At 32.5% G+C, this 115343-nt stretch carries 105 protein-coding genes, 1 tRNA gene, 1 other RNA gene, 2 pseudogenes, 3 riboswitches and 2 other annotated features; of the genes and pseudogenes, 53 read left to right on the top strand and 56 right to left on the bottom strand.

What is annotated here, in order from left to right; all coding sequences use genetic code 11:
* Positions 1 to 253: 253 nt before the first annotated feature.
* From dnaB to LQ682_RS08485, 16 genes and pseudogenes are all read right to left on the bottom strand, one after another.
* Entirely contained in the window at positions 254 to 1654 is a 1401-nt protein-coding gene (gene dnaB / locus LQ682_RS08560) for a replicative DNA helicase (protein ID WP_026023617.1), read from the bottom strand.
* 100 nt (positions 1655 to 1754) lie between these two features.
* Positions 1755 to 2201 (bottom strand): 50S ribosomal protein L9, encoded by a 447-nt coding sequence (gene rplI, locus LQ682_RS08555; RefSeq protein ID WP_064204310.1) that lies wholly within the window; start codon positions 2199 to 2201, stop codon positions 1755 to 1757.
* Positions 2201 to 4165, bottom strand: coding sequence for a DHH family phosphoesterase (locus tag LQ682_RS08550; RefSeq protein ID WP_064204309.1), 1965 nt, complete (start codon positions 4163 to 4165; stop codon positions 2201 to 2203). The genes rplI and LQ682_RS08550 overlap by 1 nt, the downstream gene beginning before the upstream one ends.
* 14 nt (positions 4166 to 4179) lie before the next feature.
* Positions 4180 to 5097 (bottom strand): DUF2232 domain-containing protein, encoded by a 918-nt coding sequence (locus LQ682_RS08545; protein ID WP_231051118.1) that lies wholly within the window; start codon positions 5095 to 5097, stop codon positions 4180 to 4182.
* Positions 5098 to 5177: 80 nt separating this feature from the next.
* Positions 5178 to 6146: a homoserine O-acetyltransferase MetX gene (gene metX / locus LQ682_RS08540; protein WP_016999164.1), complete on the bottom strand. Its 969-nt coding sequence runs from the start codon at positions 6144 to 6146 to the stop codon at positions 5178 to 5180.
* Positions 6147 to 6214: 68 nt separating this feature from the next.
* Positions 6215 to 6316: riboswitch (SAM riboswitch) on the bottom strand.
* 66 nt (positions 6317 to 6382) lie between these two features.
* Positions 6383 to 6709 (bottom strand): AzlD domain-containing protein, encoded by a 327-nt coding sequence (locus LQ682_RS08535; protein WP_016999165.1) that lies wholly within the window; start codon positions 6707 to 6709, stop codon positions 6383 to 6385.
* Positions 6706 to 7416: an AzlC family ABC transporter permease gene (locus LQ682_RS08530; RefSeq protein ID WP_082894572.1), complete on the bottom strand. Its 711-nt coding sequence runs from the start codon at positions 7414 to 7416 to the stop codon at positions 6706 to 6708. The genes LQ682_RS08535 and LQ682_RS08530 overlap by 4 nt, the downstream gene beginning before the upstream one ends.
* 217 nt (positions 7417 to 7633) lie before the next feature.
* Complete coding sequence (locus tag LQ682_RS08525) at positions 7634 to 8149, bottom strand: YceI family protein (protein WP_016999167.1); 516 nt, start codon at positions 8147 to 8149, stop codon at positions 7634 to 7636.
* A gap of 124 nt (positions 8150 to 8273) precedes the next feature.
* The gene (gene serS, locus LQ682_RS08520; protein WP_218688123.1) at positions 8274 to 9551 is read right to left on the bottom strand and encodes a serine--tRNA ligase; all 1278 of its coding nucleotides are present in this window, start codon (positions 9549 to 9551) and stop codon (positions 8274 to 8276) included.
* Positions 9552 to 9613: 62 nt separating this feature from the next.
* Positions 9614 to 9811, bottom strand: a binding site (T-box leader).
* 48 nt (positions 9812 to 9859) lie between these two features.
* Entirely contained in the window at positions 9860 to 11101 is a 1242-nt protein-coding gene (gene hutI / locus LQ682_RS08515) for an imidazolonepropionase (RefSeq protein ID WP_064204306.1), read from the bottom strand.
* A complete protein-coding gene (hutU, locus tag LQ682_RS08510; RefSeq protein WP_064204305.1) occupies positions 11094 to 12761 on the bottom strand; it encodes a urocanate hydratase in 1668 nt (555 codons plus the stop codon). Before hutU ends, hutI begins: the two co-directional genes overlap by 8 nt.
* A gap of 17 nt (positions 12762 to 12778) precedes the next feature.
* Positions 12779 to 14089: a YjiH family protein gene (locus tag LQ682_RS08505; protein ID WP_016999171.1), complete on the bottom strand. Its 1311-nt coding sequence runs from the start codon at positions 14087 to 14089 to the stop codon at positions 12779 to 12781.
* 27 nt (positions 14090 to 14116) lie between these two features.
* Positions 14117 to 15601, bottom strand: coding sequence for a histidine ammonia-lyase (gene hutH / locus LQ682_RS08500; protein WP_064204304.1), 1485 nt, complete (start codon positions 15599 to 15601; stop codon positions 14117 to 14119).
* A 90-nt stretch (positions 15602 to 15691) separates the two neighbouring features.
* Complete coding sequence (gene hutP, locus LQ682_RS08495; protein WP_016999173.1) at positions 15692 to 16129, bottom strand: hut operon transcriptional regulator HutP; 438 nt, start codon at positions 16127 to 16129, stop codon at positions 15692 to 15694.
* A gap of 938 nt (positions 16130 to 17067) precedes the next feature.
* Positions 17068 to 17479 (bottom strand): annotated as a pseudogene (locus LQ682_RS08490) (carboxymuconolactone decarboxylase family protein).
* Positions 17480 to 17683: 204 nt separating this feature from the next.
* Positions 17684 to 17851: a LysR family transcriptional regulator gene (locus LQ682_RS08485; RefSeq protein ID WP_082892484.1), complete on the bottom strand. Its 168-nt coding sequence runs from the start codon at positions 17849 to 17851 to the stop codon at positions 17684 to 17686.
* A 603-nt stretch (positions 17852 to 18454) separates the two neighbouring features.
* On the opposite strand from LQ682_RS08485, the gene LQ682_RS08480 reads away from it, so the two are divergent.
* On the top strand, positions 18455 to 19267 hold the full coding sequence (locus LQ682_RS08480) for an NAD(P)H-hydrate dehydratase (RefSeq protein WP_064204303.1): 813 nt from the start codon (positions 18455 to 18457) through the stop codon (positions 19265 to 19267).
* A gap of 72 nt (positions 19268 to 19339) precedes the next feature.
* On the opposite strand, the gene gyrA is transcribed toward LQ682_RS08480, so the two are convergent.
* From gyrA to dnaA, 11 genes are all read right to left on the bottom strand, one after another.
* Positions 19340 to 21940: a DNA gyrase subunit A gene (gyrA, locus tag LQ682_RS08475; protein ID WP_182093669.1), complete on the bottom strand. Its 2601-nt coding sequence runs from the start codon at positions 21938 to 21940 to the stop codon at positions 19340 to 19342.
* A 33-nt stretch (positions 21941 to 21973) separates the two neighbouring features.
* Positions 21974 to 23896 (bottom strand): DNA topoisomerase (ATP-hydrolyzing) subunit B, encoded by a 1923-nt coding sequence (gyrB, locus tag LQ682_RS08470; protein WP_064204301.1) that lies wholly within the window; start codon positions 23894 to 23896, stop codon positions 21974 to 21976.
* A 22-nt stretch (positions 23897 to 23918) separates the two neighbouring features.
* A complete protein-coding gene (recF, locus tag LQ682_RS08465; protein WP_103268576.1) occupies positions 23919 to 25034 on the bottom strand; it encodes a DNA replication/repair protein RecF in 1116 nt (371 codons plus the stop codon).
* A 2-nt stretch (positions 25035 to 25036) separates the two neighbouring features.
* On the bottom strand, positions 25037 to 25258 hold the full coding sequence (gene yaaA / locus LQ682_RS08460) for a S4 domain-containing protein YaaA (RefSeq protein ID WP_016999178.1): 222 nt from the start codon (positions 25256 to 25258) through the stop codon (positions 25037 to 25039).
* A gap of 195 nt (positions 25259 to 25453) precedes the next feature.
* On the bottom strand, positions 25454 to 25867 hold the full coding sequence (locus LQ682_RS08455) for a disulfide oxidoreductase (protein ID WP_064204299.1): 414 nt from the start codon (positions 25865 to 25867) through the stop codon (positions 25454 to 25456).
* Between the two features lie 9 nt (positions 25868 to 25876).
* Positions 25877 to 26614: a DsbA family protein gene (locus LQ682_RS08450; protein WP_182093670.1), complete on the bottom strand. Its 738-nt coding sequence runs from the start codon at positions 26612 to 26614 to the stop codon at positions 25877 to 25879.
* Between the two features lie 123 nt (positions 26615 to 26737).
* Positions 26738 to 27988 carry an ABC transporter permease gene (locus LQ682_RS08445; protein WP_016999181.1) on the bottom strand — a complete coding sequence of 417 codons (1251 nt, stop codon included), beginning with the start codon at positions 27986 to 27988 and terminating at the stop codon, positions 26738 to 26740.
* A complete protein-coding gene (locus tag LQ682_RS08440; protein ID WP_239724112.1) occupies positions 27981 to 28880 on the bottom strand; it encodes an ABC transporter ATP-binding protein in 900 nt (299 codons plus the stop codon). The genes LQ682_RS08445 and LQ682_RS08440 overlap by 8 nt, the downstream gene beginning before the upstream one ends.
* Positions 28881 to 28884: 4 nt before the next feature.
* A complete protein-coding gene (locus LQ682_RS08435; RefSeq protein WP_016999183.1) occupies positions 28885 to 29124 on the bottom strand; it encodes a helix-turn-helix transcriptional regulator in 240 nt (79 codons plus the stop codon).
* 132 nt (positions 29125 to 29256) lie between these two features.
* Positions 29257 to 30390 (bottom strand): DNA polymerase III subunit beta, encoded by a 1134-nt coding sequence (gene dnaN, locus LQ682_RS08430; RefSeq protein ID WP_182093671.1) that lies wholly within the window; start codon positions 30388 to 30390, stop codon positions 29257 to 29259.
* A gap of 164 nt (positions 30391 to 30554) precedes the next feature.
* Positions 30555 to 31895: a chromosomal replication initiator protein DnaA gene (gene dnaA / locus LQ682_RS08425; protein ID WP_016999185.1), complete on the bottom strand. Its 1341-nt coding sequence runs from the start codon at positions 31893 to 31895 to the stop codon at positions 30555 to 30557.
* 548 nt (positions 31896 to 32443) lie between these two features.
* Here dnaA and rpmH point away from each other — a divergent pair.
* From rpmH to LQ682_RS08385, 8 genes are all read left to right on the top strand, one after another.
* Positions 32444 to 32581 carry a 50S ribosomal protein L34 gene (gene rpmH, locus LQ682_RS08420; RefSeq protein ID WP_016999186.1) on the top strand — a complete coding sequence of 46 codons (138 nt, stop codon included), beginning with the start codon at positions 32444 to 32446 and terminating at the stop codon, positions 32579 to 32581.
* Positions 32582 to 32678: 97 nt separating this feature from the next.
* The gene (gene rnpA / locus LQ682_RS08415; protein WP_016999187.1) at positions 32679 to 33023 is read left to right on the top strand and encodes a ribonuclease P protein component; all 345 of its coding nucleotides are present in this window, start codon (positions 32679 to 32681) and stop codon (positions 33021 to 33023) included.
* A 30-nt stretch (positions 33024 to 33053) separates the two neighbouring features.
* Positions 33054 to 33848, top strand: a complete 795-nt coding sequence (gene jag, locus LQ682_RS08410; protein WP_016999188.1) for an RNA-binding cell elongation regulator Jag/EloR — start codon at positions 33054 to 33056, stop codon at positions 33846 to 33848.
* A 117-nt stretch (positions 33849 to 33965) separates the two neighbouring features.
* The gene (gene mnmE, locus LQ682_RS08405) at positions 33966 to 35345 is read left to right on the top strand and encodes a tRNA uridine-5-carboxymethylaminomethyl(34) synthesis GTPase MnmE (protein WP_182093672.1); all 1380 of its coding nucleotides are present in this window, start codon (positions 33966 to 33968) and stop codon (positions 35343 to 35345) included.
* Positions 35346 to 35359: 14 nt separating this feature from the next.
* Positions 35360 to 37234 (top strand): tRNA uridine-5-carboxymethylaminomethyl(34) synthesis enzyme MnmG, encoded by a 1875-nt coding sequence (gene mnmG / locus LQ682_RS08400; RefSeq protein ID WP_070044814.1) that lies wholly within the window; start codon positions 35360 to 35362, stop codon positions 37232 to 37234.
* Between the two features lies 1 nt (position 37235).
* Positions 37236 to 37952 carry a 16S rRNA (guanine(527)-N(7))-methyltransferase RsmG gene (rsmG, locus tag LQ682_RS08395; protein WP_064204294.1) on the top strand — a complete coding sequence of 239 codons (717 nt, stop codon included), beginning with the start codon at positions 37236 to 37238 and terminating at the stop codon, positions 37950 to 37952.
* Between the two features lie 41 nt (positions 37953 to 37993).
* Positions 37994 to 38836, top strand: a complete 843-nt coding sequence (noc, locus tag LQ682_RS08390; RefSeq protein WP_064204293.1) for a nucleoid occlusion protein — start codon at positions 37994 to 37996, stop codon at positions 38834 to 38836.
* A 175-nt stretch (positions 38837 to 39011) separates the two neighbouring features.
* A complete protein-coding gene (locus LQ682_RS08385) occupies positions 39012 to 40466 on the top strand; it encodes a carbon starvation CstA family protein (RefSeq protein ID WP_016999193.1) in 1455 nt (484 codons plus the stop codon).
* 122 nt (positions 40467 to 40588) lie between these two features.
* On the opposite strand, the gene LQ682_RS08380 is transcribed toward LQ682_RS08385, so the two are convergent.
* From LQ682_RS08380 to LQ682_RS08360, 5 genes are read right to left on the bottom strand one after another with little or no spacing between them, the layout of a single operon-like run.
* Positions 40589 to 41332, bottom strand: a complete 744-nt coding sequence (locus LQ682_RS08380) for a cyclase family protein (protein WP_103268566.1) — start codon at positions 41330 to 41332, stop codon at positions 40589 to 40591.
* 20 nt (positions 41333 to 41352) lie between these two features.
* Complete coding sequence (gene metE / locus LQ682_RS08375) at positions 41353 to 43602, bottom strand: 5-methyltetrahydropteroyltriglutamate--homocysteine S-methyltransferase (protein WP_026023621.1); 2250 nt, start codon at positions 43600 to 43602, stop codon at positions 41353 to 41355.
* Positions 43596 to 45434: a bifunctional homocysteine S-methyltransferase/methylenetetrahydrofolate reductase gene (locus LQ682_RS08370; RefSeq protein WP_182093674.1), complete on the bottom strand. Its 1839-nt coding sequence runs from the start codon at positions 45432 to 45434 to the stop codon at positions 43596 to 43598. Before LQ682_RS08370 ends, metE begins: the two co-directional genes overlap by 7 nt.
* On the bottom strand, positions 45391 to 46563 hold the full coding sequence (gene metC, locus LQ682_RS08365) for a cystathionine beta-lyase MetC (RefSeq protein WP_016999197.1): 1173 nt from the start codon (positions 46561 to 46563) through the stop codon (positions 45391 to 45393). Before metC ends, LQ682_RS08370 begins: the two co-directional genes overlap by 44 nt.
* Positions 46560 to 47666: a PLP-dependent transferase gene (locus LQ682_RS08360; RefSeq protein ID WP_064204290.1), complete on the bottom strand. Its 1107-nt coding sequence runs from the start codon at positions 47664 to 47666 to the stop codon at positions 46560 to 46562. Before LQ682_RS08360 ends, metC begins: the two co-directional genes overlap by 4 nt.
* 72 nt (positions 47667 to 47738) lie before the next feature.
* Positions 47739 to 48053 (bottom strand) — a binding site (T-box leader).
* A gap of 181 nt (positions 48054 to 48234) precedes the next feature.
* On the opposite strand from LQ682_RS08360, the gene LQ682_RS08355 reads away from it, so the two are divergent.
* The 7 genes from LQ682_RS08355 to rpsR all read left to right on the top strand — a co-directional run bounded on the left by LQ682_RS08355 (position 48235) and on the right by rpsR (position 52561).
* Positions 48235 to 49068 (top strand): ParB/RepB/Spo0J family partition protein, encoded by an 834-nt coding sequence (locus tag LQ682_RS08355; protein WP_016999199.1) that lies wholly within the window; start codon positions 48235 to 48237, stop codon positions 49066 to 49068.
* A 12-nt stretch (positions 49069 to 49080) separates the two neighbouring features.
* Positions 49081 to 49965: a mechanosensitive ion channel family protein gene (locus LQ682_RS08350; RefSeq protein ID WP_016999200.1), complete on the top strand. Its 885-nt coding sequence runs from the start codon at positions 49081 to 49083 to the stop codon at positions 49963 to 49965.
* A gap of 23 nt (positions 49966 to 49988) precedes the next feature.
* Positions 49989 to 50186 carry a DUF951 domain-containing protein gene (locus LQ682_RS08345; RefSeq protein ID WP_016999201.1) on the top strand — a complete coding sequence of 66 codons (198 nt, stop codon included), beginning with the start codon at positions 49989 to 49991 and terminating at the stop codon, positions 50184 to 50186.
* A 1-nt stretch (position 50187) separates the two neighbouring features.
* The gene (ychF, locus tag LQ682_RS08340) at positions 50188 to 51288 is read left to right on the top strand and encodes a redox-regulated ATPase YchF (protein WP_016999202.1); all 1101 of its coding nucleotides are present in this window, start codon (positions 50188 to 50190) and stop codon (positions 51286 to 51288) included.
* 118 nt (positions 51289 to 51406) lie between these two features.
* Complete coding sequence (rpsF, locus tag LQ682_RS08335) at positions 51407 to 51700, top strand: 30S ribosomal protein S6 (RefSeq protein ID WP_016999203.1); 294 nt, start codon at positions 51407 to 51409, stop codon at positions 51698 to 51700.
* Positions 51701 to 51730: 30 nt separating this feature from the next.
* Positions 51731 to 52264 (top strand): single-stranded DNA-binding protein, encoded by a 534-nt coding sequence (ssb, locus tag LQ682_RS08330; RefSeq protein ID WP_016999204.1) that lies wholly within the window; start codon positions 51731 to 51733, stop codon positions 52262 to 52264.
* Between the two features lie 54 nt (positions 52265 to 52318).
* Positions 52319 to 52561 carry a 30S ribosomal protein S18 gene (gene rpsR, locus LQ682_RS08325; protein WP_016999205.1) on the top strand — a complete coding sequence of 81 codons (243 nt, stop codon included), beginning with the start codon at positions 52319 to 52321 and terminating at the stop codon, positions 52559 to 52561.
* Positions 52562 to 52801: 240 nt separating this feature from the next.
* Here the strand turns inward: rpsR and LQ682_RS08320 are convergent, their stop codons facing one another.
* Positions 52802 to 53701, bottom strand: a complete 900-nt coding sequence (locus tag LQ682_RS08320; RefSeq protein WP_182093675.1) for an Abi family protein — start codon at positions 53699 to 53701, stop codon at positions 52802 to 52804.
* 278 nt (positions 53702 to 53979) lie between these two features.
* Here LQ682_RS08320 and LQ682_RS08315 point away from each other — a divergent pair, with 278 nt between their 5' ends.
* Positions 53980 to 54819 (top strand): DUF2785 domain-containing protein, encoded by an 840-nt coding sequence (locus tag LQ682_RS08315; RefSeq protein WP_182093676.1) that lies wholly within the window; start codon positions 53980 to 53982, stop codon positions 54817 to 54819.
* A gap of 20 nt (positions 54820 to 54839) precedes the next feature.
* Here the strand turns inward: LQ682_RS08315 and LQ682_RS08310 are convergent, their stop codons facing one another.
* From LQ682_RS08310 to LQ682_RS08285, 6 genes are all read right to left on the bottom strand, one after another.
* Positions 54840 to 55220 carry a YbgA family protein gene (locus LQ682_RS08310; RefSeq protein WP_064211272.1) on the bottom strand — a complete coding sequence of 127 codons (381 nt, stop codon included), beginning with the start codon at positions 55218 to 55220 and terminating at the stop codon, positions 54840 to 54842.
* Between the two features lie 53 nt (positions 55221 to 55273).
* Positions 55274 to 55747: a pyrimidine dimer DNA glycosylase/endonuclease V gene (locus LQ682_RS08305; RefSeq protein ID WP_064211273.1), complete on the bottom strand. Its 474-nt coding sequence runs from the start codon at positions 55745 to 55747 to the stop codon at positions 55274 to 55276.
* Between the two features lie 239 nt (positions 55748 to 55986).
* On the bottom strand, positions 55987 to 56889 hold the full coding sequence (gene coaA / locus LQ682_RS08300) for a type I pantothenate kinase (protein WP_016999210.1): 903 nt from the start codon (positions 56887 to 56889) through the stop codon (positions 55987 to 55989).
* An 80-nt stretch (positions 56890 to 56969) separates the two neighbouring features.
* Positions 56970 to 57320, bottom strand: coding sequence for a hypothetical protein (locus LQ682_RS08295; protein WP_202800468.1), 351 nt, complete (start codon positions 57318 to 57320; stop codon positions 56970 to 56972).
* A 184-nt stretch (positions 57321 to 57504) separates the two neighbouring features.
* Positions 57505 to 58317, bottom strand: a complete 813-nt coding sequence (locus LQ682_RS08290) for an alpha/beta hydrolase (protein ID WP_016999212.1) — start codon at positions 58315 to 58317, stop codon at positions 57505 to 57507.
* Positions 58318 to 58497: 180 nt separating this feature from the next.
* On the bottom strand, positions 58498 to 59370 hold the full coding sequence (locus tag LQ682_RS08285) for a hypothetical protein (protein WP_182093677.1): 873 nt from the start codon (positions 59368 to 59370) through the stop codon (positions 58498 to 58500).
* Positions 59371 to 59572: 202 nt separating this feature from the next.
* Between LQ682_RS08285 and LQ682_RS08280 the strand changes: the two genes are divergently transcribed.
* Positions 59573 to 61090: a DASS family sodium-coupled anion symporter gene (locus tag LQ682_RS08280; RefSeq protein WP_016999214.1), complete on the top strand. Its 1518-nt coding sequence runs from the start codon at positions 59573 to 59575 to the stop codon at positions 61088 to 61090.
* Positions 61091 to 61217: 127 nt separating this feature from the next.
* On the opposite strand, the gene LQ682_RS08275 is transcribed toward LQ682_RS08280, so the two are convergent.
* Positions 61218 to 62558, bottom strand: a complete 1341-nt coding sequence (locus LQ682_RS08275) for a sodium-dependent transporter (RefSeq protein ID WP_016999215.1) — start codon at positions 62556 to 62558, stop codon at positions 61218 to 61220.
* A gap of 214 nt (positions 62559 to 62772) precedes the next feature.
* The gene (locus tag LQ682_RS08270) at positions 62773 to 63438 is read right to left on the bottom strand and encodes a nitroreductase family protein (protein ID WP_016999216.1); all 666 of its coding nucleotides are present in this window, start codon (positions 63436 to 63438) and stop codon (positions 62773 to 62775) included.
* Between the two features lie 95 nt (positions 63439 to 63533).
* Here LQ682_RS08270 and LQ682_RS08265 point away from each other — a divergent pair, with 95 nt between their 5' ends.
* Positions 63534 to 64571, top strand: a complete 1038-nt coding sequence (locus tag LQ682_RS08265; RefSeq protein ID WP_016999217.1) for an NAD(P)H-dependent flavin oxidoreductase — start codon at positions 63534 to 63536, stop codon at positions 64569 to 64571.
* Between the two features lie 173 nt (positions 64572 to 64744).
* On the opposite strand, the gene LQ682_RS08260 is transcribed toward LQ682_RS08265, so the two are convergent.
* Both LQ682_RS08260 and LQ682_RS08255 read right to left on the bottom strand, forming a co-directional pair.
* The gene (locus LQ682_RS08260; RefSeq protein ID WP_016999218.1) at positions 64745 to 65401 is read right to left on the bottom strand and encodes a GNAT family N-acetyltransferase; all 657 of its coding nucleotides are present in this window, start codon (positions 65399 to 65401) and stop codon (positions 64745 to 64747) included.
* A 148-nt stretch (positions 65402 to 65549) separates the two neighbouring features.
* The gene (locus LQ682_RS08255; RefSeq protein WP_239724110.1) at positions 65550 to 66890 is read right to left on the bottom strand and encodes a YsnF/AvaK domain-containing protein; all 1341 of its coding nucleotides are present in this window, start codon (positions 66888 to 66890) and stop codon (positions 65550 to 65552) included.
* Between the two features lie 256 nt (positions 66891 to 67146).
* A riboswitch (purine riboswitch) is annotated at positions 67147 to 67249 on the top strand.
* 107 nt (positions 67250 to 67356) lie between these two features.
* Here LQ682_RS08255 and xpt point away from each other — a divergent pair.
* From xpt to guaA, 4 genes are read left to right on the top strand one after another with little or no spacing between them, the layout of a single operon-like run.
* A complete protein-coding gene (gene xpt, locus LQ682_RS08250) occupies positions 67357 to 67932 on the top strand; it encodes a xanthine phosphoribosyltransferase (protein WP_070044839.1) in 576 nt (191 codons plus the stop codon).
* Between the two features lies 1 nt (position 67933).
* The gene (locus LQ682_RS08245; protein WP_239724108.1) at positions 67934 to 69202 is read left to right on the top strand and encodes a nucleobase:cation symporter-2 family protein; all 1269 of its coding nucleotides are present in this window, start codon (positions 67934 to 67936) and stop codon (positions 69200 to 69202) included.
* A gap of 34 nt (positions 69203 to 69236) precedes the next feature.
* Positions 69237 to 70706, top strand: a complete 1470-nt coding sequence (guaB, locus tag LQ682_RS08240) for an IMP dehydrogenase (RefSeq protein WP_239703893.1) — start codon at positions 69237 to 69239, stop codon at positions 70704 to 70706.
* A 19-nt stretch (positions 70707 to 70725) separates the two neighbouring features.
* Positions 70726 to 72270: a glutamine-hydrolyzing GMP synthase gene (gene guaA / locus LQ682_RS08235; RefSeq protein ID WP_103268551.1), complete on the top strand. Its 1545-nt coding sequence runs from the start codon at positions 70726 to 70728 to the stop codon at positions 72268 to 72270.
* A 79-nt stretch (positions 72271 to 72349) separates the two neighbouring features.
* Here guaA and LQ682_RS08230 read toward each other — a convergent pair.
* Positions 72350 to 73455: pseudogene (locus LQ682_RS08230) on the bottom strand (Gfo/Idh/MocA family protein).
* A 279-nt stretch (positions 73456 to 73734) separates the two neighbouring features.
* Between LQ682_RS08230 and LQ682_RS08225 the strand changes: the two are divergent.
* The gene (locus LQ682_RS08225; protein WP_016999224.1) at positions 73735 to 74325 is read left to right on the top strand and encodes a type 1 glutamine amidotransferase family protein; all 591 of its coding nucleotides are present in this window, start codon (positions 73735 to 73737) and stop codon (positions 74323 to 74325) included.
* A 69-nt stretch (positions 74326 to 74394) separates the two neighbouring features.
* Here LQ682_RS08225 and LQ682_RS08220 read toward each other — a convergent pair whose 3' ends face one another.
* On the bottom strand, positions 74395 to 75621 hold the full coding sequence (locus LQ682_RS08220; protein WP_103268550.1) for a hypothetical protein: 1227 nt from the start codon (positions 75619 to 75621) through the stop codon (positions 74395 to 74397).
* A 341-nt stretch (positions 75622 to 75962) separates the two neighbouring features.
* Here LQ682_RS08220 and LQ682_RS08215 point away from each other — a divergent pair, with 341 nt between their 5' ends.
* Complete coding sequence (locus LQ682_RS08215; RefSeq protein WP_103268549.1) at positions 75963 to 76601, top strand: hypothetical protein; 639 nt, start codon at positions 75963 to 75965, stop codon at positions 76599 to 76601.
* Positions 76602 to 76669: 68 nt separating this feature from the next.
* On the opposite strand, the gene LQ682_RS08210 is transcribed toward LQ682_RS08215, so the two are convergent.
* Positions 76670 to 77203 carry a hypothetical protein gene (locus LQ682_RS08210; protein ID WP_239703894.1) on the bottom strand — a complete coding sequence of 178 codons (534 nt, stop codon included), beginning with the start codon at positions 77201 to 77203 and terminating at the stop codon, positions 76670 to 76672.
* A 132-nt stretch (positions 77204 to 77335) separates the two neighbouring features.
* On the bottom strand, positions 77336 to 78949 hold the full coding sequence (locus tag LQ682_RS08205) for a BCCT family transporter (protein WP_239703895.1): 1614 nt from the start codon (positions 78947 to 78949) through the stop codon (positions 77336 to 77338).
* A 241-nt stretch (positions 78950 to 79190) separates the two neighbouring features.
* Between LQ682_RS08205 and LQ682_RS08200 the strand changes: the two genes are divergently transcribed.
* Together LQ682_RS08200 and LQ682_RS08195 are read left to right on the top strand one after the other, a co-directional pair.
* On the top strand, positions 79191 to 79766 hold the full coding sequence (locus LQ682_RS08200) for an ArsR/SmtB family transcription factor (protein ID WP_016999229.1): 576 nt from the start codon (positions 79191 to 79193) through the stop codon (positions 79764 to 79766).
* On the top strand, positions 79766 to 81013 hold the full coding sequence (locus LQ682_RS08195; protein ID WP_026023626.1) for an MFS transporter: 1248 nt from the start codon (positions 79766 to 79768) through the stop codon (positions 81011 to 81013). Before LQ682_RS08200 ends, LQ682_RS08195 begins: the two co-directional genes overlap by 1 nt.
* Before the next feature lie 19 nt (positions 81014 to 81032).
* Here the strand turns inward: LQ682_RS08195 and LQ682_RS08190 are convergent, their stop codons facing one another.
* Positions 81033 to 81614: an alpha/beta hydrolase gene (locus LQ682_RS08190; RefSeq protein ID WP_218729853.1), complete on the bottom strand. Its 582-nt coding sequence runs from the start codon at positions 81612 to 81614 to the stop codon at positions 81033 to 81035.
* Positions 81615 to 81650: 36 nt separating this feature from the next.
* Between LQ682_RS08190 and LQ682_RS08185 the strand changes: the two genes are divergently transcribed.
* The 5 genes from LQ682_RS08185 (at position 81651) to LQ682_RS08165 (ending at position 84893) form a co-directional block, all read left to right on the top strand.
* On the top strand, positions 81651 to 82622 hold the full coding sequence (locus LQ682_RS08185) for a VOC family protein (RefSeq protein WP_016999232.1): 972 nt from the start codon (positions 81651 to 81653) through the stop codon (positions 82620 to 82622).
* A 15-nt stretch (positions 82623 to 82637) separates the two neighbouring features.
* Positions 82638 to 83000: a hypothetical protein gene (locus tag LQ682_RS08180; RefSeq protein WP_147640572.1), complete on the top strand. Its 363-nt coding sequence runs from the start codon at positions 82638 to 82640 to the stop codon at positions 82998 to 83000.
* Positions 83001 to 83228: 228 nt separating this feature from the next.
* On the top strand, positions 83229 to 83552 hold the full coding sequence (locus tag LQ682_RS08175) for a PadR family transcriptional regulator (RefSeq protein ID WP_016999234.1): 324 nt from the start codon (positions 83229 to 83231) through the stop codon (positions 83550 to 83552).
* On the top strand, positions 83545 to 84105 hold the full coding sequence (locus LQ682_RS08170) for an HAAS signaling domain-containing protein (protein ID WP_016999235.1): 561 nt from the start codon (positions 83545 to 83547) through the stop codon (positions 84103 to 84105). The genes LQ682_RS08175 and LQ682_RS08170 overlap by 8 nt, the downstream gene beginning before the upstream one ends.
* Complete coding sequence (locus tag LQ682_RS08165; RefSeq protein ID WP_239705238.1) at positions 84102 to 84893, top strand: DUF4097 family beta strand repeat-containing protein; 792 nt, start codon at positions 84102 to 84104, stop codon at positions 84891 to 84893. The genes LQ682_RS08170 and LQ682_RS08165 overlap by 4 nt, the downstream gene beginning before the upstream one ends.
* A 115-nt stretch (positions 84894 to 85008) precedes the next feature.
* On the opposite strand, the gene LQ682_RS08160 is transcribed toward LQ682_RS08165, so the two are convergent.
* Positions 85009 to 85350, bottom strand: coding sequence for a helix-turn-helix domain-containing protein (locus LQ682_RS08160; protein ID WP_231051521.1), 342 nt, complete (start codon positions 85348 to 85350; stop codon positions 85009 to 85011).
* A 129-nt stretch (positions 85351 to 85479) separates the two neighbouring features.
* Positions 85480 to 85578: riboswitch (guanidine-I (ykkC/yxkD leader) on the top strand.
* Between the two features lie 50 nt (positions 85579 to 85628).
* On the opposite strand from LQ682_RS08160, the gene LQ682_RS08155 reads away from it, so the two are divergent.
* On the top strand, positions 85629 to 85952 hold the full coding sequence (locus LQ682_RS08155) for a DMT family transporter (protein WP_016999238.1): 324 nt from the start codon (positions 85629 to 85631) through the stop codon (positions 85950 to 85952).
* Position 85953: 1 nt separating this feature from the next.
* The gene (locus tag LQ682_RS08150; protein WP_016999239.1) at positions 85954 to 86268 is read left to right on the top strand and encodes a DMT family transporter; all 315 of its coding nucleotides are present in this window, start codon (positions 85954 to 85956) and stop codon (positions 86266 to 86268) included.
* Positions 86269 to 86275: 7 nt separating this feature from the next.
* On the opposite strand, the gene LQ682_RS08145 is transcribed toward LQ682_RS08150, so the two are convergent.
* On the bottom strand, positions 86276 to 86728 hold the full coding sequence (locus LQ682_RS08145) for a GNAT family N-acetyltransferase (protein ID WP_103268547.1): 453 nt from the start codon (positions 86726 to 86728) through the stop codon (positions 86276 to 86278).
* 107 nt (positions 86729 to 86835) lie between these two features.
* Between LQ682_RS08145 and LQ682_RS08140 the strand changes: the two genes are divergently transcribed.
* The 3 genes from LQ682_RS08140 to LQ682_RS08130 all read left to right on the top strand — a co-directional run bounded on the left by LQ682_RS08140 (position 86836) and on the right by LQ682_RS08130 (position 90249).
* A complete protein-coding gene (locus LQ682_RS08140; RefSeq protein ID WP_147640573.1) occupies positions 86836 to 87732 on the top strand; it encodes a TIGR01777 family oxidoreductase in 897 nt (298 codons plus the stop codon).
* Between the two features lie 127 nt (positions 87733 to 87859).
* The gene (gene rocD, locus LQ682_RS08135) at positions 87860 to 89071 is read left to right on the top strand and encodes an ornithine--oxo-acid transaminase (protein ID WP_016999242.1); all 1212 of its coding nucleotides are present in this window, start codon (positions 87860 to 87862) and stop codon (positions 89069 to 89071) included.
* Positions 89072 to 89178: 107 nt separating this feature from the next.
* Positions 89179 to 90249: an NAD/NADP-dependent octopine/nopaline dehydrogenase family protein gene (locus tag LQ682_RS08130; protein WP_103268545.1), complete on the top strand. Its 1071-nt coding sequence runs from the start codon at positions 89179 to 89181 to the stop codon at positions 90247 to 90249.
* 82 nt (positions 90250 to 90331) lie between these two features.
* Here LQ682_RS08130 and LQ682_RS08125 read toward each other — a convergent pair whose 3' ends face one another.
* Positions 90332 to 91495 (bottom strand): MFS transporter, encoded by a 1164-nt coding sequence (locus tag LQ682_RS08125; RefSeq protein WP_103268544.1) that lies wholly within the window; start codon positions 91493 to 91495, stop codon positions 90332 to 90334.
* Between the two features lie 177 nt (positions 91496 to 91672).
* Here LQ682_RS08125 and LQ682_RS08120 point away from each other — a divergent pair, with 177 nt between their 5' ends.
* Positions 91673 to 92602 carry a VOC family protein gene (locus LQ682_RS08120; protein WP_103268543.1) on the top strand — a complete coding sequence of 310 codons (930 nt, stop codon included), beginning with the start codon at positions 91673 to 91675 and terminating at the stop codon, positions 92600 to 92602.
* 218 nt (positions 92603 to 92820) lie between these two features.
* On the opposite strand, the gene LQ682_RS08115 is transcribed toward LQ682_RS08120, so the two are convergent.
* The 4 genes from LQ682_RS08115 to gltC all read right to left on the bottom strand — a co-directional run bounded on the left by LQ682_RS08115 (position 92821) and on the right by gltC (position 96289).
* Positions 92821 to 93588 (bottom strand): YibE/F family protein, encoded by a 768-nt coding sequence (locus tag LQ682_RS08115; RefSeq protein ID WP_017000867.1) that lies wholly within the window; start codon positions 93586 to 93588, stop codon positions 92821 to 92823.
* Complete coding sequence (locus LQ682_RS08110) at positions 93588 to 94703, bottom strand: YibE/F family protein (protein WP_017000868.1); 1116 nt, start codon at positions 94701 to 94703, stop codon at positions 93588 to 93590. Before LQ682_RS08110 ends, LQ682_RS08115 begins: the two co-directional genes overlap by 1 nt.
* Before the next feature lie 71 nt (positions 94704 to 94774).
* On the bottom strand, positions 94775 to 95386 hold the full coding sequence (locus LQ682_RS08105; protein ID WP_064204267.1) for a DNA-3-methyladenine glycosylase: 612 nt from the start codon (positions 95384 to 95386) through the stop codon (positions 94775 to 94777).
* 15 nt (positions 95387 to 95401) lie between these two features.
* Positions 95402 to 96289 carry a glutamate biosynthesis transcriptional regulator GltC gene (gltC, locus tag LQ682_RS08100; protein WP_239724106.1) on the bottom strand — a complete coding sequence of 296 codons (888 nt, stop codon included), beginning with the start codon at positions 96287 to 96289 and terminating at the stop codon, positions 95402 to 95404.
* A gap of 144 nt (positions 96290 to 96433) precedes the next feature.
* Between gltC and gltB the strand changes: the two genes are divergently transcribed.
* From gltB to LQ682_RS08070, 6 genes are all read left to right on the top strand, one after another.
* Complete coding sequence (gltB, locus tag LQ682_RS08095; protein WP_239724104.1) at positions 96434 to 100927, top strand: glutamate synthase large subunit; 4494 nt, start codon at positions 96434 to 96436, stop codon at positions 100925 to 100927.
* A 15-nt stretch (positions 100928 to 100942) separates the two neighbouring features.
* Complete coding sequence (locus tag LQ682_RS08090; RefSeq protein ID WP_017000872.1) at positions 100943 to 102400, top strand: glutamate synthase subunit beta; 1458 nt, start codon at positions 100943 to 100945, stop codon at positions 102398 to 102400.
* A gap of 60 nt (positions 102401 to 102460) precedes the next feature.
* Positions 102461 to 102553 (top strand) — tRNA-Ser (locus tag LQ682_RS08085).
* A 132-nt stretch (positions 102554 to 102685) separates the two neighbouring features.
* Positions 102686 to 103603, top strand: a complete 918-nt coding sequence (locus LQ682_RS08080; RefSeq protein WP_239724102.1) for a S66 peptidase family protein — start codon at positions 102686 to 102688, stop codon at positions 103601 to 103603.
* A gap of 17 nt (positions 103604 to 103620) precedes the next feature.
* The gene (locus LQ682_RS08075; RefSeq protein WP_239724100.1) at positions 103621 to 104721 is read left to right on the top strand and encodes a dipeptide epimerase; all 1101 of its coding nucleotides are present in this window, start codon (positions 103621 to 103623) and stop codon (positions 104719 to 104721) included.
* Positions 104718 to 105626: a C40 family peptidase gene (locus LQ682_RS08070; RefSeq protein WP_239724097.1), complete on the top strand. Its 909-nt coding sequence runs from the start codon at positions 104718 to 104720 to the stop codon at positions 105624 to 105626. The genes LQ682_RS08075 and LQ682_RS08070 overlap by 4 nt, the downstream gene beginning before the upstream one ends.
* Here the strand turns inward: LQ682_RS08070 and LQ682_RS08065 are convergent.
* Positions 105615 to 106361, bottom strand: coding sequence for a serine hydrolase (locus tag LQ682_RS08065; protein WP_017000876.1), 747 nt, complete (start codon positions 106359 to 106361; stop codon positions 105615 to 105617). The two genes, LQ682_RS08070 and LQ682_RS08065, sit on opposite strands and share 12 nt — an antisense overlap.
* A 120-nt stretch (positions 106362 to 106481) precedes the next feature.
* Between LQ682_RS08065 and treP the strand changes: the two genes are divergently transcribed.
* The 9 genes from treP (at position 106482) to LQ682_RS08020 (ending at position 115000) form a co-directional block, all read left to right on the top strand.
* Positions 106482 to 107918, top strand: a complete 1437-nt coding sequence (gene treP, locus LQ682_RS08060) for a PTS system trehalose-specific EIIBC component (RefSeq protein ID WP_070044852.1) — start codon at positions 106482 to 106484, stop codon at positions 107916 to 107918.
* Between the two features lie 27 nt (positions 107919 to 107945).
* A complete protein-coding gene (gene treC, locus LQ682_RS08055; protein ID WP_239724095.1) occupies positions 107946 to 109589 on the top strand; it encodes an alpha,alpha-phosphotrehalase in 1644 nt (547 codons plus the stop codon).
* Positions 109590 to 109621: 32 nt separating this feature from the next.
* A complete protein-coding gene (gene treR, locus LQ682_RS08050; protein ID WP_017000879.1) occupies positions 109622 to 110359 on the top strand; it encodes a trehalose operon repressor in 738 nt (245 codons plus the stop codon).
* Positions 110360 to 110404: 45 nt separating this feature from the next.
* Positions 110405 to 110673, top strand: an RNA gene (gene ffs, locus LQ682_RS08045) — signal recognition particle sRNA large type.
* 92 nt (positions 110674 to 110765) lie between these two features.
* The gene (locus LQ682_RS08040; protein ID WP_239724094.1) at positions 110766 to 111299 is read left to right on the top strand and encodes a GNAT family N-acetyltransferase; all 534 of its coding nucleotides are present in this window, start codon (positions 110766 to 110768) and stop codon (positions 111297 to 111299) included.
* 71 nt (positions 111300 to 111370) lie between these two features.
* The gene (gene dnaX, locus LQ682_RS08035) at positions 111371 to 113062 is read left to right on the top strand and encodes a DNA polymerase III subunit gamma/tau (protein ID WP_064204257.1); all 1692 of its coding nucleotides are present in this window, start codon (positions 111371 to 111373) and stop codon (positions 113060 to 113062) included.
* Positions 113063 to 113153: 91 nt separating this feature from the next.
* Positions 113154 to 113474, top strand: coding sequence for a YbaB/EbfC family nucleoid-associated protein (locus LQ682_RS08030; RefSeq protein ID WP_017000882.1), 321 nt, complete (start codon positions 113154 to 113156; stop codon positions 113472 to 113474).
* Positions 113475 to 113476: 2 nt separating this feature from the next.
* Positions 113477 to 114073 carry a recombination mediator RecR gene (gene recR, locus LQ682_RS08025; RefSeq protein WP_026023728.1) on the top strand — a complete coding sequence of 199 codons (597 nt, stop codon included), beginning with the start codon at positions 113477 to 113479 and terminating at the stop codon, positions 114071 to 114073.
* A gap of 78 nt (positions 114074 to 114151) precedes the next feature.
* Positions 114152 to 115000 (top strand): patatin-like phospholipase family protein, encoded by an 849-nt coding sequence (locus tag LQ682_RS08020; RefSeq protein WP_017000884.1) that lies wholly within the window; start codon positions 114152 to 114154, stop codon positions 114998 to 115000.
* Positions 115001 to 115343: the final 343 nt, after the last annotated feature.

Below are 115343 nucleotides of genomic sequence, written 5' to 3'. Positions count from 1 at the left end.
AGTATTCTATCAGTCCTATACTTAAAATGCAAACTAAAAACGAACATTAATTTATGGTGTTAATTTACATTTTAATATTCTAAAAATTTGCATTAAGAAAGCTTTAACCATGGTAGTTACAAGGTTTTATCCTGAAAATTATATGCTTCAAAACACAAACGAAACAATAATTAACTGTCATTTCACGAAACAAAAGACGTACATTTATTACAAAGTCATAATAAATGTACGTCTTTTGGGTTAAAAACTTTTTTTATCCGAATTCCATACCGGCATGTTGATAATCTATATCTGTAAATTTGTTATATTGTTTCATGAAGTGCAATTTAACGGTTCCTGTCGGGCCGTTACGTTGTTTTGCGATAATAATTTCTATTTCACCGTTTTCATCTTGTGCACCTGCATCTACCGCTTCACCATCTTCATCTTCTCCACCACGAGAATAATAGTCATCACGGTATAAGAAAGCCACAATATCCGCATCTTGCTCGATAGAACCTGATTCACGAATGTCACTCATCATCGGTCTTTTATCTTGTCGTTGTTCAACACCACGAGATAACTGACTCAATGCGATAACAGGACATTCTAATTCTCTCGCAATAGCTTTAAGCATACGTGAAATCTCTGATACTTCTTGTTGTCTATTATCAGAACTACGTGAACCACTACCTTGAATCAACTGTAAATAGTCGATCACAATCATGTCTAATCCGTGTTCTTGTTTTAATCTTCTACACTTAGCTCTTATGTCAGTGATACGGATACCTGGTGTATCATCGATGAATATTTTAGTACGTGATAATTTACCAACAGCTACTGTAAACCTACTCCAGTCTTCTTCCGTCATAGAACCAGTACGCAATCTATTAGAGTCTACGTTACCTGTACTACAAATCATACGTGTCGCTAGCTGGTCTGCACCCATCTCTAATGAGAATATACCGACTGAGAATAAGTTCTCGTGAGTAGCAACTTGTTGGGCAATATTTAATGCGAAGGCAGTCTTACCTACAGAAGGTCTCGCAGCAATAATAATTAAATCGTTGCGGTTAAAACCTGCTGTCATCTGATCTAAATCACGATATCCAGTTGGTATCCCCGGGGTTTGACCACTATTTTGATCTAACTGTTCAGCATTATCGAACACAATACCTAAAACATCTTTAATATCTTTGAAACCTTCTGTCCCTCTAGTAGCAGATATCTCTAAAATTCTCTTCTCTGCATCACCTAATAGTGACTCTAAATCAAGCTCTGGATTATACCCATCTTCAGCAATACTATCTGCTACACGAATTAATTGACGCTTAACAGCATGTTTAAACACAATATCTATATAGAAATGAACGTTTCTAGTTGTTGGTACATTGTTTGCTAATTCAGCTAAATAAGCCGGTCCACCAGCTTCTTCTAGCAAAGACTCAGCTGCTAATTCATCCATCAGGGTAACTGAATCAATTTCCTTATTCTGTTCATTTAACATCAACATAGCTCTAAATATATGTTGATGATTAGCTCGATAGAAAGCTTCAGGTATTAATGTTTCACCTGTTGAGTTAATCAGTTCAGGATCAATTAAGATTGCACCGATAACAGATTGTTCAGCCTCTATATTATGAGGCATTTGTCGTGGATTCATCATATTATCCATACCATCCATACTGATTACTCCTTTCCATTTTTAATATTATTTATTATAACGCATTAAAATAGGTCGGTAAATCAAATACCGACCTATTTTATATAATCTGTTATTCTTCTACAACGTGTACTTTTAATGTACCTGAAACTTTATTATGAAGTTTAATTGGTACGTTTGTGTAACCTAAACTGTGAATACCGTTCGGTAAATCCATTTTACGTTTATCAACTTTAATGTCGTGTTGTTTTTGTAAAGCTTGTGTGATTTGTTTTGTACTAACAGAACCGAACAACTTACCGCCTTCACCAGTTTTAGCAGAAATTTCAACTTCTAATGATTTTAATTTATCTGCTAATGCTTTAGCATCATCGATTTCTTGTTGTTTGATTTCTTCTTGTCGTTTGTTTTGTTGTTCTAATTGTTTCATATTTCCTGCTGTCGCTTCTACAGCATAATTATGTTTAATTAAAAAGTTTTGAGCGTAACCTACTGGCACGTCTTTAACTTCTCCTTTTTTACCTTTTCCTTTAACATCTTGTGTGAAAATAACTTTCATTATTCTTCCACTCCTTCTTCATCTGTTTCAACAACCTCAATAAGTTTTTCGATTGCTTCTTCTACTGTTGAATCTTTAATTTGTGTAGCAGCGTTTGATAAATGGCCGCCTCCACCTAGAGCTTCCATTGTTAGTTGTACATTCACTTCTCCTAAAGAACGAGCTGAAATACCAACTGTGTCTTCTGAGCGTTTAGCTACAACATATGAAGCTTCTACACCTTCTAATCCTAATAGTTCATCTGCAGCTTGTGCAACTGTAACAGGATGATAAATTTGTTCTTCATCACCATGTGCAATTGCTACGCCACCACGGAATAGTTTAACTGTCTTAATTAAATCTGAGCGCTTAATATAAGTATCTATATCATCTTTCAAGAAGTGCTGGCAAAGAATTGTATCTGCACCATGACTTCTTAAGAAACTCGCAGCATCGAATGTTCTTGAACCGGTTCTTAACGTAAAGTTACGTGTATCTACAATGATACCCGCCAACATAATTGTCGATTCAATTCTTGTTAAACGATGTTCTGTCGGTTGATATTCTAGCAACTCTGTTACAAGTTCTGCTGTAGAACTTGCGTAAGGTTCCATATAGACAAGCAGTGGACTTGAAATAATACTTTCCCCGCGTCTATGGTGATCTATGACTACTTTTCTATTTGCTTTATTTAATAAGTTCTCATCTATTACAAGTTCTGGTTTGTGCGTATCAACGACAACTAATGTCGTACGAGATGTCATCTCATGCCATGCTTCTTCTGATGTGATAAACCTTTCTTTCAAGTCTGGTTTCTCATCAATTTCTCTCATAACACGTTGTAATGTATCATCAATATCTGAATCATTTAATACGATATAAGACTCTAAATTATTCATTTTAGCAATACGAGAAACACCAATAGCTGCACCTATCGCATCCATATCTGGTGATTTATGACCCATGATAATGACTTTGTCACCTTCGATTAAGATATCTCTTAACGCATGAGAAATAACACGAGCACGTACTCTTGTACGTTTTTCCATTGGGTCAGTCTTACCACCATAGAATCTTACGTTACCGTTAAAGTTCTTGATGGCAACTTGGTCTCCACCTCGACCAAGAGCTAAATCTAAACTTGATTGAGATAGTTCACCAAGTTCTATTAGGTTCTCACTGCCTTCACCAATACCTATACTTAAAGTAAGCGGATGCCCAATTTCTCTTGTCTTATCTCTCAAATCATCTAACAGATTGAATTTAGATGCTTCTATATCTTCTAAAATACTATTGTTTAACAATCCAATAAATTGATCCGAACTATAACGTTTAACATACAATTCATAACGAGTTGACCAATCATTAATTACATTAGTAATAAGACTATTCACTTCTGAACGTTGTGAGTCATTCATGTTTTGTGTAATTTCGTCATAGTTATCTAAAAATATCGTAGCGATGATAGGTTTTTCATTTTCATATAATTCATATACACGTGAAGTTTCTGTTATATCAAATAAATAAATTGATTTTTCATTTTCAGTGTAAGTGACTTTATATTTGTATGATCCTTCTTCAATTTCTACTTCTTGTGTATTTTCTAATCTTTTTAATATATTTGGAAATATTTCATTTATTGGTTCGTTTAATACATCTCTTTCTAAACGTCTACTAATAAAATTATTAATCCATTCAATATTATAGTTTTTATCGAGTAATATTACGCCAATTGGCAAGTCACTCACAGCACTCGTTTTACTTTTGGTAATACGACCCGCTAGACTCCCGATGTATAAATCTAATTTTGCAAAGCTGGTTCTAATAAAGTAAACACTCGCTGCAAATAGGACTACAGTAATAACCGTCGCAATAATCGCCCAAAATATTGAATTTAAAAAACTTAAAACGAGCAGTGCTAAAGCCAAGACCATCATAATAATATAAGGAAATATTAGGGCTTTTTTAACTGATTGACGGTTCATAAACTCACCTCAATTTACTTTTTTATGCGTTGTTTTAAATTAAACCATATGTCCATTAAGCCAAATAAGTATGCAATTGGTTTAAATATAAAAGCAAGAACGAAAATAATTACAGCTACAATTATAGGTAATTTTTTTACTTTTATAAATAAATGGAATAGGGATAATGCTTGGATAAATATAACCCATTCTAACACAAACTGTAAGTTAGTGACTATGCCATACATCACAACATTGTCTTTCGTTACGAATAAACTAACGAGTACTGTGATTACAAAAATGAAAGCGACACTACTTTTAATTTGCCACATAAATAATGGTCTGAATACCGGTGTTGCGATTTTATACTTTCTCAATATAGGGAAAGTCACGAGTAAATTAACAAGTACTAATAAAAATACCCATAATATAATATACCCAGGAATACTAGCTTGTAATATATCAATTGAAGCTTGAAGAGATTCTTGAATTTCTGTACTGAAATTACCACTCATTTCAAAATAAGACACGATTACATCATAATATTCATTAAAAACATTACTTGTTAGTGGTAGTTTTCCCGTTAATTGCATGATTAACACACCAGCAATTGTTAATACACTCATAAATGCTGTTACTAAATATAATATACGTTCTTTAGATGTACGTTCTATTAATAATTGTCCAATAAATACACTCATAAAAATCATCAGTGTCATGACAGTTAATAAATATACGTTACTAAGTAATACGGTTGCGCATAATGCCACTACAACTGTCACAAAAAACGACGGTTTTGATCGATACCAAAGTATTGTTCCAGGTATTGTAATGAACGGTAGTATTACAAATGCTAAAGGTGGTAAAAAGTTAATAATAACCATACTTAACATTAGTAAAACTATTGAAATAATTGTCGCTTTTATATCGACTTTAAAAGACAAAATTTTCACTTCCCAATCTATTTTAAACATCTTTCTCTATTTTACAGATTTTTATACTTTAAAACAATGTAGGTGACTTTTTTAACGACTTAACGTGCTTTAAATTTATGTAATTTTAAGAAATGATAAACATATGGTGCCCAATCTCCAAAGTTTAATAAAAATCCGTCATGCCCAACATTATCTGGCACGAAGAAATGTCTGTGGTACTTGAAGAATCGACCGAGTGATTTTACTTGGTCATCTGGATATAATAAGTCATCAGTGAACCCTAGTGTTAATACTTTTGTATCTATTTGTTTTAATCGTTCTTCAACATCATTTCGTCCTCTAAATATATCGTGGCTATCTAATACATCTAATAAAGTGAGATAACAATCTTTATTGAAGCTATTTTTAAACTTATTACCTTGATATTTTTGATAACTGACAACATCATCTGCTGAGAATCTTGCTTCATAATCTTTACTTGAACGATAAGTTAAAAAGCCTAATTGTCTTGCAATACTTAATCCGTCTTGACCATTCATTTGAATAACTTGTCTTGCAATTTCATTGAAAGCTCTGCTATAAGATGATGTCTTTTCAGTTGCCGCTAAAATAACGGCTTTCTTTACTTCAATTGACCCGTCATATAAAATTTCGAGAGACTGCATGCCACCTAATGAACCACCAATTAGAACATCAATTTTTTCATAACCAAAATGTTTCAAAGCCAATATATTAGCTTTAGTTACATCTCTCATCGTTAAAGTATCTGGAAAATGGGGTGTATTTAATTTTGAACTCGACCCAAATGGGCTACCTATAACGTTAAAAGTTATAAATTGATAATCATTTATAGACAGATAACCACCATCGATAATTTCTCTCCACCAACCTGGATGCTCATCATCTCCATACGTTAAATGGTTACCTGTTAATGCATGACAGATAACAACAAGCGGTTGCCCCTTATAACCGACATGCTCATATTGAAGCTTTAAGTTATCAATCACTTCTCCTGATTCTGTTTCAAATCGACCTAATTCTACTGAACCTGTTTCACGAGAAATCATCTTATCTAACCCCCTCTTATATAATAGAAAAACTTCTTACTCGTTAAAGAAGTAAGAAGTTCTCATCATTCTTATTATGCGAGTAGACTCGTTGGTCGTAGCACCGTATCTAAGGTGACCGGTTGCTGAAGTTTCATCGGGCCAAATCCCTCAACTTCTCTGAATAAGCTTTACTATGTAATTAATATTAAGAATACTAGAAAAGCAATGATCTTTCAATAACTTATACTTTGTTATTAAAAGACAAATCTTACAATAGCCATAATCAACATCCCTGCTAAAACAGATATTGTTAAACTACGCGTGACAAATGCAATAACGACAGTTGGTACTGCAACAAAAACACTTTCTAAGTTAAGTTGATATCCTGTTGATCCTTCTTGATTTAACATGCCTTCTACAATAAGTGCTGTAAATAAACAAACCGGCACAAATTGTAACCATTTAATGATTCCAGCCGGTAATTCAAATCTTGATAATAGAACAAACGGCGCTACTCTTATAACCCATGTCATAATGAAACACCCAGCTGTAATGAGTAGTAAATACATTGATATCGTCATTTATCAAACACCACCCCTGTAATTGAAGCGACTAATGTTGCTAATATAATAGAAAGAAACGTTGGCATAAATAACGTAAATAACAACATACAAAAAATTGTTAAACATATGAGCCACAAATGATAAATTATTTTATTTTTTTGTATCGTTTCGAATTGAGCAACTAATAGAAAAATAAACATTGCTGACAATGCATAGTCTAATCCGAACATTTCTGGGTTTGGAATTAGATTACCTATTAAACCACCTAATATCGAAGTTGTAACCCATAATATATATGCTGAAATGTTAAGCCCGTGCATCCATGTAGCATTTAAAGATTTTTCTTTTGCATACTTTGTAATAGCTACACCAAATGATTCATCAGTTACAAGAGTTCCAATTCCAATATTTGACCACAAACTATTGTTTTTGAAGGGTGGTACTAAAGCTAAACTTTGTAAGAATAAACGAGAATTCACAAAGAATATTGTTAAGAAAATAGCAGATATAGGAGATTGGATAGCTACAAGCGCACAAATGATAAATTGAGCAGCACCTGCATAAACAAAAATGGATAACAATGCAATTTCTAAAATGGATAAACCTGATGACACACCAACTACTCCAAAAGCTATCGCAACACTAAAATAACCGAGCATTGTTGGTATACAATCTTTAACACCTTGTAAAAACAAGGATTTATGTATGCTTGCAGATTCCTGCACTTATAATACCTCCATTCTCAAGGAGATAGTTTCAAAGGTTAGTCTAACGTTTGTCTAACCTCAGTGTGACTTACCTCTTTTTTGTTTTTTATATGTATTAGTTTTATCATATCAAATTAAGTTTAGCAATATAATTTGACGAAATATTAAGACAATTAATAATCCTTATATAAATAAAAGAATGGCAGCTCAAAGAGCTACCATTCTTTTATTTATATTATTCTCCTAAGCTAAATTCAGCACTTGCTTCGAATTTAACATCTTTACCTATCATTACGCCACCAGTTTCTAATGCTTGGTTAAATGATACGCCATATTTTTCACGATCGATTTTACCATCCACTACAAATCCTGTAACTGTTTCTCCGTTTAATGGGTTTTTACTTACTCCATTAAATTCTAAATCGAATGTTTCTTCATGTGTTGTACCAGCAATTGTTAAATCACCAGTTACTGAATCTTCACTTATAGATTTAGATTCGAAAGTAATATTTGGATTTTCTTCTGCACTAAAGAAATCAGCTGATTTTAAGTGTGCGTCACGATCAGGGTTATTAGTATTAATTGAATGTGCTTTAATTGTTACTTTAGCTTTTAATGATGATAAATCATTTACGTCACCAGTAACTTCTACATCATAATCATCAAAAGTACCTTTAACTCGAGATACCATTAAGTGTTTTACTGTAAATTCTAAACTACTGTGTACTTTGTCGAAATTGAAATTAGTCATGTGTCATAACTCCCTTTATTTATTTTGTATACTAAGTATACCAGATATAAAAATTATATTCAAGTTAAATCTAAAAAAAGAGTAACCATTAATATGATTACCCTTTTTATACTGTTTCACACATTTATAATTCTATTACAGTTTGACCACCCATAAATGGTACTAATACTTCAGGAACAGTAATTGTACCATCTTCATTTTGATAGTTCTCAACAATAGCAGCAAATGTACGTCCTACTGCTAACCCACTACCATTTAAAGTGTGTACAAATTCTGGTTTAGAATCTTTATCACGTTTAAATCTAATATTTGATCTTCTTGCTTGGAAATCTGTCATATTTGAACATGAACTAATTTCTTTATAATCATTGTAGCTTGGTAACCAAACTTCAATATCATATGTTTTTGCACTTCCAAAGCCAATATCTCCAGTACATAGGTTAACTGTACGATAAGGAAGTTCTAGAGCTTGAAGTACTTTTTCAGCATGGTTAGTTAATTCTTCTAATGCATTGTATGAATCTTCAGGACGCTCGTATCTCACCATTTCTACTTTATTAAATTGATGTAGACGAATGAGACCTCTTGTATCGCGGCCTGCAGAACCCGCTTCACTTCTAAAACAAGCTGATTGTCCTGTGAATTTGATAGGGAACTGTTCATTTTCAAGCACTTCATCACGATAGAAATTCGTTAAAGGAACTTCTGCTGTTGGAATTGTATAAAGTCCTTCTTTTTCAACTTTAAATAAGTCTTCTTCGAATTTAGGCAGTTGCCCTGTTCCAAACATTGAATCAGCATTTACTAATTGAGGAACCATCATTTCTGTATAACCATGTTGTGTCGTATGCATTGTAACCATAAAGTTCATTAATGCTCTTTCAAGTTGTGCTCCTTTACCAGTTAAGAAGACAAAACGTGCACCTGATACTTTAGCTGCTCTATCAAAATCAGCCATTTTTAAATTTTCTACTAAGTCCCAATGTGCTTTAGATTCAAAATCAAATGTTCTTGGTTCGCCCCATTTACGTACTTCAACATTATCATCTTCGTCTTTACCGACAGGTGTTTCATCACTAATTAAATTAGGAATTCTTACTAATTTGTAAGTTACATCATCATTTAATTTGTTTAATGATTGATCAATTTCTTTAATTTGATCTCCGACTTGACGCATTTCTAATATAACGTCGTCAGCATTTTCTTTATTGCGTTTCTTTTGAGCAATTTCTCCACTTACTCTATTACGTCGTGATTTAAGTTCTTCTGTTTTTACAATAAGTTCACGGCGTTCTTTATCTAATTCTAATATTTCATCTACTACTGATGGATCGTCGCCTCTTTTAGCGATTTTTTCTTTTACATATTCAGGTTCAGTTCTAATCATTTTAATATCTAACATAATGTTTCCTCCCTATTTTCTATATTGTTTAAGAAAAAAAGCACCACGTTCCTTGTTATTACACAAGGGACGTGGTGCTTACGCGTTGCCACCCTATTTAACAGTCTGTAATAGACTGCACTCTAAGTCATATAACGGTTTAAACCGATTGTTCTTCTTAAAAAGGATAGATTCATTTAAGTTTCATGTCTTGTTTGCACCAACCACAAGCTCTCTATACATACCCGCTTAAATTACTTATTCCTAAACAATATAGTTATTAAATTAACCTAAATATACCAAATGGCTATGACCTTTTCAAGGAATAATTAAGATTCGGTAATAAGTCCAGTGTTTTCATAGACTTTTTTACCATCAATAATAACTATTTGAGCATGGTTTACGCCATAATGATATGGTAAATATTCATGATTTGGAATATCCCATACAACTATATCAGCTTGATCACCAGCTTCAATTGTACCCGCTTCAGCATCAATTGCTTTTGCAGCATTGACGGTAACAGCATTCCAAATTTCGTTTGGTGTTAATTTTAATTTTAGTGCTGCGATGCTCATTACAAGTTGTAAATTATCGGTTACACAACTACCTGGGTTAAAATCAGTAGCAATAGCAATTGCACCATTATTATCTAGCATACCCCTTGCATCTGCGTATTGGTCTTTTCCTAAGTAGAATGTTGTGCCAGGTAATAACACAGCGATTGTTTGGCTATTATTTAATGATTGTTTATCTTCTTCACTTGAAGCAACTAAATGATCTGCAGAAATCGCACCTTCATCAATTGCTAAGCCTAGACCACCTAACGGATCAATTTCATCAGCGTGAATTTTAACTTTTAATCCTTTATCTTTAGCTGCTTGCATATAGCGTCTTGATTCTTCTACTGTAAATACGCCTGTTTCACAGAATATATCAGCAAAGTCAGCTTTATCTTTCACATCATCTAATAAATCAATCATTTCTTGTAAGAAAGTAGCATTATCTTTTGCATCTTTAGGTACTGCATGAGGTCCTAAGAAAGTATGTTTCATTCTAATTGGTGTATTTTCTTCTAAACGATGTGCAACATCAAGTTGCTTTAATTCAGTCTCTTTATCTAAACCGTAACCACTTTTAGCTTCAACTGTTGTAGTTCCAAATTGAATCATTCTAACAATTTCTTTTTTCGATTTATTATATAATGCTTCTTCTGAAGCGTTTCTTGTAGACTCAACTGTACTTAAGATTCCTCCACCTTGTTTAAGTATATCTAAGTAACTTACACCTTGTTGTTTTAGCGCCATTTCATGTTCTCTAGAGCCACCAAATACTAAATGCGTATGTGCGTCTACTAATCCAGGAGACACGACTTGGTTTGTCGCGTCTATCACTTCTTTCGCTTCATACTCTTCTGTATGTTCTCCTGCATATACGACTTTGCCATCTTTAACGACAACTGTTCCATTGTTAACAATTTTTAAATCATTCAATTCTTTGCCTTTTAGTGGGCCTTCTGTCTTCTTAGGTAAAATTAATTCACCTATGTTTTGAATTAAAATATCATTCATTGTTCTCTGTCTCCTTTAACATTGGAATATCTACGTTTTTATTTTTAGCTGTGTCTATCGCAGTTTCATAACCTGCGTCTGCATGTCTTACTACACCCATACCCGGATCTGTCGTAAGTACTCGTCCTAAACGTCTATCTGCACGTTCACTACCATCTGCTACAACAACCATACCGGCATGTAATGAATAACCCATACCTACTCCGCCGCCATGATGAACTGAAATCCATGAGCCACCTGCTGCTGTATTAACAAGAGCATTTAATATTGCCCAGTCACCTACTGCATCAGAACCATCTTTCATTGATTCAGTTTCTCTATTTGGTGAAGCTACAGAACCTGAGTCTAAATGATCTCGTCCAATTACGATTGGTGCAGATATTTCACCATTTCTAACCAACTCGTTTAATGCTAATCCCATTTTTGCACGTTCACCGTAACCTAACCACGCAATTCTTGAAGGTAATCCTTGGAATGCAATTTTTTCACTTGCCATATCTAACCAACGCATTAACTTTTTATCTTCAGGGAACAACTCTCTCATTAATTGATCTGCTCTTTCGATATCTTTAGGGTCCCCACTGAGCGCCGCAAATCTAAATGGTCCTTTACCTTCACAGAATAATGGTCGAATGTAAGCTGGCACGAAGCCTGGGAAGTTGAAGGCATTCTCTAAACCTTCATCGAAAGCAACTTGTCTAATGTTATTTCCATAATCAAATGCTATTGCACCTTTTTCTTGAAAAGCTAACATAGCTTCAACATGTTTTTTCATAGATGCAGAAGACAATTTAACATATTCTTTAGGATCATTTTCACGTAATTTATCAGCTTCTTCTAAAGAATAACCTTCTGGTACATAGCCATTTAGTGGATCATGTGCTGATGTTTGGTCAGTGACGATATCAATTTTAAATCCTCTATTTAATATTTCGTGATGAACTTCTGCAGCGTTACCTACTAAACCAATAGCTAATGGTTTTCCTGCATTTTTAGCTTCTTCTGCTTTTTCTAATGCTTCGTCTAAAGAATCTGTAATCATATCACAATAGCGTGTTTCAATACGTTTCTCAATTCTTGAAGGGTCTACATCTACACCAATTACAACACCTTCATTCATTGTTACGGCAAGTGGTTGTGCGCCACCCATTCCACCTAATCCAGCAGTTAAAGTAATCGTGCCTTTTAACGTACCTCCAAAGTGTTGATTAGCCAGCTCTGCAAAGGTTTCAAATGTACCTTGAACAATACCTTGTGAACCAATATATATCCAACTACCTGCAGTCATTTGACCATACATCATGAGACCTTTTTTATCTAATTCATGGAAATGTTCCCAATTTGCCCATTTAGGTACAAGTACTGAGTTAGATAAAAGCACACGTGGAGCTTCTTCATGCGTTTTAAATACTGCAACTGGTTTACCAGATTGAACGAGCATTGTTTCATCGCTTTCTAATCTTCTTAGCGTTTCTACAATTGCATCAAAGCTTTCCCAGTTACGTGCTGCTTTACCAATACCACCATATACAACCAATTTTTCAGGATGTTCTGCTACTTCTGGATCGAGATTATTATAAAGCATTCTCAAAACTGCTTCTTGCTCCCAACCTTTACATTCTATTTCTAAACCTTTTTTCGCTTTAATATTTCTAGACATAATTCATTTCCCCTTTATTAAAAGATTAGTAAACTTAATGGAATTGCTATTAATAATGTAAGTGCGACACGAATAAACCAAATCACCACAAGTTTCCAAATTGGAATTTTAATATCTGTAGCTAAAATACAAGGTATTAAAGCTGAGAAGAATATAATTGCTGAAATACTTGTAATAGCTACTACAAATTTCACTTCTATTGCTGCTTTCACCACTAACAATGATGGTAAGAACATCTCTATGATTGATATCATGGATGCTTTTGCTAATAAAGGCTTATCATCAATAGGAAAAATATAAATAAATGGATAGAAAATATAGCTTAACCAATCAATAATAGGTGTGAAATTAGCTAATATTAATCCTAAAAATCCAATCGATAATATAGATGGTAAGATAGCCATCGTCATCTCTACGCCATCTTTAAGATTAAGGCCTATATTTTTAAATAATGTTAATGATTGATATGATTGTTTCTTTGCTTCATCATAAGCAGCTTTCATATAATTCCCTTTAACTTTAGATTCTTTTTGTCCTTCTTGATTATTGTAATATGCCTCTGATTCTCTAGAGATCGGTGGCAAATGAGCAGAAATTGCTGTTACAACAAATGTGATTATTAATGTACTCCAGAAGAATAAATTCCAGTGACCCATTAAGTCTAACGTTCTCGCTACAATAACCATAAATGTAGCAGAAACTGTTGAGAATCCTGTTGCGATTATGACCGCTTCTTTCTTGTTATACATGCCATCTTTATATACTCTGTTTGTGATAAGTAATCCTAAAGAGTAGCTACCTACAAATGATGCCACAGCATCAACAGCAGACTTACCTGGTGTCTTAAATATGGGTCTCATAATCGGTTGCATCAATACCCCAATAAATTCTAGTAATCCATAACCTACTAAAAAGGAAAGTGCAATCGCTCCTACTGGAATTAAAACACTTAGTGGTAACATCAACTTATCAAATAAGAACGGTCCATAATCCTTATCAAATAATAATTTAGGTCCTATCTTAAATACGTACATAATGCCTATCACTGCACCAAGTAGCTTAAAAATAACAAGAACACAATCTGTAAAAGATTTTTTAAAATCCATTCTGATAACAGGTAAAATAGCGCCTATTATAATGATAATTAATGCATAATAAGCAGTTAAATCTCCTAACAATGACCGAATACCTAAGTGAATGTGGTCAACAAGTATCGTATTATCTTTACCTATTTGTATAGGAATAAAGAATAAAATAATACCTATAATGCTAAATACATAGAATTTCCACATATCTTTACCTTTGTCTTGAAACTGTTGATTAATCATCACAACACCCCTTTGTTTCAAAATTCACTATCTTAAATATTCACATACCCTTTCTATATCGTGATGAAAGACTCTATCTTCAGTTATCGAAGGTACAACTTCTCTTAACTCCATATATTTTTCTTTTGTTCTAGGTGAAAGCTTTTCTACCCCTTTAATTTCTACCGCTTGTAGAGCGATGATACATTCTATCGATAATACTCTTCTTACATTTTGGATAATTTGATAAGCATGTCTTGCTCCAATCGTACCCATCGAAACATGATCTTCTTGGTTAGCTGAAGAAGGTATTGAATCGACGCTAGCAGGATGTGCTAAAGTCTTATTTTCTGATACAAGCGAAGCGGCAGCATATTGCATAATCATTGCTCCACTTTGTAAACCTGGTTCAGGACTTAAAAATGCTGGTAATCCACCATTTAATTGTGGATTAACTAACCTTTCTAATCGACGTTCAGAAACATTCGCTAATTCTGCAACTCCGATTTTCAAGAAATCCACAGCAAATGCTATTGGTTGTCCATGGAAGTTTCCACCTGATATAACGAGTGTTTCATCATCTTTATCAAATATTAATGGATTATCGTTTGCAGCATTCATTTCTAATTCTAATTTTTCTTTCACATAATTTAGCACTTGAAAACTTGCTCCATGAATTTGTGGGATACATCTTAATGTATATGCATCTTGCACACGTACTTCCCCTTGACGTGTTGTAAGTTTTGAACCGTCTAACCAATTACGCATTCTTTCAGCCACTTCAATTTGTTCATTAAAGTTTCTTACGATATGCACATGCTCATCATATGCATCCACAATTCCATTTAAAGCTTGATGTGTTAATGAAGCAATCCACTCTGAATTATAAGCAATATTTTCCGCTTCTATATACGCAATAACGCCTTGAGCTGTCATTGCTTGAGTTCCATTTATTAATGCTAAACCTTCTTTAGCTTGTAATGAATGAGGCTCTAATTCCAGTTTGTGCAAGACTGCTTTAGCGTTTAGTGTTTCACCTTTATAATGCACATCGCCTTCCCCAATTAAAGCTAATGCTAGGTGTGATAATGGAGCTAAATCACCTGAAGCTCCTAAAGATCCTTGCTCTGGTATAACCGGTATAATTCTTCTGTTAATAAATTCGACTAACAAGTTTACTAAGTCTTCTGTTACACCTGAGTGGCCTTTTAACATTGTATTTAATCTTAAAATCATCATGACTAATGAAACATTGTCTGGAAAGGCTTTTCCTACGCCACAAGAATGTGAACGAATTAAATTAATTTGTAAGTCATTGTATTTTTCTTGCTCAATCAATACATCACTGAACAATCCAAATCCAGTTGTTATACCGTATACAGTTTCTTTATTATTTATGATTCGTTCAACTGTTTCTCTACTTTTTCTAACATTAATTAAAGCTTCCTCTGAAATAGATATTTGCCTATCTTCTTCTAAAAATGTTTTAATATCTTGAATCGTTAAATCTTTACCTTTTAATATTAAAGTCACAAATAACACTCCTTTGGACACAAAAAAATACAACAAAAATTTATTTGTTGCACCTTTCTCTTATCTAATGTCTAATAGGTGTTCTTATGTCTATATATGATTGATACCTAAACCGATTGTTTCATGTTCTTTTCCTTTAATAGGAGCTCCTATTGTGCCGTATAGACTAACGGCTATCCATTCTCCTTCTTGTTTATCAGAATATGGATATCCTCTCACAACAGAAAATTTTAAACCAACAGTTCTCATAATTTCACCTATAGATAATTCACCTCTCGTAATACCATTTACTGCTTCTAATATTGCATGATACAAAGCGTGTGTTTCTCTATACTGCGTTTCAGATATAAGGTTCTGTCTTCTAGCTGCTGTCTCTATTGAAGAGATAATCTTATTAAGCGACATCGTTCCAATCTTACCAACTATAAATTGCATTTGATCGCAGTCTGGATTCAATTGTTTCGCAGTTTGCTCATCAGTAAGAGTTAATAATGTAGCATACTTACCAATTGATATTTGTTCAGTCATGTGAAAACTCCTATCTTATCTAATAACTAATATCTATATTCACATTATATTTTTAGTATACGCTTTCATAATTTTTATAACAATACTTTTTAAGATATCCGTAACACAGTGATTGATTAATACATTAGCTTATTAAAGTTTTTTATTTAGTTCAATTAGTAGGATAAGTTGAAGTACTAAAAAAATGTTTTTTCACTTTAAAATCAATATGATTATCTTCTATAATTTCTTTAAAAATGTATTAACATTTTAATGTCTTGATTTTATCAATACAATTATTTAAATAACTTCACAAAAAATTTAGTATTAGTTAAGGACATTTTTATATCCATAACTAATATGTCTAAATTAAATTGATTACAAACGCTTATTTAAATGTTTTTAATCAAAAAATATAGTACTAGTTATGGACATTTTTGGGTCCATAGCTAATACTATATAAGTTAAATTGCTAAAAAAGTGTTTTTTAACTTTAAGATCAACATGATTATCTTCTATAATTTCTTTAAAAATGTATTAACATTTTAATGCTCTGATTTTTATCAATACAATTATTTAAATAACTTCATAAAAAATTTAGTAATACATCTGAACCTTTTTCGGTTCGTTCATAAATCTTACTATATAAGTTAAATTGCTAAAAAGTATTTTTTCATTTTAAGATCAATATGATTATCTTCTATAATTTCTTTAAAAATGTATTAATATTTTAATTCCCTGATTTTTATCAATACAATTATTTAAATAACTTCAAATAAACTTAGTAATACTTACTCATTTTTCAAAATATATTGATTAAATAATTTTATATAATATTAAGAAATACTAGACTGCTTGTTTATCTCTATTAAATATAAGATATTAATAGCCTAGAAATAGAGTTTTTATTAAATTACCATTAAAAATATTTAATGTATTGTAATATTATATTTTCATAATTACTCTACCTTAGAAGCATCTATAGTAATATTTTTATAAGAAAATACTTTTTGAGCCATAGTTAGTACATTTAACACACGTGGAAAAACAGTATATGGTAGGTATTAACTGAGTAATTGTTTCTATAATTTCTTCTACTGTAACTCCAGAAGTTAATGCTGTATTTATATGTAATTCTAATTGTGGCCCTGCACCTTGTCTAATAAGAGAAGATATTGATACTAAGACACGTTCTTAGTTCGTTAATCCCTTATTTGAATAAATATCACCATATGCAAATTCTATTATATATTTTGATACATCTGGTGTGATGTCTTTCATATCTTCAGTTATTTTTAAATGCATTGATCCAGTTGTTGTTGTAAATTCCATTAATTTACTTATACCTTGTTGACATCTATTACTTTCCATTATTTAAGCCTCCACATATTATTTTTCATTTACAATATTTATTTCTGAACAATAAATACTATACTATCATTTAATTTATTAGTTAAATATATATTATAAGGTCTATAATTAAGATTTATAAGTAATTACTAGCCGTTTTATAAAATGTAGTCAATAAATGCTTGAGTTGCATAAAAACGATGCTTTCTTTTTTAACTATAATAACTATTTCCCACAATATAGGAAGCACATTAATTCCATTCCTAATTCTATTTCAAATGACATAATTGTTTTACTTAATGCAGATTGTGAAATACGTAATTCTTCTGAATCTTGTGTAAAACTTCCTAATTTAGTAACTGTCATAAAATAATTAAATTGACGAATTTCCAAATTAGTTCACCTCTATATCATTACTCAATATTATAGATATTAGTATACCAATTCATTTTATTTATTAAATATTAGTATAAACTAATTATGTCGAAAGAATAAGTGCAGAATTAAAACTATAAAAATACACTTACAAACATCTCACATTCTATTATAAATATTGATTTGAAAGAGCGAAAAATTAAATTATCAAGGGGAGAAGTAGTATCTCCTCATATTAATAAAAAATACTATGTTATATTATAAAATCATACACAGATTCATGTTTTAAAAAATATATTGAAGCACACTTGTTTATTGATGTCTAAAATAGCTATAATTCTAAATAAATTCCCATTTATATAGAGGTCAATTCCAAAAAATCAATTGTCGATATTCAAAAATTATTTGATTATTCTCTACTTAATTGTTAATGATAAATCTACAAATATTTTAGATCAAATTATTATCAATTACGTTGCTTATATCGCTTTTTTTATAGAAATTTAGTTTGTTTCTTTTGGTTATACTAGTATCATAATGTTAAATTTAATAGAATATACTGTTCATTTCATAATTAAAGTGGCATAATAAATCGTACAATTAATTGAAGGTGGGTTAATTATGAAAACAATTTCGTCTGTTACAATTCCAAAAAGAGAGCAGGAATCTCACAAAGGCGATTATGGTAGGATTTTATTAATTGGTGGAAATGCTAATTTAGGTGGCGCTATTATGTTAGCTGCAAGAGCTTGTGTATTTAGTGGAAGTGGTTTAATTACAGTTTCTACACATTCATCAAACTTTGCTGCTTTACATTCACGTTGTCCTGAAGCAATGGTTTCAGATATAACTGACTTGAAAAAACTCTCTAAATTAATAGAACAATCAGATTGTATTTTGATTGGACCTGGACTCGGCTTAGATTTTAAAGGCAATAATACTTTAACGTTTTTATTCCAAAATATTCAGCCTCATCAAACGTTAATTATTGATGGTGATGCTATTACGATATTGAGTAAATTAAATCATACTTTACCAGAATGTGAAATTATCTTTACGCCCCATCAAAAAGAATGGGAAAGACTCAGTAATATACCAATCGAAGAACAAACTTATGAGAGAAATAAAGAAGCAGTCAAAGCATTAAATGCTACTGTCGTCTTGAAACAACATGGTACGGAATTATACTTTAAAGATCATGAATATAAATTATCTATAGGTACACCTGCTATGGCAACTGGTGGTATGGGTGATACTTTAGCAGGGATGATAACAAGTTTTGTAGGACAGTTTGATTTAGAAGAAGCGGTTATCAATGCTACTTATATGCATAGCTATATAGGTGAAAAACTTTCTAAAGATATGTACATTGTCCCACCATCTAAACTTATAGATGAAATTCCTTATGCTATGAAATCATTCGAAACAGAATAAAACATATAAAAATACTCCCTCCTAAAACTTCACTATAATAACAGTGACTATTAAGAGGGAGTATTTTATTTATTATTCTTCGTCGTCTTCATCGTCTTGTTTTTCAATATCTTTGTTTACACGATCCATGAAGTCTTCTCTTAGTTCTTCTTTTTCATTTGTATTCTCTGTTGCTGGTGTATCTAAAGTTTCTTCTAGTACACCTTCAATTGGAGATTCTGCTATTTCATTTTCATCTGGTTCAACTTTTGCAACTGTTGCAACTTGTTGGTTTTCACCTAGACGAATTAATCTAACACCTTGAGCGCTACGACCATTTTGAGAAATATCAGCGACATGTAACCTAATAATGACACCTGAATTTGTGACAATCATTAAGTCTTCGTCACCTGTTACAGTCGTAATACATACTAGACTACCATTTTTCTCTGTTAAAGTGGCAGTCTTAATACCTTTACCACCTCTGTTAGAAATTCGATATTGGTCAGCAGCAGTACGTTTACCATAACCATTTTCAGTGACGATTAAAATCTCATCTTGTTCTTCTTCGTCGGTAACGTCTAATCCAATTACTTCATCATTTTCTCTTAATGAAATACCTCTAACGCCTGCAGCAGTTCTACCTAATGGACGTAGTTTCGTTTCATCAAATCGAATTAATGAAGCATGTTTCGTTCCGATAATAATCTCTTTCGTACCATCCGTTAGTCTAACCGCAATCAACTCGTCGTCTTCTTTAAAGTTAATCGCAATCTTACCGTTTTTGTTAATACGAGAGAAATTCGATAGTTTAGAACGTTTTACAGTACCTTTTTTCGTAGCAAATACTAGGAAGTCTTCTTCACTAGATAGATCTTTAACTGCTATCATTGTACTGATTTTTTCATTTTTATCAATTTCTAAAGCATTGACGATTGGTAAGCCTTTAGACTGTCTAGACATTTCAGGAATTTCATAGCCTTTTAGCTTGTAGACACGACCTTTATTCGTAAAGAATAATACATTATCATGTGTACTTAAAGTTACTAACTGGCTAACGAAATCATCTTCGATTGTATTCATTCCTTGTACACCACGTCCACCTCTATTTTGAGAGCGATAAGTGGATACAGGTAATCGTTTAATATAGTTGTTATGACTTAATGAAATAACGATCTGTTCTTCAGGTATTAAGTCTTCATCTTCAATTTGATCAAGACCTGCAGCAGTTATTTCAGTACGTCTTTCATCACCATATTTTTCTTTAATCTCAATGATTTCTTCTCTAATAATTTCTAGTAATTTTTCTTCGTCATTTAAGATTTCTTTAAGTTCTTCGATAAGTTTTAGTAAATCTTGATATTCACTTTCAATCTTACCGCGCTCTAATCCTGTTAATCGACGTAGACGCATATCTAGAATGGCTTGTGCTTGTCGTTCAGATAATTTGAAATGATTTTGCAAGCCTTCCATTGCTTCTGCATCGCTTTGAGATTCACGAATCAATTTAATAATTTCATCAATATGATCTAATGCAATACGTAAACCTTCGAGAATATGCGCTCTATCTTGAGCTTTTTTCAAGTTATATTTCGTACGTCTAGTTACAACTTCTTTTTGGTGTTCTAAATAATGATATATTACAGAACGTAAGCCTAATAGTTTAGGTTTACCGTTAACAAGTGCAATCATGTTTACACCGAATGAAGTTTGTAATGGTGTTTGTTTATATAAGTTATTTAATATAACATTCGCATTAGCATCTTTTCTAACTTCAATAACAATACGAAGACCAACTTTTAAGCTTGTTTCATCTCTTAATTCTGTAATGCCTTCGATTTTTTTATCGCGTGCTAATTCTGCAATTTTTTCAATCAATCTTGCTTTATTTACTTGGTAAGGAACTTCTGTAACAATAATGCGTTCTTTACCGTTTTTCATTACATCAATTTCAGCACGAGCTCTCATTAAAACTGAGCCACGGCCTGTTTCGTAAGCACGTCTTATTCCGCTTCTACCCATAATTAAACCAGCAGTTGGGAAGTCAGGACCTTGAACGATATCCATTAATTCATTTGTTGTAATTTCTGGATTATGACTTAGCGCAAGAACGCCGTCTATTACTTCGTTCAAGTTATGCGGTGGAATATTTGTAGCCATACCAACTGCAATACCTGATGTACCATTCACTAACAAGTTAGGGAATCTAGCTGGTAAGACTACCGGCTCTCTCTCATTACCATCATAGTTATCTTGGAAATCAATTGTATCTTTATTAATATCTCTTAATAATTCACTTGTTATTTTAGCCATACGTGCTTCTGTATAACGCATTGCAGCAGCACCGTCACCGTCCATTGAACCAAAGTTACCTTGACCATCTACTAATGGATAACGATAACTGAAGTCTTGCGCCATACGTACCATTGCTTCATAAATAGATAAGTCACCGTGTGGGTGATATTTACCCATTACGTCACCAACGATACGTGCAGATTTTTTATATGGTTTGTCTGAGGTCATACCTTGATCGTTCATACCATACAATATACGTCTATGAACAGGTTTTAAGCCATCTCTAACATCAGGTAGAGCACGAGATACAATAACACTCATTGCATAATCTAAAAATGACTCTTTCATTTCTCTACTGATGTTACGTTCACTCACTCTTGATTGAGGTGTTTCAGCCATTAATTATATCCTCCTTAAATCGTAAATTGTGCTTTAAATATCTAACGTTGCGTATTCAGCATTTTCTTCAATAAATTGACGACGAAACTCAACAATATCTCCCATAAGCATTTCAAACGTTTCGTCAGCTTCTATCGCATCTGTTAGTGTTACTTGAAGCATTGAACGATTTTCAGGATTCATTGTTGTTTCCCACAATTGATCTGCATTCATTTCTCCAAGACCTTTATAACGTGCTATAGACAGTTTAGGTGTTGAGCTTAACTCTTCTTTTAATTTATCTAATTCTCTATCGTTAAATACGTAATATTTCTTTTTACCTTGTTCTACTTTATATAAAGGTGGTTGTGCAATATAAACATATCCCGCTTCAATTAACGGTCTCATAAATCTATAGAAGAACGTTAATAACAATGTTCTAATATGCGCACCATCTACGTCAGCATCAGTCATGATAACTAATTTATGATATCTAGCTTTACTAATATCAAATTCTCCACCAATACCAGTACCTAGTCCAGTAATCATAGAGCGTATTTCATTATTTCCAAGTATTTTATCAAGACGTGCTTTTTCAACGTTCAAGATTTTACCACGTAAAGGTAAAATAGCTTGTGTTCTAGAGTCACGACCTAATTTAGCAGACCCACCAGCAGAGTCACCCTCAACGATGTATAATTCACATTCATCTGGTTTTTTACTTGAACAGTCTGCAAGTTTACCTGGTAGACTTGAAACTTCTAATGCTGATTTACGTCTTGTTACTTCTCTTGCTTTTTTCGCTGCTAGACGAGCTCTTGACGCCATAATACCTTTATCTACAATGATTCTAGCTACATTTGGATTTTCAAGTAAAAATCTTTCAAATAGCTCTGAGAATAGTTTATCAACAATTTGACGCACTTCAGAGTTACCTAGTTTTGTTTTTGTTTGACCTTCGAATTGTGGGTCACTATGCTTGATAGAAACAACAGCAGTAAGACCTTCTCGAACGTCTTCACCTGAAAGCTTTTCTTCGCCATCTTTAAGAAGTTTATTCTTAGTACCATAACTATTAATCACTCTTGTTAATGCTCGTTTAAATCCATCTTCATGCGTACCACCTTCATAAGTGTGGATGTTGTTAGCATAAGTCAGTAAGTTAGTCGCAAAACCGCTATTATATTGAATTGAGATTTCGACTTCTACATCCTCTTTAGTATCATGAATGTAAATTGGATCATCAAATAAAACTTCTTTTGATTTATTTAATAATTCAACGTAAGACTTAATACCACCTTCGTAGTAATAAGAATCTTCGAGTATATTTTCATCGTCTCTTTCGTCTCTAAGCGAAATTTGTATACCTTTATTTAAAAAGGCTAACTCACGAATACGTTTTTGTAGAATGTCGTATTCGTATTCAGTTGTTTCTGTGAAAATTTCTTCATCTGCTTTAAAGCGAATTGCCGTACCAGTATAATCTGTTTCACCAATAACTTTTAAGTCGAATTGAGGAATACCTCTTTTATATGCTTGATGATATATTTTGTTATTAAGGTGTACGTAAACTTCTAGTTGAGAAGATAGTGCGTTTACGACAGATGAACCCACGCCGTGTAGTCCACCAGATACTTTGTATCCGCCACCGCCAAATTTACCACCAGCATGCAATACTGTTAATATAACTTCAACAGCAGGTCGTCCCATTTTCTCTTGAATATCTACTGGAATACCTCTACCGTTATCTGTTACTTTAACCCAGTTATCCTTTTCTATTATAAGTTCTATATGATCAGCATAACCTGCTAAAGCTTCGTCGATACTGTTATCAACGATTTCCCATACAAGATGATGTAAACCTCTTGATGCTGTAGAACCAATATACATACCAGGGCGTTTACGGACTGCCTCTAAGCCTTCTAATACTTGTATCTGATCTGCACCATAACTTACTTCGTTATTTTGTTCTGACACGTATTTCCACCTTCACTTTCATCTACTCAATAATATTGCCTTTAGATACGTTAAATACCTTGGCATCTTTCATGATTTCATGTTCTATACCATCTACGGACGTAGTCGTTACAAAAGTTTGGACCTTTTCTTGGATCGTACTTAATAAATGAGTTTGTCGTTTATCATCAAGTTCACTCAATACATCGTCTAATAATAAAATTGGATATTCACCAACTACTTGATTAATCAATTCTATTTCAGCTAGCTTGATAGATAATGCAGTCGTACGTTGTTGTCCTTGTGAGCCATAAGTTTGAACATTCATATCGTTAACATGAAAACTGATATCATCTCGATGTGGACCATATCTAGCACTTCCACGCTCTATTTCTTTATCCATAGATTCATTTAATAATTTACAAAAAGCATCTTTCAAATCTTGTTGATTATGATGCGTTTCAGCAAGTTTAATATTAGGTTCATATTGAACCTTTAGTTCTTCGTTTTGACTTGTAATTCCTTTGTGAATTACTGCAGCAATCTTCTCTAACTCACTTATAAAATGCGCCCGCTTCAATGTGACGTTTGCAGCTTCTTCTGAAAATTGTTCGTTAAATACTTCAAGCATTGTACGATCTTTCATTTTGCCAATTTGCAATTGTTTAAGGTAATGGTTTTTCTGTTTAAGTAATCTTTGATAATTTGATAAATGACTTAAATAAACCGCAGACATCTGACCGAGTTCCATATCTATAAAACGCCGTCTAATTTGCGGGCTACCTTTAACTATATTCAAATCTTCTGGTGCAAACAGTACCACATTTAAGTGACCAATATATTGCGTTAATCTACTTTGTTCTAGATGATTGACTTTCGCCTTTTTGCCTTTCTTTGTGATGATTAAAGAAATTGGCATTTTTCCATGACGATAACTAAGTTCACCTTCTATTTTACCATACTCTTCCCCAAACTGTATGAGTTCTTTATCATTCGATGTTCTATGGCTTTTTGCTAACGCTAAAGTATAGATTGATTCTAATAAATTTGTCTTACCTTGGGCATTTTCGCCAATCAAAATATTAACATTTGGATTAAATTGAAGTGTACACTTGTTATAATTTCTATAATGGGTTAAATTAAGTTCTCTTAATATCATATCTATTCACTTAGATGATTGATGCGAAATTGACCTTCAGAAGGAATTTCAATTAAGTCACCATCATGTAATTTCTTTCCACGACGTGTCTCACGTTCGCCATTAATCAGTACTTCTTCATCTTGGAGGAACCATTTAGCTTGACCACCCGTTCCAATGACGCCTTCATTTTTTAGGAATTGCCCTAAAGTAATTTCGTCTTCAACTGAGATATCTTGTACCATTATCTTCACTCCAATCTTAATTAGTCATCTCTATATTATACCTTTTTTTCACTAAAAAATCATGTTTTTAGGTACAATTCATTAAATCAAAAATAAATCTATAAAAAATTAAAATATAAAAGAAAAAACAATACGCTAATATTTAAAATAAAAAGGCTATCCACAAAGTCAAAAGACAATGGGACAGCCTTAGTATTATATTGTTTTATCTTTTTTAGTAAAAATTAATATCAAACTAACCAATAAAAATGCAAGACCTGCTAAAAATGGAATTGTAATAAATCCAAAGACATTTATATATTCAGATGAGCAAGGTACACCTTGGGTACATGGTTTGATTTCTGCAAAGCCAGGTACTTTTTGTTCTAAATAATGCCATGTCGAAATACATAGTCCAATTAAAGAAATTGATAATGCAATTTTTTTAACAGAATAATCATTTTGAAATGAGCCAATACCTGTAATTAACACCAATGGGTACATGCATATACGTTGATACCAGCATAGCGTACAAGGTATAAAACCACGTATTTCACTGAAATATAAGCTACCTAAAGTTGCAACTAAAGCTATTACCCAGGAAATAAAAAGTCCGTATTGTTGTTTCAAATTGACCACCTAATTTGATTTATTTTTCTTTTCGATAGCTTTATCTATAGCTTCAGAAATTTTGTCATAATCCATTGGATCTGATAATACTTTACCATCGACAACAACTGTCGGTGTTATCTCGACATCATATTTTTTCGTTAAATCTGCATCGCTATTCATTTGTTTGTATGATTCTGAATTACGATTTTTAACTAATTTCATAATTTGTTCTTTTTTATCTTTATCAATATCTAATCCATTGACGGCTTTTTTCACTACAGATTGTGTTAACCATTCATCATCACCCTGCATATCGTGATCGTCAGGTTGTGCTTCAAATAAAGCTCTGTGGTAGTTCCAGTATGCATCAGGTGCAACTTTATTTACAGCATGTGCTGAAGCTGCGCCAAGTTCAGAACCTTCACCATGGAACGGTGCATTAACAAATCTATATTCTACTTCGCCTTTATCAATATAATCTTTTTCAATTTTATCCATGAAATTTGTTTCAAATGCTTTACATGCTGGACATTTGTAATCTCCAAACTCTACAATTTGCACTTTAGCATCACCCTTTTTATGGGTTGGATTATTCTTTGTATCTTTAGATAAATCTTTAGCTTTAACTGTTCTTTCGAAGAGACTATCTTTTTCTTTGTCATCTCCGCTTCCACCGAACACGACAAGCATAACAATACCCGCAACTATAATTAGAATTGCAATCATAAGAAATATAATATTGCTATTACTATTTTTGTTTGCCATTTTAATCCCTCAATCTCTTTAGTGATAATATAAATTTTATACTATCGCTTACATAAATTCTACACGCTTCTGTAAAAAAACATTAAGGTTTTGTGACAAATGTATAGCACTTTTTATAATGAATTAATTTTTAGTCATGTTTAATGCATTTTTAAAGTTTTTAATAAGTCCTTTATCATAAGTTAACACACTGCCTCGATAAGTTTTTGCAGCGAATATTAATAAAAGGATACAAGTTACAATTGAAATAAGAATACCTAATAATATATGCCACTCTGGCGTAGTGTCAGAAATTGTTCTAAGCAACATAACCATTGGCGATAACAGTGGTACGAAGCTTGTTATCTTAACAAGCATAGTATCTGGAGTTCCAATACTAAACATAGCAATATAGAAACCAGCTAAAGAAATAAATGTTACTGGCATCATCGATTGTGCTAAATCTTCTATACGGCTCGTTAAAGCCCCTAGAATAGCCGCTAAGGTAATATAGGTAATTACCCCTATAATTAAGAAAACAAGCCCATATACGATGATTCTTGTAGTCTCAGGACCAAATTCCACACCGACTGCATCAAATAAGCCTTTTAAATCAAAAGCAAATATGCTAATTACAATGGCTAAAATAATAAAGAATATTTGTGTAAAAGCTACTGCTATCACAGATAATATTTTAGCTGCGACATGAATAGATGGTTTAACGCTCGTCACAATCATCTCGATAACTCTAGTAGTCTTCTCAGTAGCAATTTCTGTACCGATTTGATTCGCATAATTCAACGTAATGAAAAATGATAAGAATAGGATGATGTAAACGATAGCTATATTTAAAGCTTGTACTTTCGGTTTAACATCACTTGATTGTTTTTCGTCATCTTTTGACTTAATTTCTTTAGTTTGTACATCACTTGGCGTATTAAGTGCCTGTAAGTCTTTCTCTGATAAATCTAATTTTTGAGCAGTTAACGATGATTGCATTTGACTTAATGTTGTTTGTAAAGTCATTTTCTCATTTTCATCAACTGAACCTTTTTCATAAATTGTGCCATTTAATTTTTCATTTTTTATTTCAACTTGAATAAGGCGGTCGTATTTATCATCTTCCACACCTTTTTTTCCTTTTTCCAGTGATACTTTTTCAACTTTTTCTACATCATCATCTTGTTTATATTGTTTTTCTAACCCTTTATAAATCATTTCGTTATCTGTTTGAATTGCAACTGTTTTGGAACTATTATCAAAGAAATCGACAATTTTATCCACATTACTTAATGCAAAGATTAATAGCATAAATAATGCAGTCATAATAATAAATGATTTACTTTTTACTTTTTGTAAGTACGTTAAATTAAATGTAGGCCAAAACTTATTCATGTTGATCACCAACCTTAGCTATAAAGATATCATTCAGAGATGGCTCAGCAACTTGGAATCGTTTAAGATAACCAAGTTTAATTGCTTGATTATATATTTCTTCAGCATATCTTTCATCAGTAATTCTGATTTTAACGCCTTTTTTCGTATTCTCAAATGCTTCAATTCCCTCGAAATCTTTTAAGAATGAAAAATCATGATTCCCCTCAATGTATATATCTTTTTTGCCAAAGTCATCTTTCACTTTATCAAGAGAACCAGAAACAACTGCTTTTCCTTTACTCATAATACATATATAATCACAAAGTTCTTCAACCTGTTCCATTCTGTGTGAGCTGAATATAATCGTTGTGCCGCGTTCTTTTAATTCTTTAACAGCTGATTTTAATAATTCAACGTTTACTGGGTCTAAACCACTAAATGGTTCGTCTAATATAAGCAATTCAGGTTTATGTATGATAGCTGCTATAAGTTGTACTTTTTGTTGATTACCTTTAGATAGAGCGTCTATTTTTTTATCTTTATTTTCAAATGCATCAAATCTTTTTAGCCAATAATCAAGTTCTTGATCAATGTCTTTTTTATTCATGCCTTTTAATTCTGCTAAATATCTAATTTCTTCAAATACTTTTAATTTTGGATGCAAGCCTCTTTCTTCTGGTAAATAGCCGATTTTATTAGTCATTTTGTAATCAATCGGTTTATCATTAAATTTCACAACCCCAGTTGTTTTAGGTAGTAAGCCTAAAATCATGCGGAAAGTAGTTGTTTTACCAGCACCATTCCCACCTAAAAAGCCATACATTGTTCCTTTCGGTACTTCTAAACTGACATCTTGCACTGCATTAAAGTCATTAAACTTCTTAGATACATTTTCGATAATTAATGTCATAAGTTTACTCCTTTTTACTAGATTGAATATCCGCTTGTGAGATATTCTCGTCATCTTCAAAGATGAATAATTCATCAATCGTTACGTTAAACACTTGTGAAAGTTTATGTGCCAACACTAAAGTTGGATTGAATTTATAACGTTCAATTGAATTAATTGTTTGTCTCGACACATTGACTAATCGAGATAATTCACTTTGAGTCATTTTTCTTTCAGATCTAAATTCATAAACCCTGTTTTTCAATTAATCACTTCCTGTCAAGTTAACTTTACAATAAATCAATTTTTTTAGTGTGTCAAGTGAACTTGACATCTATTATAAAAAAATGAGGAACCCCTATTAATAAAGGATTCCTCAAGCTATAACTAAATATAATTAATATGTTCTAATTGGTAAAATCAATTGAATAACTGACTCGTCATCTTTTGGTTTAAGTATGAATGGTCTCATTGTTCCAAAGAATTCTACGTGTACATCATTGTTATCAATTGCTTTTAATGCATCCATCATATATTTAGAGTTAAAGGAAATTTTTAAAGATTCCCCTTCAACTTCTTCAGTAGTAACTTCTTCTTTTACAGTACCAATTTCTGGAGATGTAGAAGATAATTCTAATTTGTTAACGTCTGTAGATAGTTTAATAACATTGTTTCCACCTTCACGTGCTAATAGTGATGCACGATCAATTGCATGATAGAATTCGCTATTATTCACACCTAATTTTGTTTCATAATTTTCAGGGAATAATCTTGTTGTATCAGGATAGTTACCTTCTAGTAATCTTGAAATAAAGTTAATGTGTCCAACTTTAAATAACACTTGGTTACTAGCAAAGAATATGTTGATATCATCTTCTGAATCCGAAACAATCTTGTTCAATTCAGATAATGCTTTACCTGGAATGATTACATTTTTATCTTCTATGTCTTCATCTTCTAGTTTAAGCTTTCTTAATGCAAGTCTGTGTGAATCTGTTGCAGTACAGATAAGTTCTTTGTCTTGTATCAACCAGTTTACACCTGTCAACACTGGACGTGTTTCTGACGTGGACACAGCAAAGTTTGTTTGAGCAATAATATTTTTTAGTACTTTAATTGGTAATTTAATGGCATCATCTTCTGATACTTGTGGTAATAACGGGTATTGATCTGGGTCTAATCCACTAACATTAAATTCAGAATGACCTGAAGTGATTAATGTTTTGAATTGATCATTTGTTGATAGATTTACTGTTTTACCTGGTAATTTCTTAACGATATCAACAAAAAAACGTCCTGGAAGTACTACAGAACCTTTTTCTTCTATGTCTACTATTTTTTCACCATCAATATTTTCTTGAATTGTAATTTCAATTGATATTTCAGAATCTGATCCTGTTAATATAATACCTTTATCTGTTGCATCAATTTTAATTCCTGTAAGTATTGGTAATGTAGTTCTTGGTGAAATGGCTTTTAATGTATCATTCAATTGATTAAGAAAGTAATCTCGTTGAATTGTAAATTTCATATCTTATAAACTCCTTCCAGTCGTTATATATTAATTATATATCTTTTAAATTCGTAGTAATAGTAATAGGGGCTGTGGATTGGTGGATAACCTGCTTTAAAATGCGATATAAAAGTTATTCACATGTTGATAAACTGTGTATGGATGTGAACAACTTATCCACATTATCCACGTATTTGTTTTTCTAGTTGTTCTAAATCAGTCTTTAGTTCTGGATTATTTTCTATATCATTTCTAATTTTTTCATGAGCATGAATCACTGTAGTGTGATCTCTTCCTCCGAATTCTTCACCAATTTTAGGTAATGAGAAATCAGTAAGCTCTCTTGAAAGATACATTGCAATTTGTCTAGGATATGCGATAGATTTAGTACGTTTTTTGGCTGAAAAGTCTTCGATACGCACGTTATACATTTTTCCGACAACTTGTTGAATATCTTGAATCGTAATCTTAGTCGATCTAGGTGTCGAGATGATGTCTTTTAGTGCTTCAGCAACTAAATCAGTATTAATCGGTTTGTTTCTTAATTTAGAATAAGCCAAGACTCTTGTTAAAGCACCTTCTAATTCACGAATGTTCGATTGAATAGAATTCGCTATATAAGTAAGAGCTTCAACTGGTAAATCAAGGTTTTCTTCTTCAATTTTCTTCTGTAAAATTGCCATTCTCGTTTCAAAGTCAGGCGGTGTGATATCTACAATTAAACCCCATTCAAATCGAGTTCTTAAGCGATCTTCTAATGTTGGAATTTCTTTTGGTGGTCTATCACTAGAAATAACAATTTGCTTTTTGTTTTGATGTAAATCATTAAAAGTATGGAAAAATTCTTCTTGTGTTTGTTCTTTCTTTTGAATGAATTGAATATCGTCTATTAATAGTACATCGATATTACGATATTTATCTCTGAAGCTTTCTGTATCATTTTTTCTGATAGATTTGATAAATTCATTTGTGAATTTTTCACTAGATGTATAAAGAACATTAGCGTTTGGATTTTGTTCTAATACATAGTGACCAATAGCGTGCATTAAATGTGTTTTGCCTAGGCCAACACCACCATATATAAATAGAGGGTTATAGGCGTTTGCAGGTTCCTCAGCTACAGCTAATGAAGCGGCGTGTGGAAATTGATTTCCTGGACCGATAACAAATGTATCAAAAGTGTTATTACTATTTAATTGGCTATTTGTTACTTCTTCATTTTCTTCAATTGTCTTACTTTTTGCAGGTTGTTCAGTAAAATCTTCACTTTCAAGATCGTCTTCTGATATAAATTTAACTTGAACTCTGTCGCCTATGACATTATAGATAAAATCTATGACATGTTCATGATATTTATTGGTTAACCACTCAGCTACAAAAGGACTTTGTGCTACAACTATTGCACGATTACTATCAATTTGATGTAGGTAAGTTCCTTTAAACCAAGTATTATAACCAGCAGAAGCGATTTGATCTTCGGCAATTGCTAATACCTGTTCCCAAATTTCTTCTTTTGAATTCATAAAAGTCCTCTTTCTAAAATTTTTATTGAGTTATACACATAAAATTGAATTGTTAATAAAGAAATACACAAGTTGTGAATAGTTATCCACAACTTACTCACAAACGGTGGATAACTATTTATTCCAATTTCCTTGTCCACAATCTTTACATGCAAGAATCTAACTAAGAATGATAGTAATATCAACGGTTTGTATAACTTATCCACACAATTATACTTTTAAACAAAAGGAGTTGTCAAATGCCTGTGAATATGTGAGGAATTGTTAGATTATGTTGTGAATAAAAAATAAATTTTAATAATTATCCACAAAATGATTAAAATTCACTGTGGATAAGTGGATAAGTATTATTTTTTACATTTTAAAATTCTGCTTGATTTTTAAAAATCATTTTGTTATAGTTTAGTAGTTATTGAAATTGTGACATTTCACGTGTATGGTATAAATAATTTTGAAATTAATCTTCTGATATATATAAATGAATATCATACAAGCAATTAACTACTATTTAATTAGATGTTAAGAATAAATAATGGAGGTGTTCTTAAATGGTAAAACGTACGTATCAACCAAATAAACGTAAACACAGTAAAGTTCATGGCTTCCGCGCTCGCATGAGCTCAAAAAACGGCCGTAAAGTATTAGCTCGCCGTCGTCGTAAAGGTAGAAAAGTATTATCAGCTTAAGATCACTGAAGAGCAGTGGTCTTTTTTTTGTTTTAATTGATGAAATTGTTTTGTATAATAAACAATAATTAAGTGATGTATTGTGGAGTGGATGTTTGTGGAAAAGGCTTATCGTATAAAGAAAAATAGTGATTTTCAAAGAATATATAAAAAAGGTAAGTCAGTTGCTAATCGTCAGTTTGTTATTTATACTTCAGAAAATGATTGTGAACACTTTAGACTTGGCATCAGCGTCTCAAAAAAATTAGGTAATGCTGTTACTAGAAATAGAATAAAAAGGTCAATTAGAGAGTGTTTTAAAGTTCATAAAGAAAATATCATTCCGAAAGACATCATTGTTATTGCTCGTAACCAGGCAGTAGACTTGGAAGTACTCGAAACAAAGAAGAGTTTAGAGCACGTGTTGAAGATTGCTAAAGTTTTTAATAAACGTATTCCCTAAGTATTTTAATAATTACTAGGAGGTTGCAGTATGCTTAAATCAAACTATGAAGGACAATCAGTAGAACAAGCACTACAACAAGGTTTAAAAGATTTAAATGTTCAAGAGCAACAAGTAAGAATCGATGTAATAAATGAAGGTAAAAAAGGCATTTTTGGTTTTATGAAGCAAGATGCTCGTATTGAATTAACGATTATTGATCCAGAATTAAAAGAGTTTAATTCAATAGAAGATTTAAGAAATCGAAATCAACAAAATGAACAACAAACGCGAGATCTAGATGAAGATACAGAAAGCAACAATATAACAGAAGATAATGAAAATACCGTATCAGAAGATAATTCCAATCATTCTCAGAATGAGAAGAAAAACGCGTTAAATGACATCGCAGACCAAACATTAGAGTATATATTGAATATCATTAAAGAAATGAATATTAATGTAGAAGGGTCTTATAAAATTAAATCTAATACATTGTATATCGATATGTCGTCTGATCAAGCTTCCTATATAATAGGTAAAAGAGGGCAAGTGTTAAATGCCTTACAAACTGTCGGACAAAATTATATGCATCAATATATTAAAGGATATTACACGTTAATATTAGATATTGAATCTTATCGAGCGAAACGTAAAGAAACATTAGAGCAGCTAGCTATAAATATGGCTAAAAAAGCTAAACAAACGAAGAGACCAGTTAAGTTAGAACCAATGTATAACTTCGAAAGAAAGATAATGCATCAGGCATTAAGTAAAGTTGAAGATATCGAAACATACTCTGAAGGAAGAGAACCTCATCGATATTTAGTCATCAAGAATAAATGATAATGGTCGGAGTGAGTTATCTCGCTCCGCATTTTTTCGAACAATATATTCGAAAATTGTAACAAAACCATTTACAATCAAAAGAATGAATAGCATGAATGGTGGAGGAGAAAAATAATGGAACTAGATACAATTACAAGTATCTCTACGCCTATGGGTGAAGGCGCAATCGCAATTGTACGTTTAAGTGGTCCGGATGCGATAAGTATCGCTGATAGTATATATAAAGGGAAAAAACAATTATCAGAAGTCGATTCACATACGATTAATTACGGACATATTTTGAATCCTGACAGTGGCGAAATTGTTGAAGAAGTAATGGCGGCTGTTATGAGAGGGCCTAAGACTTTTACAAGAGAAGATATCGTAGAAATTAATTGTCACGGTGGTCTAGTAACTGTTAATCGTGTACTTGAATTAACGTTATCAAATGGAGCAAGAATGGCGGATCCGGGTGAATTTACAAAGAGAGCTTTCTTACATGGTCGTATTGACTTATCACAAGCAGAAGCAGTGATGGATTTCATACGTTCTAAGACGGAACGCGCATCCAAGGTAGCCTTAGGGCAGATGGAAGGGCGTCTAAGTGAACTTATAAAAGGGCTAAGGCAATCTATACTAGAAATACTAGCACAAGTTGAAGTTAATATAGACTACCCTGAGTATGATGACGTAGAAGAAGCAACATCTCAATTTCTATTAAAAGAAGCTGCTAACATAGAGCAAGAAATCGATAAATTATTAAAGACAGGTCAACAAGGGAAAATTATGAGAGAAGGCTTGTCTACAGTAATAGTAGGTAAACCAAACGTTGGTAAGAGTTCAATGCTTAATAATTTAATTCAAGATAATAAAGCAATCGTTACAGAAGTAGCAGGGACGACTAGAGACGTATTAGAAGAATATGTTAATGTTCGTGGTGTGCCTTTACGATTAGTGGATACAGCAGGTATTAGAGAAACAGAAGATATCGTAGAAAAAATTGGCGTTGAAAGATCAAGGAAAGCTTTGTCAGAAGCAGATTTAATATTGTTCGTATTAAATTATAATGAATCACTGACAGAAAGTGATTACCAATTGTTTGAAGCTATTAAAAATGAAGACTTCATAGTTATTATAAATAAAACAGATTTAGAACAGCACCTTGATATGGATGAGCTGAAAGAGATGATAGGTGACCATCCTATCGTCCAGACATCGATGGTAGAACAACAAGGTATTGAAGAGTTAGAACAAAAGATATCAGAATTATTCTTTGGTGGACAAGTTCAGTCACAAGACATGACTTATGTATCTAATTCAAGACATATTGCACTGTTAAAAGACGCGAAGTCTTCAATTAATGACGCAATTCATTCAGCTGAAGAAGGCATTCCAATAGATATAGTACAAATTGATTTAATCAAAACTTGGGAATTGCTAGGTGAAGTTATAGGTGAAGAAGCAAGTGAATCACTTATTGACCAATTGTTTAGCCAATTCTGTTTAGGAAAATAAAAGGAGGAAAAATTTTGACACAAAAATATGATGTTATTGTTGTCGGAGCAGGGCACGCTGGTGTAGAAGCAGGATTAGCTTCAGCGAGACGTGGCGCAAAAACTTTAATGCTTACAATTAACTTAGATAGTGTAGCGTTTATGCCATGTAACCCATCAGTTGGTGGTCCAGCAAAAGGTATAGTTGTAAGAGAAATTGATGCACTTGGTGGACAAATGGCTAAGACAATTGATAAAACACACATCCAAATGCGTATGTTAAACACTGGTAAAGGTCCAGCAGTACGCGCATTACGTGCTCAAGCAGATAAAGTATTATACCAAGAAGAAATGAAACGTGTATTAGAAGATGAGCCTAACCTTGATATTATGCAAGGTATGGTAGAACGTTTAATTATAGAAGATGATGTAGTAAAAGGCGTGGAAATGGTTATCGGCACTCAATATCTAGCTGATTCTGTTGTATTAACAACTGGTACATTTTTACGTGGTGAAATTATTTTAGGTAACTTAAAATATTCAAGTGGTCCAAACCATCAAATGCCTTCAATCACATTAGCAGACCATTTAAGAGATTTAGGTTTCGACATAGTTCGTTTCAAAACTGGAACACCACCTCGTGTTAATGGTGGGACAATTGATTACAGTAAGACTGAAATTCAACCAGGTGATGATGTAGGTAGAGCATTTAGTTATGAAACGACAGAATATATTTTAGACCAATTACCATGTTGGTTAACTTATACGAACGAACAAACACATAAAGTGATTGATGATAATTTACATCTATCAGCAATGTATTCAGGCATGATAAAAGGTACTGGTCCAAGATATTGTCCGTCAATTGAAGATAAATTCGTAAGATTTAACGATAAACCAAGACACCAACTATTCTTAGAGCCTGAAGGTCGTAAAACTCAAGAAGTTTATGTACAAGGTTTATCTACAAGCTTACCTGAAGAAGTACAACGTAAAATGTTAGAAACAATACCGGGACTTGAAAAAGCAGATATGATGAGAGCCGGTTATGCTATTGAATATGATGCAATTGTACCTACACAATTGTGGCCGACATTAGAAACTAAATTAGTTAAAAACTTATTTACTGCAGGTCAAATTAACGGAACTTCTGGTTATGAAGAAGCGGCTGGTCAAGGTTTAATGGCTGGTATTAATGCGGCAGGAAAAGTATTAGGTAAAGAAGATGTTGTATTACGTCGTTCTGATGCTTATATCGGTGTATTAATTGATGACTTAATAACAAAAGGCACAAATGAACCATATCGTCTATTAACATCACGTGCTGAACACCGTTTATTATTAAGACATGATAATGCCGATTTAAGATTAACAGATATCGGTTACGAAATTGGTATGATTTCAGAAGAACGTTATGCTAAATTCAATCAAAAACGTGAAAGTATCAAAGCTGAACAAGAGAGATTACAATCTATTCGTATTAAGCCGAATGAACATACACAAAGTGTTATTGAAAGCCGTGGAGGTTCAGCACTTAAAGATGGTATATTAGCTTTAGATTTATTACGTAGACCAGAAATGGATTACAATGCTATCATGGAAATCTTACAAGAAACTTCTCCAGTTAATGAAGACATCCAAGAACAAGTTGAAATTCAAACGAAATATGAAGGTTACATTCAAAAATCATTAGCTCAAGTTGAGAAAGTTAAACGTATGGAAGACAAAAAAATACCTCTGAATATTGACTATGATGCAATCAATAGTTTAGCTTCTGAAGCAAGAGAAAAACTTAAAGAAGTTAACCCGTTAGATATTGCACAAGCATCTCGTATTTCAGGTGTTAACCCAGCAGATATATCTATCTTACTTGTTTATATTGAACAAGGTAAAATCCAGAAGGTGGACTAAAATGAACGAACAAACTTTTATCAACTCATTAAAAGATTCAGGTATTACACTTACTGATCAACAATTAAAACAATTTGAGACATATTTTGAAATGTTAGTTGAGTGGAATGAAAAAATTAACTTAACAGCAGTAACAGAAAAAGAAGAAGTGTATTTAAAGCACTTCTTTGATTCTGTGACACCTGCTTTTTATGTAGATTTTAATGAAATCGAATCTATTTGTGATGTAGGAGCTGGAGCCGGTTTTCCAAGTATTCCACTTAAAATTATATATCCACACTTACAAATAACGATTGTAGATAGCTTAAATAAACGTATTAAGTTTTTAAATGAATTAGCTAATAAACTTGAAATAGATAAAGTGAATTTTGTACATGATAGAGCAGAAACGTTTGGCAAAGGACAATACCGTGAAAGCTTTGATTTAGTAACGGCACGCGCTGTAGCAAGATTATCTGTATTGAGTGAGTTGTGTTTACCATTAGTTAAAAAAGGCGGGCAGTTTGTTGCATTAAAAGGTTCTCAAGGCGATGAAGAATTAGATGATGCACAGTTTGCAATTTCAGTGTTAGGTGGAAAATTAAATAAAGTTTATGAATTTAAACTTCCATTAGAAGAAAGCACAAGACAAATAATTGCGATTGATAAATTTAAACAAACACCTAAGAAATATCCAAGAAAACCAGGAACACCTAATAAAGAACCTTTAACAAAATAATTTCCTGGGAAATACGTAAGAATGAAAGTGGGTAGATTGAAATGAAAAAACCTTTTTCTAAATTATTTGGACTTAAAGACAAAGAATTAGAACACATAGAAGAAGCAAGAAATGAAGGCAACGTCGCGATAATTTCAACAGAAAAAATTGTGCCTAACCGTTATCAACCGAGAAAAGTTTTTGATGAGTCAAAGATAAAGGAATTAGCGCAGTCTATTAAAGAACATGGATTGTTACAACCAATTGTAGTTCGTCCAATAGAAGAAGGTATGTATGAAATTATTGCAGGTGAACGCAGATTTCGCGCAATTAAACATAACGATCTACCTGAAACTGAAGCCATCATAAAGCCCTTAAATGATAAAGAAACTGCAGCTGTGGCACTTATAGAGAATATTCAACGTGAAAATCTTTCAGCTATAGAAGAAGCAGAGGCTTATAGAAAATTACTTGATTTAGAAGGAATAACACAACAAGACTTAGCTGTAAGCATGGGGAAAAGCCAATCATTCATAGCAAACAAATTAAGATTGTTAAAACTATCAGAGCCCATCGTCATATCATTACAAAAAGGTGAAATTACTGAAAGACATGCAAGAGCTTTGTTGGGATTAGAAGATGAAGAACAACAAGATGTCTTAACGGCTATTCAGTCACAAAATTTAAATGTTAAGCAAACTGAAGATCGTGTAAAAAAAATACGAGGATCTGAAAAAGTAAAAGCTAAACAATTTCAATTTGAACAAGATATAACTGAAGCAATTGATGCACTTGGACAAAGTATTAAAAATGTTGAAAAAGAAGGCATCAAAGTAAAACGTATAGATGAAGAACATAAAGACTTTTATGAAATTACGATTAAAGTTTATAAAAGGAATTCTTAAATATAATATATGAATTATGACTACCACCAAATTATTTATTATTTTGATGGTAGTTTTTTATTATTACTTATCCAATCGTATAAGTAGTGATTAATTATTTTTAAGTATTGTTTTTTACTAATATATAATTTATACTTTGATTTGAAAGCGTTTGCAAACAAAAGGGGGATTTTGCATGATAACATTTTTAGTATCAATTGCTTTGTTAATTATAGGGTATTTTACATATGGTAAATATATTGAAAAAATGTTTGGTGTTAAAGAGGAGCGTCCGACTCCTGCTCATGACCAACGTGATAATATTGATTATGTTCCTATGTCGACGAATAAGAACTCATTAATACAATTGTTGAATATAGCAGGTGTTGGACCGATATTTGGACCTATTATGGGCGCTTTATATGGTCCAGTTGCGTTTTTATGGATTGTTCTTGGATCAATTTTTGCAGGAGCAGTGCATGATTATTTAACAGGTATGATTTCTATACGTAATAAAGGGGCTCATTTACCTGAATTGGCGGGTAAATTTTTAGGTAATGTTATGAAACACCTTGTAAACGTGTTTACATTGTTATTGTTATTACTTACAGGGACAGTTTTTGTTACGAGTCCGGCGTTACTTTTACATTCGTTAATGGACGGTAGAATAGCTTTAGGTATTATTATATTTGTGATTTTCTTATATTATTTCTTATCAACAGTTTTACCGATTGATAAAATTATTGGTAAAGTTTATCCGATATTTGGTTTTATTCTAATGATTTCAGCTGTTGGTATTTTCATTAGATTGTTGATGACTGGTGCAGAAATTCCTGAATTAACGTTGAAGAATATGCATCCTGATTCAGCGCCTATCTTCCCACTATTATTCTTTACGATTACTTGTGGGGCTTTATCAGGTTTCCATGCTACTCAATCTCCAATCATTTCTAGAACGACAAATCGTGAGAAAAATGGTCGTATGATATTCTATGGCATGATGATTGCAGAAGGAATTATCGCTATGATTTGGGCTGCTGCTGCTATGAGTTTATTCGGTGGTTATGGTGGACTTCAAGAAGTACTAGCAAAAGGGGAAGCGGCGCTTGTAGTGAGTGAAGCATCTACTATGTTACTAGGCTCAGTATTTGGCACGCTTGCAATATTAGGGGTTATTGTATTGCCAATTACTAGTGGTGATACGTCGTTTAGAAGTGCAAGAATGATTCTTGCTGATTATTTCAACTTCGGTCAAAAGCAAGTTTGGAAACGATTCGCAATAGCAATTCCAATGTTTGTGATTAGTTTTATTCTAACTACAGTAGATTTCACAATTTTATGGAGATACTTCTCGTGGGCTAACCAAACAACTGCAACTGTGGCGTTATGGATTGGTACGATGTATCTATTGTTATCTAATAAGAACTTCTATGTAGCTTTAATACCGGCACTCTTTATGACGTGGAATATATTCACATATATTTTAAGTCAGCCAATTGGTTTAGGTATAGATTTATCGCTTAGTTATTGGTTATCAGCTGGCTTAACGATACTATGGACGATGTATTTCTATTATATATATCGTAAAAATAGTGAAACAGAATTTGAAATTGATCATCAAATTTTATCACCAACAACACCTAAATATTAATATAAAAGCAGAACCTTTCGATCTCCACCGAAAGGTTCTGCTTTTTTGTTACGTATTTATTTAATATAGGTAAGGGGCTGCCATATAATACTCGCTCAAAAATACTATATGGCAGTGTGCTATTAACTTGGGCTAATAGCAAATGCTCGGACAGGGAATCCGGGGGCATTTTTAGGTTTTGGACTAATGGCTAAAATGACTGAACCACGTGTTGGTAGTTCATCTAATCCGGTTAACAGTTCTATCTGGAATGTATCTAAACCGAGCACATAACGTTCACCTACGATGTCGTTATGTTTACGGATATCAATAGAAGCATCTGTATCGAACGTTTCATGTCCTATTGATTTTATTTTTCTTTCTTCGAATAAATATTTCAAGGCATCTAATGACCAACCTGGTAGATGCTCGTTTCCATCTGCATCTCTATTTTCAAATTGTTCTTTATCTGGCCAACGTTTAGACCAATCACTTCTAAAAGCGACAAATGTATCTTGTTCAATTTGACCATTCTCAGCTTCCCATTTAAGGATATGTTCTTTTGTTAATCTAAAGTCTGCATCTTGTTCAACTTCTTTTGAGAAGTCTAGTACTATTAAAGGTAAGACCGTTTCTTGTAAACCTAATTCATGTAGATAACGTTTATGTTCTACAAAATGAATAGGGGCATCTATATGTGTGCCATATTGTGTTGCAAATTGCCAAGATTGAGCAAAGAATCCATCATCTTTCACTTGATATAAAGTTTTTGTTTCAGCATTTTCAAATGATGAAAAATGTGGAGATTCAGAATCAAAAGTATGCGTTAAATCGACCCATTTATATTTCTTTAGTTGGCTCAGTGATTCCCACAATGGATATGACATAACATCACCTCTTATTTTGATTAATTTGGTTGTTTGACTGTGTTATCTTGACGTAGCTTTTCAACTGAACGAACAAGCACATTTAAAGCTTCTTTAACTTCGTCTTCTTTTCTTGTTTTTAGACCACAATCTGGGTTAACCCAGAATAATGAACGATCAATTTCTTTAAGTGCTCTATTGATAGCAACTGTAATTTCTTCTTCTGTTGGAATACGTGGGCTATGAATATCATAAACGCCTAAACCAATACCTAAATCATATGTGATGTCTTCGAAATCTTGAATTAAATCACCGTGACTTCTAGAAGTTTCTATTGAAATAACATCCGCATCTAGTGATTTAATAGCATGAATGATTTGTCCGAACTGAGAATAGCACATATGCGTATGAATTTGCGTTGAGTCTTGAACAGATGATGTTGATAATTTAAATGAATGTACTGCTTTATCTAAATAATCTTCATGATATTCTGAACGAAGCGGTAAGCCTTCTCGTAATGCTGGTTCATCAACTTGTATAATTTTAATACCTGCGTCTTCAAGTGCTAGCACTTCCTCGTTAATAGCAAGCGCGATTTGGTCTTGTACTTCACGTCTTGGAATATCAACACGCTCAAATGACCAGTTTAAAATTGTAACAGGCCCAGTAAGCATACCTTTAACTGGTTTATCCGTTAAACTTTGTGCATATAATGTTTCATCAACTGTTAATGGAGCTGTCCATTTAACATCACCGTATATGATTGGTGGTTTTACAGCACGTGATCCATAAGATTGAACCCATCCAAACTTAGTTACTAAGAAGCCATTTAACTTTTCACCAAAGAATTCAACCATATCATTACGTTCGAATTCACCATGAACAAGTACGTCTAAGCCAATATCTTCTTGAATTTCAATCCAACGTTTAATTTCATTTTCAAGGAACTCTTGATACTGTGCATCAGTAATTCTATTGTTCTTCCAGTCAGCACGATATTTTCTTACTTCCCTAGATTGTGGGAAAGAACCAATCGTAGTTGTAGGTAGGTCAGGTAAATTTAATAATTGATCTTGTAATACTTTTCTCTCTTTAAATGGTGTTGCACGCTCTGATTTAACAGCTTCATAATCATATTCTAATTGTTTGAATGATTGACCTTCAAAACGTTCAAATTGTTCTTTTAATTGGTTATATAAAGTATCATCTTGTTCATTAAATAATTGTTTTAATGCGTATAATTCATCTAATTTTTCTGTAGCGAAACTTAAACCATCGCGTATTGAATCATCTAAAGTTTCTTCTTCTAATGTAACTGGTACGTGTAATAAAGAAGATGAAGGTTGAATAACAAGTTCGTCAGTATAAGATTGTAAAGTTTCAATCAATGATTTCTTTTCTTCAATATTAGCTGACCAAACGTTTCGACCGTCTACAATTCCAGCAAATAAAGCTTTTTCTTTAGGGAATAGTCCGTCTTGGATTTGTTTTAAGTTATAACCATTATCATGAACGAAGTCTAACCCAAATCCGTATACAGGTAATTTACCAACGAAATTCAAATCAACGCGTTCAAAGTATGTTTGTAATACGATATTAGTTGAAGCAGCTTCTTTATTAAAGAAGGCATATGCTTCTTCTGTGATCTCTTGTAATTCATTAGCTTTATCTGTAACAAGAATAGGTTCATCTACTTGTATATATTCAGCACCAGCTTCTGTTAACGTTTGGAATACTTCTTTATATAAAGGTAGTAATGTTCTGACTTTCTCATCAAAAGTTTGGTTTCCGCCTTTTGAAAGTGCAACGTAAGTGATAGGTCCTAAAATAACTGGATGAGTATTTACACCTAATTCTTTTGAAAAATTAAATTTATCTAGTAATACATTACGATTTAATTGAGGTGTTACATTATCCCATTCAGGAACGATGTAGTGATAGTTAGTATTAAACCATTTAATTAAAGCACTAGCTACATGCTCTTTGTTACCTCTAGCAATATCAAATAGTAAATCATCATCTACTTCGCGACCTTGAAAACGTTCTGGAATGATATTAAATAATAATGATGTATCTAAAACATGGTCGTAAAGTGAAAAGTCACCAACAGGTATTTGATCAACATGATGATTTTGTTGGATTGTTAAAATTTCTTTGTGTAAATCTTGTAATGTTTGATCAAGTTCAGTTTTGTCTATTTTATTTGACCAATAACTTTCAATTGCCTTTTTCCATTCTCTTTTCTTACCTAGTCTTGGGAATCCTAAATTTGCTGTTTTAATTGTCATAATATTGCCTCCTTAGATTGTGTACCAGTTATGGATTTTGAATACTGTGCAAGTTCAACTGTAATATCATATTTTAAAAATGGTGTGACTAAATACAGACCATTAAAATATTGGTGAATCGTGTCGATTAATTCTTTACTTAAACTTATGCTAAGTGCTCTAGTTGCCTCTTTATCATGTTTGACTTTTTCAAAGGCATTAAGAACACCTTCAGATAATTTGATACCGGGTACTTCGTTGTGTAAAAACAGTGCGTTATTATAGTTGGTTATTGGCATCACTCCTATAAATATTGGTGCATCTAGATGTTTAGTTGCTTCGTATATTTCTTTTATTTTTTCAGGTTCATAAACAGGTTGAGTAATAAAATATTCAATGCCTGAATCTAGTTTTTTCTCTAGTCGTTTCACTGCTGGTTCTAATCTTCGAACGTTTGGATTAAATGCTCCAGCTACTGAGAAATTTGAATTCCTTCTTAGCGATGCTCCGTCTGCGTTAATACCTTGATTAAACTGTTGTATAATTTCTGCTAAACCATTTGAATTAACATCGAATACGCTTGTTGCACCTGGGAAATTCCCTACTTTAGAAGGGTCTCCTGTGATTGCTAAAATATCATTAATTCCTAAAAGCGATAGCCCCATTAAATGAGATTGTAGACCGATTAAGTTTCTATCTCGACAAGCTAAGTGTACGAGGGGTCTAATTTTATAGTTTTGTTTAATAATACTTGCTGCAGCAATGTTAGAAATTCTAACGCTAGCTAAAGAATTATCAGCAAGTGTTATCGCTTCTACTTCAGCATCTTCTAAAGCTTTAACACCTTTGAAAAACTTGTCTGTATCTAGATGCTTTGGTGTATCTAATTCAACGATAACGGTAGGTTTTTGGCTAACGAGTTCGGTAATGCTAGGTTCTTGTTTATCTTGTTTTTGATATTTCTTTGTTTCTATCGGTATTACATTTTTATGATGTACAGGCTTTAAATATTTTACGACTTCTTTGATTTTCTTAATGTGTTCTGACGTAGTACCACAGCAACCACCGATAAGGCGGACGCCTTGATTTACAAGTTCTTTAGCAGATTTTGAAAAGTATTCAGCGTTATTGCTATACTTAAGTTCATTTTCTTCTAAATCAAGTAAGCTTGCGTTTGGATAACATGAAAGATATGCATCTTTAGGAATATCAATATGTTTATAAGTTTGAATCATATGATAAGGTCCATGGTGACAATTCAGTCCAACAATATCTGCTCCTGCATCGAGTAAAGACTGCAAAGCATCCGGTATAGGTGTACTATTTCTTAAGAAATTCGTGTTGCTTGCTGTTAATTGAGCTATAATCGGTAAGTCATATTTTGCTCTAGTATCTTTTAATACAGCGAGTAATTCTTCTAAGTCGTAATATGTTTCAAAAAGTATGCCATCCACACCTTCATTTACTAAAGTCTCAATTTGTATTTCTGTATGGTATTGAATGGACTCAATGGATAAGTCACTTTTTCTTATGTTTCGAAAACCACCAACAGTTCCTAGTATGAATGTGTCTTCATTGCTTGCTCTTTTAGCGATGCGTACTGCTTCTTTGTGTATATCTTTGACGCGGTGCTCTAAATTATATATTTGCAATTTTTCAAAGTTAGCACCGTATGTGTTGGTTTGAATAACATCAGCTCCTGCTTCTATATAGGAGCGATGTATTTTTTCTATCTTTTTTGGATGTGTTAAGTTATAGCTTTCTGGACAAGTATCTAATCCTTCTGAATAAAGGATTGTACCCATTGCTCCGTCAGCTATTAAGATACGGTTCTTCAACGCCTCTTTCATCTTCATATATAGCCTCCTTTAATGCCCAATCGATATCTGTAATCAATTCTTTGACATCTTCTAATCCGACTGAGAGTCTGAACAAACCGTTAGTAATACCACGCTCTGCTCTAATTTCTTCTGGTATTGCAGCGTGACTCATTGTAGCAGGATGAGAAAGTATCGTTTCGACACCACCTAAACTAACTGAAACAAGTGGAATATTGAGATGATCTACAAATGACTGTGCTTTTGACTCGTCTTTAAGTCTAAATCCAATAACAGCACCACCATTTTTAGCTTGTCTTAGGTGTGTGTCATTAGTAATTGGATAATAAACAGTTTCAATCGCTTCATTTGTTATTAAATATCTATATATTTGTTCAGCATTATGAACACTTTGTTTAAATCGAATTGGTAATGTTTTTAAATGCTTTGCAAGTGTCCATGAATCGTACACACTTAGACCTGATCCTGTTCCATTTTGAATGAGATAAATATCTTCTTTTAATTTAAGATCATTCACGACAACTGCTCCTGCAATCAAATCACTATGGCCGCCTAAAAACTTAGTAGCAGAGTGAACAACGATGTCAGCGCCTAATTTAAGAGGTGACTGTCCAAGTGGTGTCATAAATGTGTTATCAACTGCCAATAGTGCATCGTTACGTCGTGCTATCTGTCCAACTCCATCAATATCTGTCACTTTAAATAGTGGATTGGAAGGTGTTTCAACGTAGATGAGCTTTGTATTAGGTTGAACTGCGTTTTCAACTTGGTTTAAATCAGTCTGGTCAACTGTTGTAAATTCGATTTTAAATTTTTTAAGAATTTGTTCGGTTAGTCTAAAAGTACCGCCGTATACATCATCCGGCAAAATAACATGGTCTCCAGGTTCTAATGTGAGAAACACTGCAGTGATAGCTGCAATTCCTGAACTAAAAGCAAATCCATACTGACCGTCTTCTAATTTAGCTAATTTTTCTTCTAGCAACTTTCTATTTGGATTTCCACTTCTTGCATAATCAAATTCTTGATTTTCACCTAGTGTATGTTGGTGAAATGTTGATGAATAATATAATGGTTGGTTACTTGATAAATGTTCATGTCCGCGAGTTGAGTCTAAAATTAATGAAGTTTCTTTTGAATAGCTCATAATGACACTCCTTCTTTTTTTGATTTTTTCAGAGCTTGAAGTATGTCTTGGTAGATGTCTTCGTAATCTTCAATTCCTATTGATAGACGAAGTAAGTATTCATCAATGCCACGTTTGTCTTTTTCTTCATCAGCCATATCAACATGCGTTTGCGTATACGGGAAAGTGATGAACGTTTCTGTACCACCTAGGCTTTCAGCAAAAATACATAAATTTATATTTTGTAAAAATCGATCTACGCTATAGTCTTGTTTCAATCTGATGCTTAACATGCCTGTTCTTCCTGAATAAAGAACTTCTTCTATGCTGTTTACTGATTGAAGTGACTCAGCTAATTTTCGAGCGTTTTCTGTAGCACGGTCTAATCTTAGATGTAAGGTTTTCAAACCACGTACTAGTAAATAACTATCGAACGGTGAAAGTGTAGCGCCGATCATATTGTGAAATTGTCCGAGTAATTCACCTAAGTTATCATCTGTTACTGTTACAACACCTGCTAATACATCATTGTGTCCGCTTATATATTTAGTAGCAGAATGTAAAACGATATCTGCACCATCTTTTAATGGAGTTGATAGATACGGTGTTAAAAATGTATTATCAATGATTGTTAAAATGTTATGTTCTTGGGATATTGCATACAATGGATCTAAATCAACCGAGAACATTAACGGGTTTGATATTGGTTCGATAAAGAATGCTCTAGTATTTTCAGTTAAAGAAGCATTTACTTCATCAATATTTGAAAAATCGATGTATTTAAATTTAATATTGTATTGTTTCTCATAAAATTCAAAAAGTCTAAATGTGCCACCATATAAATCAAAAGAAACAAGTATTTCATCATTTGGTTTAAATAAGTTACAAATCAATTGAATGCTAGCCATACCACTTGAAGTTGCAAATGAGTATTTTCCACCTTCAAGTTTTGCAAAAGCTTCTTCAAATTGTGAGCGAGTTGGGTTTTTAGTTCTTGTATAATCAAATCCAGTAGAACAACCTAATTTTTCGTGTTGATAAGCTGTAGAAAGATAAATTGGATTTGTTGTTGCTCCCGTTCGATCTTTTGTTAATGAAATTTGAGCGAGTTGAGTAGATTTCATAATTGCCTTCCTCCCTAATTAAATATAAAAATAAAAAAAGCTTCCGTCCTTTAAACCCGAAATGACTCGGATGTAAAGGACGAAAGCTTAGCTCGCGGTACCACCTTTGTTTGTAATGACATTGCTGACATCACCTCTATAAGTACGCCATCTCTTAATAAAATATACAGTGGCAGAAAAGGAATAGTACAAAAAATTTCCAGTACGCCATCAATATAAGAGATTTTAATACTGTATCGCTATAACGGGCGATCCCGTTGACACCTCAATATCGATGTCACCACTCCAAGGCCATTTTCAATCTTTCTTTCAATATTCCCTTTCAGCAAATAGGAACTCTCTGTTAATTGCAGTGCTAAGATTTACTTTCCTTTTTATCGTGCTTTTAATTATTATTTCGTTGTTGATATATTACACATTACTATGCGCTTATTTTTTTGTCAACAACTTTTCTGAATATTTTAATTTATCCGTTAATTTTTCTTTTGTGCATAAGGTGTTTAAAATTGTTATAATTTAGTGTGCATGTTTTACGTGAAACAAATTAAAGGATAGACGCGGTGATGAAATGAAAGAAAGAAATTATGAATTAACTCAAAAAATTTCTTATAACCATAGTAGTGATCAAATTATTGAAATTCCATTAGATAAATTAAGAAGAAATCCTTATCAACCACGACAGTTTTTTGATGAAGTAGCATTACAAGATTTAACCCAATCCATTTCACAGCATGGTGTGTTACAACCTATCGTCGTCAGAGAAACGATTAAAGGGTACGATATTGTTGTAGGTGAAAGGCGTTTTCGGGCTAGTCAATTAGCCGGTAAGCAGACTGTCCCAGCAATTATTAAAGACTTAACAGATGAAGAAATGCTAGAATTAGCCATTATCGAAAATCTGCAACGAGAAAATTTAAAACCTTTAGAAGAAGCGAAAAGTTATGCGACGATGATGGAAGAATTAAACTTGAGACAACAGCAAGTTGCTGATAGATTAGGTAAGTCACGATCATACATCGCAAATATCTTAAGGCTACTTAATCTGCCACCAAGTGTTAAAAATATGATTAATGAAGATCAGTTATCTAGTGCACATGGAAGAACGCTACTAGGTTTAGAAAAAGAACATAACATTGTTGAAGTGGCCAAAAAAGTCATCAAAGAACATATGAGTGTTAGGGCGTTGGAAGAGCATGTGAAGCTCTTAAATGAAAAAGGAAAACCAAAAAGTAAAGCTCATCAAAATAAGCCGCAATTTATTATGAAACATGAGTATCAATTAAAAGAAAAATTTGGAACTAATATTGATATTCATAAAACGAAAAAGTCTGGCAAGATATCACTTGAATTCAATTCAGAATCTGAGTATAAAAGAATAATAGAATTATTGTTAGAACAGTAAAGAGGTGCAAAATTGAAAAAAATAAACAACATCATCCATAAATTAATTGATCCATTTATGAACCCTGACAATTGGCAGAAATGGATAGAACAGATATTTATTGGCTTATTTTATATTATACTCGCGTTTATAATCATTAAAATATTGCATAAATTAATAGAAAAATTCTTCACTACTAAATATGGAACGAAGCGGGTAGGGAAGTCTAACAAACGTGCAAAAACAATGGTAAACTTATTACAGAATGTAGTTTCATACGTAGTTTGGTTTATTGTTGCTACAACTATCTTAAGTAATTTAGGGATTAGAGTAGAAAGTATCATTGCCGGAGCTGGAGTAGTCGGTTTAGCAATCGGTTTTGGTGCACAAGCATTAGTAAAAGATGTCATAACAGGATTCTTTATTATATTTGAAAATCAATTTGACGTCGGAGATTATGTAAAAATTAATACGACTGGGACAACAGTAGCAGAAGGTACTGTACAATCTATTGGTATGCGATCAACAAGAATCTTATCCTTTGAAGGAGATTTAACAATCTTACCAAATGGAACTATGAACGAAATAGTAAACTTCTCAATTCACAATGGTATGGCTATTGTAGAAATACCTGTTTCTATTAAAGAAGATCTAGATAAAGTAGAACAAAAATTAGAAGTGTTTTTACCAACTATAAAAGAAAAATATGCAATTTTTGTTAATGAACCTGAAATATTAGGAGTAGAAACTGTAACAGCAGGTGAAGCTACTATAAAAATTGCAGGAGAAACAGAACCAAACGCACATGGTACAGGTGCACGTATTTTAAGAAGAGAAATAAAATCATTCTTCGATAAAGAAGGCATACAATCACCAATACCAACTATGGTTTCATATAATCCAAATAATATTCAATAAATATCTAAAATGGAGGCTGTTTCATGATAAAATCATATGACTTAAATGATATTGTAGAAATGAAAAAACAACATGCATGTGGCGTCAATAGATTTAAAATCATAAGATTGGGAGCAGACGTTAGAATTAAATGTGAAGGTTGTTCACGTAGTATAATGTTACCAAGGCAAGAATTTGATAAAAAAATCAAAAAAATATTAGAAAAAGGACAAGGTGAATAAAATGGCATTAACAGCTGGTATCGTAGGTTTACCAAACGTTGGGAAATCTACATTATTTAACGCAATAACAAAGGCGGGAGCATTAGCGGCAAACTATCCTTTCGCTACAATTGATCCAAACGTTGGTATCGTAGAGGTGCCGGATCATCGTTTACAAGAATTAACTAAATTAGTTAAACCAAAGAAAACAGTACCAACTGCTTTTGAATTTACAGATATAGCAGGTATCGTTAAAGGTGCTTCTAAAGGTGAAGGATTAGGGAATAAATTCTTATCACATATCCGTGAAGTAGATGCTGTATGTCAAGTTGTACGTGCATTTGAAGATGAAAATGTTACGCACGTTTCAGGTAAAGTAGACCCAATTGATGACATAGAAGTTATTAATATGGAATTAGTGTTAGCTGACTTAGAGTCAGTAGAAAAACGCTATGAAAGAGTCGCGAAAATGGCGAAACAAAAAGATAAAGAAGCTGTTGCCGAAGAAAAAATATTAGCAAAAATTAAAGAAACATTAGAAAATAATGAACCAGTAAGAAGCATAGAGTTTACAGCCGAAGAAAAAACTATTTTAAAACATTTAAGCTTATTAACAGCAAAACCTATGTTATATGTAGCAAATGTAGCTGAAGATGAAGTAGCAAATCCTGAAGACAATGAATATGTGAAACAAATCAAAGAATACGCAGATAATGAAGGATCAGAAGTTATTGTTATTTCAGCGAAAATAGAAGAAGAACTTGCAACATTAGATGATGAAGACCGTGAAATGTTCTTAGAAGATTTAGGTGTAGAAGAAGCAGGTCTAGATAAATTAATACGAGCTTCATATAACCTATTAGGATTAGCAACATACTTTACAGCAGGTGAACAAGAAGTAAGAGCTTGGACATTTATAGAAGGTATGACAGCCCCACAATGTGCTGGAATTATTCATACAGACTTCGAAAGAGGATTTATTAGGGCAGAAACAGTAAGTTATGATGACTTATTAAGTAATAATGGAATGGTTGGAGCTAAAGAAGCGGGCAAAGTTAGACTTGAAGGTAAAGACTATTTAATGAAAGATGGAGACGTCGTTCACTTCAGATTTAACGTGTAAAAAATGATTGTAAAAAGTAATGCTGTGTGCTATAATTCTTGATTGTGAGTAATGAAAATTATTCCTTGCTTAATACAAAAGATATTAAGCCGCATAGACCACAAGGAGGTGTAAATTGATGAGAACATATGAAGTAATGTACGTAGTACGTCCAAATATCGAAGACGAAGCTAGAAAAGCTTTAGTTGAGCGTTTCAAAGGCGTTTTATCTTCAAACGGTTCAGAAATCATCGAAGAAAAGGATTGGGGTAAACGTCGTTTAGCTTATGAAATCCAAGACTTCGCAGAAGGTTTCTACAATATCGTTAGAATTAAGGCTGAAAATGATGAAGCAATCAATGAATTTGATCGTTTATCAAAAATCACTGGCGATATCATTCGTCACATTGTCGTACGCGAAGATGAAAAATAATTTTAATTTTTAAGATATGGGGGAGATTAAATGATTAATCGTGTTGTATTAGTCGGTCGGTTAACTAAAGATCCGGAATACAGAGTAACACCCTCAGGCGTTCAAGTTGCTACTTTTACTTTAGCTATTAATCGTACTTTTACGAATCAGCAAGGTGAAAGAGAAGCTGACTTTATCAACTGTGTCGTTTTTAGACGTCCCGCAGAGAATGTAAACAATTACTTATCTAAAGGTAGTCTTGCAGGTGTTGAAGGTCGTTTACAATCTCGTAGCTACGAGAACCAAGAAGGTCGTCGTGTTTATGTAACTGAAGTTGTTTGTGATAGCGTTCAATTCCTTGAACCTAAAGGCGCAAACCAACGTCAATCAGGTAATGATAACCAATCATACAACCAGAAAAATAATAACGAATTCCAAAACTATGGACAAGACTTTGGCGGTAACCAACAAGGCCAAAAAGCACCTTCAAATCAACAACAGTCAAATAATAATCAACAATCAAGTAACCCATTTGCAAATGCTAATGGACCAATTGATATCAGTGATGATGATTTGCCGTTCTAAACAGTTGATTTAAACGTTTATATATAAACTTAACGAGAAGGGAGGAACACAATCATGGCAGGTGGACCAAGAAGAGGTGGTCGTCGTCGTAAAAAAGTTTGCTATTTCACAGCAAATGGTATTACACATATCGACTACAAAGATACAGATTTACTTAAGAAATTTATCTCAGAAAGAGGTAAAATCTTACCACGTCGTGTAACAGGTACTTCAGCGAAATACCAACGTATGCTTACAATAGCTATTAAACGTTCACGTCACATGGCTTTATTACCATACGTTAAAGAAGAACAATAATATATAACGTATAGCAAGACCCTTTAGCAATCAGGCTAGAGGGTTATTTTTGTGTTTGAATTTATGGAAAAAAGGGCAGAAAAAGGGCAACGTGTGAGAAAGTTGATATTTTAAGCATAAAAAAAGAGGCAACCTCTCGGTCAACCTCTTAAAACGGAAAGAACAAAGTTCTTTCATAATAAACAAGAGATTTTAAAAAGTATCTCTTGGAGACAATTGTCTCATTCCTTATATATAATACTAATTGTTCTTGACATAATAGTCAATCATTTTGTTGAGGGATAGAAAAAAATAAGAAAGGGATGGTACATTTCTATAATGCTTATATTTTCTATTTTTACGTTCTTTGAATGCTAATAATTCATTTTTTCTATTGTTTTTAATACTATCACTACAATACTTCGAATGTAATATAAATAATGAGAGTATATCTATAATTGGTAATACTTTTAGATTGATTTCTGAGAGTCCTTGTTTTTGACCAAGTTTTTTTAGTTCTCTTTCAGTTTTTAATTTATATCTTGGGATTAAATTAAGCATTAAGGGCTGGCTATGGGCACATTTATTCCTAACATTTTTAGTGAATTTAATGAACTTACCAGCTTTTCGTAATTTATCGTCATTAGTTCTAGCGGAATAAAATTCTACAAATGCAGAAAATTGTCCGAAAGGCATTAATTCTAAACATACCCATACTGGAGGATCATTGTAGTATTTTTGAAAACTAGGCATAACTGTATTATCTCTTTTTATAACAGTAGTAAAAATTTTATTTAGATCGCCTTGATGATTATTGATAAAATCTTGCATAATTTGGTAACCATCTTCTTTATCATCATTAGTTATTTTTTCAAGAATATCAGTTTTTAGAGAATGTTCAATATCTAAACACATTGGTAATAACATGTAACGTAACCTCATATCTAAAGTTGCGAGATCTGATAGTGCGGAAAATTCAAAATTATAATTTCCACTACTATCTTTAGGTATGTTTTTTCTGAATGAAGATAGTTTAAAAAAGTATGTGTTATTTTTCAATATTTCTTTAGCTTCATTCTCTTTTATTTCGTTAAATAAAATACCTAAAGATTTTAATTTTTTGATTTGTTCTTCATAGTTTAACTTTGGCTTTCTACCCATTTCAACTTTCTATCCCCTCTAATTATTCATCATATCTTTTACCATTTTATCCGTAATATATGGCTACTGTTGCTTTATAATCACTATGCCTTACTCTATCTCGATTGCCAGTAAGGCATTTTTCTATTATTAAGATAACTCTTAGATAATATTATATCTAAAATAAGAGCGCATCCTTTATAAATATTATAATATAATGGATTTATAAAGCTATAAAATATATAATGGATTTATAAAGCTATAAAATATATAATTATTTTGTCGGGTGGGGATGAGAATTGGATATAAAAGAGGTATTAAAATTATTTGAAAGTAATTTGTTACATGATAACATTTCAGATTCAGTGCTAAGTGAATTAATGAATAATGTAGGCAACACAGATTCTGATATTCGTGAAAAGACTACTGAAATAATTTGTTTATTAATTTTAAATAATAAATTAACTGATATTCAAATAGATAAAATATTGTATATGAGCTTGAGAAATTTAAATATAAACTTGGGTAATGATGATTCTGATAGTGTATTTTTAAGAAGTTTTAGTTCTTTAATACTTGCTTCTATAGTAGAAAATGATATTAAAAGTAAAACTTTTGAACGAGATACTTACAATGAAATTTTTAATGCAGCGATTTTTTATTATGAAAAAGAGCAAGATATTAGAGGTTATATACACAATAAAGGATGGGCGCATAGTATTGCACATGGGTCGGATTTAATAGTTGCTTGTATAAAATCTGATTTTTATTTAAAGAATTATAACAGTATGGTTATGAATTTGATTAGTAATAATCTCTTCAAGTTAACAAAAGATTCTCTACCATATATTGATGATGAAGATGAGAGGCAAGTATTCATAATTGAATCATTATTAGAAACAGGGTTCTCTGATATAGATTTAAGTAACTGGATAAATGATATTCAAGTTAAATTAAATCAATTAGACTATACTGGAGTAAAATATTATAGAGCTCAAAAAAATATAACTGATATGTTTAAAACTTTATATTTCAGATTAAAGTTTAACAACCAATGTGAAAGAACACGAATGACAATTGAATCAAAACTTGAAGAAATATTTCTTAAAACTTACTTTAAAGATATTGAGAAGAAGTAGAATAATAATAAATTATAACACTATATTTCTAATTCACTAATAATAGTCGAATTTAGAATATAGTTGGTTTGGTATTTTTCGCTTAAAAATTTTATAAAATGAAGCAATTCTTTTGGTTCTATATTGCCGTTAAGAAATTGATCTTTTAATAATAAATACGTTGTTTTTTCTTCTTTATCTGAGATTTTTTTGAAGTATCCCCACATATGGTCATACGTGTTTATTATAGAACCTTTAGTTGGCGTAATCTGTTTAGCTTTATTTATTTCACTTTCTATTTCGTCTAAAGTGACAGGTGATTTTAGCATTTCTCGAATGCTTAAATAGTATTTTTGACTGTGCCACATGACTTCATATTTATGCTTAGCCCATAATAATTCACTGTTTTTATTATTTTTCATAATGATTAACCACACCTCTTTTACCTGTAATTAAATCATTCATAATAATTCTCCTAAACATTAATCAAACAGTTGCATCTTGCCGGTATCTTGTCATTTTGCCATTTATAATATAATAATTTAATATATTCTTCGTAAGCTGTGTCTCCGTATATTTTATCATTACCATAGACGTAAATAGGAGGTAAGTTTTCATCAGAAAAATGACTACGATTTTTATCAATGATTAGTGCTAAATTTGATAAATCTTGTTTAAATGACTCTGATCTTTTTCCACCTCTACGAATATGTTCTTTATTCATCTCTTTTAACAATTGGAAAGTATCTATAATATAAGGATTACCATCATTATAAACATGTTGAACAATTGGATGGTGTATATACTTTGTGTTTCCTTCAATTAGTTCCATATGAGCCAAGCATACTCTAATAATTTGATATAGCTCCAGTATCTGTTTAGATAAGCGTCTATTGTCTAGATATTTTGCACTGACTTCATGATTCGGACTTACTCTAAATATTTGCATATTAATCACCTAATCTATAAATACCATTTTGAGACTTTTATTTCGTGGTATTTTTAAACTAATACCACAAAATTATAACTATTCGATACCCTATAATAATGGGAAAGAAACTTAATAGTGAATTTCATAGCTATTACACAAAAATATATAAGACGGAAGGACCTCTTGTGAAAGTTGGTAAATAGGTATTTAAATAGATATCAAACCCCTCTATTTTGGATACTAGAGGGGTTTGATATCTAAAATTTATTAAATCTTAAGTTTTCAATTACATGATTTTCACTCTTATACAATACGAGATCTGATCTGTTTTTAGTTGGTAAAATGTTTTTTATTAAGTTCACTTCGTTTATATCTTCCCAAATTTCTGTAGCAATTTTGATTGCTTCTTCTTTAGGTAAATCACGGTATCTGTAGAAATGAGAATCTGGTTTTTGGAAGGCTTCTTCTTGTAGTAATAAGAAGCGATTGAGATACCATTTTTTCATGTTATCTATTGTTGAGTCTAAATAAATTTTATAGTCGATATAGTCGCTTACAAGTTCTTCTTCGTGTGGATTCACTTGGAATATGTTTACGCCTTCGATTATAAGGATATCGGGACAATCAACGTAATGATATTGTTCTTTAAGTCTGTCATATGTGATATGTGAATATGTGTATGTTGGTATATTTGGTTCATTTTCTTTTATTTGTTTTAAGTGATCAATAAGTATTTTTGTATCATAACTTTCAGGGAATCCTTTTTTAGAAAGTAAGTCTTTATCAATCAGTTCTTGTTTGGGCATAATATACCCATCTGTTGTGATAAGGTCGACTTTCCAATCAGGATTATATTCTTGGAGTAGGTGTAAGAGTAGTCTTGAAACGGTACTTTTACCTACTGATACGCCACCTGAGACACCAATTATAAATGGTGGTGTGTTATTTTTGTTGAGTAATTTTGTATTGATGTTCTGTGAGTAGTCTTTGTGAAATTTAACTTTGTTTGTCAAAAAGTTAATTAACGGCAAATATACTTCGTCTATTTCTGTAGTAGTTAAATTATCATTTAAGCTGATGATTTCATCTAAGTTTAAATGACTGACATCCATGTTTAATTTGAAATCTGTGTTACGCCATTCTTCTTTTGTGAATTTCATAATTTTTTCCTCTACTTTAAGAATTTATCGATTTTTTTACAGTACTCGTATAGGTTAACATAAAATTTACAAAAATTAACCTATTTATTTTTTAAATTTGCATATATAAAAATTTGAGCAATCTTCATTGCGTGTATATGCTTTTGTAATAGTTTGTATGTCGAGCTTTCTTTATTGTGTTTGATTTGTGCTTTAGATGATTTGTTGATAATAGATTCTATCGGCGGTAAAGCTTCTTCTAGCTTGATTTTATCGTAATACTCAGTTGATGTTATAACACCTTTAGAAGTTTTCAAAGCTTGTATTCTGTTAATTAAAAGCGAGTGTTGAGATGTATTTTCATCAAATTTACCGAGCATCTTTTCACAATTTGTAATAGTAGCGTTTATTGTATTTAAGGCTTCAGAGATTTCGGAAGTTGAGTAAGCCATCATAGATATCCTCGCTTTCCTTTATAGTAATTATATTTAGGATAAACGACATAGAATAAAAATCAAGTTAAAAAGACATAAAAACAGACTAGGACATAAATAAATGTCCCAGCCTGATTCTTTATATTGGCGGTAGCTAATTAGAATACAAATGCACTTATATTAAGCTTTTTCATCTCTAGTCTTACGTCATTTGATTTCCTTCAATTATTCGATTTACAAGCGTTATTGTTCCGGCTCGTTGAAGGGGAGCGTGACCTGATTTTAAATTGTTGTAGAGGATAAATTTTATATTAGCACTATCTATATCATATCTGTCCAACATATTACAAAAAGGATTAAACTGATTTTTCATATCTGATGAGCATAACCTATTTTGTACATAATAGATTTCTGGAACATAGTTTTTTTGTCTAAACAAACTAGTAATAGATAACCTAATAGCATATTTCTTCTTGATTTCTTCTGTTGAATAGTCAGGAAATATAGATGTATAAAGCTTATTTACATTGGTTTGATCATATTTATCAACATAACATTGAGGATTGTTAACAATGGCTTTAGTATCTTTATGTAACGTGGCAAGATACATGGACATAAAACCTCCTGCTGATGAACCATAATAATAGGTGTTTTCAGGTTGGATACTTAGCGTATTTGCAATCATTTGAGCAATATCACTATAATCCATTAAATAATGTCTATCTTCGCTGCCAACACCCCAACCGATTCTCAAGTTATTATTATGAACAGTTCTATCATCAATAAAAATACAACTTGCATTAAAGTCTTCGTGCCATGAATGTCTCATAAAAACTGGTGGCTTACTTTTATTAGGATCGATAGCACCGTTAGAGAAAATAATTAATTGTTCGTTGTTTTCTTTTAAATTCAAATGAATATAGAAGTCGATATTGTCTTTAAGAATTTTAACAGTTTGATTATTGTTTATTATCAAGTCATTGTACTTTATGTTTTCAAAATATAATGTTTCCACTTAATGGAGCACCCCTAATCGTATTTATCTGTGTATGATTAGCTTTTAATATATCAAAGTGGAAATTTGATTTACAATAAAAGCCCATAAATTTACAAAAACTTAACATAAGTCAAAATGATTTAGTAAATTTTGGAACAAAAAACCCAGAAGATATATGTCTTCTAGGTTTTTAAAATATTATATATTGAATAATCTTTGGAAGAAACCTTTTTTCTTTGGTTCTTCTTTTGGAGATTCTTCTGATTGATTGCTTTCTGCTGTAAGTGGTACAACTGTTTCATCGTTTGAAGTTTCAGAAGTAGTAGACTCTTCTTTGTCATCTTTAGCTTCTTCTTTAACTTCTTCTTTTTCTGAAGACTCTTTAGCAGTTTCTTTAGTTTCTGCTTTAACTTCTTCAGATTGTTCAGATTTAGTTTCTGCTGAAGCTTGCTTATTATCGTCATCTTGTTCGTTGTTTTCTTTTGATACTTCTGCAGCAGCTACAGTTACTTTAGAAGGTGTCTCATCTATATCTTCAGTTTTAACAGATTGAGTTGTAATCGCTTCAACTTCTTCTTTAGGAGAAGTTTCAGTTTGAGTAGTTTCTTTCTCCGCTACGTTAGTATTCTCAGTTGGCTCACTATTTTGAGTTTCTTGTGGCGCTTGTAAAGCTAAAGTTTGTTCTAATTTTTGTTGTGTAATATGTACTTGTTGTAGCATTTCGCCTAACATTTGTCTTTCTCTACGCATATGTTGTACTTCAGTTCTTAATTCATCAATTAATTGTTGAAGTTCAGGCGTTTGTTGAGTAGGTTCATCTTTCACAAGAACTTGTAAGAAATCTTTTTCTTTTTCTAAAGTTTCAAAAGCTTGATCATAACTGTTAGTTTCTTTCACTTTTTCAGCAATTTCTTGGAATAATTCAATATCTTCTTCTTGGAAATCTGTAGCTTCTCTTCCACGATATTCCGTCTTAGAAAGCTGATAACCTCTATCTTCTAAGTGCTGTACAATTTTTCTAACTTGCTTTTCGCTAAGACCAACCTTAGCTGAGAATTCTTTTGTTAACATTTCTATGCCTCATCCTTTATATAACAGTGTTTTCTATAGGTCGGGTTGTCTGCCGACAGACAACCGTCACGCTTCCCTTAATACATTACATGTATTTGTGATAAAGTTCAAGTATTAGTTAAATAATTCGTTATATCCCAATAAGAAATATGTTACTATTTAGGAAAATAGAATAATAAACAATAAATTGGAGCTGTTGTCGATGTCAAAAAATGCAGAGAAAAAAGCTTTTAAACCAATTTGGATTATCATTAGTTTTATTGTACTAATCACAATATTATTATTACCAACACCTAACGATTTACCTATTATGGCTAAGTGCGCACTGGCAATATTAGCTTTTGCCGTCATTATGTGGGTTACAGAAGCAGTTACATATCCAGTATCAGCTGTAATGATTGTTGGTCTTATTGTATTATTAACTGGTTTTAGTCCAGTTCAAGATTTAGCTGATTCATTAGGTAATCCCGCGGTGGATGGTAAAGCTGTTGAAGGAGATGCTTTATTAGGAACGAGTAATGCTTTAAAAATGGCCTTAAGCGGATTTTCAGGATCTGCAGTTGCGCTTGTTGCTGCAGCGCTTTTTCTCGCAACAGCCATGCAAGTGACAAACTTGCATAAACGTTTAGCATTGCAAGTTCTGTCAGTTGTAGGAAATAAGACTAATAGAATTGTTATTGGAGCTATAGTTGTTTCAATAATATTGGCATTCTTTGTTCCTTCAGCTACAGCACGAGCAGGCGCAGTCGTACCTATACTATTAGGTATGATTGCAGCATTCAATACGTCTAAAAACAGTAAGCTAGCTGCTTTACTGATTATAACGGCAGTCCATTCAGTATCAATATGGAATATTGGTATAAAGACTGCAGCAGCACAGAATATAGTCGCAATCGGATTTATTAATAAATCTATGGGGCAAGATATATCATGGGGCGAATGGTTCTTATATGCAGCACCATGGTCTATTATAATGTCAGTTGTCTTATACTTTGTGATGATTACAATTATTAAACCTGAAGAAAAGGAAATCGAAGGCGGGACAGAATTAGTTAAAAAACAATTAAAAGAACTAGGTCCTATATCAGCAAGAGAATGGCGACTCATCACTATTTCCGTTTTATTACTATTATTCTGGTCTACAGAAAAATTACTGCATCCTATAGACTCATCTTCCATTACAATCATCGCTTTAGCAATAATGCTTACACCTAAAATAGGAGTATTTACTTGGGAAGATGTCGAAAAGAAAATCCCTTGGGGAACTGTTATTGTATTTGGTATAGGAATATCTTTAGGAACTGTTTTATTAGAAACAACAGCAGCACAATGGTTAAGTGATAAAACATTCGGTTTGATGGGATTAAATCATATGCCTTTAATTGCAATCATTGCTTTAATATCACTATTTAATATTCTTATACATCTAGGGTTTGCGAGTGCAACGAGTCTTTCTTCAGCACTGATTCCTGTATTTATCGCATTAACACAAACGCTAGATTTAGGAGATCAGTCGATTGGTTTCGTATTAATCCAGCAATTTGTTATTAGTTTTGGTTTCTTATTACCAGTGAGTTCACCACAAAATATGCTCGCATATGGTACAGAGACATTCACAGTAAAAGATTTTATTAAAACAGGTGTACCAATTACCGTCATCGGTTATATATTAATAGTTATAATGAGTATGACTTATTGGAAATGGATAGGAATACTTTAAAATAAAAAGCATCTCACTTAACTGATTATTTCAGTTTGAAAGTGAGATGCTTATTTTTTATAAAATCGTGACAATTACACATTTTAGTTCCTAAAAATGACTATCTATTGATTTTAATATGTTCATCCTATAATAGTTGTCCGATGAATACTGCGATGATAATAATTGGTAAAACAAATCTAACTAAGAAATACCAAGTGTTAACGAAGAGTCGTCCTTTTTTACTATCTTGCATATTCAACTCTTTCATAATAGTAGTTTTATCAAAAATGTGACCAACAAATATTGTGACACCGAAAGCTCCTATAGGCATTAAAATGTTAGCTACTAAATAATCCATGTTATCAAAGAATGTACCGACACCAAATGTTAAGTTTTGCAACAATCCATTTGATAAAGCGGAAGGTATCCCAAAAATAAACACAAGCCCGCCAATAATATAAGCCCATTTCTTTCTATAATCATTATTGTTTTTTGTGATATTTGATATATTTAATTCGAGCAATGATATTGATGATGTAATTGCTGCGAACAAGAACAATAATAAGAATAATAAATAGAATAATGAACCTAAAAACATTTGATCAAAAACTTGTGGTAATATGATGAACAATAATCCAGGACCTTGGTTGGGTTCTAGACCAAAAGCAAAAATAGCTGGGAATATTGCTAGTCCTGCTGCTATTGATACACCGATGTTCATCCATACAATTGCATTAGCACTTTTAACGATATTCGTTTTTCTGTCTAAGTATGAAGCGTATGTCATCATTCCGCATGTACCTAGTGATAAGGCAAAGAAGGATTGACCAAGAGCATATAACACACCTTCAGAGCTTAAATCAGCTATTTTAGGAGTAAGGAAATATTGGATACCCTCTAAAGCGCCGTCTAAAGTTACAGATCGAATGATAATGATTAAAAATGATAAAAACAATAGTGGCATCATGATTTTTGATGCTTTTTCTATGCCTTTTTCTACGCCTTTACTAACAATAATAACGGTGATAAATATAAACGCAAATTGACTTGCTAATGCGAAGAGTGGATTTGAAATATAATCATTAAAGATATTTCCGTATTCATTGGAATGCGTTAAACCAACGCTATCCAATAACGTCCTAATAATATATAAAATAATCCAACCGCCGATAACACTATAGAAAGAAAATAATACAAACACGGTTAAATTACCAAGCCAACCGATTAAATTGAAAGAAGACTTACCAGAAACTTTCTTGAATATATTTGTTGAGTAAGTCTTTCCGTATCGTCCTAATATAAACTCACTTAATAGTAGTGGTAAACCAACTAGTAGTGTAAATATGATGAAGATGAATAAAAATGCACCCCCGCCATAAGTTCCAGCCATGTATGGGAATTTCCATACAGCACCTAACCCAATAGCTGATCCCGCACTTGCTAATATAAATCCAATATTAGAAGACCATTGTGATAAATTTTTCATAATAAACCTTCCTTTATATATAAAATACTTTAAAGCGTTAAAGCGTTCATGTAAAAAAGTCTTAGCGCAATAAATTCTACACTCTATTAAGTAATAAAGCAATATAAAAAATACCCTAAAAATTAGAATTTTATCTAACTTTTAGGGTTTGATTTGAATTAATATCTCATTAATGATGTTTTTATTTACGAAGACTAGTCCATATTTAAATAATTTAACAATTATTTTCAACTATACCATCACTTTCGTCGTTCCATGCTATGATGCTTTCTACTGGTAATCTACTTGACTCATGCGGAGCTTTAGCGCCTTTACCGATAGCAAGTAAATGAGCAGGTACATATCGTGAAGTATCGATATTTAAAGCTTCAAGTAAAGCCGTTTTGTCGAAACCACCAATAGGGTTAGTATCATAACCATGATCAGTAGCGATAAGCATAAGTTGCATAGAAGCTAGGTTTACATCCATTAAACCTTGTTCTTTGAAGTAGCTTTCATCTGCACCGCTTATTAAATTAGAAATTGTTTCAATGAAATAATCTTTAGAGTTTTCATCCATGTATCCAAGTTCTACGTTTTTCTCATAAATTTCACTAACGTAATCAGCATGTTTTAAGTCAGCTAATATGAGAATAATAGCACTTGAAGAGTGAAGTTGTCTTTGGTTGAATTGTACAAGGCTATCTAATTTTTGTTTAGTTTCTTCTGAATCTATAATAACAAATCTCCAAGGTTGTAAATTGATTGATGAAGGTGCTTCTGTAGCTAGCTCAATCATTTCTTCAATTTCTTCTCTAGGTATTTTAAAGTTAGGGTCGAATTCCTTAACTGATTTTCTTTTCTTTATAATTTCTGTCAATGTAAGTTTTGATTGTGACATTTTGATACTCCTTTTAGTAAGATGACATTATAATGAACTAAACAATGACAAAAATAAAGCAATCAGCTTATGGTTATTTTGAAAGGGGTAATGATATGAATAGAACTATGCTATTGAATGAATTAGGCGTGTCAGAACCAATATTTCTAGCAGGAATGGCTGGTGGTGTAACGACACCTAAGCTGGTTTCTGAAGTTTGTAACGCAGGTGGATTAGGTCAAATAGGGGCAGGTTATATGAATCCAGAATCATTATCAGACGATATTGATAAGATACGAAAAATGACTGATAAACCGTTTGGCGTGAATTTATTTATCCCAGAATTTCCTGAAATTAATCAAGACAAAGTTGATCGAATGAATGCAATATTGAAACCAATAGAAGAAGAACTTCAATATGAACCAATTAAAGAAGTAAAGATTACAAATCAATTCGACGAAATGATAGATGTCATTATTGATAAAGAAGTAGAAGTTGCGAGTTTTACATTTGGCAAACCAACAGAAGCGCTTGTCAGCAAGTTGCACAGGCATAAAATATTAGTATTAGGAACAGCCACTGAGTTGGAGGAAGCACTAGATTTAGTGAAGGTTGGTGTAGATGGAATTGTTTTACAAGGAAAGGAAGCAGGCGGGCATAGAGGCTCCTTTAAACAGTCATTACCAGATGACCTGCTTACAACAGAGCAATTATTTAATCTTGCAAAGGAATCTATAGATTTACCTCTAATAGTAGCAGGCGGAATAACAAACCCTGAACGTTCACAATTTTTCCTTCAAAAAGGCGCTACGGCTGTACAGTTAGGTACAGCATTTTTAACAACAGAAGAAAGCGGAGTGCCTAACATCCATAAAGAGAGTATATTGCGAGCTACTACTAAAGATATTGTTTTAACAAATACTTTTAGTGGTCGCTATGCTAATGGAATAAGAAATGCTTATATTGTCTATGCTGAAACATTTGAAAGAGCGATTTGTCCTTATCCAATTCAAAATATATTAACACAGCCTATGAGAGGGAAGTCTAAAAAAGAAGACAATCCTGATTATATGAATTTGTGGTGTGGTACAAATCCCGAGGGAGCTAAGAGAGAAAAAGCTCAAGACCTTATAAAGAGATATACAGAAAAATAAAAATCAGGGAGCGGGAGAGGCATCTCATTTTGTTAAAAAGATTTTGTATCCCCACCCCGGCAAGGATGACTAGATATGAAAAAAGCTTGATATAATCGTGTTTTCATACCAGTCAGCTACTGCCAATATGATAAAACAGGCTGAGACATTTATTTATGTCGCAGCCTGTAATTTTATAACCCCATTGAATCTAATAGTTCATATACAAATTCTCTGTCATTTTCGTTACCGTGTATATATTTATTAATATAACATGAACGTATACTTGGCATAATAACGTCTTTTTGAAGCGGTAAGTATTGTTTAACAAATAAATTGATTGGTGAAGGTGGTAAAGATTTTTGAGGATTTGGTTGAATATATGATATGTTTTGCAAAATTTCATAACCATGTCTATTGAAAAAGTTTTTGCGCATAATAGCTTGTTCTTTTCCTTCTTCAGAATCATATGATTCTTCACCGAATGACTCAAGCATAATCATGTTAGCATCTCTACCATGTACTTCTTGACCACACTTGTGTAATTCTTCTTCGATTTTTTCTAAAGTTTGTGCACCTACACGTCGATTTCGGTGTTCTGGGTGGGTCATTAAATAATTAATGAATGCAGAGTTAGTAGTTGGTTCATAATGACCAGTTGATAGGCTAACAACCATATCATCTTTAAGACCAACTAAAAATATATAATGATTTTTGATATATTCAGATGTTAATGAATGTATGAACACATGACGATCTTCTCTGATTTCTACTTTGAAAATTTCCTCATACATATCTAATGCTTTTTTAAACAATGGATCATCTATTGATGTGACAACTTCAAAATTCATGTTAATAAACCCCTCGACTCAAGATTTAGTCATATTATAACATATCACACTAAAAATGCTTATACAGTGTTTTCTTATATTTTATATACGTAAAATAGAGCCCGGGACAATTATTTATGCCCCGGACCCTTTTAATATTAATGATGTTTTATTGTTTATCATCATCAGTAGGATTATTAATATCTGCTTCTTCTCGTCTTACATTTTCTGAAACGTGTTCTGTGTCTTGTACTTTGTTTTTCTTGATTACAATTTCTTCAGACACTACGTTTTCTTTATCAACATTCACACGTTCTTCATGTAATGGTACGTGAATAGAATCATCCTCGTTTGATTCAAAGTCGCTATCTACTTTTTCATTTACTGGTCGACGCTCGATAGTAACTTCTTCTTTTTCTACAGGTACATCGAACTCTTCAGTCTCCTCAACTACATGTTTATCAACTGAAGCTTCACCAGTTTCAACGTTTTCTTTGTCGACGTTCACTCGCTCTTCATGTAGTCTAACAGCTTCTTCATCTTCTGCCGTTGTATTTGTACTATCAGTAGCGTTTCTGCTTTCATTAGAAGTTAAGTCAGACTGTCGTGTTAAATCGTCATTAGCGTCTTGAGCATTTAAATTTTCTCTTTCATCATTTAAAGATGAACGCTCAGTTTCAACACTATCATCGTGAACTCTAGTGAACTCTGATTCATCTTCACGTGTTAAATCTCTTTGATCTTTTACATTATCAGCTTCACCATATGGTGGTTTTGAATCATTATTATTACGATTTTTAAGTTCTTCTAAATCTCTTTCGTTATCACTAGATAATGTTTCATTTTCATTTTGCTCTGATTGGTTCGCTGCATAACCTGCTGCACCTAAACCAGTAGTGCCCGCAAGAGTAGAAGCTGTAGAATGATCATCAACATCATCATGTGCTTCATTTTCTTCATCTATGCTGTTACCATAGCGATTGGTATCTTTATCATCTTGTAAATCGTCTGATTCATTGTTTACATCTTTTGATGAATTTGCAGAAGCAGCTCCAGCTCCGATACCGGCACCTGTTCCAGCTGAAACACCGCTATTACTATCTTCTTTTGAGAAAGGTTTAGTGTCATCGTAATGTTCGTTGCCTAATTGTGAATCTTTCGGATGGCTAGAATCAAAGTTCTCAGTTTCTTCAGTATTATCATTGTCGATATACAATAATATTTTTCCATCATTTAGAGCATTTTTATACTCATCTACATTTTCGTCAGGAACATTGATACCTGTAAGTACTCTTTCTTCTGCGCTTTCACCTGAGAATAATGCAGTGAGTTTATCACTAAATGATCCTCGAGAATTCTTTACTTTTACGTCTGTATATTCTAGTGAGTTATCTTCTAATCGATTTTCAGTTATAACTTGTAAGTCACGTTCTCCTAATCCATCTGCTTTCAATTGGTCTATTCGTTGTAGTAATTCACTTTCTGTATTAAACTTTTCGATTTTACCCATACTTAAAACCTCCATAAATTTTGTAATGTGCAAAAACCATCAATCAGTGAATACTCTTATGATGTTTATAGATTAATTTAATATTGTTTTCATAAATACAATATAATTCACAAATACCCTTCTATGAGATAATCAAACAAAACAGGGTAAAAATTCTCATTATTTTAATTATTCTGTCTATTTAAAATGTGTTTAAATCCCGTGATAATAAGGTTTTTCCTATTGTAAAAATACTGATATTTTGTTATTATCAATGAATAATTTATTACTAAAAACTCATATAATCTGAAGAATATGGCTTTAGAAGTTTCTACCGCATTGCCTTAAACGATGCGACTATGAGTAAACGAATAACTCTGGAACCAGACTATCAATTTTGTGTGGTTTTATATTATTTTTTACTCATCTTACCTATATTTTAGGATTAAGGTGTGTTTTTTTTAATCTAAATGAGGAGGCGAGTAGTGTGAGGACACTACAGAATAGGGTTAAAGAAGATGGTGTAGTTATTGATGAAAAGATACTTAAAGTTGATTCATTTTTAAATCACCAAATTGATGCAAAACTTATGTACGAAGTAGGACAAGCAATTGTCGATCATTTTAAAGAGAAAAAAATAACAAAAGTGTTAACGATTGAAGCTTCAGGTATTGCGCCAGCTATTATGGCTTCTCTACATTTAGATGTGCCTTGTTTATTTGCCAAAAAAGCAAAACCTTCTACAATGACAAATGAATTTTATCACACAGATATTCATTCGTTCACAAAGAATACAACAAGTACAGTTGTTATTTCGAAACAATTTTTAGATGAAGATGATCATGTATTGATTATTGATGACTTTCTAGCGAATGGTGAAGCATCATTAGGCTTACACCGATTAGTTCAATCTGCAAATGCAACTACTACTGGAGTTGGAATTGTAATAGAAAAGAGTTTTCAACCGGGAAGAGAAAAATTACAATCAGAAGGATTAGACGTCTTATCATTGTGCCAAGTTGCATCTTTAGCAGGTAACAAAGTCAAATTGGTGGACGAATAAGATGAGAAATTTCATACTAAGTGTCCAACATTTATTAGCAATGTACGCTGGCGCAATCATGGTACCTATTATTGTAGGTTCAGCATTAGATTTTACGCCCGAAGAAGTAGCGTATTTAGTAGCAATAGACATATTTATGTGTGGTGTAGCAACATTTCTACAAGTATATAAAGGAATTGGTATTGGACTGCCGGTCGTCTTAGGTTGTACATTTACCGCTGTTGCACCCATGATACTTGTCGGAAACACACACGGAATTAGTGTGTTATATGGTTCAATATTCTTATCAGGTATTATTGTTATTACAATGTCTCCATTCTTTTCATATTTAGTAAAATTATTCCCACCAGTTGTTACGGGTAGTGTTGTAACGATTATAGGAATAACACTTATGCCTGTTGCAATGAATTACTTAGCTGGCGGGGAAGGCGAAAAAAACTATGGAGATAGTAAAAATATATTTTTAGGTGTATTCACACTCGTTATCATTTTACTGATTCAACGATTGTCTAAAGGATTTATTAAATCAATTGCTATTTTATTAGGTTTATTAATCGGAACAGCAGTTGCATCATTTTACGGATTGGTAGATACTTCAGAGTTACATAAGTCAAATTGGTTAGAACTACCACGTCCATTTAGATTTAGTGGTTTCGAATTTGAGTTTGGAACAACAATAGTCTTTGTCATTATCGCAATCGTCAGTTTGATTGAATCCACAGGTGTGTATCATGCACTTAGTGAAATTACAAAACAACCTATTTCTAGAAAAGATTTATCTAAAGGTTATCGTGCAGAAGGTATAGCTATTGTAATAGGTGCTATATTTAACGCGTTTCCATATACAGCCTACTCTCAAAACGTTGGCTTAGTTTCTCTATCTGGAGCTAAGAAGAATCAAATCATGTATATGATGGTTGCACTACTCATTATATGTGGTTCTATTCCAAAGTTAGGTGCGTTAGCAAGTATGATTCCTTTCCCAGTGTTAGGTGGTGCAATGATCGCAATGTTTGGAATGGTTATGGCATACGGCGTGAAAATGCTAGGTGGCATAGATTTCAACAAACAGAACAATTTACTTGTGATTGCAGTATCAGTTGGGATAGGCGCAGGTATTACTGCAGTACCACAGGCATTAGAAACATTCGGTGAACAATATGCATGGTTAACTCAAAATGGTATTGTTTTAGGGACATTTGCAGCTATTATATTAAATTTATGTTTTAATGGGTTAAACAATCAACAAACCAGTGAAAATATGAAATAATGAAAATGAAAATAAATTAATGGAGGTTATATTCATGTGGGAAAATAAATTTCAAAAAGAAGGATTAACGTTTGATGATGTATTACTTGTACCAGCTAAGTCAGAAATATTACCTAGTGATGTTGATTTAAGTGTGAAATTATCTAAGAACATTAAATTGAACATTCCAATTATTTCAGCAGGTATGGATACAGTAACTGAAGCTAAAATGGCTATAGCTATGGCTAGACAAGGTGGTTTAGGTGTTGTTCATAAAAATATGTCTATTGAACAACAAGCTGATGAAGTTCAAAAAGTTAAGCGCTCAGAAAATGGTGTTATTACAAATCCATTTTACTTAACACCTGAAGAGCAAGTATATGCAGCTGAAGCATTAATGAGTAAATATCGTATTTCTGGTGTACCTATTGTAAATAACGAACAAGATATGAAACTTGTTGGTATCCTTACGAATCGTGATTTAAGATTTATAGAGAATTTCTCAATTAAAATTTCAGACGTTATGACAAAAGAAGATTTAATTACAGCTCCAGTAGATACAAACTTAGAACAAGCAGGAGAAATCTTACAAAAATATAAAATAGAAAAACTTCCATTAATTTCTGAAGAAGGTAGTCTAAAAGGCTTAATTACAATTAAAGATATCGAGAAAGTGATTGAGTTCCCATATGCTGCAAAAGATAGTGCAGGTCGTTTATTAGTAGCAGCAGCGTTAGGTATTGCTAAAGATACACCTATACGTGCACAAAAACTAGTCGAAGCGGGAGCAGATGCTTTAGTTATAGATACAGCGCACGGACACTCTAAAGGTGTATTAGAAGTTGTTAAAAACATAAGTGAAACATATCCTGATGTAACGATTATAGCAGGTAATGTAGCAACTCAAGAAGGTACTAAGGCATTGTATGAAGCGGGAGCAGACGTTGTTAAAGTTGGAATTGGACCAGGTTCAATTTGTACGACACGTGTTGTAGCTGGTGTAGGTGTTCCTCAAATTACAGCTATTTATGAATGTGCTACTGAAGCACGTAAACATGGTAAAGCTATCATTGCAGATGGCGGTATTAAGTTCTCAGGAGACATTGCTAAAGCATTAGCAGCAGGCGGTAACGCAGTAATGCTAGGTAGTCTTCTTGCAGGTACTGAAGAAAGCCCAGGACAAACTGAAATCTTCCAAGGTCGTCAATATAAAGTATATCGTGGTATGGGATCACTTGGTGCTATGGAACAAGGTTCTAAAGACCGTTACTTCCAAGAAGATACTACAGCTAAAAAATTCGTTCCAGAAGGTATTGAAGGTAGAATTGATTTCAAAGGACCTTTACAAGATACAATTTATCAACTAACTGGTGGTATTAAGAGCGGAATGGGTTATACTGGTTCTGCTAACTTAGAAGAACTAAGAGAAGAAGCTCAGTTTATTAGAATGACTGGCGCAGGACTTAAAGAATCACATCCACATGATGTTCATATAACTAAAGAAGCACCAAACTATTCATTTTAATTAAAGGAGCAGGACTATTATGGAAATGGCTTTTGAGCAAGAATTAATTCTTGTATTAGATTTTGGTAGTCAATATAATCAATTGATTACACGCCGTATAAGAGAAATGGGCGTATATAGTGAATTACACGACCATGAAATCTCAATGGAAGAAATTAAAAAAATGAATCCTAAAGGAATTATCCTTTCTGGAGGCCCGAATTCAGTATATGAAGAAGGATCTTTCACAGTAAATCCTGAAATTTTTGAATTAGGTATTCCAGTTCTAGGTATTTGTTATGGTATGCAATTAATGACAAAATTACTGGGCGGTTCAGTTGAAAGAGCAAGTGAACGTGAATATGGTAAAGCGACATTAAACGTAAAATCAGATGACGATTTATTCTTTAGCTTGCCTAATAGCCAAACTGTATGGATGAGTCACAGTGATAAAGTTATTGATATACCTGAAAACTTCGAAATCATTGCAGATAGCCCAAGTTGTCAAAATGCAGCTATAGAAGATAAATCAAGAAAGCTATATGGTGTTCAATTCCATCCAGAAGTAAGACATACAGAATACGGAAATGATTTATTAAGAAACTTCATTCGTCGTGTTTGTGAATGTACAGGGAACTGGACAATGGAAAACTTCGTAGATATTGAAACCGAAAAAATTAGAGAACAAGTTGGAGACCGTAAAGTACTATGTGCAATGAGTGGCGGAGTAGACTCTTCAGTAGTAGCTGTCTTGCTACATAAAGCAATCGGTGATCAACTTACATGTATTTTCGTAGACCATGGACTTCTTAGAAAAGGAGAAGGCGACATGGTTATGGAGAACTTTGGTGAAGGCTTCAATATGAACATCATCAGAGTAGATGCTAGAGATCGTTTCATGAAAAAATTAGATGGCGTTTCAGATCCAGAACAAAAACGTAAAATCATTGGTAACGAATTTGTGTACGTATTCGATGATGAAGCTTCTAAATTAGAAGGTGTAGACTACTTAGCACAAGGTACACTTTACACAGACATTATTGAATCAGGTACGAAAACTGCACAAACAATTAAATCACACCATAACGTTGGTGGATTACCAGAAGACATGCAGTTCCAATTAATCGAACCAATCAATACACTATTCAAAGATGAAGTGCGCGCATTAGGAATTGAATTAGGCATCCCAGAACACCTTGTATGGCGTCAACCATTCCCAGGACCAGGGTTAGGTATCCGTGTATTAGGAGAAATCACAGAAGACAAATTAGAAATCGTTAGAGAATCAGATGCGATCCTAAGAGAAGTCGTACGTGAAGAAGGTCTAGAAAGAGAAATTTGGCAATACTTCACAGTATTACCAGACATTCGTTCAGTAGGCGTTATGGGAGATTACCGCACATATGACTACACAGTAGGCATTCGTGCTGTAACTTCAATAGATGGAATGACGAGTGACTTCGCAAGAATAGACTGGGAAGTATTACAAAAAATATCAAGCCGTATCGTTAATGAAGTAGACCACGTAAACAGAGTAGTCTATGACATAACATCTAAGCCCCCAAGTACGATCGAGTGGGAATAAAAATTCAATAGAATATGGGATGATCCTTTCCCTTAATAAACCCTCCTGTCAAATGTTGATTTGACAGGAGGGTTTTATCTTAATTCGTAATTTCATCAAGTGAAACTTTGCGGTCTTCTTTTAATGAAAGTGTGCATGCATCTGCAGTTGCTATTGATTCTAGGGCTGCAACACCGTTAAGAAGGTTAACATATTCTTCTGTTACATCTCCTCCTTTAAGAACGTTGTGAAGATAAGACATTTCTTTATCAATACATGTTTGAAGCCATAATGGACATCTGACGCCTGGTTTACCATAAGCAATCGCACCATCCATACCACGACCTGTGTAAATGTCAGTTCTTTCATCGTCTTCTTGTTGCGTTTCATGTACTAAAAAGTGTGATTCTTTTTCACCTTTTATTCTTAGTGTGCCACCAGTATTATAAAGGTCAAGTTTGATAGCTCCTTTTGTTCCTTCGATAAGGACGTAGTGTTCTCCCCAACGAAAGGCATTTCCATATTCTAATAAAGCATATCGATTATCGTCATACTCTAAATTAATAATTAACATATCATCTTCATCACCGAAATTATCGCCTTTATGATAAACATTTCCGCCAACCATTGTAGCTTTCTGTGGTAGACCTCCCATAATAAACTGGATACAGTCTAATTCGTGAATATGATGATATAAATGGCCGCCTGATTGAGAACGTATTTTTTCCAAGAAACTTTTGATTGTTGTTCTTCCCAACCTGTACGAGTAGCATGACAATATAATACTTTTCCAATTTTGCCTTGTGGAACTAGTTCTTTTGCATAATGAACGCCATTAAAGAAATTCATAATATGTCCTGCCATGAAGATAACATTATTTTTTTCACAGGCATCTACCATAGCTCTACAATCTTCAAAATTTAAAGCTATTGGTTTTTCGCAAAAAACATGTTTACCATTTTCAGCAGCTTTAATAACTGGTTCACGATGAAGATAACTTGGAGATGCGACAATAACACAATCGATGTCATTGCGAGCTACTAAATCATCGAGACTTGAACACGTTTCAGCTTCTAATTCTTCAACTATTTCCTCTGCATGATTTGGATCAAATACTGCAATTACTTTAGCATCTTCAATTTTATTAATGGAGCGTGCTAAATCAGCTCCAAAATAACCTGTTCCTACAATCCCATAATTAATCATAAAGAAACTCCTCTCTGTTTAATCATCAATGCTATATGATAGGTATAGAACTACATTTTCATGTGCAGTTAATTTCGAGACCACGGAATCACTTCTCCTACTATGTAAAGCATACAATTACAAATACATTATTTCCATCAACGAAAAATAAAAACATCGACTAATTTAGATAAATCACTATTTCCTAGGAAATTATAAATTTAATTATTCATCTAATAATTTATTTTATCCCTTAAATTTTGTATGATTAAAACAGTAAAATAAAAGGAGTTTTCAATTATGAAAAAAGCATTGTTTCTTTTGTTAGATGGTTTTGCTGATTGGGAAGGTAGTTATTTGTCTTCGACTTTAAATCAAAGTGAATCTTGGTCTGTTAATACGATTTCAATTGAAGAGAAGGTAGTTTCTTTAGGAGGTTTTACTGTTTTAATTGATTATATAATTGGTGACGAACCTAAAAATTATGATCTTTTAATAATGATTGGTGCTAATTCTTGGGACAATGACAATCATAAACTATTAAAGTTTGTGCAAGAAACATTTAATAAAGGTATTCCTGTGGGAGCTATATGTGGTGCTGTTGATTACTTAGCGAAACATGGTTTCTTAAATGACTCAAGACATACTGGAAATACCGTTTATTTATGGGAAGATTATAATGAATATAATTCTAAGGATAATTTTATAGAAGAACAAGCAGTGAAAGATGGAAAATTAGTTACTGCAAATGGTACAGCTCCTATTGAATTTACAGAATTAGTATTAGAATTAATAGAATTTGCTAGCCCGAATAATATCGAAAAAAAGATTTATATGTATAGAAATGGCTTTTATAAATACAATGATAAATATGGAAATCCTTTTGTTTAAATTATCTTTATAACTAAATAAAAAACCCTAAAAATTCAGCTTTACTCCTGAATTTTTAGGGTCTATTTTCTATTTCTTAGTTTCAACTTTCACGAAATTTTCGCTCTTTAATTCGTTTATAAGGTCTTCTTGTTTTTCATTTGTGAAGTTATTCATAACTTCTGTTGTGGATTCATCTTTGATGAGGCGTTTGCCTTCTAGTGTGTAATTTTTATAGCCGTAACCTTTATATCTTGTCGTATCATCTGAATATTTGTCATGGTCTGTTATTTTGGCTGTAGTAAGTATTGTATATTTGTCCGGTTCTAACGTAGATGTTGGTGTTACTTTTTCTGATTCGTTATCATCTTCTTCATAACCGAAGCTATACTCATCTTCTTCAGATCCAATTTTGTAATAGCTACTTAATATTTCTGTTGATTTCTTATTGTATTTCGTACTTTTGTTGTCTTCTTTAATTTGTGTTTTTGTTTTGTCGATAATGTCATTAATGTTATCTATATCATCAACATCTGGTAAATCTTTAACTTCAACTTGATATGTTTTTGATCCTTTAAATGTTTTTGAACCACTGTCTTGTATATTACTTATTAATTCTTTTGGTAGTTCTAAATTTATTTTATCACCATTTTTCAAGTTGCCGTTGTTAGGGACGGTAAAATTATATGAGCTAATATCATAACCATCACTTTTATCATCTTTAGTAATTAAGTTTAATTTTCCAGAGTTGTTTAAACCAGTAAATTTCGTTTCAATATTAGAGAATATGTCTTTAGTTGTTACAGTTTTAGGTTTTTTAAGGCCTTTTGCTTTGAATGATTTTTTGAATTCTTTCACTTTAAGTTTGTAATCATCTGAAATACCCTTTTTTACAGATAATTTTACTGTCGTTTTATCACCATTAGATAAATTACTATCATTATATGTATCGAGCTCAACGCTATCGTATATTTTCTCTGCTTTTTCAAGTTTCTTTTGTTCTTCGTTATTGAAGTTCATAGGGTCTATATCATCTTCATCACCATTCTTTATCATATCAATGACTTCTTTATTTTTAAATTTGCTTTGTTTTAGCGATTGAACTAAAAGTTTACGTTCAATCTTTTCTTCTGAGCCTTCAGTTAGTGTAGCATTCCCACTTTTATCATACCCAGAAAATTCTACATCTACGTCTCCTTTTACATCTATCGCTTTATTTTTAACGACTAATGTAATAATAGTTGCCACAATAATAATAGCTATAATTGCAATAATAAGCCATTTGAATTTAAGTAAATAATGTTTAAATTGTTCCATATCAATTTCTCTCTCCATCCAATTATATATTTATGTATATAATTATATACATAATATATATCGTTTTAAAGGGCTCAAAGTAAATCAGATTTAGAAAAACTTATTTTATGAATTGCTTTGTTTGTTATGGAATTTTTTAACAAATATATGTAATATAAAGTTAATATCATATTTGGATAGGTGAATTTTGCAGGGAGTGAAACGTTATAAAGAAGTTACTTTTAGCACTAGTTGCATTTATTGTAATAGGGGCTGCTATATATTTTTTTGTTAATTTAAAATTTGATAGAGACAATAAAATACATCACTATACTTCAAAAGATGGAATTGAGGGTGAATATATGATTTATCCTGTTTCAAACCCTAAAGGTGTATTAGTTTGGTTGCATGGTGACGGTGCTTATGAATTAAGTCATCCTGATTCAGAGTTGTATCTAGGTGGAAAACTTGGCGTTAAGAAGGTAGCTAAAGATAAGAATTTAACTTTAATTGTTCCTAAAACACCAGCCGATGACTATATTTGGTGGAAGAAGGGCGAAGAAAACTCAAAATATTTAATAGAACTTATCTCTTCTATACCCAATCATGATCATTTATGGATTGGAAGTTTTTCAGGTGGTTCAGAAATGACAACTTATTGGTTAATTGATCAATTACCAATGTTAAACGTTAAAGAAGGAGGAGCGGTTCTATTTGGTGGCGGGGGTTCGCCGAAAACAGAAGGTATAGCAAATCATGTAAAAAAAGATGAAATAGTATCAGGAACATTTCCATTAACTTGGATTGTTGGTGAAAATGACTATGGCCTTCAGACTGAAGATGATCCAATCAGTGCTATTGAAACAAGTAAAGAAGGTCAGTTATTCTATAAGGAACAAGGATGGAAGACAGAAAGAAAAGGATTAAAAGGATACGAGCATGTACTTTCTAAAGATGGTGAAGGTTTATATGGTTATTATCTAAAAGAATACATAAATTAGAATAATATTATAGAATGGGACTACGAAATTTTTTTAATAAAACGAAATTTCTGTCCCACTCCTTTATGTCACTTTATGTTGAGGATTTTTTCGATATCTTGAGTAGATTTCCATTCTTCTAAAGTAGAAGGATCAATATGTAGAAATATTCCATCTTCAGTGTTGATGTATTCTCCGTCTTGAGAACCTTTACCACCGAAGTAATAGGACTGATTATTTTTTTCGAAATAATCTTTAAGGGCTTGTTTTAAAGATTGTCTTAATTTAATTTCTTCTTTAACTTCATTATTGTCGTAATAATAATTATCGATTTTAGTCGAACCTGAAGTAATGCCATGGTGTTGGTTCATATATGCTATTTCTTCCCAACTAAAGTATAAGTATTCGCCCGTACTAAAGGAATATTGAGTAAGTGGAACAATAGAATCCTTCCATTTAATATTAATAAACTCAGTTAAATCTTCAATTTTTAGAATGTAGTTATCATTATAATCTTTCTTAACATTAGGAACACTATTAATCCAACTTACTACATCTTCTTCAGTATTGAATGCACCTATTAATTGAGTTGTTTCATCGTCTTGAAGAGATAATATATACACTATAATCGCCTCCTTTTTTCCTAATTTTACCACAGCAAAATAAATTTAAAAGGTAGAGGAACAGAAATCTACTTGTCATAAAAAAAGATCCCGAGACGAATTTTTATGTCTCGGAATCTTAAAATGTTTATATTATACAGGTCCATTATCATAATAAGTTTCTTTTTTAGAACTATCTCTTTTTTCATTCTCAAATGAATTTATATATTCTTGATAACGTCTTTTATTTGGTGTAATAGTCATACCTAAATACTTACGATCACCGTTAGCATCTTTATAGAATGCAATCACCATCAAAATAATTACAAAGCTAAATGGTAGAGCTGAAATAATTGCGGCGGATTGCAGAGCGTCTAGACCTGTATCGCCACCTGCTAATAACAATACATACGCAATAGCTGATAAAGAAACGCCCCATACAATTTTTACAAAACCTGATGGATTTAATCTACCGAAAGATGTTTGCATGCCTAAAACAAATGTTGCTGAATCTGCTGATGTAATAAAGAAGGATGCAATCAGAGCTAACGCTACAATTGATAGAACAAATCCAAACGGCAGTTCATTAAAAATACCAAATAATTGTGTTTCTGCAGGCAATTTAAATATAGCATTGTGTTCTTTTCCAGTTTCTATACCTGTAACACCGAATACAGTGAACCATATAATACTGATTACTACAGGTACTCCTAGGACACCACATACGAATTCACGAATAGAACGACCTTTAGAAATTCGAGCAATAAATAAACCAACGAATGGACTCCAACTCATCCACCAACCCCAGTAATATATCGTCCACGTTTGCAGCCATTTTTCTTTTTGCTCATTTAATGGTGCGACGTCTAAACTGTTATAAATAAGCGTGTTTAAATAATCACCAGTACCTGCTGTCATCATATTTAAAATTAATAATGTAGGGCCAACTATAAATAAAATAACGAGTAATATAGTTGCTAATATCATATTTAAATTACTTAAATATTGGATACCTTTACTTAAACCGCTCCAAGCACTATATAAGAACAGAACTGTTACAATGGCGATGATAATGCCTTGTACTAGTTTATTATTTGGCACATCAAATAAGTAATTTAAACCTGCATTAATTTGAATAGCACCTACACCTAGAGAGACAGCTACACCTATGATTGTAGCGAAGACAGATATAACATCTACTGTTGTACCTATAGGGCCTTCAACTTTATTACCTAAAATAGGACGTAATGTTCTAGATATAAGCCCGTTTTCACCTTTACGAAATTGAGAATAAGCTAAACATAAAGCAACGATTCCATATATTGCCCAAGGGTGAAATCCATAGTCCATAAAGGAACCTCTAAAAGCTTCTACCATTGCCTCTTTTGTTTCAGGTTTAGCTGTTGGAGGAGCGAGGTAATGAGCTATTGGTTCAGATGCCCCATAGAACACAAGACCAATACCCATACCTGCACTAAATAGCATAGCCAACCATGAAACTGTATGAAATTCAGGTTTGTCATCAGGCTTTCCAAGTTTTAATTTCCCGATAGGGCTAAAGACTAAGAAAATAGTAAAGCCTAAAATAACTGTATAAAGTAACATGTAATACCATCCGAAAGTAGTCGATACCCAAGCTGACATCATACCAGTGATTTCTCCGAATTGTTTTGGGAGAATAGCGCCGATTACTACAAGGAAACCAACAATACTTGCCGCATATACAAATACATTAGAAAATTGTTTTTCTTTATTGATAACATTCACTTCCCCTTTAAAAATAAAATACAGTTTTAAATCATACCATAGTGAGTAAGATATTCAACCGTGCATAGGGAGGTAGTGAACTTCCATGAAAGTGTTTATAAGTATTAAAAATTCTGTTGATTATGATTAGACCATACTTTGTACCAAATTTTGACTTACATGTATCATTAAAATATATACCCTTGTTTTAATTTATTTAATCGGTTAAAATAAGTTAACCGTAAAATATGGAGGGGAAATCATGGAATATAATAGATATGAAATTAATACTTTTGATGAACTGAAATGTATTTCTGATAAATTGAGAATGGAAATCTCAATGTTGCTTATTGAAAAAGAAATGACAGCAACTGAAATTGGCAAGAAACTAGAGATACCGAAAGCCAAAATTTTTTATCACCTTAAAGAATTAGAAAAGTATGAAATGGTTAAATTGAGTCGAAGCGAGGTTAAAGGGAGTAACGTGTATAAATATTATGTGGCGACGCATAATGGTTTTAAAGTGAATCCTCATTTATTGAATGTTTATCAAGAAGAAATTTCTAATTCTACTAAAGGTATGATGCTAGCGCAAATTAATAGAACAATTGATGTTTTGAATACTTATGGTTTAATTACTACTGATGAACAGTTAATTTCTAAGACGGTTCAAGCTAGGTGGTCTAAAGCGCAGTTTGAATCTTTTAATGAGCGACTAGATCAATTAATTGAAGATATTGATAAACAAGAAAAAGATGGCTCAGAACCTTTATATTATTTAAACATGGTAGGGTTTGAAGTTAGCGATAAAATTTTTAATCGTCAGGATAATGAATAATGCGGTCAGTCTTAAAACATCATTCGTTTATGCGCTTGATATTTGGGAGGTTACTAACAAATACTGCCGACAGTATTTATTTCATTACCACGATGTGGCTTATTTACGATATTACTAAAAGTTCAGCTATGACGGGATTATTGAGTAGTTTAATTGTAATACCAAGCTGTTTACAAATGTTTTATGGTCCTGTTATTGATCACTTTAATGTGAAGAAAATCCTCATTAATTCTCAGCTTGTGCAAGCAGTTTTGATTGGGTTTATTGCAGTTATGTTATTTTTCAACTATGAAAATGCAGTTATTATTATCATACTTGTAGTATCAGCTGCTCTATTAGGCGAAGTGTCTTATCCTATTAGTAATAAATTAGTCCCTTCGTTATTACCAAAAGATAAAATTGTAACCGGTAATGCCATGATGTCTTTTTCTAATCAAAGTATGGATTTAGTATTGAATACTGTTATATCTATTTTAATATCAGTGGTGAGCATTTATTCATTATATGTTATGAATACGATTGTGTTTGTTGTAGCAGCAATTGTGTATTCTACAATTAAAATAAAAGCAAACCAAAATATAACGAATCAATTCAGTTTCAAAGATTATAAGCAATCTTTAGTAGAAGGTATGTATATTGTTAGACATTCTTTGCTATGGATTTTTCAGATTGGTGCTTTTTCCGTTAATTTTGGTATTGGAATAGTTTATACAGCATTACCGGTCTTATCCCATTATTTAAATGAACCTGTATACTACGGATTATTCTTGTCAGCTATTTCATTAGGTATGGTTTCATCGACTTTAGTTGTAAGTTTTATTAAGAAATTTCCTTTCGGTAAAATCATGGTTATCACATTTTTAATGTCGGGTGTATGTTTGTTAGTAGGGTTTATTTTGCCCGTTTATCTATATATTGCTTTCTTTGCTGTCAGTTGGCTTTCAGTGGGATTAGCTAATATTTTATTTTTATCAGCTGGACAAGCAATTATTCCAGAATTTATGTTAGGACGCATTACATCCATTACTAGTAGTTTAGGTGTGATAGGTTTGCCATTGGGCAGCTTGATAGGAGGATTCTTATTAGAAGTGATTAATCCTATTTCCATGATTAGTTTAACAGGATGTTTCTTTATTATATTAGGCATCATTTGGTTATTGCATCCGCAACTATTTAAGTTAAAAGCGATTGACCATTTAACTTTGGAAGATTTTAATATTAAAATAAAAAATAATCCTCCAAATTAAAATTGGAAGATTATAATTGTTAAATTAAACTTTTTAATAACTCTATTTCTGGATCAACTAGCTCATGATCGCTATCTAATAGTTCGAAATGGACTTTTTTGAAGTAAGGTTTAAGTTGTTCTGCTAAACCTTTCACATCGCCTGGAAGCGCAAAATAATCGTTAGCACCAGCGGTAATAATTAAAGAAGTGTTATGATAATTTTTTGAAATGTTATAATTTAATTGAGCTGGATGTAATAGTAAAATTTGATCTACGTGTGCTAAAGATTGCTCGAGCAGACCAAGTATAAAGTTTGCTCCATTTGAGTACCCTAAAAATATGACTTTATCATATGAATGTTCGTAAATGAAATGGTTCCAAAATTGTATGAATGATTTTGTACGATGATTGAAATCATCTCTATCAAGTTGATTGTTTTTCAGTGGTGCAAAAAAACGTCTTTCTATGCCTTCACCAACGTTGCCTAAAAAGCTAAGTGTATGAACATCTGGCATTATTTCACCGGAAATAGGTAGCAGCTGATATTGATTGCCCCCAGTACCGTGAAACAGTACAATAAGCGTATTGTTATTTTGATTTTCTTGTAAGAAGTATTCCATAAAATCTCCTCCATAAATTTGAAAGGGGTGTCGTGTATGAATCACCATTCAATTATACACCATGTATCCATTATAAATAATGACGCAGAACAATCTTTTAATTTCTATCGTAATATATTAGGTCTTAATTTGCTAATGAAGACTGTAAATCAAGAAAATTATGAAATGTATCATATATTTTTTGCAGATAAATACGGACGTCCTGGGACTGAAGTAACCTTATTTGAAATGAAAGAGGGAACTAATAATCATTTCGGTACGAATGCGTTTGATAGATTATTATTTAAAGTGCCTTCAAAAGAATCTTTAAAATACTGGGAAAGACGCTTCGATGAACTTGACGTTTGTCACTATGGTTTAGAAATTTACACTGACCGCAGTCTTATTCGCTTCGAAGGTCCAGACGAGACACCACTAGGTTTAATCGTTATGTCTGAACAAGAGAATTTAGATGATTATTACACAGATGAAAAAGGTATAATACCTATAGAGCATCAAATTATTGCATTGGATTCTGTACATATGCGAACAAAGTATCCTGAGGCAAGTAAACAATTTTTCCAAAAATTATACAACTGGGAAGCGTATGAACGTACTACATTTTTCGATACTCAATTACCCGTTGAGATATTGCATAACAATAATCATAATATGTATCATGAAATACATATTGTTCATGATGCATTTAATAAACTTGAAGAACAAGGATTTGGGGGTATTCATCATGTAGCTATCTCAGCAAATGATGAGGAAGCACTTGTTCAAATTGAAAAGACATTAGATAAATTGAATATGAAACACTCATCAATAAAAAATAGAGGTTTCTTTAAATCTATTTATTACAGAGATCCTAACCAAGTGCTTTTTGAAGTTGCAACAATGAAACTCAATATCGACGAAGTGAAGTTCGAACAAAAATCTTTCGAAGAAATACCACTTTATTTGCCGGAACATTTAGAAGAAAAACGTACATTTATTGAAAAACAACTTAGAAAATCAAAATTTTAAATGAGGTGATTTTAATTGAATTCAGTAATTGAAAATATTAAATTTAAGCCACTTCGATTTACATTTACGTTTGTATTACCAGCTATTTTAATCATAGTATGTTTAGCCATATTTAAAACATCAACATTCACTTTATGGATGGGCGCGGTCTGGATTATACAATTTTTCCTAAACTTTAATCTATTTATATCGAGTGAAGTTTTAAATGATAAACTTAATAACATAATTAAAGAAAAAGGAATTACAAAAGAACAACTATTTGATATAACTGGTTTAACTAAATATGAAGTGACTGAAAGAAATGGTTATTATGACTTTTATTTCTCAGGATCTAAAAAGAAAAAATATTTAAAAATGCTTAAAAATTATAATGCTTAAATACATAGTATTTGATTTGAAAATCCTTGTTCAAGATAATTCTCCTAATCCGTTAGATGTTAACTTTCGGATTAGGAGAATTTATTTTTATATAGCATTTTTAATTTTTGATATAAATATATCTAGACTATTTATTGTTCAGTACCTTGCATTGTTTAATAGTGTGTGGTATATTTTTTGCAACAGCTATTATACATTGTTTAGTACTGAATAATGTGGGGGAAAATTATGAATATACAATTTAAAAAAGGTGCACTTGAATTTATAGTATTACTTATTATCAAAGGTGAAGACCAATATGGGTATTCATTAATTCAAAAAATAACACCTAGAATCATGATATCTGAAGGAACGGTTTATCCATTACTTAGACGTTTAGTTAAAGACGATTATTTAACGACTTATTACAAACCTTCAACTGAAGGACCAGCTAGAAAATATTATAAAATAACGGATTTAGGAATTGAGAGGTTAGAAAGTTTGTTAGATGAATGGAAGAGCTTTACAGAAGCGGTAGATTTATTTTTAGAGGAGAGTGAAATTGATGAATAAAAAGACATATTTAAACACGTTAAATAAACATTTGAAGAATATTTCTGATGAGGAACGTGCCGATATTCTAGATGAATATGAAACTCATTTTATTAGTGGTATCGAAGACGGACAAACTGAAGATATGATTGCTAAAGAGCTAGGACATCCTAAAGAAATTGCTAAAGAGCTCAATGCGACATTAGCACTTGATAGAGCAGAAACAAATAATAAAGTGGGTAACGTATGGCAAGCCATTATATCTGTGATGGGACTAGGAATATTAAATTTCTTTGTTATTTTAATTCCATTTGTCATTATTATTTCTATTTTATTTAGTTTTATCGTGACAACATTATCTTTATTAATTACACCAGCAATGTTGATTGTAAAAGGGCTTTACAATGGATTTGATGCAATACAATCAATTGACGTTTATGTCGTCATAACTAGTTTTGGTTTAGGTTTAATGATATTTACAGTCACTTATTTATTAACGAAATGGTCGTATAAATTGTTTGTAAAATATTTAAGATGGAATATTTCTATCGTTAAAGGAAGTGCTAAATCATGAAGAAAACATTATGGATATTATTTGGTGCTGGATTAATTTTGTTTATAGTATTTGGCACTATGACGTTAATAGAAGGTCAAAAATCAGCAAAGAACATGAGTGAAGAAACGCTTATTAATGAAACTTACCAAAGTGAGATAAAGAATATCAAAGTAAATGGAAAAGATGCAGCCGTAAAAATTAAAAAAGGTAACCAATTTAAAGTGAAATCAGTTGGAAGCAAAGATGATTTCCAAGTAAGCTCAAAGGTTAGAGGCGATACTTTAGATATTAATGTTAAAAATCAATTTGACATAATAAATTTTGATTTATTTAAAAACATGCATACACAAATTGAAGTTACAGTACCAGAAGAATTAAATAGCTTAAATGTAAAAACAGATACAGGGAAATTAAGCGTTAAAGATATTAAATCTCAAACTTCAACATTTAAAGTAGATACAGGTATGATAGATATTTCAAATTCACAATTGGGAAATTTAAAAGTGGATTCAGATACTGGAAAAATTTCAACGCATAATATAGATTTAGAAAGTGGCAAATTAGAAGCAGACACAGGAACAATTAAAATGAATGGTGTACCAGCTGATAAACCACTTAATATTAAGACAGACACAGGTGCTATTAAACTAATATATAATGAAGCACCAAAGAATACATTTTTAGATATCGAACAAGACGTCGGTAATGCTAAAATCAATCAACCAGAATTGAAAAATAAAAAAGTAGGATCTGGAGATAATTTAGTGAAAATTACGAGCGATGTGGGTTCTATTCAAATAGATTAATCAAATATTTTAGAAGCACTTAGGACATAATTCCCAATTCAAAATAAACAAGCATATCACTTAACTAATATTTTAGATAAAAGTGATATGCTTATTTTTATAAAATCATTATAAATTATTTTGAAGAAATATCTTTTATTAAATGATAAACTTCTCTTTTCTTCTCTTTACTTAAAGATCTTAATAATTGTATAGATTCATTAATGAGCATGGAGTCTTCTTCGTCTTCATAAGCTTCAGGGACATTGACCCACCCCATGATATACGCAGGTGTTGTTGAAAGAGCGATAGCTAATTTTTCGACCATTTTTGGCGTTAGTTTAGAAGTCTGTCCCGTTTCATAACGAGAAATTGTAGACTGGTTTACATCAGCTAGTTTAGCTAATTTATATGTCGTAAATCCAAGTTCTTCCCTTCTTTGTTTAATACGATATCCTGTATGATTCAATGATTTCACCTCAATTACTTTAAATCATAGTCTGTTATATATATTATATATGATTTGTGTTGTTATTTGTTAATTTGTGATACGAATTATACTTTCATTGACCAGTCAAAATCTATTTGCTATAATTCAAATTAATTTAATAAAGCTTTCTAGGGTTCCGTAACACAATGTTAGCCTGGACCGAGAGAAAGCCACAAGTTAATGCTTGTGACACGGAAGGATAAAAGCCTGGGAGACTTATTTTTAATATAAGTTTCCCGGGCTTTTTAATTTGAGGAGGAATCATAATGAATTGGTTAAAAATTATCATTGGTGCAGTATTTGAGGTGGTCTGGGTAGTTGGTTTAACACATTCAAGTAACGTATTAGAATGGATTGTTACTTTAATAGCTATTGTAATTAGTTTCTATTTATTAATAACAGCTTCAAAAGCATTACCTGTTGGAACATCGTATGCAGTTTATGTTGGTTTAGGTGCTACGGGTGTCACAATTGTTGATTTTGTATTTTTCGGACAGCCAGTCGTTATTGGCAAAATCATTTTAATCATCACACTTATTATCGGTGTAGTAGGTCTTAAATTAGTTACACCAGAAGGGGAGGAAAGTTAAAATGGCTTGGTTAATATTAATTATGGCAGGTTTATTTGAAATGTTAGGCGTACTCTTCATTAATATTTACTCAAAAAGAAATAACGTTAAATCTTTATTAGGTCTCATGTTATTCTTTGGCTTAAGCTTTATTTGTTTAACAATCGCAATGAAAAGTATTTCGATGAGTACGAGTTATGCTGTTTGGACAGGCATTGGTGCTGTCGGTGGTGCACTATTAGGAATTATATTCTACGGTGAATCCAAAAATATAAAAAGAATTTTATTTATCGGAATCATACTAGCGAGTACAATCGGTTTAAAATTAATTAGTTAACGTTATTTTATAAATCATAATTTATTTCCATCCATTCAGGTGCTTCTTCAAATCCTAATTTTTTATAAACGGGTTTACCTAAAGGAGAAGCAGCTAAAAATATTTTTTTAATGTCACGCGCTTCAGCATCTTTAATGAGTAAAGAAATAATTTGTTGTGCGATGCCATGACCTCTAAAGTTAGGATGTGTGTATATATTAGTTACGTATGCACGTTCTCCTGATTGGTTTATGTATGAAGGAGGAAATGGATAATAAATAATTGCGCCCGTAGCAATTACTTCTTCATTTTCGACTGCTAAAAGCTGATAAAGAGATTCGTCTGTTATGACATTTGTAAAAAATGTTTCTAAATCATGATCAATATCTATAATGGGGTTTGAGCCTTCATCTATTAATTGTTGTTTTCTTAGTTTTACAATTATATTTAAGTCATCAATCGTTGCTTTTCTTATATGCATGATAACTACTCCTTGTCGTTTATTTATTATGGGTCATTTTTTGATTTAAGGGTATAGTACCATTATAGATGAACAAATAAAACAACTTAAATTAAAGTAGGGATAAAATGAAAAGAATACTCATAACAGGTGGCACAGGTTTAGTAGGAAGTGAACTAGTTGATTATTATTTGGCAAATAACGATGAGGTCTATGTTCTAACGAGAAGTGATAGAGATTCTAACAATACATCTTTATATTATATTAATTGGTCGAAAGAAAATTGGGAAAAAGCAATACCGAAAATAGATGTTGTAATCAATTTAGCCGGAGCTAGTTTAATGAACCGTTGGACAGAGGATTATAAAGAAACTATTATGAATAGCCGTATAGAATCAACGAATCGTTTGTTTAAATTTTTTGAGGCACAAGACTATGCACCAGAAGTATTATTTAACGCGAGCGCAGTTGGTTATTATCCACCTTCCAAAGTTGTATCTTATGACGAATATGATCAATTCTTATCTCATGACTTCTTATCTACAGTCGTTGAAAGATGGGAAGAAACAGCATTATTATTTAAAGAATTAGGAACAAGAGTCGTTATCGGTAGATTTGGTATCATTCTTTCTAATAAGGGAGGAGCTTTGACTACAATGGTTAAGCCTTATAAATTCTTTGTTGGCGGTTCTTTAGGTTCAGGAGAACAGTGGATGAGCTGGATACATCTTGAAGACTTAAAAGAGGCCATAACAACTTTAATTAATAATAAAGATAAACAAGGTGTGTATAATATTTGTAGTCCAAACCCTGTGCGTCAAAAAGTGTTAGGAAAAACAATTGCTCAAACTATAAATAGACCGCATTTCTTGCCAGGACCAAAATTTGCTTTAAGGGCGGTCTTAGGTGAACAATCGACAATGATATTAGATGTACAAAGAGTATTTCCTAAGAAATTATTGGAGATGCGTTTTCCATTTAAATATCCAGAAATTGATGAAGCAATCAAAGACTTATTAAATTAAATAGATTAAATTATTAAAAGAGAAGTGAAAAACTTCTCTTTTTGTTTTGACTTATTCTCCGATAATATGTATCATATATGAATAATAATACGAAATATAGAATATTTATTATGAAGGTGGATGTTAAATGAATAATTATATTGAACTAACTGAAAAGTATAGCCCGAATAACTATAGCCCTTTAAATATTGTTTTGACAGAAGGTAAAGGTGCATATGTTAAAGATTCAGAAGGTAATACATATATTGATTGTGTGTCAGGTTTCTCTGTATTAAATCAAGGACATTGTCATCCAAAAATCATTCAAGCATTCTTGGAACAAAGCCAAAAGATTACGATGACTTCAAGAGCTTTATATAGTGATAATTTAGGCGTTTGGGAAGAAAAAGTATGCAAACTGACGAATAAAAATAAAGTCTTGCCGATGAATACTGGAACTGAAGCGGTAGAAACAGCGATTAAAGTTGCGACAAAATGGTCACAAGATGTGAAAGGTTTAAATGCGCATGATGCTGAAATTATAGCAATGGAAGGTAACTTTCATGGTAGAACAATAGGCTCATTATCTTTATCATCAAATGATCAATATAAAGAAGGGTTTGGTGAGCTAGCTGGCAATATAAAATATAGTGAATTTGGAAACATTGAGGATTTATCTTCTAAAATCACATCTCAAACTGCAGCTATTATATTAGAACCAATACAAGGTGAAGGTGGCGTCAATATTCCACCAAAGAACTTTATTAAAGAAGTTAAAGAATTATGTGATGAACATAATATATTATTAATAGCTGATGAAATTCAAGTCGGATTAGGCAGAACTGGTAAGATGTTAGCAATTGAGTGGGAAGACGTTGAAGCGGATATAATATTACTCGGAAAAGCTTTAGGTGGTGGCTTTTATCCAATATCAGCAATAGCTGCTAATGATGATATTATGCAAGTTCTGACACCTGGAACACATGGATCGACTTTTGGTGGTAATCCATTAGCTTGCGCGGTTTCAATAGCATCATTAGATGTGTTAATCGATGAGTCTCTACCAGAGCGCTCTGTAGAATTAGGAGATAAATTATTAAAGGGTCTCCAAGAAATTAAAAGTCCAATTATTAAAGAAGTAAGGGGCCGTGGTTTATTTATGGGAATAGAACTCAATGAAAATGCACAAGAAATAGTATCAGAAATTAATCAACAAGGTGTTTTATGTAAAGAAACGCAAGGAAATATTATTCGTTTGGCACCTCCATTAGTTATTGAAGATAAAGATATTGATACCATCATTAACGTTATAACTGGTGTTATAGAGCGTGTATCAACGAAAGAATTAAATGAAAAATAAAATTTTTAAACGTTTTTAGTTAATAATTGTAATCATTATGTTAAAATTTCTTGGGTATTTATAAAATAAGCAATTATTTATGATGCTAAAAGAAAGGAGTTTTAAAAATGAAAATTGCAATTGTTGGCTCAGGTAATGGTGCAGTAACAGCTGCTTTAGATATGATAGATAAAGGTCACGAGGTTAAATTATATTGCCGAAATCAGTCTATAAATAAATTTGATAAAGCTTTTGAAAAAGGTGGATTTGAATTTAATAATGAAGGCGATAGTAAGTTTATAAAATTCACGAATATTAGTGATGATATTGAATATGTATTGAAAGATGCAGAATTAATTCAAATGATTATACCATCATCATTTATAGAACATTATGCTAAAACGATGGCGCCTTTTGTTAAAGAGAATCAATTAATACTCTTTAATATGGCAGCAGCAATGGGATCTATTAGGTTTATTAATGTATTAGAATCTAAGCATATTGATTTTAGACCACAATTTGCTGAAGTTAACACATTAACGTATGCTACGCGTGTTAATTATGATACTGCAGAAGTAAACTTATCTTTAAATGTGAAAAAAGTTCACTTTTCAACATATTATAAAACTTATTTAAATGAAAGCTTTAAATTAGTAGAGAAGTTATACCCTTATGTTGTTAAAGAAGAAAGTTTATGGAAAACAAACCTAGAAAACGGTAACCCAGAAGTACATCCTGGACCAACTTTATTAAACGTTGGTCGAATAGATTACTCAAAAGATTTCTCATTGTATTCAGAAGGTATTACACCTCATACGTTAAAATTACTTCATGCTGTAGAATTAGAAAGATTGGCACTCGGAAGAAAATTAGGGTTTGAGTTAAATACTGCTAAAGGTGCTCGTATTGAAAGAGGTTATTTATCAATAGAAGACGAAAACGTCCCTCTTAATAAATTATTTAATGACAGTCCTGTCTTTTCTCAAATACATGGACCAAATTCAGTAGACAATCGCTATCTTACAGAAGATATTGCATACGGATTAGTACTTTGGTCAAGTTTAGGGAAAGTTATCGGCGTAGAGACACCTAATATAGATGCAATTATCGCTATTGCATCAACAATTCTAGAAAGAGAATTCTTTGAAGAAGGTCTAACAGTAGAAGAACTTGGACTAGAAAAGCTAGGTTTAGCATAAAGCAAAAAGTGTTAACAATAAAAAAGAGTAAAGACATTTACACACTGTAGATGTCTTTACTTTTTTTGTATTAATAAATTATTTAAGTTGTGCTATCTCTAAATAGAGAACGGCTAATGAACACAGCTATAAAGGTTAAGAGTAGTGACAATATACCAATGCCTAACCATTCTAAATGTACATAGATATAACCGCCTAATATTGTTAATAAACTTGAGCCTACATAGTATCCTAGTAAATATAATGTAGACGCATGAGATTTGCTTGATTCTGTAAGTGTCGCTATATAACTACTTTGAATAGAATGTGCACCAAAGAATCCAAATGTCATTGCTGCTAAACCTACAATATCAATAGGTAAGTATGTGATGAATGTTAAGGCAATTCCTACAATCATAATGGTAATGGCAAGTGCGTAAGCTTTTTTAACACCAAGTTTAATACTTAATTTACCGAAATTGATAGAGCTATATGTACCAATTAAATAAAGTATAAATATAAAAGCAATAGTGGATTCGCTTAAAGAGAATGGAGGTTGTTCAAATCTAACAGTAATATAACTGTAAATTGTCACGAATGTACCCATTAATAAAAATGATAATGACATTGTTTTTAAAACTGCTGGAATTTTTAATAATTTAATGTATTTAAGCAAATGTTGTTTAGGGGAAATCCAGTTCGGAGTTTGGACTTTTGATACAGGTAATAAAGAGACCATCAAAATAGCAAAAATTAAATTAATTACGCTTAATGCACCAATTGCAATTTGCCAATTGAATAGATCAGTTAAAATACCGACAACGACACGTCCAGACATACCACCAAACGTTGTGCCTGCAACATATAAACCCATAACCTTACTTACACGGTCTTTATGAACTTCATCAGCAATATATGCCATGGCAGTAGAAGGAACGCCACTAAGTACTAAACCCATTAATCCTCGAATCACTAAGAAAACTTCAAATTGCTTAACAAATACACTAATCAAAGAAAGTATACTCACTAATAATACAGAGATAGACATCATACGTTTTTTTTCAATGTTGTTTAACATTGGAACGATAACTAATCCGACACCTAGCATAAAAGTAGAAATAGAAAGTGTTAAGCTCACATCAGATAACGAAACATCAAAATAGTGACTTAAGCCATTAAATATCGGTTGAGTTACATATAAACTGGAAAAAATAATAAAACCAGCTAATAACAAAGAAATTGATCTCTTTTTCTGTTCACTTGTCATGACGCATCTCTCCTTATTTTTTAATCATACATTTAAAAAAATGATTTTTCGAAAAATATGCATATTAAGACTACCCTCTCACTGAGTCCACTGCGAACGGTGTATAAAGTGAGTTGTATTTTTGTGCATGGATAATGAAACAGTTATAATGTACTTAAATATATAGGAGGTACAATTATGGTAGAAATATTAAGGCATCATCATATTTCAATGTTAACGAAAGATGCGAAGTTAAATAAAGATTTCTATGTAAACAAACTTGGTTTACGATTGTATTTAAAGACAGTCAATCAAGATGATACATCTATGTACCATTTATTTTATGGAGATGAAGTTGGCACACCTGGAACGTCATTAACATTTTTTGAGTTAAAGTCGATGGGTCAAACTTACAAAGGTACGAATAGTATATCTAGAATAGGATTGCTTGTACCTAGTGAAGAAAGTTTAAGTTATTGGAAAGAGCGCTTTGAAGAAATGGACGTCGACCATGATGCGATTGGCATTTACAATGGGCTTATGGCACTGCATTTTCGTGACCATGAAGGTCTAGAAATGGTATTGTTACCGAACGGTGATAGAAGGACGCCTCAAGATTGGCGTAATAATAGTTATTCAGATGTTCCGAAAGAACACCAGATTATGGGCATGGGGCCAATAGAATTTAAAATGGACCAAGTTACTGATATGAAAAACTTCTTGGAAAATGATTTAAACTTTGATGTCGCTGATTCCGAAAGTGAATTGCTTTATACAAGAGATCAAGAAGGATTGTATAGTGATATCGTACTAGTTGAAGAACAAGGAAAAAGAGGAAAACCGGGTAAAGGTAGTATTCACCACCTTGCTTTATCAGTCGCGGATGAAGAAGAGTTAAAGAAAGTAAAAGAGCTATTAGATAGTAAGAATGTCGTACATTCCGGCATAATAGATAGAGATTTCTTCAAAAGCTTGTACTACAGACATTCACATATATTAATTGAATTTGCTACAGAAGGACCGGGTGTCCCATACGATGATATTGATCAACTAGGAGAAAAATTAGATTTACCAAATTTCTTAGAGTCTAAGAGAGAAGAAATTGAATCAAATTTAGAGCCTATTTAATTAGAAAAGAATTCAGAAGATAAATGTTCTTGAGAACGAACAAAATCGAAAGTTTTATAAAAAATGAGGCTGGGACATAAATACTTGTCTCAGCCTCTTTTATTATAATGGCAGTAGCTGACTGGATTGAAAATGCGCTTATATCAAGCTTTTTCCAACCCTAGTCCCACTCCCATTATTTTGAGTAAGGAGTTTATTTTCGAACTTTTTTACATACTCTAATGTTCATTTAATTTATTGCGTCTTTTTATTAATTGTACTGTGATGATAGACGTTATAGGAATAGCGATACTGACTGCTATACCACCTAATAATATTGAAATGATTTCAGCTGCAAATATTTTAGCGTTTATAATTTCTCCAAATGTATAATTTAATTTTCCAAACCAAAAGAACAATGTAATTTGTCCGCCTATATAAGCAAAATATATTGTGTTTGTTGTTGTTGATAATATATCTCTACCTATAGTAAGTCCAGATTTAAAGAGTTGTTTTAAAGATATATTTGGTTGTGCTTCATATAGCTCGTACATAGGAGAACTGATAGAAATTGTTAAATCTATTACAGCTGCAATTACAGCTAAAACGATGGTAAAGACCATTAATTGTGCATAGTTAATACCGATATTCATCGAAAAGATATAAGTTTCATCTTGTTCTTCTTCTGTGAAACCTTGCAACATAGATATATCTACAATAAAGTATATTAATCCTATGAGAATGAGCGTTGTTATTATTGTAGCTAAAAATGCTGATTGTGTTTTTGTATTATATTCATTGATATAGAACAAATTGATGCATGCTATTAATAAACAAAAGATGATAAGCACGATAAAGATTGGTGCTTTATAGATAATAAGTAATATTGCGATAAATAATGTGAATATGTTTAAGAATAATGTTATAAATGAACGGAATCCTGTTTTGCCTCCAACTAAAATCATTAAAATGAGAAGGATAACAGCTAAAATGAAAGTAGTATCCATTATTTAGCCTCCTCTCTCTGCATAAATAACATCACGATAAAAATCGTAATAGGAATCGTGATGACAATACCTATCCCGCCCATCAAAGCTCTTGAAATTTCAAGGGACCAATTCATCGATAGTGTATACGTTACAGTATTGTTGTTTTTAAAATAAAGTATAACCATTGGGATACTTCCGGATAAATATGCAAAGAATAGTATGTTGGTCATTGTACCCATAATATCTTTACCTATATTGATACCAGATTGCTTTAACCGCTTCATAGATATTGTAGGATGTTGCGCCTTTATTTCATATAACGAACTTGTGAGTGTGATGGCAACATCCATAACGGCTCCTAAAGAACCGATTAAGATGGAAGCTAAGAATATTTGTGTTGGTTGAATTGTTAAAAAGCTCATCGTTTCATATTTGATGCCATTGCTGTTTGTTAAAGTCATAATCAGTTGAGAAATTCCTATACTGATAAAAGTGCCGAGCAATGTTGAAAGAATTGCAACGAATGTCTTTTTTGAAAAACCACTGACTAAAAGTAACGAAATGATAGTAGAAAAAATAACGGTTATAGCCATTAAAATAAAGAAATGCTGATTATCGTTTTTCATGAAATAATTAATCATTATTAAAATGACAGATACATTTATAAACAACGAGATAATTGAATAAAGGCCAGATTTTCTACCAACCATGAGTAAAGTGAATAAAAATAATCCGGTCATAAACACGACAGACGTATCTCGTTTTAAGCCTTTAATAATTGCAGAGCTTTCTTCACCAGTGTATGAGATGAGAACTTCATCACCTTTACGGTACTTTTCAGAGTCAGTAAGTGAGTCTGTGTATTTATGAGGTACGGTTAATGTTTTGCCTTTATATTTTCCATTAACAATTTTTAATTTTATGTTTTCGGTATGTACGATATCTTTGTTTTTATTTTGGTCAACTGTATTTTTACTTTTTTGATCCGTAATATTTGTGATGTGGCCAATAGGTGTCTTATAAAATTGCGCGTTATATTTTGTGAAGATTAAAGCCCCTATTAATAATACGATGAAAGCTAATATCGCTATATTGAAAGGTTTCTTTAAACTCGTTTTGAATTGCTGTTTCATATCATTGCACCATCACTTTTAATTTGTATTGAATAACGTATAGTATACGTATGAAAAAATGTGAATTCAAACTATTTCCATGTTTGTTCTATTGGTAATGTATCACGCTTTCTCGCTCTCGAAATATAAGGATGACCCGCAACAGTAAATCTTAAATGTTTTTCTGTCCATTCACCTTTGTTAGGTACGCCAATGCGAGCAGATGTATCGATGTTTTTAGGGTACTTTCGATTCATCGTATCGATTTTAAGACTGCCCGCTCCAATTTTTGTGCCATCTAGTGATTTAGATATTTGCATAGCTTGTGTGAATTTCCCAGGTCCATTTGTAAGTTCCACACCCGTCTTGTGATTACGGTTGATTTCCATTTGTTCTATGCCATTTTCAGGTTCTATAGCTCTTAATAACACACCTTGAGGTTCACCTTCAGTTTGTGTAACGAAGTTGATGAGCAACTGTTTGTGCATACTATGAGCATAAATTGTGCCACCTTCACAATATAGCGATTTGACACTCTTTGTATTTTTCCCGTTAAAGGAATGTGCAGCTTGATCGTGAATACCTACATATGCCTCTGTTTCTACAATATAACCTGTGTAAGTTAAGTCTTCAGTTTCATGAATCAGTCTTACCCCTAGTAAGTCCTGAGCAATCTCTTCGGTTGTTCTATTAATAAAGTCCATTGATTTAATTACCTCCTAATGATAAGTCGTTTGTCTATGAAGTAAAGTCTGAGCAAAATTGACGAATGCATTTAATTGCGCATGTTGGTTGTTCTGTTGATAGACGATATAAATTGTTCTTTTCAGTTCTGTGTGCGAAAGAGGTATTTTAACAAGGTGTTCATCCTCTATACCACCACTTAAATAATCAGCGATAATTAAAACACCTTTCTCAGCTAGTAGTGTTTGTTTTAATAAAGTTGGATTTGAAATTCGATATACTTTTTGTGAAGCATGCTTCCTTATAAGTTGTGCGATTTGATCCGGCAGTGTGTTGTAATAATAAATATATTGATGACTGAGTTGAGACAATGGTGGTTTCGGGTTCATAGATAAATCATTGTTGTTATGAACATATAAATTATAAGTTTCTTCAAACAAAGTGTTTTTAATAGTGTTTTTATTATTCATCATTTTAGGTGTTAGTTCACAAAGTGCGATGTCTATTTGATGAGCGTTTAGAGCTTCTTCAATTTCTATAGGTGTCATAAGCATCGGTCTTATTTCTATATTATGTTCTTGTTCAAACGATTTAATAATTGCAGGTAAGGCTTGTGCAACATAGCTTTCAGTATAAGCTAGTCTAATAGCTCTCTTATCAGTCTGGTCTTGATGAATAAATAATTCAGTAGTTTCTTCTACTAAATCTAAAATTTGATTCGCGTAAGATAGTAGTAATTCACCACGTTCAGTTAATTTTACATTTCTACCTTCTCTTAAAAATAAAACTGTATTGAGTTCTTTTTCTAAATTTGCAATTTGTCTGCTAATAGCTGATTGAGCAATTTCTAATTCTAATGCAGCTTCTGAAATGTGTTCCCGTTGTGCGACTTCTCTAAAATATATTAACTGTTTAATTTCCACGCTTTCCACCTCTTAAATTTATATTATCTAATTTTTAGATATATTTCATCTATTTTATATATTGTTAAGATAAGTCACATTAAAGTATGATGTTAACTATAAATTAGAGAAGATTCTGAAATTTTAAATTCGAGGTGATGTAGTATGTCATTAAAAAAAGATAGAAGACGACTTGGCCTATATGATTCAGCAGATGAGCATGATGCTTGTGGAATTGGTTTTTACGCCAATATGGATAATAAAAGGTCACATGATATTGTACTGAAATCAATTGAAATGCTTTGCAGATTAGATCATAGAGGTGGAGTTGGCGCTGATGGTATTACTGGCGATGGTGCTGGTATTATGACAGAAGTCCCTCACCTCTATTTTAAACAGAAGCTAAAGTTAAAATTACCATCTGAAGAACATTATGCAGTAGGGATGTTTTTTACAGATGAAAAGATTGCGGGTAGTATTCACGAAAAAAAGTTCAATGCTTTCTTTGAAGAAGAAGGCTTAAAAGTTATAACGTATCGAGACGTACCAGTAGATACTTCTGTATTAACTGATCATGTTGCAGAAACAATGCCAGCAATACAACAAGTTTTTGTTGAAAATAAAACGAGCGAACATTTTGATCGTTCGTTATTTATTGCTCGTAAACAAATTGAACGTTATGGTGAAGAGCAAAATTTAGATTTATACTTTGCAAGTTTATCTAGAAGAACGATTGTATATAAAGGTTGGTTGCGATCGGATCAAATTAAAGGATTATATGTCGATTTATTAGATGATGCATATGAATCAAAATTCGGTTCAGTTCATTCAAGATTTAGTACGAATACATTTCCGAGTTGGAAAAGAGCTCACCCTAATAGATTATTGATGCATAATGGTGAAATCAATACGATTAAAGGTAATGTGAATTGGATGAGAGCGCGCCAAGATAAATTAATAGAAACGATTTTTGGAGATGTTAAAGATAAAATTGGAGAAGTTTTAGACGAATCTGGTAGTGATTCTTCTATTGTAGATAATGCGCTTGAATTTTTAAGTTTAAGTATCCCACCAGAGCAAGCGGCTATGTTACTTATACCTGAGCCATGGTTATACAATGAAACACTAGACCCTAAAATTAGAGCTTTCTACGAATATTACAGTTATTTGATGGAACCATGGGACGGACCAACGATGATTAGTTTTTGTGACGGTGATAAATTAGGAGCATTAACAGATAGAAATGGATTAAGACCAGGTCGATACACAATTACTGACTCAAATGAAATTATTTTCTCATCTGAAGTTGGAGTAATTGATGTTGATGAAGAGCATGTTCTATATAAAGGTCAATTAAACCCAGGAAAATTATTACTTGTTGATTTTAAAGAAAATAAAGTTATTGAAAATGACGAATTGAAACAAAGAATAGCAAGTGAATATCCTTATGAAGAATGGGTACGTCAACAAGATTTAAATATTAACGACGTCATAGCGACACCATCAAGAACAAGTCAAGATCAATTATTCCAATTACAAAGAAGGTTTGGTTATACAAAAGAAGAAATCAATAAATATATGACGGAGTTAGTTAGTGAGCGAAAAGACCCGATTGGTGCTATGGGATTTGATACACCAGTTGCAGTATTGAGTACACAACCTGAATCATTATTTAATTATTTTAAACAACACTTCGCACAAGTTACCAATCCACCAATTGATTCATATCGAGAAAAAATTGTAACGAGTGAAATGGTTTATTTAGGCAAAGAAGGTAATCTATTAGAACCCCATCAAGATAATACGAAACGTATACAGCTAAATCATCCTGTATTGTCTAAAGCACAACTTCAAAAAATCCAAAATAGTACTTATCAGACAAAATTTATTTCTACGGTATATGGAACGTCGCTTGAAGATGCTTTAGACGAACTATCGCATAAAGTTTCACAAGCTGTAGCAAATGGTGCAGAAATAATAGTACTAGAAGATGAGTCGGTAAATGATTTAGAAAACCAATTTGCTATGCCGATGTTATTAGCAGTTAGTCATATTCATCAAAGTTTAATTAGAACTGGTCAGCGACTTGATACAAGTATCATTGCATATTCAGGTGAATGTCGAGAAGTCCATCATTTAGCTACTTTAATTGGATATGGCGCTAATGCAGTTGTTCCATATTTAGCACAGTATACAATAGAAGACTTAACAGAAACGGGTAGACTAACAGGTACTGTAGAGCAGAATATCGATGCGTATAGTCAAACGTTGTCAGCAGGATTGATTAAAGTAATGGCTAAGATGGGTATCTCGACTGTTCAAAGTTACCAAGGCGCTCAAATATTTGAAGCGATAGGTTTAGGCCAAGATGTGATCGATAAGTACTTTACAGGTACACCGTCTAAACTATCTGGGATTTCAATTGAAACGATAGACCAAGAAAATAAAGCGAGACAATCTGAAAATATTAAATATTTAAATTCTGGAAGTACGTTCCAATGGAGACTACAAGGTGACTATCATGCCTTTAACCCTAAAACTATTCATTTATTACAACATGCGTGTAGAGAAAATGATTACAAGATGTTTAAAGAATATTCAGAAGCGGCTGATAGTGAAAGAATGACTCATTTAAGAAACTTGCTTGAATTCAAAGAGAAAAAAGCAATCGATTTAAAAGAAGTAGAATCAGCAGATCAAATTGTAACAAGATTTAAAACAGGGGCAATGAGTTTTGGTTCAATATCTGAAGAAGCACATCAAACATTAGCAGAAGCAATGAACCGTATTGGTGGTCGTAGTAACAGTGGTGAAGGTGGAGAAAATCCAGAGCGTTACATCGTGAAACCGGATGGTACAAATTATATGAGTGCTATTAAACAAGTTGCATCTGGTAGGTTTGGTGTTACAAGCGATTACTTGCAACATTCTAAAGAAATTCAAATTAAGGTAGCGCAAGGTGCTAAACCAGGTGAAGGCGGACAATTGCCAGGCACTAAAGTTTATCCTTGGGTAGCTGAAGTTCGTGGTTCAACGCCTGGTGTAGGATTAATATCACCGCCGCCACATCATGATATTTATTCAATTGAAGATTTAGCACAGCTAATCCATGATTTAAAAAATGCAAATCGCAAATCAGATATTAGTGTGAAACTTGTTTCAAAATCAGGTGTAGGAACAATTGCTGCAGGTGTAGCAAAAGCTCATGCAGATAAAATTGTTATTAGTGGCTATGACGGCGGTACTGGTGCTTCACCTAAGACAAGTATTCAACATGCAGGTCTACCATGGGAAATCGGTTTATCGGAAACACATCAAACACTTATGTTAAATGGTTTACGTTCCCGTGTCACATTAGAAACAGACGGAAAATTAATGACTGGCCGCGATGTTGCATTAGCATGTGCATTAGGCGCTGAAGAATTTGCTTTCGCCACGGCACCGTTAGTAGTCCTTGGCTGTATTATGATGAGAGTTTGTCATAAAGATACGTGTCCAGTAGGGATTGCTACACAAAATGGAGAATTAAGAAAACTATTTACTGGAAAAGCAGACCATATAGTAAACTTTATGTATTTTATTGCCGAGGAAATAAGAGAAATTTTAGCTTCATTAGGCCTTAAGTCTATGGATGAGTTAGTAGGTCGAACAGATTTATTAGAAGTTTCGGAACGCTACTACACACACCCTAAAGCGAAAGAGCTAGATTTAGAGGCATTACTATTTGTTATCGAAGGAGATAAACATCGCATTATGGATCAAGATCACCAACTTGATAAAGGTTTTGATTTGTCTAAACTTTATGATGATGCTAAAGCTTCTATTGATTATGGTGAGAAATTTGTTGGAAGCTATAATATTAGAAATATTGAGCGTAATGTTGGTGTGATAACTGGTAGTTATATTACGGAAGTACATGGAGAACCTGGACTCCCAGAAGATACGATTTATGTCAAAACGTTTAAACATGCAGGACAAAGTTATGGTGCATTCACGCCTAAAGGTATGACTTTACATCATACTGGCGATGCGAATGACTATTTCGGAAAAGGGTTATCAGGCGCTAAACTTATTTTAAAGGCTCCAAACGAAGCAAGAGAAAATAATATTATTGTTGGTAATGTATGTTTTTATGGTGCAACGAGCGGTACAGCGTACATTAATGGACGAGCTGGTGAACGTTTTTGCGTTAGAAATAGTGGTGTAAATGTGGTTGTAGAAGGCGTGGGTGACCATGGTCTAGAATACATGACTGGTGGACGTGTCGTAATTTTAGGTGATGTTGGACGTAACTTCGGTCAAGGTATGAGTGGTGGCGTGTGTTACGTTGCTCCATCTGACATAGATGCATTTAAAAGAACAAACGCACTTGACACGCTAGAATTTGAAACGTTAAAAGATAAAAGTGAAATTACTAATTTGAAATTAATGCTAGAGGATCATGTTAAATATACAGATAGTAAAAAGGCGAAAATCATGTTAGAAGATTTTGATTTAATCGCGGAGAAAGTTGTAAAAGTCATTCCGAAAGACTATAAATTGATGATGCAGAAAATTTCACAGCATAAACTAGAAAATGAAGAAGATGCACTGTTAAATGCGTTCTTTGATGATCGTAAATCTATAGGTGATGAAGAAGAATTAGCTTCTGTTTATTAAGAAGGAGGGCATAATATGGGTGAATTTAAAGGTTTTATGAAGTATCCTAAAAAGCAATTGGATGAGTTATCTTTAAAAGATAGAATTAATGGATATGAACCGTTCCAACAAAGATTTACTACAGAAGATGCTTCGACACAAGGCGCACGTTGTATGGACTGTGGAACGCCTTTTTGTCAAACAGGTTCATCATTTGGGAGAGATACGATAGGTTGTCCAATAGGTAATTATATTCCGGAATGGAATGACTTAGTATATAGAAAAGATTTCGAAGAAGCTTTTGAAAGATTGTCTGAAACTAATAACTTTCCTGAATTTACCGGACGTGTTTGTCCAGCACCTTGTGAGTCATCTTGTGTGTTAGCAATAAATAATGATTCAGTAGCGATTAAAGGTATAGAACGTACAATTATAGATGAAGCATACGATATGGGGATCGTTAAACCGAAAGTTCCAAATACACGTTTAGAAGAAAAAGTCGCTATTATTGGAAGTGGACCTGCAGGCTTAACCGCAGCAGAAGAGTTAAATTTATTAGGGTATCAAGTCACGGTATATGAACGTAATCATAGACCAGGAGGACTATTAATGTATGGTATTCCAAGTATGAAATTGGATAAATCAGTTATTGAGCGCCGTATTAAATTGATGGAAGAAGCAGGTATTGTTTTTAAGACCGACATTAATGTAGGGAAAGACATCACGAAAGAAGAACTTAATGAGCAATATGATGCTATTATCGTTTGTACAGGGGCTCAAAAAGGTAGAGACTTACAATTAGAAGGACGTATGAGTTTTGGTATTCATTTCGCTATGGAATATTTAACTGAACAAACACAACTACAAATGGGAGAAATTGAAGAACCAACAATAACGGCAAAAGGGAAAAATGTGATTGTAATTGGCGCGGGAGATACTGGTGCAGATTGTGTGGCAATTGCACTAAGAGATGATTGTAAATCAGTAGTCCAATTTAATAAATATGTACGATTAACTGATAAAATGGAACAAAACACTGCGTGGCCATTACCAATGCCTATATTTAAATTAGATTATGCGCATAAAGAATATCGTGAAAAATTTGGATTTGAACCAAGAGCTTATGGTATTCAAACAATGAGGTATGATGTAGACGAAAACGGTAATATTAGAGGTCTATATACACAAGTATTAAAAGAAACAGGTGACGGTATGGTTATAGTAGAAGGTACAGAACGTCATTGGCCCGCAGATTTAGTATTACTTTCAATCGGATTTGAAGGTACAGAACATTTAGTTCCTCATTCATTTAACTTGAATACTGATCGTAATAAAATCGTAGCTAATGAAAGAGACTTTAAAACAAATCAAGATAAAATATTTGTTGCAGGAGATGCTAGAAAAGGTCAAAGTTTAGTTGTTTGGGCAATTAAAGAAGGACGTGCAGTAGCAAAAGCAGTAGATAAGGCGTTAAAGGAAAAAATTACAATATAAATTATTGAAATATTATTGACATCAGTCTTGGCTTGGTATAAGATAAATATTGTCTTATTTGGAGGAATACCCAAGTCCGGCTGAAGGGATCGGTCTTGAAAACCGACAGGGGCTTAACGGCTCGCGGGGGTTCGAATCCCTCTTCCTCCGCCATTATTATTAAATATCCAAGACTATTATATAAACAAGCACTACCTACTTTTGTAGGTAGTGCTTTTTGTTTTGTACAAATGTTTTATAATTTTGTTATAATATAAGAATATTCTGACAAAAAGGGGTGTTTTAATGAAAGCGAAGAGATTAAAAAAGGGAGATACAATCGGTGTTGTTGCTTTAGCAAGCCCTCCGAACCAAGAACATTTAAAAATTGGCTTGGGACGTTTGGAAGAGCGATATGATATTCATTTTAAATTAGCGGAAAATATACACGATATTTACGGTCATCTAGCGGGAACAGATGAAGTAAGACTAAAAAGTTTGCATGATATGTTAGTGGATGATGAAGTAAAGGGCATCATATGTGCATGTGGAGGATATGGAACACCGCGTATTGTTGAACAAATTGATTTTAATCTTGTTAAAAAACACCCAAAAATTATATGGGGCTATAGTGATATAACTTGCTTACATAATGCCATTAGACAAGAAACTGGGTTAGTAACATTTCAAGGGCCAATGATCTCTTCTGATATTGGAGAGAATTATCATGATATTTCCATTAATAGCTTTGAACAATTGTTTGAAGGTAAAGATTTAAATTACCCTGTAGAACAGTTAAGATTTAAACCATTTGTGAGTGGTCGTGTAGAAGGAGAGATAGTAGGGGGATGTTTATCGCTTTTAGTATCTAGTTTAGGGACACCTTATGAAATTGATACAAAGGATAAAATACTTTTCTTAGAAGATGTAGGAGAAGAACCATATAAAGTAGATGGTTTTTTACAACAATTAAAATCTGCTGGAAAGCTAGACGATGCAATTGGATTTATAATTGGTCCATTTACTAATAGTAAACCTAAAAAGCCAGAGAAATCATTAAAAATGGAAGAAGTATTACAGCATTTTATAGGCAGTTTAAATAAGCCTACTGTAAATGAAGTGGATATAGGCCATTGCACACCACATTTTGGCATTCCATTTGGGACTAAAGCAATATTAGATGTAGATAAAAAGGTTTTGCAAATTGAGTCTGGTGTTTATTAATGCAAAGGGGGATGGGTATGTTTATTACAGATATTAAATACTATAGATATAAAACGCCTTTGAAAAAGCCTTTTAAGACAGCTCTTAGAACTGTTGATGTTATAGAAAGTATTTATGTATTTATTGAAACGAATCAGAAAGAGATGGTTGGTGTTGGTGAAGCAGTACCAACGTATGTTATTACGGGAGATACAAAAGGTGGAATAGAAGCAGCTATAGAAGAGATTTTTAAACCATTGCTAATCAATAGGCCATTATCTATTGGTTTATTGGATGAAATGGACGAAGCCTTAGTAGGAAACTCTAGTGCAAAGGCAGCAATAGATATCGCTCTATATGATTTGCTGGCACAAGAAGCGAAGTCTCCTCTGTATGAATACTTAAATAATGACCCGGGAAATAAATCATTAGAAACTTGTTATACAGTAAGTTTAAATGAAGCAGATGAAATGGTTGAAGATGCTTTTAGATACATACAAGAAGGATATAATCACTTAAAAATAAAAGTCGGAAAAGATAGTGTTGAAACAGACTTAAATAGATTAAAAGCTTTAAGAGCTGCCTTACCTAAAGATACAACGCTTAGTGTAGATGCTAATCAGGCTTGGAATGAAAAGGGAGCAGAACAAGCTTTAAAACATTTTGATGAAGCGTCATTAAATATTGAAAGTATAGAACAGCCGGTTAATAGAAATGAATTTTCAGTATTAGGTAAATTAACAAAAGAATATCAAATTCCACTAATGGTAGATGAAAGCTTATTTAGTGTCTATGATGCTAAACGATTAGTTGAGGTTGGAGCGATTAATCTCTGGAATATTAAACTTATGAAAACAGGTGGCATTCATCAAGCGCGTAAAATACATGAAATAGCTAACGAATATGATATTACTTGTATGGTCGGTTGTATGATGGAAACGCATGTTTCAGTAACTGCAGCGTTACACTTTAGTTTAGCTGCCAATAAAGTAACACGAGTGGATTTCGATGCGCCTCTTATGGTTTCTAATCGTGAAGTAGTAGGTGGTATAGCTTATAATGGTTCGAAAGTGACGGCGCCAAAAGGTTATGGTTTAGGAATTGATAGAAAATCTTTACTTAAGAAGGTGAGTGTATGATCAAGTATTGCAGAGTAAACGTTGGCACAATTTGGAGAGATACAGATAAAGCACGAGATATAGATCGTGATGGTATTATGTACCCAGCTGATATCCAACGATGGTTGTTGGAACTTAATTTAGAAGAAAAACTATCATTTACTGAAGACAGTCGAATAGACACACAAGTACTGTATGGTGAAGCGGTTGAAGTATTGGAAGAGCAAGACGGATGGAGTTATGTTATATGTTTAGAACAACCATCCAAACAACATGATAAAGGTTATCTAGGATTTATACCTTCTAGCCAACTAGGCGATATGAATATCAAAGCATCCAATCAGCGCATGCGCGTCAAAGTGCCAAAAACTACATTGTTCAATACAGATTTCACAACTAAACAAATTTTATCATTTAATACAGTATTGCCTGTCTTAAAATTAGATCAACAATTTATCGAAGTAGAGACACCAGAAGGTATCGGACTTATTGATGGCAAAGATATTGAACTGAGTGATGAAATTGGCGCATTTAAACAAGGTTCAATGCAAGGCGTTATAGATAATGCTAAATTATTTATTGATTTACCTTATTTATGGGGAGGTATGTCTAGTTATGGTTATGACTGCTCTGGATTATGTTTCCACATGTATAAAAGCCAGAATTTCAATATACCTCGAGATGCAGATGAACAATATGAAGCTATGACGGATATTCCTTTAGATGAACATTCTTTAAAGCCAGGAGACTTACTATTTTTCAGTAAGCCTGAAGATAAAGGTTTTCTTTCCCATGTAGGTATTTACATGGGTGAAGATATGATGATTCATGCACCGCATACACCTAGAAGTATTGAAATTGTTAAACTAACAGGTAGTTATTATCAAAAAATCTTAGTAAAAGCAGCTAGGTTATCAACATTTTAATATAGATTGAATCATATAAGACCCGAAATCGTGAGAGAATTTTATCGCTTTTTCGGGATTTTCTGTGTTAGAAAGAAAACTATAATAATAATACTTTTCTTTAAATTGTATAATGCCTACATCGTTTGCTACATGGTCGTATTCTCCAGTTTTTGAATAATAAATCAATTGATCTTCATAAAATGATTTAAAGATAGAAACTTTATCATTTAAGTGTTGATGACGCATAATTTCTAACATATCATCTCCATTTGCATGTTGAGTGATATATCGAAGCATGTTAATCATATCTTCAGAAGTTGTATAATTTTGTTTACCTTGGTCTATCGCCTCAGCATCCATCATTAATCGGTTTAATTCAGTGTTTTTACAATTCAAAGTTTGTTGTATAAACAAATTGATATGTTGTTGGCCGAAGTAATTAATTAATATATTTGTTGCTGTATTATCAGATACGACAATCATTAATTGAACAAGGTCGTTAACGCTTAAGTACGGGATATCCAATGTTTGTAATACTCCGCTCCCACTCACTTTATGTTCTATTTTTAAATTTTCTTGTCTTTCTTCTTTATTTAACTTCGAAAAAATATAAATCATAATCGGAATTTTGATTAAACTTGCTGATTCGAATATTTTCTTTTCGTTGTGATTTGTTAAAAATGTCTCATTCTCGGAAGCAAATTCTAATGAAACGTTATCGTGTTCCATATATTCATGTGTTAAAAATGACATAATTTATACCTCCTTTATTCAATCATACTACAGAATAAAAGTAATATTAATTGAAAGCCTTTACATACTTGTATATACAAGTTATAATTCAAGTAATAAAAAACAAGGGGAGTGAGTTCAATGTCAGTAAATAGAGAAGAAGTGAAACAGATTATTGATGCTATAGGTGGTAAAGACAACGTAGATGCAGCCACACATTGTGTTACCCGCTTAAGATTAGTGTTAAATGATGAAAGTAAAGTTAATAAAGAAGCTTTAGACAACATCGATTTAGTGAAAGGGTCTTTTGCAGCAAATAATCAATTTCAAATCGTTATTGGTCAAGGCACAGTTGACGAAGCTTATAAAATTTTCCAAGAAGAAACGGGAATTGGAGAAAGCTCTAAAGATGAAGTGAAGAAAGTTTCGGAACAAAAAATGAATCCTTTGCAAAGATTAATTAAATTGCTCGGTGATGTATTTATTCCTATTTTACCTGCAATCGTTACTGCAGGTTTATTGATGGGGTTAAATAATGTGTTAACAGCTGAAGATTTATTTGGTCCTAAATCTTTAGTAGACCAGTATTCATGGTTAGCTGATTTTGCAAACATGATTAACGTTATTGCGAGTACAGCATTTATCTTCTTACCTGCCCTTATTGGTTGGTCAGCTATGAGAGTGTTTGGAGGTAGTCCAATATTAGGATTAGTATTAGGACTTGTACTTGTTCATCCTCAGTTAGCTTCTCAATATGATCTTGGTGGCGGTAAATCAGATGAAATTCCAGTATGGCATATGTTTGGTTTAGAAATTAAACAATTGAACTATCAAGGTCAAGTGTTGCCGGTATTAATAGCAACATGGGTACTATCTGTAATTGAAAAATTCTTAGCTAAACGTGTGCATGATTCAATCAAAATGTTAGTCGTTGGTCCAGTCGCTTTATTAATAACTGGATTCTTATCATTTATTATTATAGGACCTTTAGCATTAGAACTTGGTACACTTATTACAAATGGTATTAAAGGAATATTTGATAGCGCAGGTTGGTTAGGTGGCGCAGTATATGGTCTGTTCTATGCTCCGCTTGTTATTACAGGTTTACATCATATGTTCTTAGCAGTAGACTTCCAACTGATGGGAAGTAGTATAGGCGGTACTTATTTATGGCCAATCTTAGCTATATCTAATATCTGCCAAGGTTCAGCGGCATTTGGTGCTTGGTTGATTTATAGAAAGCGTAAAATGGCAAAAGAACAAGGTTTAGCAATGACTTCAGGAATATCATCTTTCTTAGGTGTTACTGAACCAGCTATGTTTGGTGTCAATTTACCATTGAAATACCCGTTTGTAGCCTCTATTGTTTCATCTTGTTTACTAGGTGCGTTTATTGGCGCAAACGGCGTATTAGGAAAAGTTGGTGTTGGTGGTGTGCCGGCAATTATTTCTATAACACGTGAATATTGGGGTGTATATATTATCGCTACATTAATAGCTATGATGTTACCAGCTATTTTAACAGTGGTATTCTCAAGATTTGCTAAAGAACAAGCGAAAGAAATGGTGCGAGAATAATATTATTAAATAAAGGAGTTCATAAACATGGCGGTTTCAGATTGGAAAAAATCAGTAGTATACCAAATATATCCGAAATCATTTAACGACACGACTGGCAATGGTCAAGGGGATATAAACGGGGTTATCGAAAAATTGCCTTATTTACAAAAGTTAGGTGTAGATTATGTATGGTTAACACCTATTTATGAATCGCCAATGAATGATAACGGATATGATATTAGTGATTATTATGCAATCAATCCTGATTTTGGTACGAAAGAAGATGTTGAAAAGTTACTTACTGAAGCACATAAACTTGGCATTAAAGTAATGCTGGATATTGTGATTAATCATACGTCTACGTCACATCATTGGTTTGTTGAATCTAGAAAGTCTAAAGATAATCCGTATAGAGATTATTATATTTGGAAAGAAGGTACTAAAGATGAGCCGCCAACAAACTGGGAATCTAAATTTGGTGGTAACGCTTGGGAGTACGACGAACAAACTGAAAGTTATTATTTAAGATTATTCGACGTCTCTCAAGCTGATTTAAATTGGGAAAATGACCAATTGAAAGAAGAAATCTATGAAATGATAAATTATTGGATTAATTTCGGCGTAGATGGTTTTAGATTTGATGTTATTAACTTAATTTCTAAAGGTGCTTTTGAAGATTCAGAGGAAATCGGTAAAGAATTTTATACGGACGGGCCAAAAGTTCATGAATATTTACATGAATTGAACCGAAAAACTTTTGGAAATAAAGATATTATGACTGTAGGAGAAATGTCTTCTACTACAATAGAGAACTGTATAAAATACACCAACCCTGAAAGACAAGAATTAAATAGTGTATTTAATTTCCATCATTTAAAAGTAGATTATAAAAATGGTGAGAAATGGTCTGATATGAAATTTGATTTTATAGAATTAAAACGTATTCTGATGGATTGGCAAGTTAATATTTCTAAAGGTAATGGATGGAACGCTATTTTCTGGTGTAATCATGATCAACCGAGAGTTGTGACAAGGTTTGGTAATGATGAAACAGAAGCTAACAGAGTTAAATCAGCTAAAATGCTTGCTATATCACTTCATATGTTGCAAGGAACACCTTATATCTATCAAGGTGAAGAGATAGGTATGACTAATCCTAAGTTTACATCAATCAATCAATATCGAGATATTGAAACATTAAACGCATATCGTAGTCTAAGGAATCAAGACTTGGATGAAGATACGATTATGAAAGTTATTGGACAAAAATCTCGTGATAATTCACGTACACCTGTTCAATGGACAGATGAGGAAAATGCCGGTTTTACAACAGGCACGCCTTGGATAGGCATACCGGATAACTATAGAGAAATTAATGTGGAAGCGGCGATTAAAGATAAGAATTCAATCTTCTACACTTATCAGCAGTTAATTGATATTCGTCATAAACATGATATTATAACGTATGGAGATGTAGAACCACTATATATTGATCATCCAGACTTGTTTATTTACAAAAGAAAGTTAGATAATGAAGAGTGGTTGATTGTAGCTAACTATACAAATGATAAGGTTGAAATACCTGAGGATATTGATATGGAAGGCGAATTGATAGTGGCTAATAATGATTTAAATGGCAATATGCTAGAGCCTTTTGATGCATTTGTTGTTAATTTAAAAAGCATTTAACTATGAAGTTTTGAAGGTATAGAGGTGAAACAATGAATAAGTATATGAAAATCTATCAGTCAATTTGTAAAAAAATTATAAATGGTGAATATGCACACTTACAACAATTACCTTCAGAAAATGAATTAACAAAGATATATTCAACTTCGAGAGAAACAGTAAGAAAAGCATTAAATCTTCTACAAGAAAAAGGTTATATACAAAAGTTACGTGGAAAAGGTTCAGTTGTTATATATGAAGGAATTATTCAATTTCCAATATCTGAAATGATCAGTTTCCAAGAAATTAATAATAGACTAGGTCTTGACTATGAAACGGTAGTTGAAGTATTTGAAGTTATCAATGCTGAAGACGAGCCAATTGTTCAACACGCTTTAGAATTGAATAATCACGATAAGCTATGGCACGTAATTCGAACAAGACAAAAAAATAATAAAGTTCATATCATGGATGAGGATTACTTTGTTTGCAAAGTGATACCCAAACTTTCAAAAGAAGTAGCGTCTCATTCGATTTATCAATATATTGAAAATGAAATGAATGTAGAAATAAGCTATTCAAATAAATCTATTACTTTTGAAAAAATGACAGAGAAAGAAGAACGATATTTTGGGCATTTAGATCCTTTATATACAGCTACAGTTAGAGGTATTGTTCATTTGAGTAATGCTGAAAGATTTCAATATAATATCTCTAGACATATTGCGACAGAATTCAAATTTGTCGATTTTTCTAGAAGGGTTTTGAATAAACCTGTAATAGATCAATAGTTTTTTCTTGCCAAGTATAATGGTTTTGTTGTACTATATAAAGTGCCGTGCTAAGTGGGGAGGTAGCGGTTCCCTGTACTTGAAATCCGCTTTAGCAAGACTGAATTCCTTTGCCGCGGACATATTATTGTGAGGTCTGCCCTCAGCACGTGGTGTCTGAAGACGTCGGTCCTATGCAATACAAACCCATGAATCATGTCAGGTCCGGAAGGAAGCAGCATTAAGTGGATCATTGTATGTGCCGTAGGGTTGCCGAAGTTTAGCTAACGACTGAGGTAACGCTTGTGATGTTTGTTCCAAGCAAAGGTGCACGGTATATTTTTTATTCAACTAAACATATTATATATAAATCAAAAAAGGGTGACCTCGGTCACCCTTTTTCTTATATCAGGAGGATATAGTATATATGACGCAATTATATATCGGAACGATTATAGAATCTGAATATGAATTAGCGAAAGAAGTAGTGAAAAAAGCTTTTTTAAATACTGATTATATAAATGCGAAAGAACATGAATTAATAGGTAGAATTAGAAAATCTCCACATTATAATGCCGAGTTAGAAGTAGTTGCCAAGACAGAAGGCGGAAAAATACTAGGGCATGCGATGATGACAGAAGTAACAGTCGATTCAGAAGAAGATAGTAATACAGTTCTAACTTTAGCGCCAGTATCAGTTTTACCAGAAGTCCAAAATAAAGGGATTGGTAAAGCTTTAATTGAAGCTTTAGAGTATCGAGCTTATGAAAATGGTTATATTGGTGTTGTCGTCATGGGAGATGAAACATATTATCGCGAACTAGGTTATAGAAATGCAGCGGAATTTGACATTTATCCTTCATTTGAAATTAAGAACGAAGATTTTATGTTCAAATATTTATGGGACCATCCTAACAAAGAAGTACGAGGTATAGTTCATTTTCCAGAAGAATTTCGATGATTTATATTAAGAAGAAATATTGATTCGTGATATAATAGTTGTTATGAAGAATTAAACTTGGAGGTGCCATTTTGAATTATCAAGCTTTGTATCGGATGTACCGACCACAATCATTTTCAGATGTTGTTGGTCAAAAGCATGTAACGAAAACATTAAGAAATGCTATCCAAAAAGGAAAGCAATCGCATGCTTATTTATTTAATGGCCCACGTGGAACAGGAAAGACAAGTATTGCTAAAATATTTGCTAAAGCAATTAACTGCACAGTAAATACAAATGGTGAACCTTGCAATGAGTGTGCAATTTGTAAAGGTATCACACAAGGGACTAACTCAGATGTTATTGAGATAGACGCAGCGAGTAATAATGGCGTAGATGAAATTCGTAACATTAGAGATAAAGTTAAGTATGCACCTAGCGAATCTAAGTTCAAAGTATATATTATTGATGAAGTTCATATGTTAACTACTGGAGCTTTTAATGCGCTTTTAAAAACACTTGAAGAACCACCTAGTCATGCTATTTTTATATTAGCAACAACAGAACCTCACAAAATTCCACCAACTATTATTTCAAGATGTCAAAGGTTTGATTTTAAAGCAATCAATTCTGGAGAAATTGAAGATAGACTTGCATTCGTAGCTGATCAACAAGAGATTACTTATGAACAGGAAGCATTAGCATTTATTGCTCAAGTGTCTGAAGGTGGCATGAGAGATGCTTTAAGTATTATGGATCAAGCGATTGCCTTTGGAGACGGTCATTTATCACATGAACACGCGTTGAATGTTACGGGTAGTGTAGACAAAGCAGCTTTAAATGCTCTGTTTCAAGATATCGTTGCTAAAGATATCAAGCAAGCATTTATGAGATATCATGAGTTTATATCTAGTGGTAAAGAAGTTAATAGACTTGTTAATGATATGATTTACTTTATTAGAGATGCTATTGTAGCAAAGACTACTGACCGAGAAGATGAAGAACATGCTTTAAACCAAATCGATTTAAATACAATGTACAAAATGATTGATTGTATAAATGATACACTTGTTTCTATGCGTTTTGCGATTAATCAACAAGTTCATATTGAAATATTGATTGTGAAATTAACAGAACTGGTTACACGTAATCGTCAACAAGAAACACAACAAGAGCAACCTAACCAAAATATTTCTAGCGATGTAGAGAATAAAATTAAACAATTAGAAGCTCAAATCACGCAACTCTCTCAAAACGGTGTACAACCAAAAGCGAAACCTGTTGAAAACAAACAAGGTGTTGCAAGGAAACAATCGAAACATGTATTCTCAATACGTCAAATTGAACGTGTATTAGATCATGCAAATAGAGATGATTTGAATTTATTAAAAGAAAAATGGCAAGCAGTTATTGAATCAGTTAAGCAGAAAGATCAACGAGCGTTAGTCAGCTTGTTATTAAATTCAGAACCAGTAGCTGCAAGTGAAGATCACGTGCTTGTTAAATTTGATGAAGACATTCATTGCGAAATCGTAAATAAGAACGATGAGAAAAGAGAACATATCGAATCTATAGTCTGTGAAATAGTGAATAAGACAGTTAAAGTAGTGGGTGTTCCTAATTCTCAATGGCTACAAGTAAGGCAACAATATATTCAATCAAAGAAAGCAAATCCAACCGAAACTAAAAATGAACCAGAACAAGAGAACAAAGAAGAAGCGGATATTGTTAAGAAAGCTCAAGAATTATTCGGCGAAGATACTGTTCATGTAACAGATGAGTAATACATGACATAGACTTCAAAGGTATGTATAATAAATATGACAAAAATTAATTTTCTATAATAATTATAATAGATATTAGGAGGACAAAATTATGCGCGGTGGCGGAAATATGCAACAAATGATGAAACAAATGCAAAAAATGCAAAAGAAAATGGCTGAAGAACAAGAAAAATTAAAAGAAGAAAAAATTGAAGGAACAGCTGGTGGCGGAATGGTTACAGTTGTTGTTTCAGGACACAAAGAAATCTTAGATGTTGTTATTAAAGAGGATGTAGTAGATCCTGAAGATATCGAAATGTTACAAGACTTAGTTTTAGCTGCAACAAATGATGCTTTGACTAAAGCTGATGAAGTAACTGCTGATCGTTTAGGTAAACATACAAAAGGTCTTAACATCCCTGGAATGATGTAATGATGTTTTATCCAGAACCTATATCGAAATTGATTGATAGTTTCATGAAATTGCCAGGTATTGGTCCAAAGACTGCACAGCGATTAGCGTTTCATGTATTAGATATGAAAGAAGATGACGTTGTTCCGTTTGCAAAAGCACTTGTTGATGTAAAACGAGAATTAACATATTGTGAAACATGTGGTCATATAACAGATGTTTCGCCTTGCCAAATATGCCAAGACAAACAAAGAGATCACTCAGTTATATGTGTTGTTCAAGACTCTAAAGATGTTATCGCGATGGAAAAAATGCGCGAGTATAATGGTATGTACCATGTACTTCACGGTGCGATATCTCCAATGGAAGGAATTGGACCAGAGGACATTAATATACCATCATTGCTAGAGCGTCTGAAAAGTGATGAAGTAAAGGAAATCATTTTAGCGACAAACCCTAATATAGAAGGCGAGTCCACTGCAATGTATATTTCTAGGCTTGTTAAACCAATAGGCATAAAGACAACGAGATTAGCTCACGGTTTACCGGTCGGCGGTGATTTAGAATATGCAGATGAAGTGACACTTTCTAAAGCTATTACTGGCAGAACTGAAATTTAAAGAATTATTTTGCAACCTGTTTACAAATATGTAGCAGGTTGCTTTTGTTCAATTATATGATTAGAAAAGAGTGTAAATATGATAAAAGACACAGGTTTAATCTTAGAAGGCGGCGGCATGAGAAGTATGTATACAGCTGGTGTCTTAGACTTTTTTATAAAAGAAGATATATATTTTGAATATAACATCGGCGTTTCTGCTGGTGCTTCTATGGCTGCTAGTTATATTTCTAGACAGTTTAGGCGTAATCATCGTGTGACAGCTAAATACATTAAAGATAAAAGATATCTTTCTTTATCTAACTATATAAAGAGGAAAGAATTATTTGGGATGGATTTTGTCTATCACTATATTCCAACTTATTTAGAACCGTTTGATTTTGAAAAGTTTGATCAAGCTGAAGAGAAGTTCGTAGTTGTTACAACAGATTGCGAAACGGGTGAAGCAGTTTACTTTGATAAAAATGATACAAAAGGTAGTTTATTAACTGCATTAGAAGCAACAAGTTCTCTACCATTGATGGCTAACCCTGTTCAATATAAAGGACACACGCTTTTAGATGGTGGTATTGTTGATCCTATTCCTATTAAGAAATCTATTGAAGAAGGATATACTAAAAACGTTCTTATATTAACAAGACCAAAAGGATATAGAAAAACACCTAGTAGGTTTTCTAAAGTATTTAGAATGAAGGCTTATCCTAAAGTTAATCATTTAATGGAATTAAGATATAAACATTACAACAAAACATTAGATTGGATTGAAGAGGAAGAAGATAAAGGAAATATCTTTGTAATAAGACCAACTAACACACTAGCAGTAGATAGAGTAGAGAAAGATCCAAGGAAATTAGATGCTTTATATAGAGAAGGATACGCAGATGCAGAAAAAATCTATAAAGATTTAAAAGAATATGTAGAGAAATAATCATATTAGGGTACATTAAGTGTTTTGGTGTAATTTTGATGCTTGAGAAAGGGTTGTATAGCCTGTATAGTTATATCTTGTGAGCGAGAGATATTGAAAACATCAAAACACTTCAAAAATAAATTTTAAAAAGTTGTTGACTTCACCAAATGAAGCGTGTATAATTATTTCTTGTAATGCAAAATGAACATTGAAAACTGAATGACAATATGTCAACGTTAATTCCAATAATTTGAGTACTGAAAGTACTTTAAAGAGTGATTGGCTTAACCAATCAACAAGAGCTAATCAAGCTTACTTCTTTTATGGAGAGTTTGATCCTGGCTCAGGATGAACGCTGGCG

The sequence above is a fragment of the Mammaliicoccus sp. A-M4 genome, from assembly GCF_022386955.1.
Classification (GTDB): domain Bacteria; phylum Bacillota; class Bacilli; order Staphylococcales; family Staphylococcaceae; genus Mammaliicoccus; species Mammaliicoccus lentus.
Note: the sequence above shows the minus strand (reverse complement) of the source record. Positions and strands in the feature narration are given on the sequence as shown.

What these genes read in the sequence shown, in the direction of transcription:
- dnaB (WP_026023617.1), bottom strand. Translation starts at nt 1,654, where the DNA reads ATGGATAATATGATGAATCCACGACAAATGCCTCATAATATAGAGGCT.
- rplI (WP_064204310.1), bottom strand. Translation starts at nt 2,201, where the DNA reads ATGAAAGTTATTTTCACACAAGATGTTAAAGGAAAAGGTAAAAAAGGA.
- LQ682_RS08550 (WP_064204309.1), bottom strand. Translation starts at nt 4,165, where the DNA reads ATGAACCGTCAATCAGTTAAAAAAGCCCTAATATTTCCTTATATTATT.
- metX (WP_016999164.1), bottom strand. Translation starts at nt 6,146, where the DNA reads ATGATTTCTCGTGAAACAGGTTCAGTAGAATTAGGTCGATTTGAAACA.
- LQ682_RS08535 (WP_016999165.1), bottom strand. Translation starts at nt 6,709, where the DNA reads ATGACGATATCAATGTATTTACTACTCATTACAGCTGGGTGTTTCATT.
- LQ682_RS08525 (WP_016999167.1), bottom strand. Translation starts at nt 8,149, where the DNA reads ATGACTAATTTCAATTTCGACAAAGTACACAGTAGTTTAGAATTTACA.
- serS (WP_218688123.1), bottom strand. Translation starts at nt 9,551, where the DNA reads ATGTTAGATATTAAAATGATTAGAACTGAACCTGAATATGTAAAAGAA.
- hutI (WP_064204306.1), bottom strand. Translation starts at nt 11,101, where the DNA reads ATGAATGATATTTTAATTCAAAACATAGGTGAATTAATTTTACCTAAG.
- hutU (WP_064204305.1), bottom strand. Translation starts at nt 12,761, where the DNA reads ATGTCTAGAAATATTAAAGCGAAAAAAGGTTTAGAAATAGAATGTAAA.
- LQ682_RS08505 (WP_016999171.1), bottom strand. Translation starts at nt 14,089, where the DNA reads ATGATTAATCAACAGTTTCAAGACAAAGGTAAAGATATGTGGAAATTC.
- hutP (WP_016999173.1), bottom strand. Translation starts at nt 16,129, where the DNA reads ATGACTGAACAAATATCAATTGGTAAGTATGCTACATTATTAACTCTT.
- LQ682_RS08480 (WP_064204303.1), top strand. Translation starts at nt 18,455, where the DNA reads ATGAAAACAATTTCGTCTGTTACAATTCCAAAAAGAGAGCAGGAATCT.
- gyrA (WP_182093669.1), bottom strand. Translation starts at nt 21,940, where the DNA reads ATGGCTGAAACACCTCAATCAAGAGTGAGTGAACGTAACATCAGTAGA.
- recF (WP_103268576.1), bottom strand. Translation starts at nt 25,034, where the DNA reads ATGATATTAAGAGAACTTAATTTAACCCATTATAGAAATTATAACAAG.
- yaaA (WP_016999178.1), bottom strand. Translation starts at nt 25,258, where the DNA reads ATGGTACAAGATATCTCAGTTGAAGACGAAATTACTTTAGGGCAATTC.
- LQ682_RS08450 (WP_182093670.1), bottom strand. Translation starts at nt 26,614, where the DNA reads ATGGCAAACAAAAATAGTAATAGCAATATTATATTTCTTATGATTGCA.
- LQ682_RS08445 (WP_016999181.1), bottom strand. Translation starts at nt 27,988, where the DNA reads ATGAATAAGTTTTGGCCTACATTTAATTTAACGTACTTACAAAAAGTA.
- LQ682_RS08440 (WP_239724112.1), bottom strand. Translation starts at nt 28,880, where the DNA reads ATGACATTAATTATCGAAAATGTATCTAAGAAGTTTAATGACTTTAAT.
- dnaN (WP_182093671.1), bottom strand. Translation starts at nt 30,390, where the DNA reads ATGAAATTTACAATTCAACGAGATTACTTTCTTAATCAATTGAATGAT.
- dnaA (WP_016999185.1), bottom strand. Translation starts at nt 31,895, where the DNA reads ATGAATTCAAAAGAAGAAATTTGGGAACAGGTATTAGCAATTGCCGAA.
- rpmH (WP_016999186.1), top strand. Translation starts at nt 32,444, where the DNA reads ATGGTAAAACGTACGTATCAACCAAATAAACGTAAACACAGTAAAGTT.
- jag (WP_016999188.1), top strand. Translation starts at nt 33,054, where the DNA reads ATGCTTAAATCAAACTATGAAGGACAATCAGTAGAACAAGCACTACAA.
- mnmE (WP_182093672.1), top strand. Translation starts at nt 33,966, where the DNA reads ATGGAACTAGATACAATTACAAGTATCTCTACGCCTATGGGTGAAGGC.
- rsmG (WP_064204294.1), top strand. Translation starts at nt 37,236, where the DNA reads ATGAACGAACAAACTTTTATCAACTCATTAAAAGATTCAGGTATTACA.
- noc (WP_064204293.1), top strand. Translation starts at nt 37,994, where the DNA reads ATGAAAAAACCTTTTTCTAAATTATTTGGACTTAAAGACAAAGAATTA.
- LQ682_RS08385 (WP_016999193.1), top strand. Translation starts at nt 39,012, where the DNA reads ATGATAACATTTTTAGTATCAATTGCTTTGTTAATTATAGGGTATTTT.
- LQ682_RS08380 (WP_103268566.1), bottom strand. Translation starts at nt 41,332, where the DNA reads ATGTCATATCCATTGTGGGAATCACTGAGCCAACTAAAGAAATATAAA.
- LQ682_RS08370 (WP_182093674.1), bottom strand. Translation starts at nt 45,434, where the DNA reads ATGAAGATGAAAGAGGCGTTGAAGAACCGTATCTTAATAGCTGACGGA.
- metC (WP_016999197.1), bottom strand. Translation starts at nt 46,563, where the DNA reads ATGAGCTATTCAAAAGAAACTTCATTAATTTTAGACTCAACTCGCGGA.
- LQ682_RS08360 (WP_064204290.1), bottom strand. Translation starts at nt 47,666, where the DNA reads ATGAAATCTACTCAACTCGCTCAAATTTCATTAACAAAAGATCGAACG.
- LQ682_RS08355 (WP_016999199.1), top strand. Translation starts at nt 48,235, where the DNA reads ATGAAAGAAAGAAATTATGAATTAACTCAAAAAATTTCTTATAACCAT.
- LQ682_RS08345 (WP_016999201.1), top strand. Translation starts at nt 49,989, where the DNA reads ATGATAAAATCATATGACTTAAATGATATTGTAGAAATGAAAAAACAA.
- ychF (WP_016999202.1), top strand. Translation starts at nt 50,188, where the DNA reads ATGGCATTAACAGCTGGTATCGTAGGTTTACCAAACGTTGGGAAATCT.
- rpsF (WP_016999203.1), top strand. Translation starts at nt 51,407, where the DNA reads ATGAGAACATATGAAGTAATGTACGTAGTACGTCCAAATATCGAAGAC.
- ssb (WP_016999204.1), top strand. Translation starts at nt 51,731, where the DNA reads ATGATTAATCGTGTTGTATTAGTCGGTCGGTTAACTAAAGATCCGGAA.
- rpsR (WP_016999205.1), top strand. Translation starts at nt 52,319, where the DNA reads ATGGCAGGTGGACCAAGAAGAGGTGGTCGTCGTCGTAAAAAAGTTTGC.
- LQ682_RS08320 (WP_182093675.1), bottom strand. Translation starts at nt 53,701, where the DNA reads ATGGGTAGAAAGCCAAAGTTAAACTATGAAGAACAAATCAAAAAATTA.
- LQ682_RS08310 (WP_064211272.1), bottom strand. Translation starts at nt 55,220, where the DNA reads ATGAAAAATAATAAAAACAGTGAATTATTATGGGCTAAGCATAAATAT.
- LQ682_RS08305 (WP_064211273.1), bottom strand. Translation starts at nt 55,747, where the DNA reads ATGCAAATATTTAGAGTAAGTCCGAATCATGAAGTCAGTGCAAAATAT.
- coaA (WP_016999210.1), bottom strand. Translation starts at nt 56,889, where the DNA reads ATGAAATTCACAAAAGAAGAATGGCGTAACACAGATTTCAAATTAAAC.
- LQ682_RS08295 (WP_202800468.1), bottom strand. Translation starts at nt 57,320, where the DNA reads ATGGCTTACTCAACTTCCGAAATCTCTGAAGCCTTAAATACAATAAAC.
- LQ682_RS08285 (WP_182093677.1), bottom strand. Translation starts at nt 59,370, where the DNA reads ATGTTAACAAAAGAATTCTCAGCTAAGGTTGGTCTTAGCGAAAAGCAA.
- LQ682_RS08280 (WP_016999214.1), top strand. Translation starts at nt 59,573, where the DNA reads ATGTCAAAAAATGCAGAGAAAAAAGCTTTTAAACCAATTTGGATTATC.
- LQ682_RS08275 (WP_016999215.1), bottom strand. Translation starts at nt 62,558, where the DNA reads ATGAAAAATTTATCACAATGGTCTTCTAATATTGGATTTATATTAGCA.
- LQ682_RS08270 (WP_016999216.1), bottom strand. Translation starts at nt 63,438, where the DNA reads ATGTCACAATCAAAACTTACATTGACAGAAATTATAAAGAAAAGAAAA.
- LQ682_RS08265 (WP_016999217.1), top strand. Translation starts at nt 63,534, where the DNA reads ATGAATAGAACTATGCTATTGAATGAATTAGGCGTGTCAGAACCAATA.
- LQ682_RS08260 (WP_016999218.1), bottom strand. Translation starts at nt 65,401, where the DNA reads ATGAATTTTGAAGTTGTCACATCAATAGATGATCCATTGTTTAAAAAA.
- LQ682_RS08255 (WP_239724110.1), bottom strand. Translation starts at nt 66,890, where the DNA reads ATGGGTAAAATCGAAAAGTTTAATACAGAAAGTGAATTACTACAACGA.
- LQ682_RS08245 (WP_239724108.1), top strand. Translation starts at nt 67,934, where the DNA reads ATGAGAAATTTCATACTAAGTGTCCAACATTTATTAGCAATGTACGCT.
- guaB (WP_239703893.1), top strand. Translation starts at nt 69,237, where the DNA reads ATGTGGGAAAATAAATTTCAAAAAGAAGGATTAACGTTTGATGATGTA.
- guaA (WP_103268551.1), top strand. Translation starts at nt 70,726, where the DNA reads ATGGAAATGGCTTTTGAGCAAGAATTAATTCTTGTATTAGATTTTGGT.
- LQ682_RS08225 (WP_016999224.1), top strand. Translation starts at nt 73,735, where the DNA reads ATGAAAAAAGCATTGTTTCTTTTGTTAGATGGTTTTGCTGATTGGGAA.
- LQ682_RS08220 (WP_103268550.1), bottom strand. Translation starts at nt 75,621, where the DNA reads ATGGAACAATTTAAACATTATTTACTTAAATTCAAATGGCTTATTATT.
- LQ682_RS08215 (WP_103268549.1), top strand. Translation starts at nt 75,963, where the DNA reads ATGATTTATCCTGTTTCAAACCCTAAAGGTGTATTAGTTTGGTTGCAT.
- LQ682_RS08200 (WP_016999229.1), top strand. Translation starts at nt 79,191, where the DNA reads ATGGAATATAATAGATATGAAATTAATACTTTTGATGAACTGAAATGT.
- LQ682_RS08195 (WP_026023626.1), top strand. Translation starts at nt 79,766, where the DNA reads ATGCGGTCAGTCTTAAAACATCATTCGTTTATGCGCTTGATATTTGGG.
- LQ682_RS08190 (WP_218729853.1), bottom strand. Translation starts at nt 81,614, where the DNA reads ATGGAATACTTCTTACAAGAAAATCAAAATAACAATACGCTTATTGTA.
- LQ682_RS08185 (WP_016999232.1), top strand. Translation starts at nt 81,651, where the DNA reads ATGAATCACCATTCAATTATACACCATGTATCCATTATAAATAATGAC.
- LQ682_RS08175 (WP_016999234.1), top strand. Translation starts at nt 83,229, where the DNA reads ATGAATATACAATTTAAAAAAGGTGCACTTGAATTTATAGTATTACTT.
- LQ682_RS08170 (WP_016999235.1), top strand. Translation starts at nt 83,545, where the DNA reads ATGAATAAAAAGACATATTTAAACACGTTAAATAAACATTTGAAGAAT.
- LQ682_RS08165 (WP_239705238.1), top strand. Translation starts at nt 84,102, where the DNA reads ATGAAGAAAACATTATGGATATTATTTGGTGCTGGATTAATTTTGTTT.
- LQ682_RS08155 (WP_016999238.1), top strand. Translation starts at nt 85,629, where the DNA reads ATGAATTGGTTAAAAATTATCATTGGTGCAGTATTTGAGGTGGTCTGG.
- LQ682_RS08150 (WP_016999239.1), top strand. Translation starts at nt 85,954, where the DNA reads ATGGCTTGGTTAATATTAATTATGGCAGGTTTATTTGAAATGTTAGGC.
- LQ682_RS08145 (WP_103268547.1), bottom strand. Translation starts at nt 86,728, where the DNA reads ATGCATATAAGAAAAGCAACGATTGATGACTTAAATATAATTGTAAAA.
- LQ682_RS08140 (WP_147640573.1), top strand. Translation starts at nt 86,836, where the DNA reads ATGAAAAGAATACTCATAACAGGTGGCACAGGTTTAGTAGGAAGTGAA.
- rocD (WP_016999242.1), top strand. Translation starts at nt 87,860, where the DNA reads ATGAATAATTATATTGAACTAACTGAAAAGTATAGCCCGAATAACTAT.
- LQ682_RS08130 (WP_103268545.1), top strand. Translation starts at nt 89,179, where the DNA reads ATGAAAATTGCAATTGTTGGCTCAGGTAATGGTGCAGTAACAGCTGCT.
- LQ682_RS08125 (WP_103268544.1), bottom strand. Translation starts at nt 91,495, where the DNA reads ATGACAAGTGAACAGAAAAAGAGATCAATTTCTTTGTTATTAGCTGGT.
- LQ682_RS08120 (WP_103268543.1), top strand. Translation starts at nt 91,673, where the DNA reads ATGGTAGAAATATTAAGGCATCATCATATTTCAATGTTAACGAAAGAT.
- LQ682_RS08115 (WP_017000867.1), bottom strand. Translation starts at nt 93,588, where the DNA reads ATGGATACTACTTTCATTTTAGCTGTTATCCTTCTCATTTTAATGATT.
- LQ682_RS08110 (WP_017000868.1), bottom strand. Translation starts at nt 94,703, where the DNA reads ATGAAACAGCAATTCAAAACGAGTTTAAAGAAACCTTTCAATATAGCG.
- LQ682_RS08105 (WP_064204267.1), bottom strand. Translation starts at nt 95,386, where the DNA reads ATGGACTTTATTAATAGAACAACCGAAGAGATTGCTCAGGACTTACTA.
- gltB (WP_239724104.1), top strand. Translation starts at nt 96,434, where the DNA reads ATGTCATTAAAAAAAGATAGAAGACGACTTGGCCTATATGATTCAGCA.
- LQ682_RS08090 (WP_017000872.1), top strand. Translation starts at nt 100,943, where the DNA reads ATGGGTGAATTTAAAGGTTTTATGAAGTATCCTAAAAAGCAATTGGAT.
- LQ682_RS08080 (WP_239724102.1), top strand. Translation starts at nt 102,686, where the DNA reads ATGAAAGCGAAGAGATTAAAAAAGGGAGATACAATCGGTGTTGTTGCT.
- LQ682_RS08075 (WP_239724100.1), top strand. Translation starts at nt 103,621, where the DNA reads ATGTTTATTACAGATATTAAATACTATAGATATAAAACGCCTTTGAAA.
- LQ682_RS08070 (WP_239724097.1), top strand. Translation starts at nt 104,718, where the DNA reads ATGATCAAGTATTGCAGAGTAAACGTTGGCACAATTTGGAGAGATACA.
- LQ682_RS08065 (WP_017000876.1), bottom strand. Translation starts at nt 106,361, where the DNA reads ATGTCATTTTTAACACATGAATATATGGAACACGATAACGTTTCATTA.
- treP (WP_070044852.1), top strand. Translation starts at nt 106,482, where the DNA reads ATGTCAGTAAATAGAGAAGAAGTGAAACAGATTATTGATGCTATAGGT.
- treC (WP_239724095.1), top strand. Translation starts at nt 107,946, where the DNA reads ATGGCGGTTTCAGATTGGAAAAAATCAGTAGTATACCAAATATATCCG.
- treR (WP_017000879.1), top strand. Translation starts at nt 109,622, where the DNA reads ATGAATAAGTATATGAAAATCTATCAGTCAATTTGTAAAAAAATTATA.
- LQ682_RS08040 (WP_239724094.1), top strand. Translation starts at nt 110,766, where the DNA reads ATGACGCAATTATATATCGGAACGATTATAGAATCTGAATATGAATTA.
- LQ682_RS08030 (WP_017000882.1), top strand. Translation starts at nt 113,154, where the DNA reads ATGCGCGGTGGCGGAAATATGCAACAAATGATGAAACAAATGCAAAAA.
- recR (WP_026023728.1), top strand. Translation starts at nt 113,477, where the DNA reads ATGTTTTATCCAGAACCTATATCGAAATTGATTGATAGTTTCATGAAA.
- LQ682_RS08020 (WP_017000884.1), top strand. Translation starts at nt 114,152, where the DNA reads ATGATAAAAGACACAGGTTTAATCTTAGAAGGCGGCGGCATGAGAAGT.